We start from the raw sequence: 113,653 nt of genomic DNA, 5'->3' as shown, positions 1-113,653 counted from the left end.
CTGCCGCTCGGCACCGACCGGCTCGGCCGTGACGTGCTGGCCGAACTGTTCCACGGCGCCCGCACCTCGCTGGCGGTCGGCCTGGCGGCGGCGGCGGCGGCACTCTTCGTCGGCGCGATCGTCGGCACGCTGGCCGGCTTTGCCGGCGGCCTTGTGGACGAGGGGCTGATGCGCATCACCGATGCCTTCCAGACCGTGCCGAGTTTTCTCCTGGCGCTGGCCTTCGTCAGCGTCGTCGGGCCGTCGGTCGGTGTCGTCGTCACGGCAATAGCGCTTGGCGCCTGGACCGGACCGGCGCGTGTAGCGCGCGCCGAAGTGCTGTCGATCCGCGAGCGCGATTACGTCGCCGGCGCTCGCGTCATCGGCATGCATCCGCTTGAGATCGCTTTTCGCGAAGTGCTTCCCAACGCTCTGCCGCCGGTGCTGGCCCTGTCCTCGGTGATCGTGGCGGCGGCGATCCTCACCGAGGCAGCGCTGTCCTTCCTCGGTCTCGGCGACCCCAATCGCGTCACCTGGGGCGGCATGATCGCCGAGGGCCGCACTGTGCTGCGCACCGCACCCTTTCTGTCGATCGTTCCGGGCATCGCCTTGGTGCTGACCGTGCTCGGCGTCTATCTCGCCGGCGAAGGCGTGGTCGAAACGACGGCGGTGCGGAGGAGCCTGTCGTGACCGCACTGGCTGAGATCCGCGATATGTCGGTGCGCTATTTCAGCGATGGCAGCGAGGTGACGGCGCTGAAGGGGGTCAGCCTGGATGTTATTGCCGGCGAGCGGCTGGCGATTATCGGCGAAAGCGGTTCGGGCAAGAGCACGCTGGCGCTGGCGGTGGCTGGACTGCTGCCGGCGAGCGCCAAGATTAAAGGGCATGTCAGGTGGCAATTTCAGGCGCCGCGATCCTTCCCACCCCCCTCTGTCCTGCCGGACATCTCCCCCGCAAGGGGGGAGATCAGCAGCTTTGCCGACGGCTTCCCTTCTGCAGCGTTCGTGGTTGGCGAAGGCGGAGATGAGAGAGCAATCTCCCCCCTTGCGGGGGAGATGTCCGGCAGGACAGAGGGGGGTGTGCAAGATCACCCTNCGAGGCGACATCCAATCTCCCCCCTTGCGGGGGAGATGTCCGGCAGGACAGAGGGGGGTGTGACGGAACGCCGACCTCTCAAATTAACCGAGCCCAGCACGCTCCCCCTTCCCGGCCGCGACATTGGGTTCGTCTTCCAGGACCCCTCCGCCAGCCTCGACCCCGTCATGAACGTCGGCAAACACATCGCCGAAGTCGCCCGCGCCCATCTCGGACTCGACTGGCCGCAAGCCTACGCCAAGGCAAAGACCCTGCTCGAACGCGTCCGCCTGCCCGACCCACAAACCGCCATGCGTGCTTTCCCGCACCAGCTCTCCGGCGGCCAGAAGCAGCGCGTTGCAATTGCCGCGGCCATTGCAGCCGGTCCGAAACTGCTGATCGCCGACGAGGCGACCAGCGCGCTGGACACCATTGTGCAAGCGGAAATCGTCAGCCTCATTCGGCAACTGGTGGCGGAGGACGGCATGACGCTGCTGTTCATCAGCCACGACATCGCGCTGGCCGCCGAACTCGCAGAGCGTATCGCTGTATTCCGGAACGCCGAACTGATCGAACTCGGCCCGACGGAGCAAATCATAAACGCCCCGCGCCATGCCTATACGCGAACGCTGCTCGACGCCCATCTCGGCCTCGACGCCGATCCGCTGCTACGACGGGCGCCGGCATGAACTTGCTCACCGTCTCCGGTCTTACCAAGCGATACCATCGTGGCGGCAAGGCCATCGCGGCCGTCGACGGTGTCTCCTTCGCCATCGAACCCGGCGAGACGCTGGCGCTGGCCGGGCCCTCCGGCAGCGGCAAGTCGACGATCGCGCGGCTGGTGCTTAGGTTGATCGAGCCCGACGCCGGCACCGTCCAGTTCGAAGGCGATGACTTTCTGCTCTTGAAGGGTGCGGCCCTGCGCACCAAGCGCGCGCGCCTGCAAATGGTGTTCCAGGATCCGCTCGCCGCGTTCAACCCGCGCGCCACGGTGGCTCGCGTGCTTGACGATCCCTTGCGCATCCATGCCATCGCTTCCCGCGCCGAGAGGCCGGCCCGCATTGCTGCCTTGCTGGAGCGCGTCGGGCTGGCAGCCGATCTCGCCTCGCGCGCCATTCACGAAATCTCCGGCGGCCAGCGCCAGCGCGTCGCCATCGCCCGAGCCATCGCGACCAAACCGTCGCTGATCGTGCTCGACGNCCGGCGGCCAGCGCCAGCGCGTCGCCATCGCCCGAGCCATCGCGACCAAACCGTCGCTGATCGTGCTCGACGAAGCGGTGTCGGCGCTCGACGTTTCGGTGCGCGGACATATCCTCGAGCTGCTGCTCGACCTGCAGGTCAGGGAACGGATCGCCTATCTCTTTATTTCCCATGACCTCGGCGTGGTGCGGGCCATCGCCCACCGCGTCGTTCTTCTCGACGCCGGGCGGATCGCCGAGAGCGGCGACGCCCGCAACGTAATCGACGCGCCGCAATCGGCAATCGGCAAGGCGCTGGTTGCGGCGGCGCCAAGATTGAACAAAAGCAGCAGGCAGGTACCATGACCGAACCAGAAGCCAGAGCCGAAAAACTGTCGCTCGAACTCGATTCCGCCTTCCGCAACCGCGCCGATCTCTACCGTCTGTTTCTCGACGAGCTGACCGGCGAACTCGGCGCGGAAAAGGCCGAGGCGATCATGATCCGCACCATCGAGCAGCGCGGCAAGGAGGTGGCGGCGGCCGCCTTCGCCCGTTTCGGACCTAACGACGCGCCGGCCATCGGCGAGGCATTTTTGGCCGTCAGCCCGGATGGCGGCCTGATGTATCCGACGGATGTCGAGCGCGGGCCGGACCACATCGCCTTCAAGGTGAAGCGTTGTCCGCTGAAGGACGCCTGGGTCGAGGCCGGTGTCGGTGATGAAAAACTCGCCACGCTCTGCCGCATCGCCGGCGCTTTCGACCGTGGTCTGTTCGAGGCAACGGGCGTGCGCTTCGACAATGTCACCTGGACGCCGGGCCACGGCTCCGGCTGCTGCCACATCGCGCTGACCAACCGGGATGCCGCCGGATAGGCAGTTGCTGATCAGCCGGCGGCAAACACATGCAGCTCCGTGCCCGCCTGTTCGGCAGCAGTGCGCAGGTCGGCCTTCGGTTCGCTGTCGGTGACGATATCGGCAATGTCATCGAGCCCGCAGATGCGTTCGAGACTGCTGCGGCCAAACTTGTCGTGGGTCACCACCAGCACCGTCGACAATGAACGCGATATCATCGCGCGTTTAACGGCCGCGGCGCCCGAGATCATGTCGCTCGGACCATCGGCGCTTATCCCCGATGCCCCGATAATGGCGACGTCGGCATTGTAGCGGCGCAGGAACTCGACGGTGTCTTCGCCCAACACGCTGCCTTCCCGGCTATCATAGGTCCCGGGGCAGAGCAGCACCCGAAAGGTCGGATTGGCGCCGGCCACAGAGGCCACGCCGGTGGAATTGGTGATGATAGTCAGGTCGCGCTTCAGCTGCGAAAGGTTGCGCGCCACCTCATAGGTGGTCGAACCGCCATCGATCATCACGATCTGGCCCTTCTCGACTAGGCTTGCCGCGCCGCGGCCGATGCGGGCGCGCTCCTCGATCAGGGTCAGGCCACGCTCCGAAATCACCGGTTCTGATGTCACCAGCGAGATCGTCGCACCGCCATAGGTGCGGTTGATCAGCCCGGCATCGCCGAGTTCGATGAGATCGCGGCGGATGGTCTCGCCGGCGACGCCGATGCGCCGTGCGAGCTTGGAGATGCGTATCGACGCCGACCGGCGCACTTCCGAAAGGATAAGCGCGTGCCGCTCCTTCTTCGTCAGTCGGCCTTGGTCCATGACTATTCCATTCCCTTTGCAGCAATCAGCGCGTCGCCAAACTCGGCAAATCCCTTCGCGCCGCGCCCGCTTGTGACGAAGGCGGGAGACGCCGGAAGCTCGCCGGCGAAGTCCAGCACATTAGCGACGCCGACGCTGTTGGGGAAGAAGCCGAACATTGGTGCATCGTTTGGACTATCGCCGACGAAGACAATGCTGTCCTTGTCATGGTCGATATCTATACCGAAACAGTCCCGCAAGAATAGCCGGCTTGTCGACAGTTTGTCGTATTTGCCGAACCAGCCATTGACGTGGATGGACGAGATTTTCGCCGTCGCGCCATAGCGCTGGAAGATGCCGACGATCTTCAGAACCTCGGTTTTGGGCAGCGGCGCCACGTCCTCGCAAAAATCGATCGCCAGATCGGCCTCGCGATAGGCCTGGTCGGCCGCGACCGCCGCACCCGGAACTTCGCGCAGAACGGTTTGCTCGATCTCCTTGAGGCGCGCGGCATCGGCCTGCCGTTCGGCAGCGCTCTTGGCGTAGTGGCGAACAATCCGCTTTTTGGCGTCGTCATAGCGGAAATAGAAAGCGCCGTTCTCGCCGATCACGCCATCGACCGGCCATTGCCGCGCGATCAGGTCGCACCAGCCGGCAGGGCGGCCGGTCACCGGCGCGACAATGAAGCCGGCCTGCTTCAGCCGCTCCAGCGCCACATAGGCCTTTGCCGGCAGCCGTCCCTTGTCGGTCAAGGTGTCGTCGATATCGGTCAGAACGACGGCGATGTTGCGCCGGTCCAGCGCGGTGAAGTCGGCAAGCGGACGCAGCACCCGCTCAGGCTCCCGCCGCAACCGTTTCGAGCGAGGCAGCCGCGACGTCGAGCATGGTGAACCTGTCGCGGATCAGCCGGGCATTGGCGACCGCCTCGTCGTAGAAGCCAGCCGGTATGGCAACCTCCTGCGGCGTGGTCGGCGCGCCGGCGGCGCGCAGTGCTGCCGCGATCTCGCGCGCCGGGCGTGCCACCCGCACCAGCCTTTCACGATGCGAGCGCCATTGCCTGGCCAGCATGGTGTTGATGACGTCTGCCCGTTCGCGGTCCAGCAGCTTGGGCTTGAATGCCGCCCAGCAGGAACGTCCGAGCGTTTCGCCGAAGATCTCGATGAAGCGTTCTGGCGTATCCGCGAACGGCGCGAGCTGCAGCTCCGGCAGTGCCAGCACGCGCTCCTGCAGCCGCGCCATCGTCAACGTCGTCACCGCTATGTGTTCGCCGTGATGCGCCTCAGGCAATCCCTGGCCCCGCATGTCGATATAGTGGGCGATCAGATGTTCGCCCTGGCTGGCCGGATAAGAGCCGCCGCACAGTGTCATGCCGAGACCGGACATGACCAGCGTGCGCACCAGCACTTCCATCGCCTCAAGGTCGCCGGTCCCGAGTTCGCCGGCCTTGGCGATGAGCGCCTTCTCGTCCTCGGCCAGAAGCATGAACGGCGCCTGCCTGTAGGGCGTGCCGAGCAACAGATGCGCCATCAGCCAATCGGTCTGCGCGGTCGGCCGCGCCATCGAATCGCCGAAGCCGGCAGCGATCAGCCGGTGCGGCGCCCGCGCCATGACATCGAGATCGAGGAAGACGCCGACCGGCAGGCTGGCCGTCAGCGATTTCTTGAGGCCGTCCTCGGTGATTGCCGCCGACACCGAGGTGTAGCCGTTCATCGATGGCGCGGTGCCGAACACCGCATAAGGTTTTTGGGTGAGATGGGCAGCATATTTGGTGATGTCGTTGATCGAGCCAGATCCGACCGCGACCAGGCCGCTGGCGTCTTTCGTGCGTGCGATCACCGATCGCACCGCGTCCATGTCCGGATGCGGATGGCGCGGCAGGATGATCTTGTCGACATCGCTGCTGCCACGCAGTCCGATCGACACCCTCTCACCCAGCGCCAGCCTTGTGTCGGGATCCATGACCACGGCGAGCTTGCGGCCGAGCGGCAGCGGCTTGACCAGCGCATCGGCCTCGTCGCCGAGACCGCGCCCTATGACGATGGTCTTCAGCGGCACCGACAGCATTCCCTGGCTGTCGGGGTCAGGCAGCGTGCCGGCAATAAGGCGATCGAGCATTTGTCTGGACATAGGATGCAGTCCGGTCAGTCAGCATGAAGCGGGGTCAGGGCATCGAACAAGGTGCGATACCGGCGGTAACTTCTGTCGTAGGCGGCCTTGGCGGAAGGATCAGGGTCGATCGTCTCGATGTGGCCGGCCAGCCTTTCAGCCGCCTGCTGCACTGAGGAGGTAAGGCCGATGGCTGCGGCGGCAAGGATTGCCGCACCGATCGGCGAGGCATCGGCCGCACCCGCGATCTCGACCGGCCTGCCGCTGACATCGGCACGGATTTGCGCCCATACCCGGCTGCGCGCGCCACCGCCTGAGAGCCGGATGCGATCCGTCGCGATATCGAGATCGTCCAGCCGGTCGACCACGTCGCGCATGGCAAAGGCACAGCCCTCCAGCACGGCACGGGCACAAGCGGCTTTGCCGTGGAAGGATGTCAGGCCGTAGAAAGCGGCACGCGCTTCGGCGATCCAGCGCGGCGCCATGGCACCGGACAACGCGGGCAAGAACAGCAAATCGTCGCTGCCGGCAACCACCGTCGCCGCCAGTTCCGACATCGCCGCCGGCGAATCGACGCCGAAGGTTGTTAGAAACCACGTCACCGCGCCGCCCGAGAGCCATCCGGGATTGGAGATGAAATAGCCGTCGCCGAGAAAGCCATGGGTCTCGACCAGGCCGCCGGGGTCGAGGCGAAGCGTGCCGGACACCGCGCCGACCACTTCGGCCGTGCCGAGATTGCAGGCGACGACACCGGGCACGGCAACCCCGGCGCCTATGGCGGCCGAAAAATCATCGCCGGTGCCGACCGCCAGCGGCGTGCCCACAGGAAGACCGGTGAGCTCGGCGCCGGCGTGGGTCAAGGCGCCGGCGATCTCAGATGCATCGTCGATGCCGGGCAATTTATGTGCATCGATGTCGAAGGCCGCCAGCAGATCGCCGGCATAATTGTGCTCCTTCAGCCCATAGAGCATGGTCGTCGAGGCCAGCGCGTGATCGATGACGGCACGACCGCACAACGCTGCGACCACGAATGATACCGGTTGATGCCAGAGCGCCACCCGGCGCGCTTCGGGCAGGTTGCGCGCGGCCCAGCGGATTTTCGCCGCCATATGGGTGGCGTCCAGAACGAGACCGGTGCGCTCACGGATGAAGTCCGGGTCGATGCCGGCGATCTCTCCTGCCGCCCGCCGGTCCATCCAGATGATGCACGGAGCCAGCGCCTCACCATTGCGATCGACCGCGACGCAGCCGTCGAGCTGGCCGGCAATGGCAATACCCTTGATGTCGGACGGCGCAAGCCCAGCCTTGTCGAGCGCGCCGGCAATGGCCGGCTTGAGCGCCGCCAGCCACAGCGCCGGGTTCTGTTCGGCCCAGCTGGGCGCCGGGAAGGCCGGCTGGTACAGCGCAGCGGCCTCGCCACGCAGCCGCAATTCGTCATCGACAACGATCGCCTTTAGGCTTTGTGTGCCGAGATCGATGCCGATGACTGGCATTAGACACGCTCGCAATCCGCGAGGACATCCCGCAGTTGCGAGAGGATAGAACCTTTCGTCGGCGAATAGGAGCCATCGAAAACCGCTGTGCCAATGGTAAAAGCGTTGGCGCCGGCCAGCTTGATTGCCTTGATCCGATCGGCTGATGCCACAGCGCCGGCGACGATCAGATGCCGCGACGGACCAAGCCCGCGCCGGGCTGCGCGCACCAGTTCGGCCGGGTCGGCCTCGGTGGCGCGATAGGCGAGGATGTCGCATCCCGCACAACCCTTCTCGGCGAAGGCCCGGCAGTCGGCCTCGACATCCTCGGCCGAACCGCCGAGCTTGGTCGGATGGCCGACCGGCCGCCCGGGAAAAGGGTAGTATTCGGTGCCGCTCCCCTCCAGCAGCGCCATGATCTCGTCGACCTGGGTACCACCGAGCAGGCGCTGGATGCCGAGATCCCTGGCGATGCGCGCGGAATTAAGGCAGGCCTCAGCCGTCGTCGAGACAACTTCCATGTAAGTGGTGGCGCCTGTCCGGCCAATGGCGACAGCGAGCTTGCGCAGCACATCCGGCGCGACGCCAATATCCTTGAAGCCGACATGCTTCAGGCCGACCGGCTCAATCAAATCGACCAGGTCGAGACAGTCCTCGACCGTGCGATCGTTGCGCGTCAGCATGAAGATGAAGTCCATCCGAAAGGTCCCTCGCCTGGTCGGGAAAGCCGGTTTGCTGCCGGTCTGTTAACACCTCCCAACCATTTGTTGCAAGGTGCCACATTTTGATTTGCAGTACCACACATTTTATGACAAAACGGGCGCCGGCCCGCCAGGCACGACTTCTAGGGAGAGGGAAGAATGCTCAAGCCGCTGAGACGTACCGCGTCCAGACTGCTCGTCGCAGTCGTATTTGTGTGGCCCCTGACGTGGCAAGTGACACAAGCGGACGCGTGGGATCTGAAAGAGGCGTCGAAACCCTATAGCGGCCAGACCATCCGCATGGTCGGCGAGGCGCTGCCGCCGCTCGAAGCGCTGAAGAAGATGGCGCCGGAGTTTGAAAAACAGACCGGCATCCATGTCGAAGTCGAGATGTACGAGCACTCGGAAGCCGTCAACAAGGTGCAGCTCGATCTCAACTCGCACCGCGGCCGCTACGACGTCATCATCCAGCCGCATCGCGAACTCGGCAAGTTCGCCACCAACAACCATCTGGTCGAAATCGCCAAGATGATGGCCGACCCGGCTTTGCGCGATCCGAGCTTCGAGCCGGAGAAGCAGCTCTACCAGACCGCCTGGCACGAAATCTCCTGGTATGACGGCAAGGAGTACGGCTTCCCCTTCACAGTGCTCAACATGTTCATGTGGTATCGCTCGGACCTGCTCGCCGATCCCAAGGAGCAGGCAGGCTTCAAGGCCAAGTATGGCTACGGCCTCGCTCCCGCCAAGGACTGGAAGCAATACCGCGATATCGCCGAATGGTTCTATCGCCCCGACCAGGGTTTTTACGGCACCGCCCTGCAGGGCAAGCGCCATGAGGCACTGTGGTATGAGTGGCTCAATTTCCTTTATTCCTTCGGCGGCGACGTGCTCGACGTGAAGAGCGGCTCGGCCTGCGGCCCGGTCATCGTCAACAGCCCCAAGGCCGTCGCCTCGCTCGAATATTACAAGAGCCTGCTGCAATTCTCGCCGCCGGACAGCCTCAACTATTTCTGGGATGATGTCATGGCGCTGATGCAGCAAGCCAAGGTCGCCGAGCTGATCATGTGGAACGACGCAACCTATGCCGTGTCGGTCGACACCACGGCCTCCACCGTCGTCGGCAAGGTCGGCTTCGATCTCGTGCCGCAAGGCGATGGCGGCAAGATCGGCCAGGTCGAAGGCTGGACCTATCTCATCCCGGTCTATTCGAAGAACCAGCAGGCCGCCTTCCTCTTCGTCCAGTGGATGATGGGCTATGACCGCCAGCTCGAGCAGCATCTCAATGGCGGCGCTTCAGGTCGGCCCGATGTCTATGCTTCGGCGGAGGTGCAGAAGCTGCCCTATGCCAAGGCTTCCATGGAGGCCAACGAGCATGCGGTGCCGAAGGCGACGCTGCCGCAATCGGCCGAGATGACCGACATACTGGTGCGCGAACTGTCATCCTACCTCGCCGGCGAAAAGGAGGCGCAGGCCGCCCTCGACACCGCCGCCACCGACATCTCGACACTGCTCGGTTCTTGCGCACCCATGACCTATCCGGCACGATAGGCCTTGAGATGTCGCGCAGAGGCTACCCGCACAAGCGGGTAGCCGTTCTTGTCCGCAGGAAACGCCCGTGACGAACCGCACTCCATCGCCGCGCGGAATGCCGCTTCTCGACCGTGGGGTGGGGCCGCTCTTGATGCTGCCGGCGACGCTGCTCGTCGTCGTCTTCCTGGTCGGCCCGTTCTACTACATGGTCTACACCGCGCTGACCGACCTCAGCTTCGCCGACGCCAGCCATGCCGGCGCCTTCGTCGGTTTCGACAATTTCCGCAAGCTGATGCGCAACGACCCATTCTTCTGGGCATCGTTCCTGCTGACGCTGAAATTCGTCATCATCGCCGTCGGCCTGGAATTCCTGCTCGGCTTTGCGCTGGCCTTCCTGATCTTCCGCTTCGTCGCCAGCCAGCGGCTTCTCACCACACTGCTGCTCATCCCGATGATGATCGCGCCGGTCGCCGTCGGGCTGATCTGGCGACTGCTGTTGCAGGGCGATTTCGGCATGCTCACCTTCTACATGCGCAAGGTCGGCCTGCTGGCGCAGAATTCGGCGGTGCTTTCGGCACCCGACCTGGTGTTTCCGACCATCGTCGCCATCGATGTCTGGCAGTGGACGCCTTTCGTCACCCTGATCATGCTCGCCGGGATGATGAGCCTGCCGCGCGCGCCGTTCGAGGCGGCGATGATGGATGGCGCCAAACCGTTTCAGATCTTTTGCGATGTCATGCTGCCGCTGCTGCGGCCCGTCATCGCGCTGGTGCTATTGCTGCGCGGCATCGATGCCTTCAAGGAGTTCGACAAGGTTTTCCTGATGACCGGCGGCGGTCCGGGAACGCTGACCGAACTGGTGTCGATCTACGCCTACCGCGTCAACTTCCGCAACTGGGATCTCGGCTACGGCGCCGCGGTCGCCTTCATGATCTATCTCGTCGTGCTGATCCTGTGCTCCGTCTTTTACAAGGCCGTCTATTGGTCGAGCCGCAAGCAGGCGGCGTCGTTTTGAGGGCGCTGCGATGATCGATCAATCCACCAACCGCGCCTGGAGCAGCTTTGCCTGGGCCGTGCTGCTGGTCGCTGTCGTGGTGGCCTTGACGCCCTACGTCTGGATGGTGCTGGCCTCGTTCAAGAACCGCGTCGACCTGTTGTCCTCGGTGCCGAAATGGGTTTTTACGCCGACGTTCTCCAACTATCCGGCGGTCTTCATCGACAAGGAATACTGGCCGCTGGCGATCAATTCGGTGCTGATCTCGGTCTCGTCGACGGTGCTCTGCATCGTCATCGGCGCGCCGGCCGCCTACGGCTTTGCCCGCTCGGATTTTCCAGGCAAGGAAGACCTGTTCTTCTTCTTCCTGACCACGCGCATGGCGCCGCCGATCTCGATCGCCGTGCCGCTGTTCCTGTTCTTCACCTCGCTGGGCCTGATCGACACCATCTACGCCGTGGTGATCGCCCACACCTCCTTCAACCTGTCGCTGGTCGTCTGGATGATGCGCGGCTTCTTCGCCGAAATCCCCAGGGAGATCGACGAAGCCGCGATGATGGACGGCCGCTCGCGGCTCGGCGCCTTGTTCTTCGTCGTCGCGCCGCTGGCCGCGCCCGGCATCGGCGCGACGGCCGTGCTCTGCTTCATCCTGTCATGGAACGAGTTCCTCTACGCCTTCATCCTCGTCGCCTTCGACGGGCGGCCGCTGACCGTCGGCATACCGGGGCTGGTGACGCCGCATGGCACGCTATGGGGCCAAGTCGCGGCGGTCGCCATCGTGGCGACGCTGCCGATCGTGCTTTTCACTTTCCTTGTCCAGAAACAGCTCGTCCGCGGCCTCACCTTCGGCGCGGTCAAGGGTTGAAGGGATCTCGCATGGCAATTGTTTTCGACGGCGTCACCAAGGCTTTCCCCGATGGGACGGTGGCGCTGCAGGCGCTCGACCTTGCTTTCGAGCCCGGTGAATTCCTCGTGCTGCTCGGGCCCTCCGGCTCGGGCAAGACGACAGCCTGCCGGCTGCTCGCCGGGCTGGAGCGGCCGACCGCCGGGCGCATCATGGTCGAGGGTCGCGATGTCACCGACCTGCCGCCGCGCCTGCGCGGCATGGGCATGGTGTTCCAGAACTATGCGCTCTACAGCCATAAGAGCGTCTACGAGAACATCGCCTATCCCTTGCGCATCCGAAAAATGCCGGCCGCCGCGCTCGACCGCTGCGTCCGCGCCATGGCCGAGCTGCTTGAGATCACCCGTTACCTAGACCGCCGCCCTTCGCAATTGTCGGGCGGCCAGGCGCAGCGCGTGGCTGTGGCCCGCGCCCTGGTCTGGCAACCTAGCCTCTGTCTGATGGATGAGCCGCTGTCCAATCTCGACGCCTTGTTGCGGCTCCACATGCGCACCGAGCTGAAGCGTCTGCATCGTGAGCTGAAAAAGACCTTCGTCTTCGTCACCCACGACCAGGAAGAGGCGATGACGCTGGCGACCAGGGTCGCGGTGTTGCGCGAAGGCGCACTGATCCAGTACGACGACCCGCGCGAGATTTATCGGCGGCCTGCCAATCGCTTCATCGCCGAATTCATCGGCCGTCCAGCGATGAACACGTTCGATGGCGATGTCCGCGCCGGCGTCTTCCACGCCAGCGGTTTCACTTGCCCGCTGCCGGGAAAGCCTGACGGCCCGATCGTGCTCGGCATTCGCCCGGAACAGATCCAGCTGGTCGACGCCTCCGCAAGCGATGCCATCCAGTTTGCCGTCGACGTCGTCGAACCGGTCGAGCCGGACGTCCTGATCTTCGCCAAGAGCGAGGCCAACGCGCTGATCGTCAGGACTGTGAATGACGATCGCGCTTTCGATCCCGGCCAGCCGCTTTATCTACACTTTCCGCCGGCGGCGCTGCACACGTTCGATGCGGTTTCGGGAGCGCGGCTGCCGTGAGCTCGCTACTCGCTTTGGTGCCGCTCGCCGCCGCGGCACTTGTCTGGCGGCTGTTCTACAGCTTCAACCGGTCGCGGCGCTGGTTCTCGATGGGGGAACTCATCTTCTGGGACGCCATTGCACTGGTAATCCTGCAGCTTGTCTGGCTGATCTGGTTCTGAATGCGCATTCCAGTAACGCAGATCAGTAGCCCAGCGCACAACCGTCCTTGCGCGGATCGGAGGCACCGGTGAGCGTGCCCTTTTCCCAATCGATCAGCACCAGCTGGCCGCCGCCATGCGGCTCCTCGGCGATCGAAACCTGATGGCCGCGCTGACGCAGGCCGGCGATCGCCTCAGCCGGAATCCCGCGCTCGGCCAGCACGGCATTGTCCTTGTAGAACACCCGTGGCGCATCCAGTGCCTGCTGCGGGTCCATCCCGAAATCGATCATGTTGGTCAACAGATGGACATGGCCGAACGGCTGGTAGCCGCCGCCCATCACCCCGAACGGCATCACCACCTTACCCCCTCGCGTCGCCATGCCAGGCATGATGGTGTGCATCGGTCGCTTTCGCGGCGCGATACGATTTGGATGGCCTTCCGTGAGGCGAAAACTGCTGCCGCGATTCTGCAGCACGACGCCTGTCTTGGGACCGACGACGCCGCTGCCGAAGGAACCGAAGGTCGAGTTGATGAAGCTGACTGCATTGCGGTCGCGGTCGACCACGGAGATATAGACGGTGTCGCTGCGCGGCAGCTCAAGCCGCGGCAGATGCGTCATGGCGAGAGCCGGATCGATGGCGGCGCGCAGCCGCTCCGCATAAGCTGCCGACAGCAGTTGTTCGACGGGGACCTGGACGAAATCCTGGTCGCCGATGAAAGTATCGCGGTCCTGGTAGGCAAGCCGGCCGGCTTCGATCTCGAGATGCAGCCGCTGGGCACTGTTCGGCTCCAACGAACCAAGGCTGAAGCCCGAAAGCACATTCAGCATGATCAGCGCCGTCATGCCCTGATTGTTCGGTGGCATCTGATGGATATCGTAGCCGCGATAGGACGTATTCACCGACGTGACGTAGTCGCCTTGGGTCTCGGCGAAATCCTCCAATGCATGCAGCCCGCCCAGCGCGCGAAGACGTTCCACCAGATCGTCCGCGACTTCACCTTCATAAAACCCTGCACGGCCTCGGTTGGCGATGATGCGCAAGGTGTCCGCCAAGTGCGGCTGCCGATGCACATCGCCGGCTTGCGGCGCCCTTCCCTCGGGCAGGAATATGCGCGCGGCATGTTCATCGGCTGAGAGCAGGGCGACCTCGTCGGCCCAGTCGAAGGCGACGCGATCATGAACGACATAGCCTTGTTCGGCATAGCGAATGGCTGGCGCCAGCGCGGCGTCGATGCCCTTTTTTCCGTGGTCCTTGAGTAGCCGGCACCATGCATCGATGGCGCCTGGTATGGTGACAGCATGCGGTCCGGCCGCAGGCAGTTCGCTATGGCCCCGCTCCAGATACCAATCGGCATTTGCAGCAGCAGGCGACCGCCCCGAGCCGTTGAAGGCCAGCACCTCGCCCTCGCCTTTGGGACTGTAGAGCACAAAACAGTCGCCGCCGATGCCGGTCGATTGCGGCTCGACCACCCCTTGCACTGCCGCCGCACAGACGGCGGCATCCATGGCGTTGCCGCCAGAGCGCAGCGTGTCGATAGCCGCCAGCGTCGCCAACGGATGCGATGTCGCCGCCATCGCTTCTGTCGCGCGAACCGGCGAGCGTCCGGTGAGTTGAAAATCACGCATGCAATCCTCTGATGATCCACCCGCCGGTAGTAACCTCAATGCTTGATGCGGTCGCGCATGGCGTACCACAACATCCCCAGCACATAGAGCAAGCCCCGCAGCGCCGTACCGCCCGGGAACGGCATCGGCGTCAGCGTCGAGAACAGGTCCAGCCGCGAGGCGTCGCCCATAATCGCTTCGGCCAAGAGCTTGCCCGACAGCGTTGACAGGATGACGCCCTTGCCGGAATAGCCATGCGCGAAATAGACCTCGCCATAGTGCCCGACATGCGGCAGCCGCGACGTGGTCACCGACACCAGACCGCCCCAGGCATGATCGATGCGGCAGCCCTTCAGTTGCGGGAAGGTGGCCTCCATGTGCGGCCGCACGAAACCGGCGATGTCGGCCGGCGGCGATGGCGTGTAGCGCTCGCCGCCGCCGAATAGCAGCCGACCGTCCGCCGACATGCGGTAGTAGTTGACGACGAAGCGTGTATCGGACACCGCCACATTGGCCGGGATCACATTGCGCTTGCCCTCCAGCGGCTCGGTGGCGACGATATAGTTGCCTACCGGCATGATGCGGCTGTTGACGCGCGGCTCCAGCCCATGCAGCAGCGCGTCGCCGGCCAGCACGACATGTTTGGCCCTTACCGACCCCTGCGCCGTCGAGACCCGGATCGAAGGCTCGCGCTCCAGCTTCACCGCGACGGAATTTTCGTGGATGACGACACCGGCCGCCACGGCGGCATGGGCAAGGCCAAGCGTGTAGTTCAGCGGATGCATATGGCCGCCGAGCGGCTCATACATCGCGCCATGATAGGGCGTGTCCACCTTGCCGCGTGCCTGCGCCGCCGACAGGATCTCGACGTCGCGGAACTTCATCACGCTCTCGAGGCATTTGGCCTCGTCTTCGAGATCCCTGAGGTCGGAGCCATTAACGGCACCGACGAGATGGCCGGTCAGCCGCAGATCGCAGTCGATGGTGTGGCGCTCGATGATGTCGAGCACCAGGCCCCGCGCCTCGAAGGCGAGGTGGAACAGCGCCTTCGCCCGCTCGGGGCCGTAGAGCTTGACCAGCCCCTTGGCGCCTTTGCGCAGGCCGGGGATCATCTGGCCGCCATTGCGGCCCGACGCGCCCCAGCCGACCTTGCCGCCTTCGAGCAGCACCACCTTCAGGCCGCGCTCGGCGGCATGAAGGGCGGCCGACAGGCCGGTGCAGCCGCCACCGACCACCACCAGATCGGCGCCGACATCTCCCACCAGCGCCGGATGGTCCGGCGCCGGATTGGCGGTGGCGACATAATAGGAATTGCCGATATCGAGGCTCGAATTGAAACCCGTTGAGCCGGAGGCCATGATCACACCTTCAGCAGCAAATGGTCGCGTTCCCAGCTCGTCACCACGCTCTGGAACAGGTCGAGTTCGACGCTCTTGACGCGCAGATAGGTCTGGAAAAAATCCTCGCCGAGCAATACCCGCACCGGCTCGCAAGCAGTGAAACGATCAAGCGCCTCCTCCATCGTTTTCGGCAGCGTGCTTTTGATCCTGTAGGCATTGCCCGAGGCCTCAGCCGAGCGCGCCAGCTTCTGCTCGACGCCGAGATAGCCGGCAAGCAGCGAACCGGCGATCGCCAGATAGGGATTGCAATCCGCACCCGGCAAGCGGTTCTCTACCCGCCGGGCGGCGCGGCCACCGGCCGGCACGCGCAGGCCGCAGGAGCGGTTGTCGTGCGACCATTCGATGTTGGCCGGCGCGCTGTGGTTTGGACGGATACGGCGGAACGAGTTCACGTTGGGTGCGAATAGCGGCATGATCTCGGGCACATATTTCTGCAGGCCGCCGATGAAATGGCCGAACATTTCGGTGTCTGCATCATCTCTGTCGGCAAACAGCGCGGCGCCTGTCGTTTCATCGACGACAGACATGTGCAGATGCATCGAGCTGCCGGCCTGCGCGGCGATCGGCTTGGCCATGAAGGTGGCGTGCATGCCGCTCTGCTGCGCTGCCTGGCGCGTCAGCCGCTTGAACAGCAGCACCTGGTCGGCGAGTGGCACCGCGTCGCCGTGCAGCAGATTGATCTCCAGCTGCCCGGTGCCCGATTCATGGATCAGCGTGTCGAGCGGCAGGCCGGCGGCTGCGGCATAATCATAGACGCGCCTTATCACCGGCTCGAATTCTTCCAGCGCCACCATGTCATAGGGATGCTGCGAGCCCTCGGCGCGGCCATTGGCGCCAACCGGTGCCGTCAGCGGCTGGTCGGGATTCGGATTGGGCGCGGTCAGATAGAATTCGACTTCCGGCGCCACCACCGCGCGCCAACCGCGCTTCCGGTAGAGATCGAGCACGGCGCGCAGCACATGTCGTGGCGAGGCCATCCAGGGCTTGCCTTCCATGTGGAAGGCGTCGGCGAAGACATAGGCTTTGCCAGCGCCACCGCCCGGCGCCAGGCACAGCGTCGACATATCAGGCACCATGCGCATATCCGGGTCTTGATAGGCAAAGCCTTCGTCGATCGAACCGGAGTAGCGGCCATCGATGCTGACCAGGAAAGCGCTGCTCGGCAGATAGAGCGCGCGGTCTTCCAGCGCCTTGAGGAATTTCACCGTCGGCAGCGCCTTGCCGCGCAGCACGCCATTCATGTCGGGCACCAGGCACTCGACCTCCGTGATGCCGTGCTGGGCGAGCCAGGCCTTGGGATCGTTGCCGGTGAAGAGAGCGGTGTTGGTATTTTTGTCCTGCATTTTGGTTCACGTACCTATGAGAGAGAGTATGGCTTGCGCGGCCACATCCGTTCCAGGGGTCAGCGCCATCTTGGCAGCATTGTCCCTGAGGCGGGCGCGCATCGCATCGTCGGCCAGCAGGCCGAGAATGGCTCTCTCCAATCCCCCTTCGGTCCAGGCGTCGCGGCCGATATGGTCGCCGACACCTGTCTCTCCCGCGCGTTGCGCATTGTCGTGACCGTCCCAGCAATAGGGCATGATCAGCGACGGCACGCCGAAGCGCAGCGCCTCGCAAAAGCTGTTGTTGCCGCCATGGTGGATGAACAGGTCCGACTTCGCCACCACCGAAGGCTGCGGAAACCAGGCGTCGAGATAGACATTGTCCGGCACCGCGCGATAGGCGTCGCGCAGGCCGCCGGCATTGACGATGAAGCGCGCCGGCAGCCTGTCGAAGACGGCGAGCATGCGCTCGATCAGCCCGACATCCATCGCGCCGAGGCTGCCGAAGCTGACATAGACCAGCGGGCCGCCATTGCGCGGAAACACCGGCACCTCGAATGGCCCTTCCGAACGCACGCAGCCTTCGAGATAGACAAAGCGTTTGGGGTCGAGCGGCTCGGCCCGCTCACGCCGTACGATCGCTGGCGTCAGCAGCAGATTGAGGTCGGGTGATGTCTCGAGGAACAGGCCCTTGGGCAACGGCGCCAGGCCGGCATCCGCACGAAAACGGTTGAAGCGCTCATGCGCGGGTGCGGAGGCCGCGAGATAGCGCGCTTCGAACGCCGCACGTTGCGGGTCGTCGGCACCCATCCCCGAGAGATAGGGCGGCACCTCGGCATCCGGCAGTTCCGTCTCGGCACAGGAGACGACGCGCACCCACGGGCAGCCGGCGCCGGCGATCGCCGGGAACATGATGACGTTGTCGAGCACCACCGCGTCCGGCTTCAGCCGCGCCAGCAATTGGCGCAGCGGCGCCTCGGCGTTGACGGCGGTGTCGACGATCGCTTGCCAGGTCGGCGCGACATAGGTCTCGAGCTGGTCGATCGGGCTCAGCCGGAAATGCGGCAGGTGCCGGCGCACGAAGGCCTGCCAATAGCTCTGGCGGTCGCTGTCGCTCAGCGGCTCATCTGTCGGCAGATGGTATTCCTGGAAGCCATAGTCGGTAAAGACGCCGGAGAAGCCGGCATGGCAGATGAAGACGGGGCGAGCGCCCCGTGCGCGCAATGCCTGTGCGATACCGACGCAATTCAACGCGGCGCCGAAACTGGCTTCGGGAAACAGCGCGATGGTCGGGCTGGCTTTACGCGTCAATTATTCCTCTTCAATCCGGCCGGCTGATCATGCCGAACAGTGCGGGAGCTCCGCGGCTGGCTGCTTGCGGTCGCTGGCTGCGGGAGAGCCGCAGGTGGATGCGAAGCAGATCGGCAGCCACCTCATACTGCCGGCTTTCAAGATAGTCGAGTATGCCCGAGTGTTCGCGCAACGATTGCCGCAGCCGAAACACGTTGACGCCGGAATAGATGCCCGGCAGCCGGCGCAGGCGGAGATGATCGGCCAATGCATCCGACACAAAACGGTTGGCGCAGCCCTCGGCGATCATGCCATGAAAATCCATGTCCAGCCGCTGGAACTCGCGCGTGTCGAATGTCTCGTCCGGCAGCGCTGCAAGCGCTTCCATGCCTTGCCGCAACATTGCTGCCCGCGCCCCGTCCAGCCGAAAGCCTGGCGTCAGGATGGCCGCCGGCTCCAGCACCAGGCGGAACTCGTAGCTTTCGCCTTGCGCCTCCGGATCGTCCGGCGCGCGGCGAAACAACCAGGATTGCCCAGGCGCACGATCCAGAAGATTCTCGTCGGTCAGTTTGTTAAGTGCTTTTAGTACCGTCTTGCGATCAGCGTCGTAGCGTCGCATCAGCCCCGCGATGGTCACCGTCTGGTCCAACCGTCGCGCCGAGCGGTCGCGCAGGATGGCTTCGGCGAGCTCGTCTTCCTCCGCACTGGGTAGTTCGGCGGCAATGGCGGGCTGGGCGGCGAGGTCGACCGTCAGATGATAACCGCTGTCGGCCTCCCAGCGCACCACGCCCCGTTCCGCGAGCAGGCCGAGTGCGGCGCGTACGGGCGTGCGCGAGACATTGCACAGCGAGGCGATCTGCTGTTCGGGCAGGCGGGCGCCAGGCTCGAAGCCACGCTGCCGCGCCACATCCAGGATGCGCTGCGCCAGATCGAGATGGTTGGTGCGAGGTCGCCTGGCTACGGCTTGCATGACTTTTCTCGAATGCGAATGTGGCGCATTGGTCTGGCTGATCGCCGGAACAGGGACAATCGGCCAAATTCCTCCGTCGGTTGACAGATTATGGATTGACGTACTTTTTTCTGCAATAGTACTGTCGGCACAATCGGCGAGAAAAGACCGAGGGAACAGGATCGAGGCAGGCGCGCGCGTCGCCGGCCTTGGTCCGGCAAATGATTTCGACGATCAAACCGAATGGGAGACTGCCATGACCGCTACCAGCCTGCGGCGCCGTGCGCTCAATACATCCTCAATCGCTCTCGGTCTCGCCCTGACGCTCTCGGTGCCGGCTGCCGCAGCCGACCTCGTTATTTCGAACTGGGATGGGTACATGGCACCCGACGCCATGGCCGCTTTCAAGACCGCCACCGGCGTTGCCGGCGAAGTGGTGGTGCACGCCACCAATGAAGAGATCATGGGCAAGCTGATTGCAGCCGGCGGCAAGGGCTATGACGTGGTCTTCGTCTCCTCGCCCTTCGCCGAAGTATTAAACAAGCTTGGCCTGACCGAGCCGATCGACCATGCCAAGATCCCCAACCTCGCCAACCTCTATCCCGAAGCGACCAAGCTGCCGCACGATGTCGGCAACGCTTTCTCCGTGCCTTACACCTGGGGCACGACGGGCCTCTGCTACCGCTCTGACCTTGTCAAGACGGCGCCCACGAGCTGGAGCGACCTGCTCGCCCCTTCCGACGAGATGAAAGGCAAGACCACCATGCTGGCGACCGATCGCTGGCTGCTGGCCGCCGGGCAGCTCGACAAGGGCTATTCGGTCAATGAGACCGACCCGGCCAAGATGGCCGAGGTCAAGGACCTCTTGATCTCCGCCAAGAAGACCCTGCTCGCCTATGACGACACCACCTTCTATTCCAAGCTGGTTTCCGGCGAGGCGCTGATGGTGCAGGCCTGGGACGGCTGGTGCAATTACGGCATCGCCGACAAGCCGGAGATCAAATACGTCGTCCCTAAAGAAGGTTCGGACCTGTGGGTCGACACGATGGTGGTGATGAAGGCGTCCGAGCACAAGGACGACGCCTTCAAGTTCATCAACTTCATGCTCGACGCCAAGAACCACGCCTGGGCGGCGCAGAACATCGACTACAAGGTGCCGAACAAGCCGGCGATGGAAAGCCTGCCGGCCGACTTCCTGGCCAAATTCCCCAACATGGCGATGCCGGTGGCCGATCTCGTCAAGTTCGAGCAGTTGCGTGACGTCGGCGAAGCCCAGCGCGACTATTCCAAGATCGTCAGCGAGATCAAGGCCGCGCAGTAAGCGGCGCAGACTTCACGGCCGGCAGCACTTCTGCCGCCGGCCCTGAGCGGTACCCGAGAAATTGTCCCAGACCCGACTTCGTTCCTCTCTGCTGATGGCCCCGGCGCTGGTCTGGCTGACCGCGCTGATGGTTATCCCATGCGCGCTGGTGCTGGCGCTCGCCTTCTTCCGGCGCGGCATCTATGGCGGCATCGACTACACCTTCACGCTGGGGAATTTCTGGCTGGTCTTCGACCCACTCTATGCCAGCATCTTCCTCAACTCAGCACGTATCGCCGGTACCGCGACGCTCATCGCAGTCGTGATCGGCTATGCCGCGGCCTATGCAATTGCCGCCGCACCACGCCGGTGGCAGCCGGTGTTCCTGTTTTTCGCCGTGCTGCCGTTCTGGTCCAACTACCTGATCCGCACCTATGCCTGGATCGTGCTGCTGAACCGCGAAGGGCTGATCACCCAGCTCTTGCGCTGGTTCGGCTACACCGGCGAACCGCCCTCGATGCTCTATACCGAAGGCTCGGTCATCGCAGGCCTCGTCTACAACTATCTGCCCTTCGTCATCCTCGCCTGCTACGCGCCGCTGTCGCGCCTCAACCCGGAACTGGCCGAAGCATCGCGCGATCTCGGCGCTTCGGCCGCCACCACCTTCCGACGTGTCATCCTGCCGCTGACCGTGCCCGGCATCGCTGCGGGCGCCGTCTTCGTCTTCGTGCTGTCGATTGGCAATTTCGTCACCCCGGCGCTGCTTGGCGGCGGCCGCTTCCAGATGATCGGCAACCTCGTCTACGACCAGTTCCTGACCGCCAATGACTGGCCGTTTGGCGCGGCATTGGCGATGGCGCTGATCGCCATCATGCTTCTGGTGCTGATGGCGCAGGCGCTCGCCGCCGACCGCGCCGCGGGGCGTGCGGCTGAGGCAAAGGGTGACGCCGATGGCTGAGCGCTGCGCAATCCTTGCCTTCTCCCCGTTCACCGGGAGAAGGTGCCCCGAAGGGGCGGATGAGGGGCGGCGTCAACCTTTGCGACGCTCAGCGCTGCCCCTCATCTGCCTGCCGGTATCTTCTACCCGTGAACAGGGAGAAGGACTCTGGTCGTTCGCTTGCCTTCCAATTGTCGGAGGCCGGCGATGACCCATTCATTCACCCGTACGCTCGGCATGCGGACGATCCTCACCCTCGTCTTCGCCTTCCTCTACATCCCGATCGCCGTGCTGGTGGCGCTGTCCTTCAACGAAGGCGGATTGCCGACGGCATGGTCGGGCTTTTCGCTGAAATGGTATGCCTCGCTGGCCGGCAATTCCGCCATCCTTTCCGCTGCGCTCAACACGCTGATCGTGGCGTTGGTCTCCACGGCCATCGCCACGCTGCTCGGCACGCTGCTGGCCATCGGCATCGAGATGCGCCGGCAATACGGCAAAGGTCTCGAGGCGCTGATCTTCGCACCGATGATCATCCCCGACATCGTCCTGGCGATCGCTCTGCTGTCGTTCTTCTCCATGCTAAACCTGACCATGGGCCTGCACACCATCATCCTCGCCCATGTCGTCTTCAACCTCGCCTTCGTCTGCTCGGTGGTGCGCGCAAGGCTGAAGAGCTTCGACTGGTCGATCGTCGAGGCCTCCGCCGACCTCGGCGCCTCGGCTCTGACCACCTTCCGGCGTGTGACATTGCCGGTCATCGCGCCGGCAGTGATTGCCGGCGCTCTGCTTGCCTTCACGCTCTCGGTCGACGAGTTCATCATCGCCTTCTTCACCGCCGGTGCCGGCCGCGCCTCGACGACGCTGCCGATGCAGATCTACGCCATGATCCGCTTCGGCATCACGCCGGAGATCAACGCGCTGGCGACCATCGTCATGGCGGTCTCCATTACCGCGCTGACCCTGTCGCAGCGGCTCAACCGTGGGATCATCGGCCAATGAGCCAACCGCGCACGCTGCTGGCTATTGATAAAGTGTCGAAGAAGTTCGGCCGGGTCACCGCGGTCGACGGCATCTCGCTCGACATCCGCGAAAACGAGTTCTTCGCGCTGCTTGGACCCTCCGGTTGCGGCAAGACCACGCTGCTGCGCATGCTGGCCGGCTTCGAGACGCCAACCGACGGCCGCATACTGCTCGATGGCAAGGACATCGCCTGGACCCCGCCCAACAAGCGGCCGGTCAATCTGATGTTCCAGTCCTACGCGCTGTTCCCGCATATGAGCGTGCGCGCCAATGTCTCCTACGGGCTGGAGATGGAGCGCTTGCCGAAAGCTGAAATCCGTTCCCGCGTCGACGCCATTCTGGCCACCACCGAGCTTGTCCCCTTCGCCGACCGTAAGCCTGAGCAATTGTCGGGTGGCCAGAAGCAGCGCGTCGCGCTCGCCCGCGCGCTGGTCAAACGGCCTCGGTTGCTGCTGCTCGACGAACCGCTCGGCGCGCTCGACAAGAAACTGCGCGGCGCCATGCAGCTGGAGCTGAAGCGCCTGCAGCACGAAGTCGGCATCACCTTCGTCATCGTCACCCACGACCAGGAAGAGTCACTCGTCATGGCCGACCGCATGGCGGTGCTCAAGGACGGCCAGTTGCTGCAATGCGACGCGCCGCATGCGATCTACGAGCATCCCGCCGACCGTTTCGTCGCCGACTTCATCGGCGTGATGAATTTCGTACCGGGCAAGGTGTCTGCGGATGGCGTGATCGCCGCGAACGGCGCGCGCATTGCCGGCAAGGTTCCCGCCGCGCTTTCACCCGGCGCTTCCGCCGTGGCCTCGGTGCGACCCGAACGCATCCGGCTGTTCCCGTCACCCGAGACCGCCAACCGCACCGCCGGCATGGTCGAGGCGCTGGCCTATCACGGGCTGGACCTGCAACTGCATATCCGCACGCCTCTGTCGCCAAAACCATTTCTGGTGCGCGTCACCGCCGATGCCGCCGACCGCCGGCCGGTCTCGTCGGGCGATCAGGTCGAACTCGGCTGGGACGCCGCCGATGTCAGAATTTTTCAGGAATAGGAGAAGCCTTATGGCGCAGAAGACGATCGCGTTTTTTCCCGAAGCGGCCTACGGCCCGGCGCTCAATTCGGTCGGCATCGCGCAAGCCGTCGAGGCGCTCGGCCATAAGGCAGTGTTCCTGTCCGACCCCGGCTTTGTCGATGTCTACAAGGGTTACGGCTTCGAAGCGCATCCGGTGAACCTGTCGGAGCCGATGCCGCCCGAGCAGATGGCGAAATTCTGGGAAGACTTCATCAACAGCCACATCCCGAACTTCCGCAAATCGCCCTACGATCAGGTCGACAATTACGTGAAGGATTGCTGGACCGCGATCGTCGACAGCGCCAAATGGGCGCAGAAGGATTTGCCGCGAGTCCTGGCCGGCATCAAGCCTGATGTCATTTGCGTCGACAATGTCATCCTGTTTCCGGCCATCAAACAGTTCGGCAAGCCTTGGGTGCGCGTCATCTCCTGCTCGGAAAACGAGATCGAGGATGAGGACATCCCGCCGCATCTCTCCGGTTGCGGCGAGAACGACCATGTCGGCCACCAGCGCTATCGCGATCATTTCAATGCGGTGATCAAGCCCATCCACGACGACTTCAACGCCTTCCTCACCGCAAACAATGAAGCGCCCTACCCAGTCGGCCAATTCTTCGAGGCCTCGCCCTATCTCAATCTGCTGCTCTATCCCGAAGCGGCAAAGTTCAAGCGCCGCCATCCGCTCGACCCGGCAAAGTTCCAGTATCTGGAAGGCTGCGTGCGGCAGGAAAAGCCCTATACCGTGCCGACCTTCCCCGAGAACAATGACGGGCCGCTGCTCTATGTCTCCTTCGGCAGCCTCGGCGCCGGCGATGTCGATTTGTTGAAGCGCATAATCGCAACACTGGGCAAGACCCGTTACCGCGCGCTGGTCAATGTCGGCGGCTACAAGGACCAGTACACGGATGTGCCGGACAACGTCATCGTCGAGAGCTGGTTTCCGCAGCCTTCAGTTATCCCGCAGGCCGATGCCGCAATCCACCATGGCGGCAACAACTCGTTCACAGAGTGCCTCTATTTCGGCAAGCCGGCCATCATCATGCCCTATGTCTGGGACGGCCACGACAACGCCACCCGCGTCCAGGAAACCGGCCACGGCTTCGGCATGCCGCGCTACGACTGGAGCGACGCCCAGCTGATCAGCAGGATCGAAGCCTGCCTGACTGACCCCAAGATGAAGATCAGGCTGGCGAAGACCTCGGCGCAGATGCAGGCCCAGAACGGGCCTGAGAAGGCAGCCGGGCTGCTGGAGGCGCTGCTGTGAACTCCTCCGCCCCGCATCTCTACCAAGCCTCCACCCGCACCGACCTCGTCGACTGGGGCGCCCAGTCCGACGCGCTGGACGGCGCGTCGCACTCGACCGGCAGGCTTGTCCACAAAGGACCCAACAACCAGCCGGAATCCGGCATCTGGGTCTGCACGCCCGGCCGCTGGCGGCTCTCGATTCCGCGCGACGAATTGTGCCATTTCGTCGCCGGCCGCGCGAGCTACCGGTCGGATGCCGGGGAGGTGGTAGAAGTCGCAGCCGGGACCGTGGTCATGTTCCCTGCCGGCTGGACAGGCGAATGCACCGTGCATGAGACCATGCGCAACGTCTACATGCTGGCCTGAACAGCAACGGAGCTTCGCAATATGCCGACACCGCACTGGCCAAAGGCCTCGACCGTGAAACTGGAGGACTGGGGCGGGGGCAGCAACACGCTTGCCGGCTCGCCGCGCGCCTCGGGCAGGATCCTCTCGCAAAACCCGGACGGATCGAGCGAATGCGGCCTGTGGTCGTGCACGCCGGGCAGCCGCAAGGTCACCTTTGCCGCCGACGAGTTCTGCCATTTCCTGTCGGGCCGCGGGACCTATGTCCGCGAGAATGGCGAAGAGATCCCGGTCGAGGCCGGCATGCTGGTGTTCTTCCCCGCTGGCTGGGCCGGCACCTCCACCATCACGCAAACACTGACCAAGGCCTTCATGTGCCGCTGAGCACTTTTTTCAAGGAAATCGCCATGACCACGCCCATCATGCAATCCCCGCTTGCCATCACCGACCTCGTCGACTGGGGCGTCATCCCAACCATGATCGAGGGCGAGTCCCACACCTCGGGCAAGCTGCTCTACAAGGGGCCGGAGGGCCGTTCGGAATGCGGCCTGTGGGTCTGCACCCCCGGCAAATGGCACTGCCATGTCACCCGCGACGAGTTCTGCCACTTCCTCGAGGGCCGCTGCACCTATGTGCACGAATCGGGCGAGGTCATCGAGATCGAGCCGGACACGGCGGCGTTCTTCCCGCAGGACTGGAAAGGCGTCTGCACCGTCCATGAGACGATCAAGAAGGTCTACATGATCCGCTGAGCGGGCTTGAAAGGACGACCATGGATTTCTCCGCTGACCGGCCGACCTTCTTCGTCAATCCGGACTACCGGCCGATGGCCGGCGCGAAAAAACCGGTGATCGATCCGGCGACGCTGGACACGGTCGGCGCGATCGCCGCGGCCAGCGACGGCGAGATCGACGCCGTGCTCACCGCCGCAACCACGGCACAAGCCGCCTGGAAGAAGCTCGATGCCAAGAGCAGGGCCAAACACCTGCATGCCGTCGCCAACGCTATCGAGGCGGCGGACTTCACCCGCTGCGCCGAGCTGATGGTGCGCGAGATGGGCAAGCCCTATCCCGAAGCGATCGGCGAGATCGCCAATTGCGCGCCGATCTTCCGCTACTATGCCGAGATGGCGCGCGACGATGCCGGCAAGATCGCCGGCACGACCCAGGCCGGTTCGTTCCAGTATGCGCGCTACGAGCCGTATGGCGTCTCCGTGCACATCATGCCTTACAACTTCCCGATCCTGCTGATGTGCTGGACCGTCGCGGCCTCGCTTGCCGCCGGCAATGGCTGCGTCATCAAGCCGGCCGAAGCGACGACGCTGTCGACGCTGGACTACATGACGGTGTTCCGTTCACTGCCGGAAGGGCTGGTCGCCTGCCTGCCTGGCACGGCCGCCACCGCGCAGGCGCTGATCGCCTCCGAGCGCACCCACGCTGTCGCCTTCACCGGCTCGGTCGCCGCCGGCAAAGCCGTGGCAGTCGCCTGCGCCGAGGGCATGAAGCCTTGCGTCATCGAAGCCGGCGGCAGCGATCCGCTGATCATCAGCGAGCACGCGCCGCTCGACGTGGCGGCAGCCGGCAGCGTCACCGCCGCCTTCCACCTGACCGGCCAGGTCTGCACCTCGGCCGAACGCTTCTTTGTCGTCGACTCGGTTCACGATCGCTTCGTCGAGCTGTTCGCCGAGAAGACGCGGGCGCTGCGCATCGGCAATGGCATGGACAAGACCGAGATCGGCCCGCTGGTCAGCGAAGCCGCCCGGGCGAAAGTGATGCGGCTGGTCGATGATGCTATCAGCAACGGCGCTATAGCCGTTGCCGGCGGGCGCATTCCGCCGGCGCACAACACTGGCTGGTTCTACGAGCCAACGATCCTGACCGGCGTCACCCCCAATATGGCGATCGTGCGCGAAGAGTGTTTCGGACCGGTCGCAGCGATCTGCCGCGTAAAGGATTTCGACGAAGCGATCCGGCTTGCCAATGACAGCCCGTTCGGGCTCGGCGCCTCGGTCTTCACCACCGACCTCGCCGAGGCGCATGAGGCGGCCGAGCGGCTCGAGGCCGGCATGGTCTGGGTCAACAACCCGCTGATCGACAATGACGCCCTGCCCTTCGGCGGCTGGAAGGCATCAGGCCTTGGCCGCGAGCTGGGACGCCAGGGACTCGACGCCTTCCGACGCTCCAAGATGGTCGTCATCGACCACAGACCGGCGATCCAGGACTGGTGGTATCCTTACCCCGACAGCTGGTTCCGCGAGACAGGCGGCCGCAAGCATGTGTGAGCCCGGCCAGTCCATAACGTAAGCTGATGCTTACGCATCTGCCGAGATGGGCCGGCTATTTCAACGCTTGAAGCTTGTCGATCGCGGCAGTGAATCCGGCAAGCGAGACCGGAATGGTGACCGGCTTGCGCGTCACCGACTCGATGCCGATGTTCAGGTTGGTTCCCGATTTCATCGCCTTGACGAGGTCCGCCGACAAAGGGGTCGCGGCATAGGCGCCGTTCTGGTCGCTGGTCTGGATGGCAATGGTCGTCTTCTGCCCCTGGTCGATCTGGTACGAGGCGCCGGAAGGCAGGAACAGCCCGTGCGGCAAGGCCAGCAGCATCGCGAGGTTGCCATTGCCGTTGTCGCGGCGAACCGTAACGGTAAGAACGCGCTGCCCCGTCTTGGCCTCGGTAAGGTTTTGCGAAACCTGGCATTGAAGCTCGGTTCCGGTTGATCCGCTGGAGCAGTTTAGCGCCCACGGATTGCCTTCTGCAGGCTTTGTCTCGGCAGATTTGGTTGACTTCGGCTCTTCGGCAAGCGCCGACCCTGCCGACACGACCAGCCATAGCGCGCCGACCCAGGCGGCCCGCCCACAAACGGTTCTCAGCAATGAAGCCACCCGATCCTCGTTGTGTCAGGGTTTCGCCGAGCGCGTTGATACAACAGCCGAGCCTGGCGGGGAAGCCAATACGGTACATGAGCGCCGGCTAAATTACTGTTGCTGGATTACCACAATAAACAACTTTGAAATCTTGTATGTGTAAAGCAAACAATCGATGCTCGCTATACACTGGGATTCGGATAGTATTATCGACGGAGCGTGTACTCGTCGGGGTTCGCAAAGGATGGATACGACCGAGAAAACTCGGCAGATCAATGACATGGCGACGCACGGAAGAAGGTTCCGGGCGAATACCAAGTATCGCCGGTCAGGTTTTTCCAGACATCTCTGGAAGACGACTGCGCTGTCCACTCTGGCACTTGCCCTTTCCGGCATAGCCGCCCATGCCGGCGACACCGGACTGTGGCAGCCGCAGGTCCGCGCCATCATCGGCGCCAACAACAATGGCGGCAACACGGCGATCGAGGGTTTCCTGCCGCTGAAGCAGAACCTCGAATCCGTTCTCTTTCTCGATGTGCGCTCGAAATACGATTTCGACGACGGCTTCGGCCAGGACGTCGGCCTCGGCGTTCGCCGCATCGTCAATCCGGATCTGATGATCGGCGGCTACGCCTATCTCAACATCCAGAACCAGGACAGTCACCAGTTCGTCGCCTCGACGCTCGGCCTCGAGGCCATCACCTCAAAATACGATGCGCACGTAAACGTCTATCTGCCGATCAGCGGCGACCGCAGCACGGCCGGGCAAGAGTCGAGCCTGTCGCTGGTCGGGCATCAGCTGATCGAGCAGATATCGGCCATCGCCCACCGCGATTACGCGGCCTGGGGCATCGAGGGCGAGGTCGGCGTTCAGGTGCCGCTCAACCTGCCCGAGAACCATTCACTGCGTTTCGATGTCGGCGCCTACCATTTCGGCGATCCCGACGGCGACGACGGCAGCATCACCGGCGCCAAGGCCGGCCTGGAATATTCGATCGGCGACGTCATCGGCAAAGGCACGTCGCTGACCTTCACCGGCGAGGTGCGCAACGACAACCGCGATGACACCCAGTTCGCCGGCAGCATCCGGCTGACGGTGCCGCTCAACGCTTTCGACAAGGGCTCGTCTTCGGCCGATGACGGCGCCGAGCCGGTCTATCCGGTCAGCCCCGGCCTGCGCAAACGCGTCAACGAGCGCGTGCGCGGCGACATCGGCGTTCGCATCGAGAGCCAGGACAAAGTTACCGGCACGTCGACGCGGGTGGCGATCAATGCCGCCACCAACACGGCATTCGGCCAGTTCTTCTTCGCCGATGGTGACAACGACGCGCTCGGCCTCGGCACGATCGGCGACCCGACCACGCTCGACAATGCAGTCGCCGGCGCCGGCGCTAACGGCCTCGTCGTCGCGCTGGGCGGCAAGGGCAACATTACGACAGCCGGCGTGACGCTCGCCAACGGACAGACCGTTATCGGCGGTGGCGGCGGTGTCCAGGCGCGGCTCGCCGACGGCAGCATCGGCACCTACAATTTCGGCGGCTCCAACGGCACCATCCAGGGCACCAACCCCGCCAACAACGTCCTGACGCTCGCCAATGGCAACACGCTGAGCGGTATCACCATCACCGGCGGCAAGGACGGCATCTTCGGCAACAACATCGCCGGCGCCACGCTGACCAACGTCACGGTCACCGGCACCGGCGGCCACGGCGCCGACTTCACCGGCACCTCGACCGGCGTCAATGGTTCGAACTTCACCGCGACCGGCAACGGCCTCGACGGATTGTATATCGAAGGCGACGGCACCTATAACTTCACCGGCACGACGCTGCTGCAGGGCAATGGCGACGACGGCCTGGATATAACCGGCCACGGCACCTACACTTTCGCCACCCTCAACGCGCTCGACAACAACGATGCCGGCATTACCGTGAAGGGCACCGGGGTCGCCGGCTCGATCACCATCACCGGTGGCCAGGTGTCGGGCAACAAGGCGCTCGGCGACGACGGCGTCGGTGTCTTCATCGATCCGATCACCGCCCATATCGTGCTGGATTCGATCACCCAGACCGGCGGCGCATCGGGCGTCGTGCTCGAGAATCTTTCGGGCAGCTTCACCGTCAACGGCGCGACGACGATCTCGAACACGACCGGACCCGCCATCGCGATCACGGAATCGCCGGCGGCGATCCGTTTCGGCGACATCAACATCACCAATCCCGGCTCGGACGGCATGGTGTTTGCGGGCGCCAACACATCGATAATTGCCGGCAACATCGTCATTGCTGGCCTCGGCTCCGGCGTCGGCCTCGATTTCTCCGGCAGCCAGACCAATTTCAGGGCGCAGTCGCTCAACATCACTGGCACAGGCGCCGCCGGCTCGATCGGCATCGATCTGTCTTCGCCGAGCGCGGGCGGGGCGACGATCGTCATCACCGATGGCGGCGCGATCGCCAATGTCGATACCGGCGTGCGCTTCGGCATATCCGGCTCGCTGGCCAATTCGGCCAATGCCCAATTCAGTTTCGGCGGCGGCTCGATTGCCGGCATCACCGCCTCCCTCGACGCGCGGGGGCTCAACCAGACGCTCGGGCTCTATGCTTTCGGCTCGACGACCTTCAGCGGCCCGCAGCTGTTCGACCAACAGAATGTGATTTTCGTCGGCGGCGTCGGATCATTGGGTGACGGCTCTTCCACGTCTAGTCTGCTTGCGATTAACCAGGCTGACCTTATCACCAACGGCACCGCGATCTTCGTGCTGGTCAATGACGGGACGCCCATCGACGCCTCTGGCGGCTTCTCGCTGAGTGCCGGACAGACAATGGCTTCGTTCGGCAACGGGCGTACTTTCTCGCTCGGCGGCATTCCCGTCAACGTCACCGGTGACAACGTCAAGCATGACCAGGCCGTCTCGGATCCAGGCGGCGCAGCCACGCTGACCAATACCGGCACCGGCGACGCCGTGACGCTGGCCAACAACACGTCGCTGCTCGACTTCAACATCGCCGGTGTGGCGAACGGCAATGGCGTGCATGGCAGCGGCGTCAGCAATGTCACGATGTCGGGGCTGAATGTTTCAGGCGCCAGCCTGAACGGCGTGCTGTTCGATGCCGCCATCAACAATGTTTCCGCCGACAATTTGAACTCAAGCGGCAATACCGGCAGCGGCCTGCTCATCGACAATGGTGGCGGAACTTACAGTTTCACCGGCACGACGACACTCTCGAACAATACCGGCCACGGCCTGTTCATCGTCAGCGGCGGAAACTATGGATTCGAGACGCTCGATGCAAAGGACAATGGCGGCTTAGGCATCTTCGTCAACTCGACGGGCGGCGGAAGCCTGACGACGACCGGCGGCACGGTTTCGGGCAACGGCCTCCAGGCCGTCTATGTCGTCACTTTCGGGCTTATCAACCCGATGGCGCTCAATGTCACGCTGGACACGGTGAGCCAGTCCGGCGGACAGAGTGGAATCGGCCTGGGCAACGTCGGCGGCAATTTCTCCGTTACCGGCACGACGACGACCTCCAACACCCTTTTCGACGGCATTTTCATCACAAACAGCGCCGCCACGGTTGATTTCGGCGGCGCGGCCACCATCACCCAGCCATCGCGCGACGGCATCTCGATCAACAACAGTTCCGGCGCCACCACGTTCGGCACGGTGACGATCAACCAGGCCGGCGTGAACGGGATCCTCCTCAATGGCAATTCCGGCGCGGTAACGTTCGGCGACGCCAGCATCGGCCAGCCGACCCAGAGCGGCATCGACGTCCAGGGCGCCAACGGCACGATCAGCTTCGCCAACATCGACATCACCGGCCTGCCCACAGGCAAGACCGGGCTCGACCTGTCGGGCAGCCAGTCGACCTTCACCGCCACGTCGCTCGACATTGCCGGAGCTGGCACTTCCACGGGCATCGACCTTTCCGGCACCACCGGCGGCTCGGTGACGATCGGCACCGGTGTGATCTCTGCCGGCACCGGCGTCCAGATGGGCACCAACGGCGCGGCAGGCACCGGCGCAAACACGACCTTCTCGTTCGGCGCCGGTGTCGGCACCAGTTCGATCACCGGGACGACCGCCTCGCTCGACATGCGCGGCCTGCTAGCCGGCAACGGCACCTATGCCTTCAACGCCACCCATCTGGTCGGCCCGCAGCTGTTCGACACCGCCAACGTCATCTTCGTCGGCGCAGCAAACACCGGGACCGGTTCCGGCGCGAGCGTTGGCGACCTTATCAACGCCGACGCCGCCGACGGTCTGACGACCGACGCCAACACCATCTTCGTCCTTGTCAACAACGGCGCTGGAACCATCAACACCGATGCCGACGGCTTCACGCTTGCCGACGGCCAGCAGATCGTCTCCTTCGCCAACGGCAACACCGTCGCTCTCGGCGGGCCGCCGGCCAACGTCACCGGCGCCGAGGTGGTTACTTCGGGCACCCAGGTCGATCCGTTCGGCAATGGCGCCGCCACTCTCAACAACTCGGCCGGCAGCACCATCGATCTCGCCAACGGCAACCGCGTCGCCGACCTCAGCGTCAGCAATGCGGGTTCGGGCTCGGCGATCAACGGATCGAATCTAAACGCGGCCACCATCACCGGGGTGACGATCAGCAGCGCCGTAACCGGCATCGACCTGACCGGCGCAACGGGTGCGATCAACATCACCAACACGACGATGGGCGGCGTCAGCGGCACCGGCCTGCTGGCCAGCAACTTCGGCGACACCGGCACCTTCAACAATTTGGATATCACCGGCGCCGGTATCGGCGTCAGCGTCACGGGCGGTTCCACGGGCACGCTGACCTTCGACAATGCGAGTTCGATCGCCGGCACGACGGGCACGGCGCTCAGCATTCTTGGAGCAACGCCTAACCTCACCTACAACGGCACCATCAATCAGACGAGTGCCGCGAGCGCGGTCATGATCAGCGGCATGACCGGCGGCTCCGCCACCTTCGCCGGCCAAATCACCGCCAGCACCGGCGCGGCCAACGCCATCGACCTGACCGGCAATGCCGGCGGCACGATCAATTTCACCGGCGGGCTCGACCTCACCACCGATGGCGGCCTTGCCTTCAGCGCCATCAATGGCGGCACGCTCACCGTCACCGGCACCAACACGACCGCATCTGGGCTCGGCCCTGTCGAAAACGGCATCCATCTCGGTGGCGCCGGCGGTTTGACCATCGGCGCAGGCGGCGTCATTTTCGACAGCGTCACCGTCGACGGCTCAGGCGGCGCCGTGCAGACCGGCATCCTCATCGAAAACACCAGCGGCGGCAGCGTCACCTTCGGCGCTGTCGACATCAATCGCGTCAATGGCGACGCCATCCGCCTCACCAACGTGGCCAACGCCGTTACCTTCAATGGCACGACGACGATCGACACGGTTGTTGGCGGTGGCCCCGGCTTCGGGGTGCAAGGCAGCGCCGCGACGGTCAATGTCAACAATCTGGTGACGACGCTGGTTTCGGGCGACGACGTCAGCCTGACCAACAACACCGGCACGATCAACATCGGCGGCACCATCACCGGTTCCGGCACCGGCAACGGCGTCGTGGTTTTTGGCGGCAGCGCCGCGATCACGGTCTCGGCCAACATCTCCAGCTCGGCAACAGCACCAGGCACGGCGGTCAAGATCGACGGCACCATCGGCGGCTCGGCCCAGTTCAGCGGCAGCGTCACGTCGACCGGCACCGGAAATCTGTTCGCCATCGGCTCGACATTGCCCCCGGCAGGCGGTGCGTTCAGCTTCACCGGCCCGACCCTGTCGGCGAGCGGTGGCGGCGGCGCGGTGGTCGGTGGCCTGATCGGCACCGCAACGTTGAATGTTACCACCCCGCTATCGATCACCAATGCCTTGGGCACCGGCCTGTCCGTCTTCGGTGTCGCGAGCACCGCATCGGCAACCTTCGGGGCGGTGACCGTGACGGGCGCCGGCGGCTTCGGCATCAACATTGTCGGCAATGCCGGCCCGGTGACCTTCGGCACGACCCAGGTCACGCTGGGCACCACGAGCGGCACTGCCGGCATCAACTTCGCCGGCACCAACAACGATGTCAGCTTCGGCACGACCACCATCGACGATGTCGGCGCCAACCAGACCGGCATCGACTTCAGCGGCTCCTCGACGACGGCCGATTTCGGCCTGACGACGATCACCGGCCTGGGCGACCTGACCTCGCGCGGCATCGACCTGTCGTCGGCCACCGGCAACAAGGTCATCACCTTCCTGCAGGGCTCGAAGATCGACAATGTCGGCATCGGCGTCGAATTGTCGTCCGGCCAGACCACGGCGACCTCCGCCAATGCCAACTTCACCTTCGGCGACGGCGATTCGACCGACGGGCTGGAATCCTTCATCATCGCCGCCGCCGGCGGCTTCACCGTCAACACGGTCGGTCTCGATCCGACGCTCGGCAACTACGATTTCGACGACGTGTTCTTCACCGGCAGCGCCAACCTCGCCACCGCGCCCGGTTCGATCACGCTGGTCTCGCAGTCGGGCGGCTTCATCGCCGCCGGCACGACCGGCAATCTCAGCATGGGCGTCAACACCATTTCGCTCGCCGCCGCCGATGCGCTGACCGGCACGCAGAACTTCGCCTTCGTCGGCACGATCAATCTCGGCGCCACCGCCTTCACGCTCGATTCCGGCCAGACGATCACCGGCTTCGGCAACAGCAATGTGGTTTCGACCGGCACGATCCAGCCGGCCAACGTCCAGGGCAATCTCGGCGCCATCGGCGGCAACATCACCGGCGACGAGGCCGTGGTCAGCGGGACGGCCAACCTGATGCAATTGCTCGGCGACAACGCCGTGCGCCACACCGCTTTCGACTTCAGCAGCGCGACCGGTGCCGCCTTCCTCATCGATCAGAGCGCGGTCGGCTTCAGCAATGCCAGCGGCATCACCATCGAAGGCGTGACGATCAGCAACGTCGCCGCTGGTCAGACGGCCATCCAGGTCGCCGGCCTCAACGGCAATCTGTCGATCATCAACAACAACATCAACGTTGCCGGCACGCTGCTCGACGTCAACGGCGGCACCGGCACCATTTCGGTGTCGCGCGGCATCCTGCCCAACAGCGCCACTCCGGGAACGCTGACCGGTGGCGGCATCAATATCGCCAACCGCACCGGCGGCGCGGTGACCTTCACCGACCAGGTGACGATCACCGGCGGCAACGGCGTTTCGATTTCGGGCGGCAGCGCGGCAGCTGCGGTCAACTTCAATGGCGGCCTCGACATCACGACATCGTTGGCCACCGGCCTCAGCCTTTCGGGACTGAATGGCCTCACCGTCGCCAATGCCGGTTCGACGACGATCAACGCCACGGGCCAGACCGCGCTGTCGCTGCAAGGCACACTCGGCGCCGGCGGCGTCAATTTCGACAGCATCACCTCGAGCGGCGCCACCAGCGGCATCATCCTCAACGGCGTCACCGGGGCGGTGAATGTTTCCGGCGCAACCAGCATCACCGGCACCGGCAGCTTCGGCATCGACGTCACCGGCGCCAACACCGGCACTTTCAACTTCAACACGGTGACGGTGAACAACGTCGCGACGACCGGCGGCGGCATCAACTGGGTCAGCGGCAACCTCAACATCGCCGGCCTCGCCAACATCGACACGAGCAGCGGCGTCGGCTTCTCGCAAAGCGCCGGCACGGTGAACTTCCTCAACGGCCTGACCATCGATACCACCAGCGGCACCGGCATTGTCGGGACCGGTGGCGTTATGGGCATCACCGCTTCCGCTGCAGCCCAGACGGTAAATTCGACCAGCGGTCAGTCGATCAGCCTCACCAACGTCGCCGCCAGCATTGCGCTTGACTCGACCTCGTCGGGCGGCGGCACCAACAATGTTGGCCTGGCCAATGTCACCGGAACAGTCAGCCTCGGATCCGGCGCATTGAGCGGCGCTTCGGGCGTCGCATTCCTGGTCAATGGCGGCGCTGCGACCGTCAGCTATGGCGGCTCCGTCACCAAGACCACCGCCGGCAAGATCGTCGACATCTCCGGCGTCACCGGCGGTTCGGTCACACTGTCCGGCGCGCTCAGCGCCACCGGCGGTTTCGACAATGGTATCTATGTCCACGGCAACTCCGGCGGGACCATCACTCTCAGCGGTGGCACGAAGACGCTGACCACTGGCGCCAATACGGCGGTCGACTTGACGACCAACACCGGCGCGACGATCAACTTCGATACGGGTGGCCTGGTGATTACCACCACCTCCGGCACGGGCTTCAACGCCAGCGGCGGTGGCACGGTCAGCGTCGGCGCGCTCCTCAGCGACAACAGCATCACCACGACGGCCGGCGGCACCGCGTTGAACCTCAATGGCGTTACGATTGGCGCTGCGGGCATGAATTTCGACAGTGTTTCGGCCACTGCCGCCGCAACCGGCATCTCGCTGACCAATATCGCCTCGTCGGGCGGCGGGGCCATCATTCTCGGCACGGTCAACCTGCAAGGCATGACCACGCGTGGTGTCGATGTTTCCGGCACGCTTGGCGCGGCGCTGTCCTTCAACGATCTCGACATCGGCCTGAACAGCACCACGGGCGTGGCCTTCGACCTCAACGGTGCCACCATCAATGCGGCGGTGACGGCCAATGACTTCGATGTCACCAATGCCGCCGCCGCCGGCACCTCGATCGCCGTCGACCTGCGCGGCGCCATCGGCGGCCAGACGGTGCGCCTCGGTGATGCCGTGGTCGGCGGCGCCAGTTCGAGCATAGCCGGGGTTAACACCGGCGTGTTCCTCAACAGCGCCACCAACCTCGCTTTCACCTATGGCGACGGCGAATCGGCGACCGACCAGCTCTCGACCATCGGCGCCAATGTAGGCATCGACGCCTCCAGTGCGCCGGTTGCCGGCACCTACAACTTCCAGGACGTGAACTTCCAGTCGACCCCGGGCTTGGGCTTCGGTGTCGGCAAGGTCTATTTCGTCGGCGCTTCCGCGACCGGCGACGGCAGCGGCCGCGACCAGAACAATCTGGCGACGCTGACCACCGCCGAAGCGGCAGCAGTGTCGACGGACATTCTCGTCCTCGTCAACGATGGCGGCGTCATCACCGCGGCAGGCAGCAATGGCAACGATACGCTGGCGCTCGCCATCGGCGAGCAGGTGCGCGGCTTCGGCAACGGCAACATCAACCTGGCGCTGACGGTGCCCTCCACCATCCAGCTGGCCAGCAACAGCATCTCGATCATCGACCAGACGCCCAATGGCGCCGCGACGCTGACGACGAGCGCCGGCAACAATGTCATTACGCTCGGCGCCAGCGGCAACATCATCGACGGCTTCATCCTCGATGGCAGCCCGGCGGGTGCCGCGCGTGGCGTCAAGGACAATGGCGCGGGTGCTGCGAATACCGTCATCAGCAACATGACTATCCGCAATTTTGCCACGCAGGGTATCGAGATCACGCCGTCGAACAGCACGAAGATCAACAACGTTGCTTTCTCCGGCAACGCCAGCGATGTGTGGCTGAACGCGTCCAACAGCACCATCACCAACGTCACCAGCACCGGCGCCACCGGCATTGCTTTCAAACTCGACAACACCGCCGGCACGACGACGCTGACCAACGTCAACATCACCACCGCAGCGACCGGCACCGGCATCGCCTTCGGCGGCGCGTCGGGCGCTGGCGGCACGATTGCCGGTACCAATGTCGACATATCGGGCGGCAGCGGCCTTTCGGTGACCGGCGGCAACGCGGTGATCAGCTTCGACGGCGCCAGCTCCATCATCAGCACGTCGGGCGCGGCGGCCACGATCTCGACCCGCGCTGGCGGCAGCTTCACCTTCGCCGGCTCGGTGATCGCCAACGGCGCTGCGAGCGGCATCAGCATTTCCGGCGCGACGGCGGCCAATACGGTGAGCTTCACCGGTACGGTCGATCTCGGCACCACGACGCCGACAAGACGCTGGCGAGGCTCAGAGACGACGGCGTCGAGATCGTCTCCGGCAATGCAGCCAGTGCGGGCGTTTTTGCCGCCGCCAATCCGCAGGGGGCCAAACGCTTGATCCTTGCCATCCCCAACGCGTTCGAGGCCGGGCAGATCGTGCTCAGGGCACGCGCCGCCAACCCCGGCATCAACGTCATTGCGCGGGCTCATTCCGACGCCGAGGTCGAGCATCTGAAGGGGCTCGGCGCCGACACCGTCATCATGGGCGAACGCGAGATCGCCCGCGGTATCGTGCAAGAAGTGCTGGAGCAAAAGCTGATGCCGCGCCCCGAAGCCATTGAGCCCTCCCCGGCCTGAGGCTTGCCCACAGGCGCGTTGATCACGCCACGAAGGCGGAGCCGCCATTGTGCGCGACGCTGGCGAGATACTTTGCCGGCGGCTTGCCGAGCGCTTTCTTGAACATGGTGATGAAGGCGGTGACGGAGGCGTAGCCGAGATCGCCCGAAACCTGCTGGACACTCGCACCGGAGGCCAGCTCCCGTATGGCGACGATCAGGTGCAATTGCTGGCGCCAGCGGCCGAAGCTCAGTCCGGTCTGCTTCACCACAAGACGGGCGAGACTGCTTTCTGAGAGCGCGACGCGACTGGCCCACTCTGCAAGCGTGCTGCGGTCGGCAGGGTCCTGCGCCAATGCTTCCGCGATCCGCCGCAAGCGCGGCTCGGCGGAGATCGGCAGATGCAGTTGCTGGACAGGCATGCGCGGCAGTTCGGAGAGCAGCATCCCAGTCAAAAGCGCGTCCTTCCCTTCGTCTTCCTCCATGCGGTCGGCCAGCTCGATGATCAATTCGCGCAGCAGTGGCGAGATCGACAGCGTGCAGCACCGGTCCGGCAGATCGGCGGCTCCCGGCTCGATATAGACGAAGAAAATCCGCGCATTGGCGGTCGCGATATTGCTGTGTTCCATGCCGCCGGGAATCCACACCCCGCAATGTGGCGGCACCATCCACAGGCCGCTCGGGACGCGGCATGTGACGCCACCGCCGAGCGCGAAGACGAGCTGGCCCTTGCGGTGCCAATGGGTCGCCACTTCCGCTTTGGTTTCGGTGACATCGACGCGAACCGCAATTGCAGGAGCGATCACATCATCGACATCGAAGTCGACCCAGGGGTAGCGGAGAGGCTGTCTCACAATTGACCGCTTTTAGCGACTATTCGCCATGATAGCTAAATTCTTTGATGCGGGAAGTCGATAGGCTCCGGTTCGTGGCTGGCATGTCACAAAGTATCAGGAGGGCTTCCCATGCGCGCGCTCGTCATGTCTCCCGACAACCCCACCAGACTGACGCTCGCCGAGGTCGAGGACCCTCGGCCCCTCCCCAACGAAGCGCTTGTCTCAGTCCACGCTACCTCGTTGAACCGCGGTGAACTGCGCCTGCTCACCATACGCCCGGAAGGCTGGATACCTGGCCAGGACGTGGTTGGAGTGATCAAGCGGGCGGCAGCCGATGGCTCCGGGCCTGCCGTCGGCGCCCGGGTTGTGGCTTTGGTCGACGAGGCCGGCTGGGCCGAACGGGCGGCCGTTCCGACCGACCGTCTCGCCGTCATCCCGGACGAGGTCAGCTTCGGGTCCGCCGCCACGCTTCCGGTCGCGGGCACGACGGCGCTCAGGGTCTTGCGCCATGGCGGCGACCTCGCGGGACAGCAGGTGTTGATCACCGGCGCCAGCGGCGCGGTCGGCCGTTTCCAGATCCAGATCGCCCGCGAGCAAGGCGCCGCGGTGACTGCAATCGCCGCCGCCCGGCACGCCGAGGATCTCCGCGGTCTTGGTGCTCACGAAGTCGTCGAGTCGATCGAACTGGCCGAAGGGCCATTCTCTCTGATCACCGAGTCGGTCGGCGGCCAAAGCCTCGCCCATGCCATCGAACGCGTCGCCCCCGGCGGCACCATCGTCATGTTCGGTTCGAGCAGCGGCGAATTCACGCCGGTTGGCTTCAGACAGTTCGTTCCGGGCCATGAGGGAGCGAGGCTTCAGACTTTCGCCTACTACACATCCGGTCCAGCCATTGGCGCGGACATCGCCTCGCTGCTCGCTCTGGTCGCGGCTGGCCGGCTGGAAACCCGTGTGTCCATGACCGTGCCGTGGACAGACATCGCCCGGGCTCTGGACGCCCTGCGACAGCGCAGCTTCGGCGGCAAGGCTGTTCTCACCATCGCTGAATGAGCAGTCTGTCAGTGCTCAGACGTGCTGGCCGCCATTGATGTGGATTTCCGAGCCCGTCACATAGGACGCCTGCTGCGAGCACAGGAAGAAGATGATGTCGGCGACTTCCGAGGTGGCGCCAAGGCGCCTGAGTGGGATCGTCTCGACGATCTTGTCGGTGCCAGGCGACAGGATCGCGGTGTCGATCTCGCCCGGCGCAATCGCATTGACGCGGATGCCGTGCGGGCCGAAATCATGCGCCATCTCGCGCGTCAGCGAGCCGAGTGCCGCCTTCGAGGTCGCATAGGCGGTGCCGGCGAAAGGATGCACGCGCGTGCCGGCGATCGAGGTGACGTTGACGATCGAGCCTTTCGCTGCAGCAAGCTCCTTGAAGAGGCCACGCGCCAGCATGATCGGCGCGAAGAAATTGACCTGGAACACGTCGCGCCAGACATGCATCGGCGTGTCGATCGAATCCATCCGGCTGTTGCCGTCCTTGAGCTTTGGCGAGATGCCGGCATTGTTGACCAGAGCGTGCAACTGGCCGCCATGCGCCTCGAGCCGGTGACGGATCTCCGAGACGGCGATGCCGACATCTTCCTGGTCGGCGAGATCGACCTTGATGTGATCTTCCGGACCGGCCGGCCACGGACAATCCTCGGCAAAGGCCTGGCGCGAACAGGTGATGACGCGCCAACCCTCACGCGAAAAGCGCTTGACCGTAGCATGTCCGATGCCGCGGCTGGCTCCGGTCAGCACGATGGTTTTTCTGGTGTCGGTCTCAGCCATGTCTGTCACTCCGGCCGGAGATGTAGCCGAATGCCGCGGAGGTGGCGAGAGGCCGAATTGTCACCGCAGCTCTCATATGAGGAACGGATTGCCAGCTAGCCATTGGTTTGAAGCCAGAATGACGAGCCGCTCAGCCGCCGCCGAGAATATCCAGGATTGAGGTTTTCCGCTTCTTGGCCGGGCCGCCGACGCTGCCCGGCGGTACCGGGTGCTTGATCGAGGCCGTGGTGCCGCCGTCGCCCGGCATGTTGAAACCGTCGGCATCGACCGTTTCGGCCGGACGGCGGACCGGTGCTTGTGCCGGTGCAGCAGCAGGTGCCGGCGCGGCAGCAGGCTCCGAACGGCTGACGGCCACGGCAGGCAACGGCGCCGCCTGATTGTTATCGACTGACGGAATATCGTCGGGCACGATGGTATCTGGAGGCGTCGATTTCCAGGTCCCGGGCAGCGGCCTGACCGGCACGCCTTCATGCGCCGCCACCATGAATTCGTGCCAGGCCTGTGCCGGCAACGCGCCACCGGTGACCTTCTTCATCGGCGTGCCGTCATCATTGCCGAACCATACGCCGGTGGTGAGGTTTGCGGTGTAACCGACGAACCAGGCGTCGCGCGAATTCTGGCTGGTTCCGGTCTTGCCGGCAGACGGCCAGGCGAAGGCCGCCTTCTTCGCCGTGCCGATCTCGACCGTGCCAGTCAGCATCGAGTTCATCATGCCGACAATGTTCTGCTTGACGACGCGCGGCGCGCTGCCGCCATTGTCGTCATAGAGCACCTTGCCTTCGGTCGTGGTGATGCGGCGGATGAAATGGATGTCGGGCTTGTAGCCGCCATTGGCGAACGGCACATAGGCCGATGTCAGCTCCAGCGGCGTCACTTCCGAAGTGCCGAGCGCGATCGAGGTGTTGGCGATCAGATCGGACTGGATGCCCATGCGGTGCGCCGCCGCGACCACCGCGTCGGGGCCGACCTCCATGGTCAGCTGTGCCGCGACAGAATTCAGCGATTTCGCCAGCGCGGTCGCCAGCGTCACCTTGCCGAAATATTTGCCGCCGTAATTGTCCGGTGTCCACTTGCCGATCTTGATCGGTGCGTCGTTGCGCACGCTGTCGGGCGTGCGACCAGCTTCCAGCGCGGCCATATAGACGAACGGCTTGAACGCCGAGCCCGGTTGACGGCGTGCTTCGGAGGCGCGGTCGAACTGGCTCGTCGAATAGTCGTAGCCGCCGACCATGGCGCGCACGGCGCCGGAATTGTCGATCGAGACCAGCGCGCCTTGGCTGACATTGAGCTTCTTGCCGCTCTCGTCGATCAGCCGGCGGATCGACTCTTCGGCGAGCTTCTGCAGGTTGAGGTCGACGGTGGTGTCGACGACGATGTCGCTGCGCACGTCGCCGATCAAATCGGGCAGCTCTTCCATGATGGTGTCGGCGACGTAGTTTTCCGAACCGGTCCAGTAGGATGGCGCGCGCGTTGCCGGCGCGCTCATCGCCGAGGCCAGTTCCTTGGCGCTGATCTTGCCTTCGTCGCGCATGGCGGCGAGCACCAGCTGCGAACGCTCCTCCGCCGCCTTCGGATCCCGCGCCGGCGACAGTCGCGACGGCGCCTTCAAGAGGCCGGCGAGAAGGGCCGCCTCCGACAGAGTGACATCGCGCGCGCTCTTGCCGAAATAGCGGCGCGAGGCCGCCTCGACGCCATAGGCGCCGGAGCCGAAATAGACCCGGTTGAGGTACATTTCGAGGATCTGGTCCTTGGTATGCTTGTGCTCCAGCCACAGCGCCAGCAGCACTTCCTGCACCTTGCGCTCCAGCGTGCGGTCGGGCTTCAGGAACAGGTTCTTGGCCAGTTGCTGGGTCAGCGTCGAGCCGCCCTGCGAGAAACGCCGGCCCAGAACATTGGTCACCATGGCGCGTGACAGGCCGATCGGGTCGATGCCGAAATGCGAATAGAAGCGGCGGTCCTCGATGGCGATGACGGCTTCCGGAATGTAGGGCGACATTTCGTGCAGGCCGACCGCCTCGCCGCCGCTCATGCCGCGGTTGGCAAGCAGTTGCCCGTCGACCGAGACGATCTTGATGTTGGGCGCACGGTCGGGGATCGACCAGGTGGTCGCCGCCGGCATCTTGGCGCCGTAATAGACGACGATGCCGGCCACGGCGATGCCGCCCCAGATGCAGAGCACGAAGCACCAGTAGAACATCCGGGCCATCACGCCGAAAAGGCCGCGCCGGGCTTTGCCTCGCTTGCCGCGTGACGATGATTTTGCCTTGGAGGTTTTGCGCGCCGAAGATGATTTGCGATTGGCCGGCACGACCCGATCCTCCTCGTTCACCGAAAAACCGGCCGCGGATTTCGCCTTTGGCGATCCCTCGAAGCTGGGTTCGATGCGACTGTCTCTGCGGTTCGCCATGCGTTGCGCTGTCTTCCCGGTATCAATGGCGCTCGGGTTGGAGGGTAGATGCGGCGGTTTAAGGGCGCGTTAAAGCAGGGTTTATGCACCCTTCTGGAATTCCTTAAGAATTTCTAAAATCCGCTGCCGCTGGCTAACAGGCGTCGGCAACGCGGTACTTTGGCGGGTGCCCGAGATCACTGTTCAAACAGTTTGACGGATCTTGTCTCGCAACGCGGCGGCGACAAAGGCCGATCGGGTGACCCCCAACCGATTGGCTGTTTCGTCAGCCTCGGCGAGCAAACCGGCATCCAACGAGATATTGGCCCGGGCCGGACGGCCGGCATCTCGGATCAAGGGCACGGACATCAAGATAGCGCCAGCGGCGAGCGCTGCTCGAACCTCAGCATCTTCTAAAAGCGCCTCGACTTTGCGAGGAGTGGGGATTTTACGGCCGTCCGCGATTTCTTCAGCCACCCATTCGGCCAACGCGGCCATAGCGTCCTTTACAGCCTCGTCCCGGCTTTCCGACTGCGCGACGCAGCCAGGAGCATCGGGAAACGAGACGCCGACAAAGCCGTCGGCAGCATCCACGAGTGCGACATAGCGAGACATATCTAACAGCTTTCCTTATTCCGACTTTATGTCCATTAGGCTTCGGAACGCGATGAGGTCGGTTTATTCCCAGCCTGCCGCCTTGGCTATAGACCGAGCTACCAACGGCGTCAGAGTCTTGTGGCGAGGAACCATGATCGTCGGCATGCCGTCTTTTTTGTACTTGTCATGCTTCGTGCCGCCGACGTTCTTCCAGCCTTCCCTCTCGAGCCGGGCCTTGACTTTGGCGGTGTTGGTTTCGTTCATTTCTCGGCTCAAATCTATGTGCAAATTTTTGCACATAGTGGAAACGAAAGTCAATCACGATGTGCAAATATTTGCACAAGGAAACTCCCAATCGCCGTAAAATGCCTGGATGACAAATCAGCGCCACCCGCAGGCGGACATCATCAATTCTGCTGGATCGAAATGCCTTTGTCGTCGATCTTCAGCTCCACGCCCTTTGGCTTGGTCTGCTCGTGATAGACATAGATACCTAGCGCAATGACCACGACCAAGAGCGCGCCGATGAGGAGATAGAGGGTGTTCTGTTTCATGGCGCGCTCCGTTTCGTATCGAGCGTCACGCTCGCTTCAAGACCTTGACCAGCACCAGCAGGATGACAGCGCCGATCGTGGCGTTGATGATGGCAGCCAGAATGCCGCCGCCGATTGCGAAGCCCAGCCTTGGAAACAGCCAGCCGGCGATCAGGGCGCCGATAATGCCGACGACGATGTTGCCGATGAGGCCGAAGCCGAAGCCCGAGACGATGAGGCCGGCGAGCCAGCCGGCAATGGCGCCGATTATGATGAAGATGAGAAGGCTTTCGATGCCCATGACGCGTTCCTCCAGGAAGAGAGGCTACGGAGCGGAAGGCCCCGAATCGGCCTCGATATCAACGACTTCAGGCTATGCGAAAGCAGTTGCACCCGCCAGCGGCGCTCATTGATCGTCGTCATCGTCGCTGGAGACTGGCCGCCAGCTGGTCGGGTCGACCTTTTTCTGGGTATCGCTGTCGGTGTAGACCCACCAGGCGCCGTCGCGATATTGCCCGACGGATTCGCTGACGACGCCGGCGCCGTCCTTCCACAGAACAGTGACCTTGGATCCATCCGTCGGGGCGGTCGCTATCGGTTTGCGGTCTGCCACGTCATCCCCCTCATTGAGTCGACAGAACGCCACGACGCGTGTCTGGTTGCAAGGCTGCCGGAAGCGTTATCCGAAGGCCATCAGCTGTGGGCAAAAATATCCTCTTCGTCCCAACCCATCAAATCGAGCTTGGCACGCGTCGGCAGGAAGCGGAAGCAGGCGTCGGCTTCCTTGGTGCGCCCGTCCCGCGCCAGGCGTCCAGCCAGCACCTCGCGCAGACGGTGCAGATAGAGAACGTCGGAAGCGGCATATTCGAGCTGTTCGGGCGACAGGGTCTCGGCCGCCCAGTCCGACGATTGCTGCGCCTTCGACAGGCCGACGCCAAGCAGTTCGAAGCAGATGTCCTTCAAGCCGTGCCGGTCGGTATAGGTGCGGGTCAGCCGCGAGGCGATCTTGGTGCAGAACACCGGCTCCGGCATGACGCCGAAGGCATTGTACAGCACGGCGAGGTCGAAACGGCCGTAGTGGAACAGTTTCGATATGCCGCGGTTGCGGAGCAGGCTGACGAGGTTCGGCGCTTTCTTCTGGCCGGGCGCGATCTGGATCACGTCGGCCGAGCCATCGCCGGGCGAGATCTGCACCACGCAAAGCCGGTCGCGGTGCGGGTTCAACCCCAGCGTCTCGGTATCGATGGCCACCGCGTCGACATTGTAGTGGGCGAGGTCGGGCAGATCGTTCTTGTGGAAGCGGATGTCGGGCATAGTTGTCTCCGGATCGCGGCGTAACTCGTCCTCGCCGCGATCCGCTGAAAAATCAACAAGAAAACTTCCCAGCCTCCTCAGCGCGTCAGCGCATCGAGAATGCGCGCCCAGGAGCGCTGGCCCTTGTGGAAGGAGGTCAGCTCGTATTTCTCGTTGGGCGAGTGGATGCGGTCGTCGTCGAGCCCGAACCCGACCAGCAGCGATTCCATGCCGAGATAGGTCTGGAAGTCGCCGACCACCGGTATCGAGCCTCCGCTGCCGGTCGTCACCGCTGGCTTCGGCCATTCATCCGACAGCGCAGTCTTGGCCTTGGCCAGGAATGGCGAGTCGTAGGAAAGCTGAATTGCCGGCCCGCCGCCATGCGGGTGGAATTCGACCGAACAGTCCCTGGGAATGCGCGCCTTGACGAATTCCCGGAACGCGGCGCGGATCTTCTCGGGGTCCTGCTTGTGGACGAGGCGGAAGGAGATTTTCGACGACGCTTCCGCCGCGATCACCGTCTTGAACCCCTTGCCGGTGTAGCCGCCGATGATGCCGTTGAACTCGGCCGTCGGCCGCGCCCAGGTCAGTTCCATCACCGAGCGGCCTTTTTCGCCCGACGGGATCGAGAGGCCGATCGGTCCGAGGAAGGTTTCGGCGGTCTCGCCCAGAGTTTCCCATGATTTCAGGATCTGCGACGGCGTTTCCTCGACCCCGTCATAGAAGCCGGGAATGGTGATGTGGCCGTTCTCGTCATGGATGTCGGCGAGGATTTTCGCCAGGATGCGGATCGGGTTGGCGGCGGCGCCGCCATAGAGGCCCGAATGCAGGTCGCGATCGGCGGCCTTGACGGTGACCTCCTCGCCGACCATTCCGCGCAGCGAAACGCAGATCGACGGCGTTTCGCGGTCCCACATGCCGGTGTCGCAGACCAGAGCGAAATCGGCCTTGAGCTCATCGGCATTGGCCTCGAGGAACGGCTTCAGCGACGGCGAACCGGACTCCTCCTCGCCCTCGAACAGGATGGTGATGCGGCAGGGCAGATTGCCATGCACCTGCTTCCAGGCGCGGCAGGCCTCGACGAAGGTCATCAGCTGCCCCTTGTCGTCGGCCGAGCCACGGCCGGTGATTACCTTGTGACCGGGCTCGATCTCCTTGACCGCCGGCGCAAACGGGTCGTTCTCCCAAAGCTCGATCGGATCGACCGGCTGCACGTCGTAATGGCCATAAAACAGCACATGCGGCGAACCGGCGGGGCCTTCATGGTGCGCAACCACCATCGGGTGTCCCGGCGTGTCGCGCACCGAAGCGTCGAAGCCGATCAGCTTGAGGTCCGCCACCAGCCATTCGGCGGCCTTGCGGCAGTCGGCGGCATAGTCTGAATCGGTGGAGATCGACTTGATGCGGAGCAGGCCGAACAGGCGCTCCAGGCTCTGGTCGAGATTTTTGTCGAGACGGTCGAGGACGGAGGAAATGGTGGACATTACTGCGGGCCTTTCTTTTCGGTGCCGGGACCGTAAAGGCAGCGCATCAAAACGAAAAGCCCGCGATCGTTGGACCACGGACCGTAAACACTTGTCAGAAGGCAAAAAAGAACCGCCGTGGTGGAGGGGAACCACGGCGGTCTTTTACTCGAAACGATGCGGCAGCCCGGAGAGGGGGGATAGGCTGCCGCAATTGTCCGGGATAGGCGGGGGACGGGCCTTGCTCCGGACTCGGCGAAAACTGCCGATGACCTTTATTTGTGTCTCGGATCGTGGCGTTTCAAGGGCACAAAAATTACACTTTTGTAACATAGCCGTGAGCGCCGAGGCAAACAGCAGCAGGACCTATCGGCAGGCAGGCTCTGTCAGCATGTCGCCGCAACACCTGTTGGAAGCCCGCCTTTGCCATGGACCGCGCCGTCCTGCCGCGCTATCCCTGCCGGCATGAAAAAAGGCGACCATCTCTTCCTTATCGACGGCTCCGGCTACATCTTTCGCGCCTATCATGCGCTGCCGCCGCTGACCCGCAAATCCGATGGGCTGCCGGTCGGCGCGGTCTCCGGCTTCTGCAACATGTTGTGGAAGCTGATGCAGGACGCCCGCAACACCGATGTAGGCATCGTGCCGACGCATTTAGCGGTCATTTTCGATTATTCGTCGAAAACCTTCCGCAACGATCTCTACCCGGAATACAAGGCCAACCGCAACGCGCCGCCCGAAGACCTGATCCCGCAATTCGGTCTGATCCGCCAGGCAACCGTGGCCTTCAACCTGCCCTGCATCGAGATCGAAGGCTACGAGGCCGACGACCTCATCGCCACTTATGCCAGGCTGGCGTGCGAGGCCGGCGGCGACACCACTATCATCTCCTCTGACAAGGATCTAATGCAGCTGGTCGGACCCACGGTCGGCATGTACGACCCGATGAAGGACCGCCAGATCGGCATCCCCGAAGTCATCGAGAAATGGGGTGTGCCGCCGGAAAAGATGATCGACCTGCAGGCGCTGACCGGCGACTCCGTCGACAATGTGCCGGGCGTACCCGGCATCGGGCCGAAAACGGCGGCGCAGCTTCTGGAACAGTTCGGCGACCTTGACGGGCTGCTCGCCCGGGCCAGCGAGATCAAGCAGGACAAGAGGCGCGAATCCATCATCGCCAATGCCGACAAGGCGCGCATATCGCGCCAGCTGGTGACGCTGAAGAACGACGTGCCGGTGACAGACGGGCTCGACGATTTCGTGCTGCATGCGCCGGATGGGCCGAAGCTGATCGGCTTTCTCAAAACCATGGAATTCACCTCGCTGACCCGCCGTGTGGCCGAGGCGACCAGCACCGAAGCCGGCGATGTGCAGGCTGTCGCAGTCACCGTCGAGCGCGCCGACACCGCGCACGGCCCCGATGTCGGCTCCGGCACACCGGTGCCTGCGGCAACACAGGATGAAGCCAAATCCGAAACCGCCAGGGCCGGGGACGCGCCTTCGCTGCTTGCCGCACTTCGCCTGGAAACGGCCGCCGCGGCCAAAATCGATCCTGCCGCCTATGTCGCCATCCGCGACACGGCAACGCTCAAGACCTGGCTGGCCCAAGCCAAGGAGACCGGAACCGTCGCCTTCGACACCGAAACCACGTCTTCCGATCCGATGCTGGCCGACCTCATCGGTTTCTCCCTGGCGATCGGCCCCGGCCGCGCCGCCTATGTGCCGCTCGCCCACAAGAGCGGCGCTGGCGACCTGCTCGGCGGCGGCACGCTGGAGAACCAGATTCCGGTCCGCGAGGCGCTGGCGCTGCTGAAGCAGTTGCTGGAAGACAAATCGGTGCTCAAGATCGCCCAGGACGCCAAATACGACATCGTCGTCATGAGCCGCCACGGCATCGATATCGCACCCTTCGACGACACGATGTTGATTTCCTATGTGCTCGACGCCGGCACCGGCCACCACACTTTGTCCTCGCTTGCCGACAAATGGCTCGGCCATGCCACGACGCCGCTCAAGGATCTCGCCGGTTCCGGCAGAAGCTCGGTCGGGTTCGAGCAGGTCGACATCGACCGGGCGACCGCCTACGCCGCCGGCCATGCCGACGTAGCGTTGCGGCTATGGCAGGTGCTGAAGCCGCGACTTGCCGCCAAGCGCCTGGTTTCGGTCTATGAGCGGCTGGAACGGCCGCTGGTGCCGGTGCTGGCGCGGATGGAACAGCGCGGCATCTCAGTCGACCGCCAGATCCTGTCGCGGCTCTCCGGCGAGCTGGCGCAAGGCGCCGCACGGCTGGAAGAGGAAATCTACGGCCTTGTCGGCGAGCGCATCAACATCGGGTCGCCAAAGCAACTCGGCGACATCCTGTTCGGCCGCATGGGCCTGCCCGGCGGCTCCAAGACCAAGACCGGGCAATGGTCGACCTCCGCGCAGCTTCTGGAAGACCTCGCCGCCGAAGGCCACGAACTGCCGCGCAAGATCGTCGACTGGCGTCAGCTGACCAAGCTGAAATCGACCTACACCGACGCGCTGCCCGGCTTCATCCATCCCGACACCAGGCGCGTGCACACATCGTATGCGCTGGCCGCAACGACGACGGGCCGGCTGTCCTCCTCCGATCCCAATCTGCAGAACATCCCGGTGCGCACCGCGGAGGGACGCAAGATCAGGACGGCCTTCATCGCCGACAAGGGCCAGAAACTGGTCTCGGCCGACTACAGCCAGATCGAACTGCGCGTGCTTGCCCACGTCGCCGAGATCCCGCAGTTGAAGCAGGCCTTCGCCGATGGCGCCGACATCCACGCCATCACCGCCTCGGAAATGTTCAACGTGCCGGTCGAAGGCATGCCTTCCGAAGTGCGCCGCCGCGCCAAGGCAATCAATTTCGGCATCATCTACGGCATCTCGGCCTTTGGGCTGGCCAACCAGCTGTCGATCCCGCGCGAGGAGGCCGGCGCCTACATCAAGAAATACTTCGAGCGTTTCCCCGGCATCCGCGACTATATCGAGGCAACAAAAGCCTATGCCCGCGAGCATGGCTTCGTCGAAACCATCTTCGGCCGCCGCATCCACTATCCTGAGATCCGGTCGTCAAACCCGTCGATCCGTGCCTTCAACGAGCGCGCCTCGATCAACGCCAGGCTGCAAGGCACCGCTGCCGATATCATCCGCCGCGCCATGGTGCATATGGACGAGGCGCTGGAAAAGGCCGGCCTGTCCGCCCGCATGCTCTTGCAGGTGCATGACGAATTGATCTTCGAGACGGTTGAAGCGGAAGTCGAGGCGACGATCCCCGTGGTGCGCAGGGTGATGGAGAACGCGCCGATGCCGGCCATCTCGATGTCGGTGCCGCTGCATGTCGATGCCCGCGCAGCGAACAACTGGGACGAGGCGCATTGAAGGTGCGATGATTGTCTTTGTCACCGGAGACCTGCTGGCCGCCCAGGAAAGCTATATCGCTCAAGGCGTGGCAGAGGGCAATCAAGAGGGCCTTGGCACCGGACTTGCGCTGAAGATTTCGAAAAAGTGGCCGAATGTGCAGGCTGCGTTCAAGAAATATGCTCGGACCGGCAGGTTTATTGGGGGTCATATCTGGACATTGGAGCCAGACGGCAATCAGCCGGGCTTCATTTATCTGGCAACCCAGCCAGATATGTATCACGCCACGCTTCCCTATTTACGGAAAGCAGTTCGCGGGCTTGTGAAATGGGCCGACAAAAACCGGGTAGAATCCATCGCCTTGCCAAAAATCGGGTCTGGCCTTGGCAAATTATCTTGGCTCGACGAGGTGAAACCCCTGCTTATGGAGCAGCTAACACCTGGGCCTACGCGGTACGTCGTCTATGAGACATTCTTGAAAGAATTCGAGAATAGCGCACCGCCTCGGCTCAAGTAGGAAGCAAGCTAAGCCGCCTCAGCCAGGCACTTGGCACACGTCCCGCGAAACTCGATCACCGCCTTCTTCGCAGCAAACCCGGTCGAGCGCACCCATTCGTCCAGCCGATGGTCGACGTCATGGTCGGACATCTCCATCACCTGCCCGCATGTGTCGCAGATAGCGAAGGCTGTCATCGAATGCGTATGGTCGTGCGGTTCGGCGCAGGCGACGAAGGAGTTGAGGCTTTCCAACCGGTGCACGAAGCCTGACTTCACCAGGCTGTCGAGTGCCCGGTAAACCTGTAGCGGCGCGCGGAAACCGCGCTCGCGCAGCTGGTCGAGAAGCGTATAGGCGCTGAGCGGTCCGCTGGCGGCCTCGAGCTTTTCGAGTACGCTCAGCTGATTCTTCGTCAGCACATCCCTTGCCGCCATGATCCCGTTTTCCGATCGTTTAGAGCATGATGCCGAAAAGTGTGGAGCGGTTCTCGGACGACATCACGTTCCATCTGTTTGATCCAGCGCCGCTCGCAAATCATTTCTGCCATGCGACGGTCTCAATTCCCTTGAGATAGCGATGAAGCAGGCTTTTTGCCACTGTTTCCGTTATCGCCATCGACACCATGACCACCACCGCCGATTGACGGCACCGACCACATTCAAAATACTGACAAAATTCGCGAGGAAAGGTGCCGCACTTGCAAATTCGATCGGGCTTGGGGAAGCAATTATGATCAAACTGACACGACGGACGCTGCTCGTCGGCACGTCGGCGCTTGTGGTTGCCGGTACGGTTTCGTTCCGTGCCCTCGCCGCCTCGCGCACCTATCACGCGCTGCTGGTTGCCTGCACCGACTATCCGAACCTGCCGCAGAAGAACTGGCTGATCGGGCCGAAGAACGATGCCGGCCTGGTGCGCGACTATCTCCTGAAGAACACGCCCGATCCGGTGAAGTTCTCGGCCGAGAATGTGATCCTGCTCGCCAAGGACGTCGAAGGCGCCAACGGCCCGCCGACGCATGCGGCGATCAAGGCCGCCCTTGCCGACCTCGCCGGCAAGGTGCAACGCGACGATTTCGTCTATCTGCATCTGTCGGGCCACGGCGCCCAGCAGCCGCAAGCCAAGGCCGGTGACGAGACCGACGGCCTCGACGAGATTTTCCTGCCGTCCGATATCGACAAATGGATCAACCGCGAAGAGGGCGTGCCGAACGCGCTGGTCGACAACGAAGTCGGCGCCGCACTCGACGCCATCCGCGACAAGGGCGCCTTTGTCTGGGTGGTGTTCGACTGCTGCCATTCCGGCACCGCGACGCGCGCCGCGGAAGTCGATGACGAACTGGAGCGCAAGGTCGAGTTCGCCGACCTCGTCGGCGGCGACGACGCGGCGAGAGCAGCGGCGGTGAAGGCCTATGACGACATCTCGGCAAGCGCATCGCGCGGTTTCGACGAGAATGGCGGCCGCAAGCCGGCCTTCAACCTGACCCCGACCGGGGCCGAGCCGATCGCCCGGGGCAAGCTGGTCGCCTTCTATGCGGCGCAGACGGTCGAGACGACGCCGGAAATGCCGCTGCCCAAGGGCACGCCCGACGCGCCGCGCTTCGGCCTGTTCACCTTCACCATCCTGTCGAAATTGGCCGAGAACCCCAACGTCACCTATCGCCAGCTCGGCCAGGCCGTGCTGCAGCAATATTCGGCCGACGGCCGCACAAGGCCGACGCCCCTGTTCGAGGGCGAACTGGACGCCCGCGTGTTCGGCACCGACAAGACCGACGCCGTCATGCAATGGCCGATTGCCGTCAAGGACGGCGATGTCGCGATCGGCGCCGGGCTGCTGCAGGGTCTGACCCCCGGCAGCAAGCTCGCCATTTTGCCTTCGGCGCTGTCGAAGCTCTCCGACGCCGTCGGCTATCTCGAAGTGAAATCGGCAAAAAACCTCGAAAGCCAGCTCGCACCGGTCGAATTCGACGGCAAGCCGGCGCTTGCGCCGACGGCGGTGCCCGCCGGCGCCTATGCGCGCGTTGCCGAACTCGCAGTCGACTACAAGCTGCTGGTGGCAAAGCCGGCCCCGACCGCAGGGCTCGAAAAAGAAACCGAGCTGGTCAATTCGGTTCTGGACGAATTGGTGGCGAAGCCGAAGTCCGGCTTCCACATCGCGCTGGTCGAGCCCGGCAAGAGCGCCGATCTGCGGCTTGCGGTGCTGCGCGAAAAATCCATGGACGGCGCTGCCGCCAACGCCAGCGACGAACCGGCGCTGTGGTTCCTGCCGGCGTCCGGCGACATCAGCCTGAAGGACGGCAGCAAGCCGCCACGCATCGTCATCCATCAGGATGGCCGCGACAAGCTTGCGGAAAACACAGCCAAGACCCTGACCACGATCTTCCGCGCCACCGGCCTGTCGCGGCTCGCCGCGGCGTCCGACTACCGGCCGGACGAGGTCAGCGTCCAGTTCCTGATCAAGCGCCAGGACAGCGATGCGCTGGAGCCGATCGAATCGTCAAAGGTGCCGCGCGTTTCGCCGGGCGATCAGGTACACATTGCGTCAAAGAACGAGTCCGACGAGTTCGTCGACATCAACGTGCTGTATATCGGCAGCGACTATTCGATCACCCACATCGTCGCCGAGCGGCTGGCCCCGATCAATCAGCAGGCCGATCAGGGCCTGAAGGAAGGGCTGCTCGCCTTCACCGACACCAGCTTCGGCATGGAGCGCATGATTGCCGTGCTGACCGAGGCGCCGCCGCAAAGCGAGAAAGAGGATCTGAGCTTTCTTGCCCAGGAAGGCGTGCGCGCCGTGACGCGTGCCGCATCGGGAACGCCTGGTTTTTCCGACATGCTGGCCGACATCGGCATGGCGCCGGCAACGCGCTCCGTGATGCGGCTTGCCGACAAGAGCGGTCCCAAAGGCGCGGTGATGATCTTCCCGATGGAGACGGTGCCCCGCGCCTGACCTGACATCGCTTCGCCGGCTCTTGTCGGCGTGATATAGGAACATTCCCGGCTCGCGACACTTCTATGCGCCGCGGCTGAATGCAACAGATGAGGACATCAGTGACTATCCCCGTGCTCTCCTGGCGTGCAGCGACAGCCGGCCTTGCCGGCAGCCTGTTGCTGGTTGCCAGCGCCTCGGCGGACGAGAATTGCGGCTTGTGCGCCAAGCAGATCGTCACCAACTCCGAGCTCGCCACCTGCTTTCTCGACCAGTACGACCAGATCGCCAAGACCGGCAACAGGGCCGTTGTCGTCGATCTCTCCAGCTGCGCCTCGCGCGGCGTGGTCGAGCCCTTGCCGTCACCCAGCAAGGCGGCTGCCGAGCCGGACGTGCAGTTCATGATTTCGCGCACGCAGCTCGATTGCCTGAAAAAGAAGCTGGAGACACCCGGCGTCGTGCTCGATCCCACCGCCACCATCCAACTGGACAGCTGCGGATGAAAAAGCCGGGGGGCACTGCAACGCAGAAATCGCCGGCCACATCGGCGCCTCCGCCGGCCAAGAAGCCGGCGACCTTGCCCGAAACCACCGAAGGCTTTCCGTGGCCGAGCAGTCACGAGATCAAGAAGGAAGCCAACCCCTTCACCGACCGCGACTGGCGCATGCTGATCTACGCCTGGTCGGGTCTCGCCGTGCGCCTGGCGATCATCTTCACCCTGGCCTTCTCGGTCTTCCAGTTTCTCGCAAACCAGGAACAGAAGCGCGTCGAGCAGACGATGTCGCTGGTCGAGCTTTGGGAAAGCAAGGATTTTCAGCAGGCGCAGCGCGCGCTCAAGGAGCGCCTCTCGTCGCTCAACGCCAAATACGACAATCTGCTCAGCGCCACGCCTTCGCCGACCGAGGAACGGGTCTTCCGGCAACGCATTGGCATTGAGGCGATGACTGCCGGCGGCGGCACCATGCCGATCGCCGATTTCAACGACAATTTTGATCGCATCGTCTATTTCCTCAATCGTCTCTCCATCTGCGTTGAGGGCAAGCTCTGTTCGCGCGATGTCGCCGATGCCTATTTCCGCGACTATGCGGTGTCGTTCTGGAGCTATTTTGCCGGCTACATCGAAAAAGAACGCAAGGCCGGTTCCGCCAATTATGCCCAGGCGATCGAGAATTATGTGCGTCACGGGTCGCCGCCGCCCGCCGACTCCAAATAGCGGCGCAACAAGGTGCCGGGCAGCTCCCATCCCTTGCGTGCTATCCGGTGGCTAATCCTGGTCGGTCTTCTGGCGTTAACGTCAACCGCCGGTGCCGAGGACCTCGATTTCCATCTCGATCTCAACACCGGCGGCCACAGCGCCAGGGTCACCGATCTTGCCTTCACGCCGGACGGCGAGGGACTGGTCTCGGCGTCCGATGACAAGACCATCCGCATCTGGGACTGGCAGAGCGGGGTGACGCTCCGCACCATTCGCGGCTATCTTGGCAATGGCAATGACGGCAAGGTCTTTGCGATTGCCGTGTCGCCGGATGGCAAGACGATCGCCGCCGGCGGTTATTTCGGCGCCGGCATCGGCGACAAGCCCCCTTATGGCGATATCAGGCTGTTCGATTTCGCCACCGGCAAGATCAAAACCGTGCTCAAGGCCGCCGACTATGCCATCTATGATGTCGCCTTTTCACCCGACGGAAACACGCTCGCCGCCGGCGGTGGCGATGGTTTCGTCTACCTCTGGCGGGCGGACGACAAATCCGCGTCGGGCTGGACGCTGGCGGAAAAACTCGATGCCGATTCCTGGCGTGTGGAAAAGCTCGCCTTCGCCGCTGCGGGAACCCGGCTGGTGGCGACGACCACCGACAACGGCATAAGGCTCTGGGACATCGCCAAGTCAGAGGAAATCGCTTTGCCCGCCGAGGCCGAACCGCTGCGCGATGTCGGCGTCGCCGCACTCGCCGTGTCATTGGATGGCAGGCTGTTCGCCACCGGCAGCAAGGACGGCGACGTCCAGCTCTGGCAGGCCAGCACCGGCAAATTCGTCCGCGCCATGCCGAAGCAGGATTTCCAGATCGGCGCTCTGAGCTTCGCCACGGGTTCGCGGCTTGTGGCGTCATGCAGCTATCGCTGCGCCGACAAGCATCGCTCGGCGGTCTGGAATACCGACAGCCGCGAGCAACTGCTCGATTATAACGGCCATGACGGCACGGTCTTTGCTGGCGCCGGCAATGCCGACGGCTCGCTGGTGGCGACAGCCGGCGGCACCCGCAACGCCATCCAGGTCTGGAACCCCATGACCGGCGAGCGCAAGGCGCTGCTGCAAGGGGTCGGTGAACCGGTGACGGCGATCGGGATCGATGCGGCGAGCAGCTCCATCGCTTGGGGCAACACCAACCCCTGCCCTGAACGCGTGTCCTGTCCCGAGCTGCAGGGCACGCTGGACAAGGTACTGGCGCTACCGACGGCCGAGCGGTTCTTCGAGGACCCGGAGGCGCTGGCGGAACAGGGCGCCTATGCCCGCGCGGCACTGACCGACGGTGGGTGGTTGCTTCGCGCCGTCCCCGGCGGCAAGGACGGCCTGGAGAATGCCGTGCTCGAAATCGCGAGCGGCGGAAAGGTGATGCACAGCATCGAGAATTCCGCCACCAATGGCTTCGTCCATTCGGCTTACACGCTGATCGGCAATGGGCTTGGCCTGATCACCGGCGGCAGCGACGGCACGCTGTTGGAATACAAAACCGCGACCGCCGAGGTATCGAGTGAATTCACCGGCCACACCGGCGAGATCAACGCCATGGTTGCCGTCGAGAAGGAAGGGCTGTTGGTCACCGGCAGCGCCGACCAGACCGTGCGGCTGTGGAATTTGAAGAGCCACAAACTGATCGTGTCGATGTTCTTCGCCGACTCCGAATGGATCGCCTGGATGCCGCAGGGCTACTATTATTCCTCCGCCGATGGCGACAAGTTGATCGGCTGGCACGTTAATCAGGGCCGCGACCACGAAGGGCGTTTCATCAGCGCCGGCCAGCTGAAGAAATATCTCTGGAGCCCGGAAATGGTGCGCCGGGCCATCATCCTGCGCAGCGCCGAACAGGCGGTCCAGGAAATGCGCCCCGGCGTCGACCGCGAACTGGAAAAGCTGCTTGAACGCAAGCCGCCGGAATTCGGCATCAAGCTTGCCGCCGACCAGAGCAGTGTCCGCGAAGGCTATGTCGCCGTCGAAATATCAGGCGTGCAGGAAGCAGGCGCCGACGTCGCCGGGTTTTCGATCCTGTCGAACAGCCGCAATGTCGGCAATGTCACGGCGCGCTCGGCCGATGGCGGCAAGAGCACCATCGTCGAAGTGCCGGTCGAGAATGGCGAGAACACCATCCGCATCACCGGCACGAATGAGTTCGGCTATTTGACCGAGCGCAGCGTAACGGCACTTGGCCAAAAACCCGAGAAGCAGGCCAACAAGGGCAAGCTCTACGTCGCCGTGATCGGCGTCGACAAATATCCCTTCCTCACCGACGCATGCGCCGGCCACGCCTGCGATCTGCGCTATCCCGTCGACGACGCTACCGAATTCCTCAAGGTGATCTCGCAGAAATCCGCGCCCTTGTTTTCGGCGATGGAGACGCTGGTTCTGGTCAACCGCGAAGCGCTGGATGAGGCGCCCGATTCCGGCAAGGACGTGTTCAAGGTCGCCAGCGCCGACACCATCCTGGAACCGGATTCCGACACCATCGACGACCAGCTCGCCGACTTCCTCGACAGACCCGGCGAGAACGACACCACCATCATTTTCGTCGCCGGTCACGGCATCAACATCGACGAAGACTATTATTTCATCCCCACGGACGGCCGCAAACAGGATGCCGACCGCTGGAAGCGCTCCTCGCTGGTCGACTGGGGCGACATCCAGAAATCGGTTGAGCGGGCCAAGGGCATGCGCTTCATGCTGCTCGACACCTGCCACGCCGCCAACGCCTTCAACCCGCGCCTGGAAAAAGACGCGCAGGACGCACGCATCGTCGTCTTCTCGGCCACCGCTGCCAACAACACCGCCGCCGAAATGCCCGAGCTCGGCCATGGCGTCTTCACCTATTCGATCCTCGAAGGCCTGCGCGGCCGGGCCAAGACCTCCGACGGCGGCGTGACGCTGTTCGGCCTCGCCGACTATATTTCGCGCGAAGTGCTGCGGCTGACCGCGTCCAAGCAGAAGCCGTTCTACTATGTCGGCGGCGTGGAGAACATTGTGCTGGCTGAGCCGTGAGAGGTCGGCACCCAGGCACCCACCTCTGGCCTGCCGGCCATCTCCCCCGCAAGGGGGGAGATCAGTCTCTTCATTGCTGGAGATCTATTTTCAAGGTTGATGATTGGCGAAAGTCGAGGCGACATCCAATCTCCCCCCTTGCGGGGGAGATGTCCGGCAGGACAGCGGGGGGTGCCTGGGCACGGACCAGCATTCTGGTCTTTGCCACCGCCTTGCTTATCCTCTCAGTGCTTCAAGCGTCTGCCGCCCCCATCACCTGCCCGCCCGGCGACACAAACTTCCCGTCCTTCTACTCCGACCCCACACTCTTCACCGAAGCCATCGCCGCCGTCGCCAGAATCGAGCCGTCCAACCAACGCCTCACCGGCATCACAGTCCCCCACCACCTGCTCGTCGCAGATCTCGTCGCACTCGGTTTCCACGCCGCGTCCGGCTTCCGCTACAAGCGCATCGTCATCCTGTCGCCGGACCATTTCCACGAGACGCAGAAACTCTTCGCCACGACGCCGCGCGGTTTTGAAACAGTGCTCGGTCCAGTCCAGGCCGACACGGAAGCCGTGCACCTTCTGAAAGCGAACAGCGACATGGTCGAAGACTCCTGCCTGTTCGCCAGGGAGCATGGCGTGCAGGCGATGCTGCCTTTCCTGCATCACTATTTCCCCGAAGCTGAAATCGTGCCGGTGGCGATGTCGGTCAAAGCCAAGCGAGCCGACTGGGACCGGCTGGCGCAGGCGCTGAAAGCGATCGTCGACAAGGACACGCTGATCGTCGAATCCACCGATTTCTCCCACTATCTGCCGCAGCACGAAGCCAGGCGTTTCGACCAGCAGACGCTGAACATGCTCGCCGCCGGTTCGCTCGACGGCATCGCGGCGCTGCGCCAGCCGGATCACGCCGATTCGGTCGGTGCGCTCTATATCCAGACCAGGCTGCAGCGCGAACTGTTCGGTGCTGCGCCGCTGGTCGTCGCCAACGAGAACTCGCAGGCGCATTCAAGCGACTATGTCGAGCGCACCACCAGCTATGTCGTGGCGCTGTTCGGCGCCTTCGGCCCCGGCTTCAACAATCCTGCCCGTCCCGACGACAAGCTCTACTATTTCGCGGGCGACGTGAATTTCGGCCGCGCCATGAAGAAGATCCTGGTCCGCGACGGTGTTGCCGAGAAGATCGTCGAAAGCGTGCTGGCCCTGACCCGCTCGCGGCCGCTGATCGTCAATCTCGAAGGCGTGATCCTGCCCAACGTCCCTGAAGCGATCGACGACATGACGCTGGCCATGCCCGCAGACCTCGCCATCGACATGCTCAAGAAATTGCATGTCGCCGCTGTCAGCCTCGCCAACAATCACGCCTACGACCTCGGCCCGTCAGGCTATGCCGAGACGCTGGCCGCACTCGATGCGGCCGGCATCGCCCATTTCGGGCAGGGCGAGACGCTGGCGCTTGCCGATCTCGACCTGGTCGGGCTGACCGACATCGATACCAACGGCTCCAGGAACACCGACCTTCTGACGCCTGCTTTGCTCGACCGGCTGCTGCACGGCAATGCCGAGCGGCCGGTGATTGCCTTCGTCCATTGGGGCCGCGAGTACAAGACGGAGCCGTCGCCGCGCGAGGAGATGCTTGCCGACCAGATGCGGCTGCGCGGTGTCACGGCAATCGTCGGCGGTCATCCACATGTATCGAGCGAGGCGATCCTGCCGCTCGGCGGCGGCGATGTTGCGGAGATCTATTCGCTCGGCAATTTCCTGTTCGACCAGAAAGCCGAACGATCGTCCGGGTCGATGCTGGAACTCAGGGTGTTCAGCCAGGGCACGATCTTTGCCCGGCTGATCCCGCTGCCCAATTTTTTCGAGATGGGCTCGAAATGACGCGATTCCCGAAAGGACGTGACAGGACCTCAACAGCCTTGCAGATCTTCCGGCAGATAGCAGACCGCCGGCTTGGTGCTGGTTTCGAACAGCGACTGCTTCGGCCTGAAATAGAAGAACGTGGCCGGCTTGCTCTCGCGTGTGCTGCCATCGGCGAAATGGGCGGCGATGCTGAAGCGATGGATCGACGACATTGACGACCACATTTTCAGCCGTGCCGTGTAGGCGCTGAGATTCTTGTTGCCGCGCACCGGCATGGGGATGCTGTAATCGGTCTTGCCGATCGGAAATTCGATGTTCTGGTAGCGCAGCGCTTCGGGCGACGCGCCGCCGCCATCGCCGCATTCGGCGAGCGATTCTGGGACCTCAATGCTGACCAGCGAGACGATGACGCGAAACGGCTCGCTCTGCTGGTAGACAGCGCCCTGATCGTCCGCCCAGGAATAATCGAGCTTGCCAATCCCGGTCACGCTCATTTTCTCGACGCTGCCGCTGATGTAATCGGCAACGTCGCCGAACTTGACCTTGTTGGCCACCTGGGCGCGGCAGACATCCAGGCTGTCCCTTGACGGGCAGGTGAAGCGCTCGGTCTCGAGCGTGGTTGTGTCGACGCCGGCTTCAATCAGCACGTTCTTGATCGAGACGTCGACGCCGTCGCCGAAAGTGCCGATGTCCTTCGTGAACGTGCGGCTCGGCTCGCCGGTCGCGTTGTCCTCCTCGTCGGTCCTGGTGAACTGGATCGACATCTTCATGTCTTTCACGTCGCCCCAGCCATTGTTGACGATCGAGAAGTCGGGGCGGAAGCCGACGCAGCCATAATGCTCGCTGATCGACAGCATCGGCTTGCGGTAGGCCTCGCTCGCGGCCACCTTCATTTCCAGGCTGTCGATCTTGACCCTCGACTGGTCGGTGGTCTTGAGGTCGACTTCGGCGAAGGCCGGCGCCGTCTCCCAGTCCATGCCTTCATAGACATTGCCGGTACGAATCTCTCCGGTGCCGTTCCAGGCATCATTGTACTGGTCCGACACCGGATAGATCGCGATGTCTTCGTCGCGCACGAGATGCTGGTACTGCATGTCGGCCTGCTGCGTCATGCGCTGGTCGACGGCAATGCCGATCTCGACCTTGTCGGCGGAACCGCCGCCGGTCTGCGCCTTGAGCAACCCGCCCACTCTGGCATCGGCCAGCACATCGGAGCGCGCACCGCCGATCTCCTTGCCCTTCGCCCATTGCGACCAGTAGACGGTGCCGCCGGGCAACCGGGTGCGGCCCTTGCCGTCCTTCAGCCCATCGGCAAAAGAGCCGACGAATATCTTGCCTGTCTTCGTCTCCAGCCTGCCCTCGCCATTCGGCACACCGGCCCTGAATTGCCCTTCATAGCGATTGCCGTCGGCATCGACATGGATCGCATGGCCGTCGAGCTGGCCGGCGACCCAACGGCCGTCGAGAATCTCGCCTGAACGCAGCTCCAGCCGGCCTTGTCCTTCGGGGCGGCCATTCCTGATCTCGCCGAAATAGCTGGAATAGATCGTCTTGGGGTCATAGCTCGCCGAGCCGCGTACGCGCCAGACCAGCCTGCCCTTGCCGTTGACGGTGCCGTCGGCTGCGACGGTGCGGTCCGGCGACACGCCGGCTGCCGGCTCCCAGGTGAAATCAAGACCCAATTCCGGGTGGGAATCCCAGACCCGTACATTCTTGCGCAGCACCGAACGTGTTTCGCTTTTATAGAGGATTTGCACCCGCTCGGCCCAGGCGCCATCGGGTGTGGCACCGCCTTGATCGGCCATAGCGGAAAAGCATGTCAGTGCGGCCAGCATGGATGCAGCCGCCATCGCTTTGACTCCGAAGATCATTCTTGCCCGCGCCATCTTACCCAACCCCTTGGATCGCCTAGCGTAAGCACCGCTGTAACACAGTGCAAGAGAGGTGTTTCGATACAAAAAAACCGGCGGCAGGAACGTCCCGCCGCCGGTTTGGTAGTGCTGGTTATCGCCGCTGTTTGCCGGCGAAAGATCGGGCCTTATTTGTACAGGCTGTTGATCCACGCCACGTTGGCAGCGTTCAGGCGCACCGCAGTGTTGGCGTTGGGGCTTTCGGCCACGTTCACGCCGGTGACGACGCGCTGCTTGGCGCCATTGTCGTAGGCGTAGACCGAGCTGCCGCTCGACCCCGGATAGGTGTCGCAGTCGTACTGGAAATACTCCGCGCCGACGTTTTCGGCTTTCACTTCGCAGGTCGCCTTCCACATCGTTCCCATCGGCTTGTCGCCGGGATAGCCAACGATGTTTGCGGTGAAATCGCCGAGGTTCTCATAGTTGGCATAACCCAGCCAGCCGAGATTGGTGCCGACATCCTGCTTCAGCGTGATGATGCCGAGGTCCCACGGAATGACCGAGCCGTAGTAACCCTGATAATTGTCGATGAAGCCCTGCAGGATATAGACGCTCTCGTAACTGAAAGCGCCAAACGGTGCATCGTCGGCGGTGTTGCCGTTGAGCGACGGCACAAAGATGACGTCGTCGAGCCAAGCCTTGTCTTCATTGCTGTAGAGGCAATGCGCAGCGGTGAGCACCGTGCGCGGACCGATCAGGGTTCCCGAGCAGCTGCCGTAACCGCTCTTGGCTTTGCCTTCGATATACCCGATCGCGGTGAACGGGTAGGTCTTGGTGTTCTTGATCTGCTCGCGGTCGTCGGCCCCGAACACCTGGCGGCCGGCTTCGTCGCCGCCCGTCAGTCCGGTCTTGTCGGCGTTCGGTGTGTTGGCGGGCGCATTCAGTTCCTTGATGACAAGGTCCTTCAGCGTCTCGCCGGCATCGATCTTGATGTCCTTGCCATCGGCGGAACGTCCGACGATGCCATAGGATTTGACCGCCGTGCCCTCGTCGGTCAGCGGCGCTGCCCGGCTGGCTTCATCTTCGGTCAGTTTCGGCGGCGCGATCGGCTTTGCACGGCCGGGCTGGTAGTCGCCCGTTCCGAGATCGCGCATGCTTTCGCCATTGCCGGCATTCGCTGAGCCGGGATCGGCGGCGAAGGCAGGCATCGTCCACAGTGCGGTGGATAGCAGTGCGGACGCAATGATAGTGCTTGTCAGTTTCGTCATGGTGAGACTCTCCCAAAAGTCAGCAAGGAGTGGAGCAAAATACAGAAATATTGTCGAGATCGTGGTGGAGTTAAAAAATTAGTTTGGTTACCCGCCCGTATCGGATCATCGGTCCGGGCGGCCTCGTTAAAGCCCTCCGCCAAACGCACCCGCGTCGATATACTGCCTAAAATAATCCAACATTGGCAATGACAAATCGCTTCCACGTAGCCCGTGGGGGGCTATAGGGTTTGGGTGGGCTCTGCCCGATGGGGCACGATTAGCAAAAGTGGTATTTCGGTTTTATAACCGCGCGGATGTCGTTCGTTCTGGCAGAAGGCGATCGAGGTACCGCTACCGCTTCTGTTGGTTATGCGTCATGGCGGCATGGCTCGGCAATTTTCATCTCAGGAGGGTTTCAAGGTGAACATTATCCATCGGTTCAGGCCGCTTGCCGCTGCATCGCTGCTGGGCATCGCGGCCGCTTTCCCCGCCGTCAACGCGCTCTATGCAGCCGACGACGCCGCCAGGCCGGAAGCGGCGGTCTCGCCGATGCAGCGCGTTGCCGAATCCCGGGACAAGGCCAAGGCCGAGAATCCCGACGGGGCCGACCGCGTCTATGGCGGCAAGGAAGCCGACAAAGGGGCCTATCCGTTCCAGGTGGCGCTGCTGACCAGCGCCCGGCTGGACCCCAGCCCGGCCTCGCAGCCGAACGCGCAATTCTGCGGCGGCAGCCTGATTGCTCCGCAATGGGTGCTGACGGCGGCGCACTGCCTCAACGACAAGGGCCGGCCGATTTCGCCCGACACGGTGACCGTGCTGACCGGCGCCACCGATCTTACCGAAGGCAAGCGCTACAAGGTGGTCGAGGTCATCGTCAACGAGGGCTACAGCGAACAGACGCTGGACAATGATCTCGGCCTGCTCCGGCTGGCGGAGCCCGCCGATGCGCCGGTCATCAAGATCACCAATGAGCCGACGCCAGACAGCGGCAAGACCACGGTCATCGGCTGGGGCAAGATGCAGGACGGCACCTTCCCGACCGCGCTGATGGTGGCCGATCTCGATCTCGAGCCGAGCGCTGCCTGCAACAGCGGCATCAAGTCGATCTATGCGCATGACCTGAAGGCGGCACTTGGCGATCTCTCGCATCGGATGCGTTATTCGGAAAAGGGCATCGATGCCGCCGCCAATGCGATCGCCGCCGATATGTCGGATCCGCTGACCAAGAACATGATCTGCGCCGGCACCGACAGCGGCGAACGCGACGCCTGCAACGGCGACAGCGGCGGTCCGCTGTTCATGACCGGCGCCAACGGTCCGGTCCAGGTCGGCGTCGTCTCCTGGGGCGAAGGTCCGTCCGACGGCACCGCCGCTTGCGGCCACAAGAATGCCTATGGCATCTACACGCGATTGGCCAACTATACGGGTTGGATCGAAGCCAAGATGAAGACCCCGGCTCCGGCAGCCGCGGCGGCGCCCAAGGCCGGTCTCGGCACGGCCAAGAAGCCCTGAACGGGCCCGAAGCTTGATAAACGCAAAACGGCGGGATCTTTCCCGCCGTTTTGATTCATGTCCGGTGCCGGCTGTTCCGCTTACTTCCGCGGCGGGCCTTTGCGCTCGGCCGACGCCGCCCACAGATTGATGTCGGACTCGCGTGCGTAAGTGTCGATTTCGGCGAGCTCGGCATCGCTGAACTCGAGCACCTTGAGCGCGCCGACGCAGTCCTCGACCTGTTCGGGCCGGCTGGCGCCGATCAGCGCCGAGGTGACCCGGCCCTTGCGCAGCACCCAGGCCAGCGCCATCTGCGCCAGCGTCTGGCCACGCTTGCCGGCGATCGCGTTCAGCGCCTGGATGTTAGCGATGGTCTTTTCGTTGATGAAGGCGGGCCGCAGCGACTTGCCTTGGCTGGCGCGGCTACCCTCGGGGATGCCGCCGAGATATTTGTCGGTCAGCATGCCTTGCGCCAGCGGCGAGAACACGATCGATCCGACACCGAGCCCTTCCAGCGTATCGAGCAGTCCGTCCTCTTCGACCCAGCGGTTGAGCATCGAATAGCTCGGCTGATGGATGATGCAGGGCGTACCGAGCTGCTTCAATATGTCGGCGGCCTCGCGCGTGCGCTGCGAATTGTAGGACGAGATGCCGGCATAGAGCGCCTTGCCGGAACGCACCGCATGGTCGAGAGCGCCCATCGTTTCCTCAAGCGGCGTATCCGGATCGAAGCGGTGCGAATAGAAGATGTCGACATAGTCGAGCCCCATCCGCTTCAGGCTCTGGTCGAGGCTCGCCAGCACATATTTGCGGCTGCCCCATTCGCCATAAGGCCCTGCCCACATCTCATAGCCGGCCTTGGTCGAGATGATCAGCTCGTCGCGATAGCCGGCGAAGTCGGTGCGCAATATCTCGCCGAAGGCGATCTCGGCCGAGCCGGGCGGCGGGCCGTAATTGTTGGCGAGATCGAAATGGGTGATGCCGAGATCGAAGGCCTTGCGCGCGATCGCCTGCTTGGTGTTGTGCGGCGTGTCGTTGCCGAAATTGTGCCACAGGCCGAGCGAGATCGCCGGCAGTTTCAGGCCGGATCGCCCACATCTGTTGTAGAGCATTTTCTCATAGCGGTGTTCAGCCGGCTGCCAGCGCATGGGTACAGATCCTGGATTGTATGGGTGTCGGCGCGAGCGCGCCGACACCCTTCTACCTCATTTCTGCTTCGCCAACAGTCCTTTTGCGTCCTTGACGCCGAGTGCAGCCGGCCGCTCGCAGCTGGTCTGCATGGCGACGAACTTGCCGGTCTCGCCCGACCGCAACAGGCCGGTCATGACATCGACGGCATGCAGCGCGAGCTCCATCGAGCAACGATGCGGCCGGCCCTCGGCGATCGCCAGCGCCATGTCGGCAAGGCCTGCGGTGCGGTAGTTGGCCATCATGCCCTGGCCGTGCATTTCGTTGGGCACGCCGAACGGATGCTGCCATTTCGGCAGTTTCTTCACCGGTTTTGCCGCCTTGGTTATGCGCACGTCGCCACCGAAGAAATTCGGATCCGGCACGAACACCGTGCCCGTCTCGCCATAGAGTTCCATCGGCGCGTGACCATGCGCCCAGACGTCCCAGCTGGTGTTGAGCGTGATCACGGCGCCGTTCTCGAACTCCAGCAGGCCGTGGATCGTCGTCGGCGTGTTCACCGGGATTTTTTCGCCCGCGCGCGGTTTCGACGAGATCGTGCGTTCCTTGGCAGGCGTCGTCGCGAAGGCCGCCACCTGCTTCACCGGCCCGATCAGCTGGATCAGGTTGGTGATGTAGTAGGGCCCGATGTCGAGCACCGGCCCGGCGCCCGGCTGGAAGAAGAAATCGGGATTGGGGTGCCAGTGCTCCATGCCGTGGCCCATCACATGACAGGTGCCGCTGGTGATCTTGCCGAGCGCGCCGGTGTCGATGAGGTTGCGCACCAGCTGGTGCGCGCCGCCCAGGAACGTGTCCGGGGCCGAGCCGATGCGCAGCCCTTTCTTCTCGGCGCGGCTCTTGAGGTCGAGCCCTTCCTTGACCGACAGCACGAACGGCTTTTCCGAATAGACGTGCTTGCCGGCATCGAGGATCTGCTTCGACACCCCGTAGTGCACCGCCGGGATGGTGAGGTTGACGATGATGTCGATCTCGTCATCCTTGAGCAGTTCTTCGACGGTCTCGGCGCTCAGCTTGAACTCCTTCGCCCGTGCCTTCGCCGCGTCCATGTTGATGTCGGCGCAGGCGCGCATCTCGATGCCGCGAAACAGCGGCGCCAGCGAGAAATACGCTTTCGAGATGTTGCCGCAGCCGATGACGCCGATACCCAGTTTCTTTGCCATGATGATTGTTCCTAGTAAGCCTTGACGGATGCGAGCGAGCGGCTGGCGAAGCGCTCGATGTCGTTGGGGTTGTCCTGTTCCATGACGTAATATTTGGCCGCGCTCTTCGCCCGAAGTGTCTTGATCAGGCCGGCCCAGTCGATGGTGCCGTGGCCGACATCCGCCCAGCCGTCCTCGTCAAGGCCTTCGCCTGACTTGGCCATGTCCTTGACATGGACGGCGCTGATGCGCTTGCCGTGCTTTTCGATCCACGGCAGCGGATCGACGCCGCCGCGGATTACCCAGGCGACGTCCATCTCCCAGCCGATGTCGGGCGCAGCCGACAGGATGTGATCCTGCGGCACCGAGCCGTCGGCGAGTGTCTTGAACTCGAAATCATGGTTGTGCCAGGCAAAGCCGTAGCCGGCTTTTTTTGCGGTCTCGCCGACCTTGGCCAGACGCTCGCCAAAGCCGCGCCAGCCGGCAGCGTCGGCCGGCCGCTGCTCGGCCAGCAGATAGGGACAGATGACGAGCGTGATGCCGAGTGCGTCGGCTGTTTTGCGTACGCCGTCGAAATCATTCTCCAGCGCATCGATCGAGAAATGTCCGGTCGGCATCGAAAGCCCGTTCTTGTCGAGTTCGGCGCGGAACGCCTTGGGGTCGTCATAGACGCCGCCGAAACCTTCGACTTCCTTGTAGCCGAGCTTACCAAGCATTTTCAGGATGCCGTCCCACGGCTGGAAATTGCGGGCGCTGTAGAGTTGGAATGACCAGTTCATCGTCTCTGTCCGTTTCTTGGGTGGTTAAGGCTTGGGGATGTTTTCGGGGGATCGTTTTCGCGAGATCGTTTTAGGGGGATCGTTCTTGGGAGGATGGTTTGCGGATGATTCTAGAGGGTCACAGGCGATTGCCGGTCGCAGCGTCGAACAGCGAGGCGCGCGCCGGATCGAAACCGAACTGGATCGGATCGCCGCCGCGCAGCGTCCGTTCCGCCTCGACGCGGAAGGAGAGGTTGCGGCCGGCAAGCTTCGTCCACACCAGCGTGTCGGAACCCATCGGCTCCACGATCTCGACCGAACCGCCGGCTGAAAACGGCATCGACTTCGCCGCGTCACCGAAAGCGATATGTTCAGGCCGGATGCCCAGCACGCAAGCGCCGGCCGGGCGCTCCGTGCCGTCAAAGGTATAGCGATCGAGCGGCACCGAAACACCGTCGGTCCTGAACACTGGAGCAGCACTGGCCTCCAGCTCCCCTTCGAGGAAATTCATCGCCGGCGAGCCGAGGAAGCCGGCGACAAACCGGTTGACGGGCCGGTTATAGATCGTCTGCGGCGCGTCAAGCTGCTGGATGACGCCGCCGCGCATGACCGCGATACGGTCGGCCAGCGTCATCGCCTCGATCTGGTCGTGGGTGACGTAGATCATGGTGTTCTGCAGCTTGCGATGCAGAAGCTTGATTTCGACGCGCAGTTCCGAGCGCAGCTTGGCGTCGAGATTGGATAGTGGCTCGTCGAACAGGAAGACGTCGACGTCGCGCACCAGCGCCCGCCCGATCGCCACGCGCTGGCGTTGGCCGCCGGACAAGGCCGCGGGCTTGCGCTGCAAAAGCGGCTCGATCTGCAGGATCTCGGCGGCGCGGGCGATGCGCTTGGCGATCTCGTCCCTGGGCACGCCGGCAACGCGCAGGCCGAACGACAGGTTCTTCTCCACCGTCATTTGCGGATAAAGCGCATAGGACTGGAACACCATGCCGATGCCGCGATCCTTGGGCTCTTCCCAGGTGACGTTCTTGCCCTTGATGAAGATGCGGCCTTCGGAAATATCGAGCAGCCCGGCGATGCAGTTGAGCAAGGTCGACTTGCCGCAGCCCGAGGGACCGAGCAGCACGATGAACTCGCCCTCTGCGACCTCGAGATTGAGGGTCTGCAGCACCGATACAGAGCCGAAGTTCAGGGACAGGTCCTGGATCGAAACGCTGGTGCCGTTGGCTGCCGTCATCGCCATCACCCTTTCACCGCACCGGCGGCGATGCCGCGCACGAAAAGCTTGCCGGAAATGAAGTAGACGATGAGTGGCACAAGGCCGGTCAGGATGGTGGCGGCCATGTTGACGTTGTACTCCTTCACGCCTTGCACCGAATTGACGATGTTGTTGAGCTGCACCGTCATCGGATAGGTGTCGGGGCGGGTGTAGACGACGCCGAACAGGAAGTCGTTCCAGATGCCGGTGACCTGCAGGATGATGGCGACGACGAAGATCGGCAGCGACATCGGCGCCATGATCCGCAGGAAGATGCCCCAGAAGCCGGCGCCGTCGACCCGTGCCGCCCTGAACAGCTCTTCCGGCATCGAGGCAAAATAGTTGCGGAACAAAAGCGTGAGGATCGGCATGCCGAAGATGGAATGGACGATCACCAGGCCGCTGAGGCTGCCGTAGAGGCCGATCTCGCGCAGGATGATGACGATCGGATAGATCATCACCTGATAGGGGATGAAGGCGCCGACGATCAGGATGACGAAGAATGTGTCGGCGCCCTTGAAGCGCCAGTTGGCGAGCGCATAGCCGTTCACCGAGGCGATCGCGATCGACAGCAGCACTGACGGCACCGTGATGCGCACCGAATTCCAGAAGCCGCGCGAAAGCCCGTCGCAATTGAGGCCGGTGCAGGCCGTCGCCCACGCCTTCACCCACGGTTCGAACGTGATTTCGAGCGGCGGCGAGAAGATATTGCCCATCCGTATCTCGGGCATGCCCTTGAGCGACGTGACCACCATCACATAGAGCGGCAGCAGATAGTAGACTGCCACCACGATCAGCGTGCCATAGAGGAAGATGTTGCGGCGCGAGAAGACATGCCGCGGCTTCGGCCCGCGCGGCCCCGAGGCTTCGCGCTCGGCGGCACCCGCGCTGGCGGGCAAAGGGACGGCCGGGTCAGCCACGCTTCCTGCCTCCGAATTCAAGGTAGGCCCACGGCACGACGACGATCACCACCGAGAGCAGCATCATGGTCGAGGCGGCGAAGCCCTGGCCAAGATTCTGTGCGAAGAACATGTAGTCATAGACATATTTGGCAGGCACTTCGGAGGCGATTCCGGGGCCGCCACTGGTCTGGGCGACAACGAGGTCGTAGACCTTGACGATCCCCGACGCGATGATGACCAGCGTGGTGATGAAAACCGGCCGCATCATCGGGATGACGATGAACAGATAGGTCTTCCACATCGGGATCCCGTCTACCCGCGCCGCCTTCCAGATGTCCTCGTCGATGCCGCGCAGGCCGGCCAGCATCAAGCACATGATGAGCCCGGTGCCTTGCCACAGCGCCGCAATCGAAATGCCGTAGATGACGATGCTGGAATTGTAGAGCGGGTCGAAGTTGAAGCTCGTCCAGCCGAGGTCCCGCACCACATGCTGGATGCCGAAATCCGGATTGAGCAGCCACTGCCAGACCAGGCCGGTGACGATGAAGGAAAGCGCGAACGGATAGAGGAAGATGGTGCGGAACGTGTCCTCGAAACGGATCTTCTGGTCGAGAAGCGCTGCAAGCAGGAAGCCGATGACCAGTGAGAACACGAGCGAGATCGCGCCGTAGATCAAAAGGTTCTCGATCGAGATCAGCCAGCGCGGCGTCGCCCACAGCCGGTAATACTGGTCGAGCCCGGCGAAATTCAGCCGTGGCAGCAGCTTCGAATTGGTAAAGGAATAGAACACCGTCCAGACGGTGCCGCCGACGAAAACCACCGACGCGGTGAGGATCATCGGGATCGAGGCGACCTTCGCATTGATGTTGCGGAACAGCGGGTTGGGGCGTTCGCTCTTGCTCATCTCGTCAGCCGGCTGGGTAAGGGCGGTGCGATCCCGGCCCTGCTTTCGCAAGGCCGGGAGCGAGGTGTATTGCCTCCAACGTCAGTCTGCCGAAGCGATGAGGTCGGCGAAGCGCTTCTGCGCGTCTTCGATGGTCAGGTCCGGCTTGGCGAAGAATTCGGCGAAGAGATCTTCCTTCTGCTTCTGGGTATCCTGCGAAAGCAGTTGGTCAGTCCACGGAATGACGGCGCCCTTGGCGAGGATCGCCAGACCCTTCTTCATGCAGTCATTGGCCGCGTTGAGATCGACGTCGCCGCGCACCGGTAGCGAGCCCTTCTTGAGATTGAAGGCGACCTGAGTCTTGGGGTCGAGCAGCGTCTCTGCCAACACCTCCTGCGCCTTGGACTTGTCGGCGTCCTTGAGCAGCGGGAAATAGAAGGCGTCGCCGCCGGTGGCGATCACTTCGTTCAGACCGAGGCCCGGCAGGCAGGCATAGTCCTTGCCGGCGACCTTGCCGGCAACCTGGAACTCGCCTTGCGCCCAGTCACCCATGATCTGGCCACCGGCCTTGCCGGTGATGACGAGATTGGTTGCCTGGTTCCAGTCCTGCACATTGGTGTTCTTCGCCATCTTGCGGGCATCGTCGGCGGCCTTGAAGACCTTGGCGATCTCGGGCCCGGCGGCGAACTTGGCATCCTTGTCCTTGTAGACCTTAAGGAACGCGTCGGTGCCGCCGACCGCCGCCAGCAGCACGTCGAAGGCGCCGGAAGATTGCCAGGCCTGTCCGCCGACAGCGAGCGGGATGATGCCCGCCTTTTCCAGGGCGGGCGCTGCCGCCACGAATTCATTCCAGTCCTTCGGCAGCGGCACGCCGGCCTTCTCGAAGGCTTCGTTCGACAGCCACAACCACTGCCAGGAGTGGATATTGACCGGCACGCAATAGATCTTGCCGTCGATGGTGCAGCTGTCGAGCAGGCTCTTCGGCCGCACGATTTCCGTCCACTTGCCCTTGGTGGCGACATCGGTGAGGTCGCGCATCAGGCCGGCCTGCACCAGTTCTTCGGCCTGCCGGCCGTGATTGAACTGGGTGGCGCCCATCGGATCGCCGCCGGTGATGCGGCTGATCATGATCGGCCGTGCCGTGCCGCCGGATCCGGCAATGGCGCCGTCGACCCAGTGATTGCCGGTCGCGTCAAAAGCCTTCGCGAATTCCGCAACCGCCGCCGCCTCGCCGCCCGACGTCCACCAATGGGTGACTTCCAGGTCGGTGGCGGCCGCCGGGCCGGCAAGCTGAAGCGCGGCCGTCGCGGCAAGGGCAGCGGTCAAAAGTCTATAGCGCATTTCGGTTCCTCCCAGAATCTGAAACGTTACAGATTTTCGATACGGCAATTATGCGGAGCGTGCAACCCCTGAGATAAACGCGCTCGAATGTTTTTTCGAGGCGCGAACAAATTCGTTGCGTGCAAACCGGCAAACTCCGCGCAAAACCGGGTGCTGCGCTGCAAAATCATGCTGCAGCGCAAGAAAACCGTCTCGAACCTGATTGTCGCGCAACGTTTCTGGCCGCCAAAACCCTGCCAAAACCATGGCTTGAGAGACCCACGCGCTGCGATGTTGGAAATCTGTAACGTTTCAGTATATTGAGGCCTGACGGCGAAGAACCGTGCCACATCGTCATCGAAGCGATTGTCGGCTGGTCCGGCGGCTGCTATGCGCCTGACGGGGCGGGACGAATGGACAGGGACCAGACGGAGAAGGACGACGAGGCGTCGGCGCATGAGCGGCCGACGCTGAAAACGCTTGCCTTCATGACCGGGCTCGGCGTCACCACCGTCTCGCGCGCGCTCAAGGATGCACCCGAGATCGGCGCCGAGACCAGGCGGCGGGTTCAACTCGTCGCCAGGCAGATCGGCTACCGGCCGAACCGCGCCGGCGTGCGCCTGCGGACTGGCAAGACCAATGTTATCAGCCTCGTGCTCAATACCGAGCGCGAGATCATGAGCTTTGTCTCGGACATCATCTACGGCGTCTCGGAGGTCATTGCCGACACACCCTATCACCTGATCGTCACGCCCTACTCGCGCTCGCAGGATCCGCTGGACCCGGTAAAGTATCTGGTCGAGTCCGGCTCGGCCGATGGCGTCATCATCTCACGCACGCAGCCCAACGATCCGCGCGCCCGCTACATGCTGGAGCGTGGCATACCCTTTGCCACGCATGGCCGCACCGATATGGGGCTTGTCCACCCCTATCACGACTTCGACAATTACGCCTTCGCCGCCGAAGCGGTGCGCCATCTGGCCAGCGTCGGCCGGCGCCGGCTGGCGCTGGTAGCGCCGCCGGTCGGGCTCACCTATTACGACCACACGGTCAATGGCTTTGCCGACGCACTGAGCGAGGTCGACGCCAGCGAAGTGCCGTTCAACGCTGTTTCGATCGACCAGTCGATCGATCAGATCAGGACGCGGACCGCGCAGTTGATGCGCCGCGACGTCAGGCCGGACGGTTTCGTCAGCAGCGCCGCCGCAGCAACGCTGGCCATCGTCGCCGGCATCGAGGATGCCGGCCTGAAACTCGGCCGCGACGTCGATGTCGTGTCCAAGCAATCGTCGGAACTGCTGCATCTGTTCCGCCGGGAGTTGCTGATCGTCAACGAAGACTTCCGCCTCGCCGGCACCGAGCTTGCCCGCGCCGTGCTGGGCTGGATAGGCGGCGCGGCACCTGGCTCTTTGCAGACTGTGGTCAAGCCAGGCGACGTCGTCGCGTATCAGGGCTGACTGGCACGACCTGAGAGGCCGCCTCACCTGACCCTAGCCGGCAGCGCCGCTGCCCCATGGGCCATGGAAAGCCCCCTGCTCGCCGATGCGCTCGAAACCATGCGCGCCGAAGAAATCGCGCTGCGCCTGGATCAGGTTCGAGGTGCCGCGGCCCTGGCGGTAGCTGTCGAAATAGGCAAGCGCCGACGCCAGCGCCGGCACGGGCGAACCGGCCTCCGACGCTCTTGCGACGATGCGCCGGAGCGACGGATGCGCCTCCTGCATCATGGTGGTGAAAGCCGGCGCCATCAAAAGGTTGGTGGACGCGCCGCCTGAGCCGAAGGCTTCCGCCATGGTGTCGAGCATCTGCGAGCGGATGATACAGCCGGCACGCCAGATCTTGGCGATGGTCGGCATCGGCAAGTTCCAGTTGAACTCCTTCGAGGCGGCGCTCATCACCGCGAAACCTTGTGCATAGGCGGCGATCTTGCCGGCGAGCAGCGCCAGCTCCAGGTCTTTCAGAAGTGCCGCCTTGTCGCCGGAGATCTTGATGACGCCGATATTGCCATAGGCTTTTTCGGCCGCCTGCCGCTCATCCTTGATCGAGGACAGCACGCGGGCCGCCACCGCCGCCTCGATGGCCGTCGCCGGAATGCCGAGCTGCTGCGCCTCGATGACAGACCATTTGCCGGTGCCCTTCTGGCCGGCACGGTCGAGGATGATGTCGACCACCGGCTTGCCGGTCTTTGCATCGTCGGCGGCCAGCACCTTGGCGGTGATCTCGATCAGATACGAATCGAGCCGGCCCTTGTTCCAGTCCTCGAAGACCTTGCCGATCTCCTTCGGCCCCATGCCGAGACCGTCACGCAGGATGCCGTAGATCTCGGCGATCATCTGCATGTCGGCATATTCGATGCCGTTGTGGATGGTTTTCACGAAATGCCCGGCGCCGTCTGTGCCAAGCCAGGCAGCGCACGGTTCATCCTTGAACTTAGCCGAGATCGCGGTCAGCACGCGTTCGACGCGCTTCCAGGAGTCTTCGGTGCCGCCGACCATGATCGACGGTCCATGGCGCGCGCCTTCCTCGCCGCCGGATACGCCCATGCCTATGAAGGTGAGACCTGAGCCCGACAGTTCCGAAAAGCGCCGCATCGTATCGCGGAAATTGGCGTTGCCGGCATCGATGACGATATCGTTGTCAGACAACACGCCGCGCAGCGCTTCGATCTGTTCGTCGACCGGCTTGCCGGCCAGCACCATGATGATGATCGGGCGCGGCGGCTTGATCGCAGCTGCCAGTTCCTCCAGGCTGTAGCAGGGCACTACCATGTCCCTGAGCGAACCGGCGCCTTCGAGGAAGGCATCGGTGCGCGCCTTGGTGCGGTTGAAGACGGCGATGCGGTGCCCGTGCTCGGCAATGTTGAGCGCGAGGTTGGAGCCCATTGTGCCAAGGCCGATCAGGCCTATTTCGGCTTTTTCCATCGTTTCTTCCCTGCTTTCGGATTTTGTTGAGGCCGCGTTTTTCGGGATGCCCATTTTTCGGCGAGATGATTGACGGGCCTTTCGCGCCACGTCAACCGCCTCGCCGAATTGTGTTGCGTCTGCGTTGTGTCAGACCGAGTCAGGAAGGGTCAGTTGGTGACCAGGCGACGCCTTGCCGATCGAACATATGACGTTAGGTTGAACTTATGGCAGTCAAACGGATGGACAATGTCGGGATCGTCGTCGATGACCTCGACGAGACGATTGCCTTCTTTCGCGAGCTCGGCCTCGAACTGGAAGGGCGGGCGACGATCGAAGGCGAGTGGGCCGGACGTGTCACCGGGCTCGGCGATCAGCACGTCGAGATTGCCATGATGCGCACACCGGATGGCCATAGCCGGCTCGAGCTCTCCCGCTTCCTCACGCCGACGGTCGTCGCCGATCACCGCAACGCCCCGGTCAATGCCCTGGGCTACCTGCGCGTCATGTTTACCGTGGACGACATCGACGACACGCTTGAAAGGCTCCGCAAGCGTGGCGCGCAGCTGGCCGGTGAAGTCGTCCGTTACCAGGACGTGTATCGGCTCTGCTACATCCGCGGGCCGGAAGGGCATCTCATCGGGTTAGCCCAGGAACTCGGCTGAGCGCCCTTCGCAGGCGGGCTGAATATCACTCGGCGCGGATATCGATCGGCGCTTCGATCTTTACCACTTCGAAATCCGAAACCAGAATATCGAGCCGCGCCGTCCAGCGGCCTGGAATCGGAATGACGAGATTATCGACGCGCCAGGTGCCGTCGCCTGGCTTGGTCGCCGGACGCTTGATCGGCTCGATCCCCGAATCGGGCTTGGACAGCACCAGCGTCACTTCCTTGGCGTCGAGCGGGCCGAAATCGCCATCCATGATGACGATGGAGGCGGTGACCTCCCCGGTATGGCCGGGCGTGATGTCGATGTCGGCCATCGCCTTCATAGTGTGGATATGGGTCGACGTCGGTTGTGCCGCGGCGATTGCCAGGGCCCGTGGCGGCGGCGTGAAGCGCCAGCCGGCGGCAACGCCGAAGATCAGGAGCACGATCAGCATTTCGACTGAGATCGAGCGGCTAAGCCGTCGCCGCACTTCCATCGCTCCGGCCTCGGCCAAGGCGGTGAGCCGCCATCGATTGACCGCCGCCAGCGTGAACAGAAACACCAGCAGCGCCAGCTTGATCAGCAGCAGCCGGCCATAGGCGGTGTTGACCAGTGCCGCCGGTGTCTGCACCTGGATGATGGCGAGCACCACACCGGCGGCGGCAAGCACTACCACCACGGGCATGATCGCGCGCGAAAACCGCCGCAGGAACGCCCCGGCTTCCACCGATTGGCTGCTCAACGCCAGGCCGAGCGGCAGCAATGCTCCAGCCCAGAAAGCGATGCCGGCGCCATGCAGGAACACCATAGGCCGCGTCAGCCATTGCGGTTCGGCTGCACTGGCATGGCCGCTGGCGGCAAGGGCTGCACCCACACCGGCCAGCCCGGAGAGCGCCAACGGCCTGGCGCCAGCACGCGATCCGACCAACGACAGCAGGCCAAGCCCGAGCGCCGCCAGCGAAATCAGCACCGTCCAGCCGAAGCTGGTGCCAAGCGCCGTCCGCCAGACCACCGGTTGCGCCAGCCGGGCGAGTGGCGCGCCCAGCGCGTCCAGCCCCTCGAACCCGAGCGACAGGGGTGCTGCGACCAGCCCGCACAGGATGGCGGCAATGACGAAGCGCTGGCCTGAGCGCTGGCCTTGCGCCAGCCATGTCAGCGCGAAGGCGCCGCCAATGCCGAGGAAAAGCCCGATGTAGAGAAGAACCTTGCCGGTCCAGATCGCTGACCGCAAATCTATGTCGACAGCTTCCCCCACCGCCGGCGCCGCACTTGGCGCGCCAACGGAAAACAGCACCGAGCCGCCGACCGGATGGCCATCGGCGGAAATCACCCGCCAGCTCAAGACATGGGTGCCCGGCCCGAGCTTTTGTGGATTGTCGATCTCAACCGTTTGGTCGCTCAACCGAAACGAGGTCAAAGCGACAGGCGTACCGTCGGGCCGCACCAAGGTCAGCACCAGCGGCGACACAGGCTCGCTGAAGGTCAGCGAAAATTGCGTCGGCGCTCGCTCCAGAACCGCGCCGTCGGCAGGCTCGGCCTTGATCAGCGCCGCATGGGCAAAGGCCTGGTTTGGCGTGGCAAGGACGGCAAGCAGCAGGATCGCGGCCAGCAGGCCGAAGCACCTGCCGGCTGTCCGTTCTATCCGCTGAAAACAGGCCACGTTCATGCCATCCACCAAAACAGTGGCGCGCCGCTTCGAAGCAGCGCGCCGCCAATGCATCATTTCTTCGGCAGCAGGTTGAGGCCGGGCGCCGGATCTTCCAGCGCATCCTCCTCCTGACCAGCCGCCGGAATCTCTATCCAACGCGTGGTGGCGCCATCGCATTCCTGCACCACCGGAAAATAGAGTTTTTGCCCGGCCGGCAGATCGGCGGCCAACGTGCCGCGGAAGACGAACTCGTCATAAAATTCATCCGGCAGGCTGCCGCCGCTCCAGTCGACTTCCTTGACGCCCGAGGTCACCGCCTCGCCATAGAGCTGGTAGGATTTCTCGTACTTGCCTTTCTTGACCTGCAGCGTCCAGCCGGGCTTGGGCATCGGCTTCACCCCGATCACCCCTTCCGGGATCTGCACGCGCACGGCAATCTCGCCTTGCCTTCGCAGCCATGCGGCACGCGCAGCACGGCCTTGTAGGTCGAACCGACCGCAGCCTCCTTTGTTTCGAGCGTGATATGGGCTAAGGCGGCACTTGTCCCCAGGACGAGGAATGCAGCGGCCGGCAAAAGATGCTTGTTCATGATGGGTCCCTCTCGAAAAAATTGATTGGCAATAATTGGTCAGTCGTTGTCTTCCAGGGGTGGCGCGCTGCCTATGGCTTGCACGGCAAACTCGACGGTCACGGTTCCGGCCCTCTCGAAAGTCAGCGTAGCGGCAAACATCTGGCCTTCTTTAGGGGGCTGCTTCAAATCCATGAACATCACGTGGTAGGCGCCGGGACCCAGCGTGATCTTGCCGCCCGCCGGAATGTCCAGGCCGCCACTGACCGGGCGCATGGTCATGACGCCGTCTTTGACTCCCATTTCATGCAGTTCGGCCTTGCCCGAAATGTCGGAGGCAATCGACAGCAGCCGGTCCGGCGCGCTGCCCTTGTTGACGATGGTGAAATAGCCGCCGGCGACCTTGGCGCCGGCTGGCGTGGCACGGGACCAGGGATGCTCGATCTCGATGTCACCGGCCTTGAACTCATGCGCAAGGACGGAATGGGCGCCGGCGAACAACAGTGCAAAGGCAAAGAGGGCGCTGCCGAGACGCTGCTCGATAGTGGTGAAGATAGGGGTGCTGCAGCGCAACGCGCCGGCATGACGAAAACGGGACATGGGTAGCCTCCATGAATATGAAGTCGCACCGTTGTTAGGCTGCGAACGTGTTTATCATTGGATGATTATCGCCCGCGCGGGTTACGCCAAGCGAGCGGCGGCTTTTCAGCCGGCAAGCGGCGGGGCGCGCGGATTGGCCGGAGAGCGCTCACGCGTGACGTCGTGATGCCTGACTGCCGGCGGGAGAAACGCGACTGTTTCAAAAGACAGGCTCACCGGCGCCACGCCGACGCCTGCCGGCGGCGCATGGGCGACGGAGGCCGTGCTGCAGCCGAGCATGCAGCACGCCGGCATGTGCGGCTGGTGCGGATCCCCGCCGGGAAACTGGACCGCCCCCTCATGTGTACAGATGACGTTGCCGAAAGCGTCGAGTTGCGAGGCGTCCGGCGCAATGCCGAAAGCAAACACGCCGAGCGTCGACTGGAGCAGCAGCACACAGGCCGCGACAAAGGCGGCCGTCATGCTCCATCTCTTACGCCGGAAGTTCAAAGACCTGCCTCTTCACGCAGCAACGCTTGGATATCTAGCACGCGGCATGCCGGCGGAAAATCGCCAAACCATAGCTGCGGCAACGCGGCGCGTTCGATGCTTGTCGCCAAAAGTGCGCAGCGGTTTTGGGATAAGGGCATGCATAGGACCTTGTGCGCATAACCTCCCTTCGGACGTCGCAGTCAGGAAGCCGGGCGGCCGCCGATTTCCGGAATCGACGTCAACAGCGTGTGGCGCGCCGACTTCAGATGCTTGCGGCAGGCGGCGTCGACCTTGCCGAGATCGCGCGATTTGAGCGATGTGATATAGGCGAGATGCTCGCTCACCGCGACTTCGTTGCGCTCGCGCTCCTGCGCCTTGTTCCACTGGTAGTGGTAGTGAAAGATCATGGCGATGACGTCGTAGAAGTCGACGATGAAGCGATTGTGCGACGCCCGGTGGATCAGCCGGTGGAAGCGCTCGTCGAGCTCCGAGAATTCGTTGAAGCGGGTGGCGATTTCGCTTGCCAGAAGCCGGTGCTCGTCTTCCAGCCGGTCGAGATCCGCCCAGACCGGACTATCCCCAGGCAAGGCGGCAAAGGCCGCCGCCGAGCGTATCTCGAACATCTCGCGGATTTCAGTGAGTTCGAGCGCAAAGGCACGGGTAAATCCTTTCAGCACCCAGTGGCTGTTGCGCCGCTTCTCGATCAGGCCGAAGCGGGAGAAGCGGATCAGGAACTCGCGCACGCTGGTGGTGCCGACGCCGATCTCGCGCGCCAGTTCGAGCTCGTTGATCTGCATGCCGGCCTCTGCACCGCCGGCCAGCAACCTGCGCATAAACGACCGCTCGATGATCTGGGCCAGTGTGTCTGTCTCCTCCTCGGGGAAGAAATCATCCGGCTTCGGCGTCCTGAGCACTGTCTTGCTGCGTTTGTTCCACGCGATCAGCCCGGTCTCTTCCATGCGCGCCAGAATGGTGCGCACGGTGGTACGGCTGACGCCAAGCAAAGTGCCCAGCTCCGGCTCCGACGGCAGGCTCTGCGTCTCATCGAGCAGCCGCAGACCCCTATTGTAAGCGTCCTTGTAGACGTTGTTGCTCTTCGACATCCCTGCCCCGTTGCGCGCCGGCGCTTGCTGTGGCTGGCTTGAAGCGCGATATCACATATGTCCTGGCGCTCACCCGGCAAGGCAAAACGCTCTGCGTGTCAGACGCCGCTCCCCACAAGCCAAGCGTCCATCGGACGCATGGTCTCCTCCTGAAAAAACAATTGACGCACAAATGTTTTTTCACGATAAAAGACATTATATGTAAACAGACGCGTGTCAATCCGCGCATCCCCAGGAACAGACCCAGGAAACTGCCCGTGAACGCCTCGAACAGCATTCTTCTGTCCCCCGCCGACAATGTCGCGGTCGCCAATGGCCGCATCGAGATCGGCACCCCTCTGCCCGGCGGCGCCGTCGCCACGGCCTTGATCGAGCCCGGCCACAAGGTGGCGATCAAGCCTATCGCCGCCGGCGAGGCGGTGGTCAAGTATGCCCAGGCCATCGGCCGCGCCACCCAGGACATCGCGCCCGGCGACCACGTCCATTCGCACAATCTGGTTTTTGAATCCGGCCGCCTGCCGGTGGTGCCGCCGAGCGAAGCGGAGCACGCCACCGAAGCTGACCGCGCCCGGACATTCATGGGCTATCGTCGCGCCGATGGCCGTGCAGGCACGCGCAACTTCATCGGCATCATCGCCAGCGTCAATTGCTCGGCCACCGTCTGCCACGCCATTGCCGACGAGGCCAACCGCGTGCTGTTGCCGAAATATCCGGGGATCGACGGCTTCGTCCCGATCGTCCATGGCCAGGGCTGCGGCATGAGCGGCACCGGCGACGGCATGATGGTGCTGCACCGCACGCTCGCCGGCTACACCCGCCACCCGAATTTCGGTGGCGCGCTGATGGTCGGCCTCGGCTGCGAGGTCAACCAGCTCACCCTTTACGGCCAGAAGGGTGCGGCGGCGGGAAAACGCCATTTCAATATCCAGGACGCCGGCGGTTCGCGCAAATCGGTCGCAAAGGCGATGGGCGTGCTCGCCGAAATCGCCGAGGAAGTCGGCCAGTATCAGCGCGAGCCGATCCCGGTCTCGGAGATCGTCGTCGGCCTGCAATGCGGCGGTTCCGACGGCATGTCGGGCATCACCGCCAATCCCGCGCTGGGAGCGGCGGTCGACATCCTGGCCGGCGTCGGCGGCATCGGCATCCTGTCGGAGACGACGGAGATCTATGGCGCCGAACATCTGCTCGCCTATCGCGCGGCAACGCCGGAGATCGCCAAGAAGCTCGACGGTTTTGTCAAATGGTGGGAAGACCACGTCGCCAAGCACGGCGCTTCGATCGACAACAACCCCTCGCCCGGCAACAAACGCGGCGGCCTGACCACCATTCTGGAAAAGTCGCTGGGCGCCGTCGCCAAGGGCGGCCAGACTCCGCTCAACGGCGTCTTCGGTTATGCCGAAAAGGTCACCGGCAGTGGCCTGGTGTTCATGGACACGCCCGGTTACGACCCGGTCTCGGCGACCGGTCAGGTGGCGGGCGGCGCCAACATCATCGTCTTCACCACCGGCCGCGGCTCCTGCTTCGGCTGCCGGCCGACGCCGTCGATCAAGGTCGCCACCAACTCGACCATGTACCACCAGATGGAAGAGGACATGGACGTCAATTGCGGTGTCATCGCTTCGGGTGAGAAGACCATCGCCGGCATGGGCCGGGAACTCTTCGAACTCATCGTCGAGACGGCATCGGGCCGCAAGACCAAGAGCGAGGCGTTCGGCTACGGCGACAACGAGTTCGTGCCGTGGCACCTCGGCGCGACGCTCTAACCACCGACGAAAAAAGCGGGCTGCAACGACGGCTCACAAGGGGAGGCTTTGGATGGACAAACGCCGCATCGGCACGACTGCGCTCGAGGTCACTGAGATAAGCTTCGGCGGGGCGGCGATCGGCGGGCTCTACCGGGCCTGTCCGCGCGAAGCGGCGATGGAGACGCTGCAGACAGCCTGGGATGCCGGCCTGCGCTATTTCGACACCGCGCCCTTCTATGGCTTCGGCCTGTCGGAACGGCGGACCGGCGATTTCCTGCGCTACAAGCCGCGGGATTCCTATGTGCTGTCGACCAAGGTCGGACGGTTGTTCCGCCCGGTGCCGGAAGACCAGGTTCCCGATCATTCCTATGTCGACCCGCTGCCCTTCGCGCTCGACTACGACTACTCCTATGACGGCATCATGCGCTCGGTCGAGTTCTCCTATGCCCGGCTCGGGCTGAACCGGATAGACATCCTGTTTGTGCACGACATCGGCACCTACACACATGGCGTCGAGAAGACGAAGCTGCACTTTCGCCAGCTGGTGGACGGCGGCTTGAAGGCGCTGGACGAGCTTAGAACGTCCGGTGTAATTTCCGCCTATGGGCTCGGCGTCAACGAGGTGCAGATCTGCCTCGACGTGCTGCGCGAAGCACCGCTCGACTGCATCCTGCTGNATCCTGCTGGCCAGCCGCTATTCGCTGCTCGACCGCTCGGCTGAAGCCGAGTTGCTGCCGCTGTGTCGTGAGCGACAGACTTCGCTCATCATCGGCGGCGTCTTCAACTCCGGCATCCTGGCGACCGGACCGGTGCACGGTGCGCATTTCGACTATCTGCCGGCGACGCAGGACATACTCGAGCGTGTCGGCGCGATGGAGAAAATCGCTGATGAGGGCGGATATCCGCTGGCGGCGGCTGCATTGCAGTTTCCGCTGCAGGAGCCTGTCGTGGCCAGCGTGCTGACCGGAACGGCCAAGCCCGCCAACCTGACGCGCAACCTCGACCTGTTCGACGTCCAGGTGCCGCAAGCGGAATTCGCCCGCTACGCTCCCTACACCATCGTGCAGGAGCTCGGCTGACGAAACGCCACGATCACGGTTCTCAAGAAGGAATGAATATTCCATATTGACTCGACGGTGGAATTAATATTCCATGATGATCAAGGAGGATCGGGAGCGTCTGGACGTGGCACTGAGGATCGGCAGGGAGGTTTCCCCGCCAAGCCATGCGCAGGCCGATATGAAACACCGCTTGCGTCGGCCGGACCGATGCACTATCAAAAAGCGGCAACTGTTTTTTATTGATAAAGTTCTGTTTGGGCCGCGCCTATCCAAATGGAGCTTCCGTAACCTTCACCGGGCGATCTAGGGAGGATTCCTAATGAAATTCGTGACCAGCATTCTCAACCGCCGCTCACTGATGGCACTAGCTGCCGCCTCGATGCTTGCCGGCACGCTGCACACGGCGCCGGCTTCGGCGGCGGACGTGACCATTCCGATCATCGTCAAGGACACCACGTCCTTCTACTGGCAGATCGTCCTGGCCGGCGCTCGCAAGGCCGGCAAGGATCTCGGCGTCAACGTACCCGAACTCGGCGCCCAGGCTGAAACCGACGTCAACGGCCAGGTTTCGATCCTCGAGAATGCCGTCGCCGGCAACCCGGCCGCGATCGTCATCGCGCCGACCGAATTCAAGGCGCTCGGCAAGCCGATCGATGAAGCGGCCAGCAAGGTCAAGGTCATCGGCATCGACTCCGGCGCCGACTCCAAGGCGTTCACCTCGTTCCTGACCACCGACAATGTGCAGGGCGGACGCGTCGCCGCTGACGGTCTTGCAGCAGCCATCGGCGAAGCCAATGGCGGCAAGATCGAGGGCGACGTCGCCCTGATCACCAACGCGCCGGGCGCCGGTTCGCTGGAGCAGCGCAAGCAGGGCTTCACCGAGCAGCTGGCCGCGAAATATCCGGGGCTCAAGCTCGTCGCGGACAAATATGCCGACGGCCAAGCAACGACCGGTCTCAACATCGCCACCGACCTGATCACCGCCAACCCGAACCTCAAGGGCATCTTCGCGTCCAACCTGATCATGGCGCAGGGCGTCGGTCAGGCTGTCGCCGAGAACAACCTTGGCGGTAAGCTGGCGCTGGTCGGCTTCGACAGCGACGAGAAGCTGATCAAGTTCCTCAATGACGGCGTCATTTCCGCGCTCGTCGTCCAGGATCCGTACCGGATGGGCTATGACGGCATCAAGACCGCGCTCGCCGCCTCGAAGGGCGAGAAGGTCGAGGCCAATGTCGACACAGGCGCCAACCTGGTGACCAAGGCAAACATGAAAGACCCCAAGATCGACGCGCTGCTCAACCCGAAGCTCTGAGCCCGTCAGGCAAAAATCGTTTCCGGGGCCTCGCGCCCCGGAAACATTCGATACCGGCTTGAATATCCACCGGCTTGAATTACCTCGACGATGCGGCTTGACTGCATCGCGACGTGCCAATCGTAAGGCCAATCTGGGAGGATTGTCATGACGCCCACGGCGCAGGAACTGCACCCGGCCCCAACGCTAGCGCCCGGCAGGACGATCCTCGAACTGCACGGGCTGGAAAAGCGCTATCCCGGCACGCATGCGCTGAAGCCCGTTCACCTTGCCTTCAAGGCAGGTGAGATCCACGCCATCGTCGGCGAGAACGGCGCAGGCAAATCCACCTTGATCAAGCTTCTGACCGGCGTCATGCCGCGCACCTCCGGCGATGTCATCTGGGAGGGCAAGCCGGCAGCGCTGGCAACCCCGCACGAGGCAATGGCGCTGGGCATCAACGCCGTGCATCAGGAGGTCGTGCTCTGTCGCCATCTCACCGTCGCCGCCAACATGTTCCTCGGCGAGGAGAACTCGCGCTTCGGCATCCTGCAGCAGCGCGCCATGGTCAAGGAAGCGCAGAAGATCATCGACGGTCTCGGCTTCGACCTGCCGGCGCATGTCATGCTGGGTGACCTCACCATCGGCCAGCAGCAGCTGATCGCCGCCGCCCGCGCCACCGTGCGCGGCACCAAGTTCCTGATTTTCGACGAGCCGACCGCCTATCTCACCCGCAAGGAAGCTGACCAGCTGTTCACGCTGATCCGCAGGCTCAAGGGCGAAGGCGTCACCATCATCTACATCAGCCATCGCATGGAAGAGGTGTTCGAACTCGCCGATCGCGTCTCGGTGCTGCGCGACGGCACGCTGGTCGGCACCCGCAACATTGCCGAGACCAATGACGCCGAGCTGGTCAAGATGATGATCAACCGGTCGATCGAGCAAGTCTACCACAAGGAGCATTTTACCCTCGGTGCCGTGATCGTTGAAGCGAAAAACCTGTCGGGCAAGGGCTTCGAAGACGTCTCCATGACAGTGCGTGCCGGCGAGATCGTCGGGCTCTATGGCCTGATCGGCGCCGGCCGCAGCGAGTTCGTCACCACGCTCTATGGCCGCCACAAGAAGTCGGCCGGCCAGATCCGCTGGCAAGGCAAACCGGTGCTGATCAATTCCGAGCACGACGCGATCAAGCTCGGCATGGCGCTGGCGCCGGAAAGCCGCCGCGACCAGGGCCTGTGCCTGAACCTGCCGGTCGGCCTCAACCTCAACCTGCCGATCTACAAGCGCATCTCCAACAACCTGCTGATTTCGAACACGAAGGAAAAGGCTGAAGCCGATCGCCAGATCGCCGGCCTCCGCATCAAAACGCCAACACGCGGCGCCCTGGCCTCCAGCCTGTCCGGCGGCAACCAGCAGAAGATCGTTATCGGCAAATGGCTGGCGCACGGCGCTAAGCTGTTCATCTTCGACGAGCCTACGGTCGGCGTCGATGTCGGCACCAAGGCCGAGATCTACCGCCTGTTCGGGGAACTGTTGTCCAAGGGCGCCGGCATCATCCTGATCTCGTCCTATCTGCCCGAGGTTTACGAGCTCGCCGATACGCTGCACGTGTTCCGGCGCGGTAAACTGGTCGCCAGCCATGGCTTTCGCGCCGTTAGCCACGAAGACGTGCTGACGCAGGCGATCGGCTGACAAAACAAGAAACGGGAGGAACCATGAGCATCGAAACCGTCGCGATCGAAAAACCGAAACGGAACTACAACGTCCTGTTTGGGCTGACGCTTCTGGCGTTGCTGGTTCTGCTCTGGATCGTGCTGTCGGTGGCGACGCCGAGCTTCGCCTCCTCCAACAACATCGCCAATCTTTTGCGGCAGGGCTCGATGATCGCCATCATGGCGGTCGGCCAGACCTTCGTCATCATCACCGGCGGCATCGACCTCTCGGTCGGCGCCGTGGTCGGCTTCGCCACCGTCATTGTCGCCATGATGATCAATGCCGGCTTCCCGATCTGGGTCGCCATTCTGGTGACGCTGCTGGTCGGCGTTGCCATCGGCCTGTTCCATGGCTTCGGCATCGTCAAGATGGGCCTGCCGCCCTTCATCATCACGCTGGCGACGCTGACCTCGTTGCGCGGCATCGGCCTGTTGATGACCAACGGCAATTCGATCAACATCAACAGCGACAGCTTCACCGCGTTCTCGCGCAGTTCCTTTGTCGGCATCCCCAATCTGTTCTGGATGGTGATCCTGGTCGGTATCCCGGCCTACATCTTCCTGCACCACAGCCGCTGGGGCCGCTATCTCTTCTCTGTGGGATCCAATGCCGAGGCCTCGCGCCTCTCGGGCGTCAATGTCCAGCGCACCATCTACATGGCCTACACGCTGTCGGGCCTGTGCGCGGCCTTCGTCGGCGTGCTGCTGGCGGCGCGCATCGGCATCGGCAACCCGACCCAGGCCGAAGGTTGGGAGTTGCAGGCGATCGCCTCATCGGTGATCGGCGGCACCTCGCTGTTCGGCGCCGTCGGCTCGGTGCATGGCCCACTGCTCGGCGCCTTCATCCTGGCCACCATCAACAACGGCGCCAATCTGCTCAACGTCAACTCGTTCTGGCAGCGCATCATCACCGGCGCGCTGATCATAATCATCGTCTATTTCGACGGGCTGCGCCGTCGCGGCAAGTAATCCTCCCTGACCTTCTGCGCCGGCCTGCTTAACAACGGACCGGCGCCTTTTTTGAGAAACACTGGAATTGCCGAATGAAAGCTGTTGTCTGCCGCTCGCCCGGCGAGCTTGTCCTGGAAGACCGGCCGGCGCCAGGAGCGCCGCCTGCCGGCTGGGCGCTGGTCGCCGTCAGCCATGTCGGCATCTGCGGCACCGACTACCACATCTTCGAAGGCAAGCACCCGTTCCTTGCCTATCCCCGCATCATGGGCCATGAAGTGTCGGGCACCGTCGTCGAGACCGGCGAAGATGTCGACCTTGCCGTGGGCGAGCCCGTCATCATCAATCCCTATCTCGCTTGCGGAAAATGCATCGCCTGCCGGCACGGCAAGCCGAATTGCTGCGTCAGGATCGAAGTGCTTGGCGTGCATCGCGACGGCGCCATGGCCGAGCAGATCCTGGTGCCGGCACGGAATCTTTATCCGGCAAACGGCTTGTCGCTGGCCGATGCGGCGGCGGTGGAATTCCTCGCCATCGGCGCGCATGCCGTGCGGCGCGCTCGCGCCGAACCAGGCGCCCGCACGCTGGTCATCGGCGCCGGGCCGATCGGCCTTGGCGCAGCGCTGTTTGCGCGCATCGCCGGGCTCGATGTCAGCCTGCTCGACATGAGCACGGAGCGGCTGGATTTTGCAAAAGGCGAACTCGGCTTCGCCACGCTCGACGGCTCACAAAAAGCGGCAGCCGAACTGGTGCGCGAGGCAACCGGCGGCGAAGGGTTCGACGTCGTCTTCGACGCCACCGGCAACACCGCCTCGGTGCAGTCGGCCTTCGCCCATGTCGCGCATGGTGGCACGCTCGTGCTGGTCAGCGTCGTCAAGGACGACATCGTCTTTTCCGATCCGGAATTCCACAAGCGCGAAATGACATTGATCGGCAGCCGCAACGCGCTGAAAGTCGATTTCGACCACGTCGCCGCCTCGATACGCAACGGCGCCGTGCCTCTGGCAAAACTCGTCACCCACCGCACCACGCTGGCCGGCACGCCGGATGATCTCGCCCGCTGGGCGCATGAGAAATCGGGGTTGATCAAGGCTGTGATCGAGGTGGGGTAAGACATCCGAAAAATTTGGTGGAGCGATAAGTGCCGAGTTAAGGCAGATCGCATACCTCGGCGATTTGCGAAAAGGCCCGTCGCTTCCTCATCCACGGGCGGAGCAAGGAGCGAAGCGACGCGGCGCAGACCCGAGGATTCATTCGGTGACGTCTGCGCTAGAATCCAGCGGTGCAAAAAGAGGCGTCCACTCGCATCTCCTACCTGCACCGCTGCGGCGCGCGACAGTCGCGGCATGGGTCCTCGGGTCTCCGCGTCCGCTGCGCTCCCGCTTCGCCAGTGGATGAGGAAGTGAGCGGCTAAGCCGCCCGCTTCCACCCATCCCTGATATGCCTGTATCCCTCGCGATAAACTGCCTCCGGCGTCTCGGAAAAATCCCGCCACACCTTGGTCGCCGCCGCCAGATCCTTCAGCGATCTGCCAAACGCCTCGATCGTCAGCCAGTCGTCATAGCCGCTCTTGCGGATGGCCGCGAAAGTCTCTTTCCACGGAATGTTCCCGCGCCCCGGCACGCCGCGATCGTTCTCCGAAATGTGGATGTGCACGACATTCCGCCGGTGCTTCATGTAGGCGCCGATCGGGTCGGCTTCCTCGATATTGGCGTGGAAGGTGTCGTACATCGCCTTGATGTGCGGCCGGTCGATGGCATCGACGTGCTCGGACAGATCGGCCATCGTGTTCAGCAGATAGCACTCGAAACGGTTGAGCGCCTCCAACCCGATGGTAACGTTCCGCTTGCCGGCATGATCGCCAATGGCGCGCTGCGAGGCGATCGAGCGCTTCTTCTCGGCAGCGGTCGGCCCGCTGCCGGAGAAGGCGCCGAGCGTCGAATGCAGCGGCCCGCTCAGCGTACTCGCGCCGAGCGCCTGGGCGCAATCGATCGCCCATTTCATGTAGCCGATGCCGGCCTTGCGGGTCGCGGCATCCGGCGAAATCAGATTCATCGCCGGGTCGCCCATCGCCGTAACAGCCGTGCGCTCCAACCCGATGCGGTCGAGCAGATCGCCAAGCTTCTTGTAGTCCTCTGGCGTGCCTGAGAAGATCGGTATCTCGACGCCGTCGAAGCCGGTCGCCTTGATGTCGCGCAGCAACGGCTCGTGTTTCTTAGACACGGAAGTCGTCCACAAAAACATGCACATGCCGACTTTCATCGACAGCCCCTCCCCGTTTGACGGCGCGCGCTGGTTTCTTTCGCACCTCGCACCATGCGCCCTCATTCGGCCGCTTCGCGGCCACCTTCTCCCCGAAGGGAGAAGAGACTTGGCGCCGGCGCTCCCTAAAGTTTCGTCCACGCCCCGTTCTTCTTCGATGACTTAACGCAGGCCTCGATGAACGCCATACCTTCGACGCCGTCCTGGATGGTCGGGAACACCACGTCCTTGCCCGGCTTGCCGCCCTTCTTGCGTGCCGCGCGGATCGCCCGCGCCGCCTCCTGGTAGATGTTGGCGAAGCCTTCGAGATAGCCTTCCGGATGGCCAGACGGAACGCGGCTGACGCGTCCCGCAACTGGCAGCGCGCCGGCGCCGTTGCGGGTGAGCAACTGCTTGGGCTGGCCGAACGGCGTGTACCAGAGATAGTTCGGATCGGCCTGCACCCATTCCAGCCCGCCCTTCGAGCCGTAGATGCGCAGCTTCAGCCCGTTCTCGTGGCCGGGCGCCACCTGGCTCGCCCAGATCATGCCCTTGGCCGGATGCACCTTGCCGACCGGCTTGAAGCGCAGCATGACATTGACATTGTCGTCGAGCAGCCGCCCCGGCACGAAAGCGTCGAGATCGGCCGACAGGGAATCGAGCTCCAGACCCGAGACGAAGCGCGCCAGATTGTAGGCATGCGTGCCGATGTCGCCGAGCGCGCCGCCCGCGCCCGCCTGCTTGGGGTCGGAGCGCCACGCCGCCTGCTTCTGGCCGGTGGCGGCAAGATCCTCGGTCAGCCAGTCCTGCGGGTACTCGGACTGAACGATGCGGATGTCGCCAAGCTGCCCCTTGGCCACCATCTCGCGCGCCTGCCGGATCATCGGATAGGCAGTGTAATTGTGCGTCAGCACGAACACCTTGCCGGTCTTTTCAACCACGGCCGCGAGCTTCTTGGCCTCGGCCAAAGTCGTCGCCAGCGGCTTGTCGCAGATGACGTGGATGCCCGCCTCGAGGAAGACCTTGGCCGCCGGCACGTGCACATTGTTGGGGGTGACGATCGCCACCGCCTCGATGCCGTCCGGGCGCTTGGCCTCGGCCTTGGCCATCTCGGCATAGGAGGCGTAGCTGCGCGCCGGGTCGAGACCGAGTTCGGCGGCGGAAGCCTTGGCGCGCTCGGGATTGGCCGACAGGGTGCCGGCCACCAGCACGAAGTCATTGTCCATGCGGGCCGCGATCCGGTGCACCGCGCCGATGAAGGCGCCTTGGCCGCCGCCGACCATACCATAGCGGATCGGGCCGCCCCCCGCTTCCGACTTCGATGCGCCGACCATGTCTTTCTCCTGCTTGTCTCAAATACCCATCATGGCGCGCAGCATCTTCTTGTCGGTGGCGCCGCCGGCGAAATCATCAAAGGCCTTTTCCGTCACCCGGATAATGTGGTGCTGGATGAAGGGCGCGCCTTCGGCCGCGCCGTCCTCCGGATGCTTGAGGCAACACTCCCATTCCAGCACCGCCCAGGAATCGTAGCCATACTGGGTAAGCTTGGAGAAGATGCCGCCGAAATCGACCTGCCCGTCGCCAAGCGAGCGGAATCGCCCCGCGCGATTGGTCCAGCTCTGATAGCCGGAATAGACGCCTTGCCGCCCCGTCGGATTGAACTCGGCATCCTTGGCATGGAAGGCCTTGATCCGCTCGTGATAGATGTCGATGAATTCGAGATAGTCGAGCTGCTGCAAAAGGAAATGCGATGGGTCGTAGTTGATGTTGCAGCGCTTGTGGCCGCCAACCGCATCGAGGAACATTTCGAAGGTGGCGCCGTCGAAGATGTCCTCGCCGGGATGGATCTCATAGCCGACGTCGACGCCGTTCTCGTCATAGACGTCGAGGATCGGCTTCCAGCGCTTGCCGAGTTCGGCAAAGGCCTCCTCGATCAGCCCGGCCGGCCGCTGTGGCCAGGGATAGAGATACGGGAAGGCCAGAGCGCCGGAAAACGTCACCGAGGTTTTCAGGCCAAGATTCTTCGAGGCCTTGGCGCCGAACTCCATCTGTTCGACCGCCCATTTCTGCCTGGCCTTGGGGTTGTTGTGCACCGCAGGCGGTGCAAAGCCGTCGAACTGGGCATCATAGGCCGGGTGCACCGCCACCAGCTGCCCTTGAAGATGCGTCGACAGCTCGGTGATCTCGACGCCGGCATCAGTGCAGACGCCTTTCACCTCGTCGCAATAGGTCTTGGAAGACGCCGCCTTCTTGAGGTCGAACAGGCGTGCATCCCAGGTCGGGATCTGCACGCCCTTGTAACCGAGACCGGCCGCCCATTTGGTGATCGAGGCCAGCGAATTGAACGGCGCGGTATCCCCCGCGAACTGCGCCAGAAACAGCCCCGGACCCTTCATTGTCGACGGCATCGGCATCCTCCCAATTCATTTTTCCAAGGACCAAGCATAGCGTCTGATGAAAGCAGGGCCAGCCTCTTTGGTCTCTCGTGATGTGCATTCTCGTATCGGCATTCTGGTATTACCAAATACCGGAAATGGGTCAAGCCATTTGACTCACGCGCAAAGCTGCCGGGGCATTCCATTTTTGGCGATATATACCAGCATAATCAATACGGTACACAGATGCCGATATCGCATGGCGGCGGTTCTTGCCGCGCGACAAAAATTGCTGTAGACCTCCATTAGGGCCCAATTGGTCGAACCAGTTGCGCAAAAACGCTGGAGCGCCTTGGGGAGGAAACACGCGACGCGCCTTGTGGGGCGCATCGCAGGGCGAACTGGCACAGACGAATTCTGGGAAGGATAGACCATGCATCTTTCGACGCACAACTGGATGCGCGCGGAACCGTTGGAGGTGACGCTGAAGCGCATCAAGAAATTCGGCTACGAGTCGATCGAGATTTCCGGCGAGCCCGAGCAATACAAGACCAAGGAGACCCGCGCGCTGCTGAAAGAATACGGCATCCGCTGCTGGGGGTCGGTGACGCTGATGCTGGGCGAACGCAACCTTGCCGCCAGGGACCAGGGCCAGCGCGAACGCTCGGTGCAGTACGTCAAGGACGTGCTGACCATGGTCAGCGAACTTGATGGCGAGATCATAACGCTGGTGCCCGCGACCGTCGGCAAAGTGGTGCCGGACGGCACCGAGGAAGAGGAATGGAAGTGGGTGGTCGACGCCACCCGCGAATGCTTCACCCATGCCAAGAAGGTCGGCGTCAAGATCGCGGTCGAGCCGCTCAACCGCTTCGAGACCTATCTGTTCAACCGCGGCGCGCAGGCGTTGGCCCTGGCCGATGCGGTGAGCCCCGAATGCGGCGTCTGCCTCGACGCCTATCACATCCATATGGAAGAATTTAACGTCCATGACGCGATCCGTCAGGTCGGCAAACGGCTGTTCGACTTCCACGTCGCCGACAACAACCGCTTTGCCGCCGGCCTTGGCCAGATCGATTGGCCGCGGATCGTGCAGACGCTGAAGGAAGTCGGCTATGACGGCGCGCTGACCAACGAATTCGTCGCGCCAGTCGACCGCACACCCGCCGCGCCCTATCCCGACATGGTCGACCGGAATCCGGTCGACATTTCTCCCGAACAGCTGAAGTTCATCCAGGATCACGGCTCCAGCGTGCTGACGGAGAAATTCTACACCGACCAGATGCGCATCACCGCCGAAACGCTGCTGCCGCTGATCAAGTAGCCGATCGGGATGCGCATCAAAACGGTCCAGGCGTGGTGGGTCCGCGTGCCGATTGAGGCCGCGAAGCAGCATCGCAGCGACTTTGGCCAGGTGACGACGTTCGACGCCGCCATCCTGCGCATTGAGACTGACGACGGGCTGATCGGCTGGGGCGAGGGCAAGAACGCCGCCGGCAGCGCCGGCAGCTATGGTGCGCTGGTCTACATGCTGAATCACGAGGTCGGGCCGCAGCTGATCGGCCGCGACCCCGCCGACATCGGCATGATCTGGGAGATGCTCTACAACGGCGTGCGCCATGACAGTGCCGCGCGCGCCGGCCATGCCATGCCGCAGCTGGCGCGGCGCGGCATGAGCATTGCGGCAATCAGCGCCGTCGATATCGCGCTCTGGGATATTCTGGGCAAGTCGTTGGGACAGCCGGTGTGGCGGCTCATCGGCGGCCGCAAGCTCGACCGCATGCCGGCCTACGCCTCCGGCGGCTGGGCTGCCGCCGACGCTATCGGCGAGCAGCTCAAATCCTACATCGCCAAAGGCGGCTTCAAGGCGCTGAAGATGCGCGTCGGCGCCATGGACGGCGCCCCGCACATTTCCGCCGCCCGCGTCCGCGCCGCACGGCAGGCGCTCGGTCCTGACGTCGAGTTGATGGTCGACGCGCATGGCACTTATACGGTGGCCGAGGCCAAGCGCTTCATCAGCTTGGCCAGGGATCTCGACCTCGCCTGGTTCGAGGAGCCTGTTATCGCCGACGACAAGGCTGGTATGGCCGAGGTGCGCGCCTCGGGCTCGATCCCGATCGCCACCGGCGAAAGCGAAGCGACGCGCTACGCCTTCCGCGATCTCGCGGTGCTGAAATCCGCCGACATCTTCCAGCCGGATCCGGCCTTTTGCGGCGGTATCAGCGAGGCGATGAAGATCGGCACCATCGCCAGTGCCTTCAATCTGCGCTTTGCCCCGCATCTGTGGGCCGGCGCGCCATGCTTCTTCGCCGGCCTGCATGTTTGTGCGGCCTCGCCTGCCAGTTTTACCGTCGAATATTCGCTCGGCGCCAACCCGATGATCCACGATCTTATCGAAGAGACTGTCGAAGCAAGGGACGGTATGATAGCGATCCCTGAAAAGCCGGGCCTGGGATTCACCATTTCGGAGCGGTTCCTGGAGGCGCACGCGCAACGCGGTTGACGATGAAAGAAAAGAACCTTCTCGCCGAGCTCGCCGCCTATCTCTTCGCCCATTCGGACAAGGAGACCGGCCGCACGCCTTCGGAGCGCGAACTGGCGGAGCATTTCGTCGTCAGCCGCGGCCAGATCCGCGAAGCGCTGGCCATTCTGGAGGCCATGCGCATCGTCGAGCGCCGCGCCAAATCCGGCATCTATGTCGACACCAGGCAGGCCAGTGTAGAAGCCTTGGCTCTTTTCGCCCGCGCGGGCCTGCCGCTCGATCCGGTGCAGATCTACGAGACCGTCGAACTGCGCAAGATCCACGAGATCAAGGCCGCCGAACTTGCCTGTTCGCGTGCCACCGAAGAGAATTTCGAACGCCTGCGGGAGATCCTGAAAGCCTCGGAGGAGTGCATCGCCGCCGGCGAAGGCCTCGCCAAGGAAGACCGCGAATTCCACCTCGAAATCGTGCGGGCGACCAAGAACGGCGTCTTCCACAATATCTGCAGTGTCTATTACCTGATGGGCGAGCAGCGGCTGCCGATCTACTTCAACGATCCCGAGCGCTCAGTGCGCTCGCATGCCGAGCATATCCAGATCTACGAGGCGCTGCTGCGTCGCGACGGCAATCTCGCCCAGGCGCTGATGAGCGCCCACCTGCAAGGCGCGGAAAGCTACTGGAAGGGGATCATCGAGGGCCGGGAGGCGCAAGCGCAAAGCCTGGCACTTGAGAAGGTCTAGTGCAATTCCAGGAAAGGTGTGAAACGGTTTTTCTGGGAAAAGCGCGCGGCGCTTTCCTTTGAGAATTGCGACTAGCGAGAGCCCCATGCCCAGAATCCTGTCGACGCACACGCTGCATCCGCGTGCCTCCGCAATGCTGGCGGGCGCCGGTGAACTCGTCGTCGCCTCAGCGCTTGATGCGGCAACGCTGACCGCCGAGGCGAAGCATGCCGACGTCATCATCGTTCGCGCACCGCTGCCGCCGTCGCTGTTCGAAAACGCCACGAAACTCAGAGCAGCGGTCCGCCACGGCGCCGGGCTCGACATGGTGCCGATGGAGGCCGCGGCCGCGGCCGGCGTGCTGGTCGCCAACGTGCCGGCGGTCAATGCGCGTTCGGTCGCTGAATATGTGATGTTCGCGGCCCTTGCCCTGCTTCGGCGCTTCCGTTCGGTCGACCGCGACTTGCGCGCCAAGGGCTGGAATGCCGGCCGCGACCACGCCAGCCATGCCAGCGAGCTTGCCGGCAAGACCATCGGCATCATCGGCTTCGGCGCCATCGGTCAGGCAGTCGCCCATATCGCCGCGCACGGCTTTGGCCTCGACGTCGTGGCGACGACCCGCAGCATGCAGCCGGCACCCGACAGGATCGGCTTCCTGTCGATCGATGCGCTGGTCGAACAGAGCGACATCATCGTGCTCTGCTGCCCGCTGACGGAAGAGACGCGCGGCTTGATCAGCCGCGAACGCATTGCCCGCATGAAGCCCGATACGCTTTTGATCAACATTTCGCGCGGGCCGGTGATCGATGACGAGGCGCTGATCGAGGCCTTGCGCAAGGACCGCATCGGCGGCGCCGCGCTCGATGTCTTTGCCACGCAGCCGCTGCCGCCGGCTCATCCCTATTTCAGCTTCGACAATGTCATCGTCACCCCGCACATGGCCGGCATTACCGAGCAGTCGATGATGCGCATGGGGGTGGGTGCTGCCGGCGAGACCTTGCTGGTGCTGGCCAACCGGCTGCCTGTCAATCTGCGCAATCCCGACGTGGTCGAGCATTACCGCAGACGGTTTCCTGCCGACTGACGTTTCTGCAAGCCGCCTCAATTTTCGCGGATTTGGCGTCGACCTTCGCCGATATGGTCAAGAGCGTCGTGAGAGTTCTTCTTCTGATTGCCGGTACAAGCGTAGGGACAGCCAAGGCTCAGGCCGAAAGCAGCTACGTGCCTTGCGACAACGGCCTGCGCTGCGTGATGGCGCCCTGCCCTTCTACCAGCGCGCTCGACCTCGCCACCGGAAAGGTCGTCAAGGGTGTGTGGGTCGACATCGACGGCTTGCCGCAGCAGGACAAGGCGCTTGACCTTTCCGACAAGCTCTATGCCGGCAAGCTCGTTGTCACAGGAACAATCGAGAACCGGCCACACAGCTTCAACGGCAAGCAGCACGACGTGCCGACATTGTTCGCGACGGGCATCCTGCGCACCGCCAAGGACAGCGAACGCAAGCACTGCTCGTCGGGTTGACTATTACCGACCAAGCAGCCGCTCGATTTCAGCCGCGATGCGCAGCAGATGGTGGTCATGGCCATTGCGCGCCACCAGCATCAGCCCGGCCGGCAGCGTCATGCCGGGCATCGGTAGCGAGATCGCGCAGAGGTCGAACTGGTTGGCGACCTGGGTGTTGCGCAGCAGCAGACCTTCAGTGCGTTCACGCAGAGCCGTATCCTCGGCCATCGAAACGATAGTCGGCGCTGTCACCGGCGTGGTCGGCAGAGCCAGCACATCGACCGAACCCAACCGCTCGTCCATGGCTATGCACAGTGCCGCGCGACGACGCATTGCCCTGATATAAACCGGCGTCGGTATGGCCGCCGCCCGCGACAGCGGCCCGCTGACATGGGGATCGACCGGCATCGATGCGCCCGTCGCCAGCCAGTCGGCATGGATTTCAGCACCTTCCATGGCCGCTATCGAGCCGCGTTTGGTGGCCAGGCGCAGATCGGCAATGAGGTCGTCGATCGAAATGTCCGTGAGCCACGCGCCTGCCTGCTCGATCCCGGCAAGGCTGCGATCGAACGCGGCGGCAATCTCCGTTTCCGTGTCTTCGAAAAGCAGGCCGCGCGGAATGCCGACACGAAGCCCGGCAAGCGCTAACGGCAGGTGCAGTTGCGGCATCTGCTCGCCCGTCATCGCGGCGTCAGCCAGGGCACACGCAGCAACACTCAGCGCCAGCGGCCCGATCGAATCCAGCGTCGCAGAAAGGGGATAGGCACCAGTCAGCGGCACGCGCCGCGCCGTCGGCTTGAAACCGACGACGCCGTTCAGCGATGCCGGGATGCGCACCGAACCGCCGGTGTCGGAGCCGATGGAAATGTCGCTCGTCCCCTCGCCAACGGACACGGCGGCGCCCGACGACGAACCGCCCGGAATGCGGCTGGTGTCGGCGGCATTGCCCGGTGTGCCGTAGTGCATGTTGTCGCCGATGGCGGTGAAGGCGAATTCGGTCATGTTGGTCTTGCCGATGATGACGGCGCCGGCCTGGCGCAGACGGTTGACGACCGCAGCGTCGTGCCGACGGGGCGCGGTGTCCCTCAACATCAGCGAACCGGCCGTGGTCGATTCACCGGCGACATCGAACAGATCCTTGATCGAGATGATGGCGCCGTCGAGCGGCCCGAGCGATACGCCGGCCTTCTTGCGCGCATCGGTGGCCTCGGCCGCTGCGCGCGCCGCCTCGGCATAGAGTTTGGTGAACACCTTCTCGCCTGCCGCGCAATTGGCAAGACGTGACAGGATGATCTCGAGACGATCGCGGATTGATTGCATGTCGATGTCGGATTCCGTCAAGGTGGAGCGTCTTTAAGGCATATGGGCCGCTAGGTCAGCGGAAGGAATAACCCGGACAGCGTGCCTTTGCACCTGCCAGCGATAGGAAGAGACTGATGCTGTACAAAGGCAGCTGCCACTGCGGCAAGGTAGCGTTCGAATTCAAAGCCGAACTGACCGGCGCCGTGCGGTGCAATTGTTCGATGTGCAGGCGCAAGGGCGTGCTGTTATGCGCCATCCCGCATGACAGCCTGAAGGTGCTCGCATGGGGCGATGATCTCGGCACCTATACGTTCAACAATCACGTATTGGCGCATCGCTTCTGCCGGACCTGCGGCATCCATCCCTTCGCCGAGGATGTCAGTCAGGGCAACGAACGCAGCGCCTACGTCAACCTTAACTGCGTTGCGGATATTGATGCTGCCGGTCTGTCGATTTTCGACTTCGATGGCCGCTCGGTCTAAGCTTACCGGTAACCCGCGGCATCGGCAGGTTTGCCGGCGTCCTGTACCTCCGGAACATAGCGCCAGGCGTCCGGGCGTGAGCCGTCGAGATCGGTAAAACCATAAATCTGCGCCAACCCACCGCTGGACAGCGACTGGCCGTTCCAGCGCGCACGATCCGGATCCGCCGCAAGCGACGCGACCGCGCGGCCGACAAAGCGCGGCCTTTCGGAAATGACGAAATGCGGCACGTTGGCGGTGGCGTCGCGCCAATTGTCTTCGGTGACGCCAAACGCCTCCAGCATCATTTCGGAACGCAGCCAGCCGGGCGTCAGCGACACCGAGGTGGCGCCATGCGCAGCAATATCTTTGGCGTGTGCCCATGCCATGCGGTTCACCGCGACCTTGGCGAGATCGTAGAACGGCGACAGCCGATAGTGATCGGCATTGTACTCGGCGGTGCCGTCAGTGACCTCGACCAGCAGCCCGCCCGGCCGCTCGATCATCAGCGGCAGCGCATGATGCGCGGTGATCAGATGCGTGTCGATGCCGAGCCGCAACAGGCGCAGGCCGTTTTCCAGATTGTGGTCCCAGACCGGCTTATTCCACTCGAACAGCTTTTCGCCGCCCCAGACATCGTTGACCGGAATGTCGAGCCGACCCTGTTCGGCCCGGATGCGCTCGACCAGACTGCGCACATCATCAGTCACCATATGATCGACTTGCACGGCAATGCCCTTGCCGCCATGCGAAGAAACCAGCTCCGCCGTCTCCTCGATGGTTTCGGGCCGGGCATAGTCGGATTGCTGGCTGCGTGTGGTGCGCCCCGTGACATAGACGGTGGCGCCGGCGGCACCGAGCTCAACCGCGATTCCCCGCCCTGCGCCACGCGTGGCGCCGGCGACCAAAGCGACTTTTCCCTGCAATGTCATGGTACGCTCCCAAACGAAACAATGATTAATCCAGCTGGCCTTCGCCGCTCACATTATATATAAATGATCATTCGGTTATATCTGGATGTCAAGATGACTCGACCAAAAACGCAATCCGACGAGCAGGTGCTGGAAGCCGCGCTGCGATTGATTCACGATCAAGGCCCCGAGGCGCTCACCTTTGAGCGGCTGGCAAAGGCCTGCGGCCTCTCGGGCGCGACACTGGTGCAGCGCTTTGGAAACAAGGCGCAGCTGAAGCAGCGCACCTTGCTCTGTGCCTGGGGCGGTCTCGACGACAAGACCAGGATGCTGACGGCCACGGTTGCCAAAACCCCGGCAGGCGCCATCGAGCTTCTGGTGGGACTATCGCAGGGCTCTGGCGGCATCGAAGCCTATGCCGAAGGCCTGCTCGTGCTGCGCGAGGATCTGCGCGACCCCGTGCTCAGGGCGCGGGGCGCCGCCTGGAAAGCGTTCCTGAGCGAGGCCCTTGCGGCTTGCTTCGCCGGAACGCCCGACACCCCGCGCGACATCGGCCTGCTGATGGCATCGCATTGGCAGGGCTCACTGCTGTGGTGGAGTTTTGACCCGACGATCGAGGTGGCCACCTATGTCGAGGAAAGCCTCAAGTGCTTCGTTGCAGCCATCACCAAGACAGCGGCCCGAAAACCGTGATGGGCCGCTGCGCAAGCTGGGAGTGGATGTAGTCTAAGTTAGCTGGCGTGACGCAAGCTCACGCCGCTGCCCTTGTCGAACAGCACCACCTTGTCCTGATTCCAGGCAAAGCGCACCGGCTGCTCGATCTGGACATCGGTTCTGGCCGGCACCGTGGCGCGCAGCGTCGTGTCGCCGACCCGCAGAGTCAGGATCTTTTCCACGCCATGGTTCTCGACATCGTGGACGCGTGCCTCGACCGGCGCACCGCTTTCAAGATACACATCCTCAGGTCGAATACCGAAGACGAGCGGGCGACCGTCGGTCGCACCGCCCGCCTTGGCACCCCCAGAGAAAGGCAGTTCGAAATTCAGCGGCGCCATCACCGCGCGGCCGTTGACCAGCTTGCCATCGATCAGGTTCATCGGCGGCGAGCCGACGAAGCTGGCCACATAGGTATCGCGCGGATTGTTGTAGATCTCGTGCGGCGTGCCGGTCTGGATGATGCGGCCATGGTTGAGCACGCCCACCTTGTCGCCCATCGACATCGCCTCGATCTGGTCGTGAGTGACGAACAGAAAGGTGGCGCCGAGCTGGATCTGCAGGTTCTTCAGTTCCGTGCGCAGCGCCTCGCGCAGCTTGGCGTCGAGCGCCGACAGCGGTTCGTCCATCAGGAACACGCGCGGCTTGCGCACGATGGCGCGCCCGATAGAGACGCGCTGCATTTCGCCGCCTGAAAGCCGGTCGGTCTTGCGGTCGAGCAGATGCTCGATCCGCAGTGTCTTGGCCGCTCGCGCAACACGGTCCTTGATCTCGGCATCCGGCAGCCGACGTATCTTCGGCTTCAGCGGGAATTCGAGATTTTCGCGCACCGTATAGCGCGGATAGAGCGAATATTGCTGAAGCACCAGCGCCACGTCGCGCTCGGCCGCACCCCAGTCGGCGACGTCGACGCCGTCGATGAACACCTGACCCTCGGTCGGCTTTTCCAGACCCGCGATCATGCGCAGCGTCGTCGTCTTGCCCGCGCCGGTCTCGCCGAGCAGCACGAAGAACTCGCCATCGGCGATCTCGAGATCGAGCCCGGTCAGTGCGGTGTGGTTGCCGAAGCTCTTGGAAATATTCTTGAGCTGGATATGAGCCATCAGAGCCTCACCTCAAGCGACTTGCCGCTTGCCGTGTCGAAGAAATGTGCCTGCGTCGGATCGATCCTGGCGAAGACCTTTTCGCCCGGGCCGCCGACGAAGCCGCTCTTGGTGCGCGCACGCAGCATCTTGGAGCCGACCTTGAGATCGACAATGTCGAACGAGCCGAGCGGCTCGACGATCTGCGTCTCGACCGGCAAGAAACCCTCCGCCGCTTCATGGCGCACCAGCACGCCTTCGGGCCGGATGCCGAGCGCCAGCTGGCCGCCGGCATGACCGTTGAGCTTGGACAAAAGCGCGCGCGGGAACTCGAAGCCGGCGGCAGCGCCACCGACGGTGACGGAGGCCGCCGAAGCGGTCTCGGCGATCGCCGCATCGGCGACGTTCATCACCGGGCTGCCGACGAACTGCGCCACGAACAGATTGGCTGGATGCGAATAGACCTCGTCGGGCGAACCGACCTGCTGCAGCACGCCCTCATGCATGATCACGATGCGGTCGGCGAGGCTCATCGCCTCGATCTGGTCGTGCGTGACATAGATGGTGGTCGAGCCCTGTTTGATGTGCAGCCGCTTGATCTCGGCCCGCATCTCTTCGCGCAGCTTGGCGTCGAGGGCGCCGATCGGCTCGTCCATCAGCATCGCCTTCGGCCGCCGCACCAGAGCCCGGCCGATGGCCACACGCTGCATGTCGCCGCCCGACAGCGCCGACGGCTTCTTGGCCAGCAGTTCCGTGATCTGCAGCGTCTTGGCGACCGAGCGCACCTCGCTATCGATCTCGGCCTTGCTCTTGCGCGTCGCGCGCAAGGGAAAAGCAATGTTCTCATAGACGCTCATATGCGGGTAGAGCGAGAACGACTGGAACACCATGGCGATGTCGCGGTCGGCGGCCTTGAGGTGTTGCACCGGCTTGCCGTCGATGAGGATGTCACCGCCGTCGATCGTCTCCAGCCCGGCAACCGCCCTCAATGTCGTCGTCTTGCCGCAACCCGACTGACCGAGCAGCACGATGAACTCGTTGTCGTCGATCTTGAGGTTGAGGTCCTTGATGACCTGGACCGCACCGAAGAATTTCTGGACGCCGCGAAGCTCAATCTGGGTCAATGCTCTGCTCCCGGATTGCGCACCTGGCCGGTACCGGCCTTCTCCGCCGGCGCGATCTTCGAGGTGATGTTGAAGCCGATCAAGCCGATCAGGATGATGGTCACGCCATAGCTGTGCAGCAGCAGGTTCCACGGCTGGCAAAGCGCGATGATGCCGAGGACCATCAGCACCTGAGACCCCGGTTCGAGATATTTCTGGTTGATGGCTCGAAAGCTCATTTGCGGATCGCTCCGAAGGACATGCCGCGCAGCAAATGGTTGCGGAGCAGGAAGGTGAAGATTGCGACCGGCAGCAGGAACAGGAAGGTTCCGGCGGCGATCACCGTCCAGTCGGGCAGGCCGGCGCCGACCTGGCTGGGGATGAAGGGCGGCGCCGTCTGGGCGCGGCGGTTGGTCATGATCAGCGCGAAGGCATACTCGTTCCACGCCGTGATGAAGCAGAAAACCGCGGTCGCGGCGATGCCGGTGGCGGCCTCCGGCAGCACGATCTTGAAGAAGGCTTCCATGCGGGTGTAGCCGTCGACCAGCGCTGCCTCTTCATACTCCTTCGGGATCTCGTCCATGAACCCCTTCATCAGCCACACCGAAAAGGACAGGTTGAAGGCGGTATAAAGGATGATCAGCCCGATATGGGAATCGTTGAGGCCGACGGCCCGGTACATCAGGAACATCGGGATCGCGACCACCACCGGCGGCAGCATGCGCGTCGACAGGATGAAGAAGAGCAGATCCGCCTCCCCCTTCACCTTGAAGCGCGAGAAGCCGTAGGCGGTGAAGGTACCCATGCCGACAGCCAGCACCGTCGAGGTGATGGCGATGATCAGCGAGTTCATGAAGCGGCTCGGATAGCCGGACCATTGCACCTGGCCCTTGCCGTCGCGCACGATCTTTTCACCGCCGTCAAACACGACACGTTCCCACCAGGGTGCCGCCGCATACTCTTCCGGCGACGGCGGGTTGCGCATCTGCGAGCGCTTGGTGAACAGCTTGACGAACGGCGATATCTCGGGCTGGAACACCACCGTCGGCGGGATGGTCGTGGCAAGATTGCGCGGCTTGAACGCCGTCGAGGCGATCCAGTAGATCGGCGCCAGGAAGATGATCGTCACCAAAAGGACGGCGACGATGGCGACGCGATTGAAGCCTATTTCGGAAGAAGTGCGGACGGCGGCCATCTCAGCGCTCCTTCACCTTGTTGAGGTACTTGACGTAGATGTTGGTGATGGCCAGCACCATGATCAGCACGATGTAGGCGAGCGCGCAGGAGCGCCCGGTCTGCCATTCCTGGAACGCCATCTTGTACAGCCGGATAGAGATCAGCTCGGCCGTCGGCTGGCTGGTCAGGATATAGGCGAGGTCGAAGGTCTTGAACGCTTCCATGGTGCGGAAGATGACCGCGATCATCAGGATCGGCGCGACCAGCGGCAGCGTGATGCGGAAGAAGGTGTAGAACGGTCCGGCGCGGTCGATCGCCGCTGCTTCGTAGAGATGCTTCGGCACCGCCGAAAGGCCGGCCAGCGACAACAGCATGACGAAGGGCGACCACATCCAGATGTCGGTCAGCGCAACCGCATAGAGCGCCATCTTGGGATCGGCCAGCCACTCGAAATTGCCGAGGCCAAGCGCATAGTTGATAACCCCCCATGACGGATCATAGAGCAGTTTCCAGAACAGACCGACGACGGCCATCGACAGCATCATCGGCAGCAGCAGCAGCGTTGTGATGAGACCCTTGAGGGGAATATCCCGGTTGAGCAGCATGGCCACGCCGAAGCCGACGAGCAGCTGACCCGCGACCGAGATGATGACGTACTTCGCGGTGATGGCGAAGTTGGACCAGACATAGGGATCGTTGAGCAGATCGCGATAATTCTGCAGCCCGACGAAATTCGCCGGCGCGTTGGTCGACGCGCGGAAATCGGTGAAGGAATAGCCCAGCGAATAGATCAGTGGGAAAATATTGAAGACGATCAGGAACAGGATCGTCGGGATTATGAAGAGGTTGCGGATCGACATGTCGCTCAAGCCGCGTGCAGCGGCCCGCGAGGAAGTGTCCAGCGTGGTAATCATCGTGGTCGCCAAGACCCTGCTCCCGTTTCGGAAAAAAAGAACGGAGGAGGCACGGATGCCTCCTCCGCGAGAAAAGCTGCTTATTGGCCGCGGCCGTATTTCTTGAACGTCGCGTTCCAGTCGCCTGCGAGCGCGTCCAGCGTTTCCTTGGCGGTGCCTTCGCCGCCGATCATGTAGGGATAGACGCGCTGGTTGAGCTGCTGCAGCAGCTCGGCATATTCCGGCACCGCCCAGAAGTCCTTCACCTTGAACATGGTCTCGTAGAAGGCCTTGTTGTACGGCGTGGCGTTCTGGAATTCGTCCGACTTGAGCACGGCGGCGCTGCAGGTGTAGCCGCCGAGCGCCGCCCACTTCTTCTGGGTCTCGTCCTTGATGAACCATTCAAGGAACTTCGTCGCCTCTTCCTGCTTCTTGGAGTAGGAGACGATGGAGATGCCCTGACCGCCGAGTGCGGCGAACTGATCGCCGTTCGGGCCTGGAGGATTGGCGAAGAAGCCGGTGTTCTTGGCGTTCGGGTTCGACGCCTCGTTGATCAGCGAGGGGAAGAACGCGAAGTAGTTCATGCTCATCGCGGCCAGGTTTTCGGTGATCGCCTGGTTGTCCTCGACGAAGAACGACTTGGCCCAGCCCGGAGGCGTGAACGTGTAGAGTTCCTTGTAGGCGTCGAGTGCGGCGATTGCCTTGTCGGAGTTGATGAAACCGTCGACCTTGTAGGTCTTGTAGTCACCCAGTTCGCCGCCGAAGGAGAACAGCGCGTTTTCGAAGCCCATCGCCATCGCGTCATAGGAATTGTCGGTGTAGATGGCGATGCCGTATCGCTTCTGATCCGGCCGATAGAAGAACTCCGCGATGTCGCGCAGCGCCTTGAAATCCTTCGGCACGTCGAGATCGTAGCCGTATTTGGCCTTGAAGGCTTCCTTTTCCTTCGGGTCCTCGAACCAGTCCTTGCGATAGGACCAGCCGACAGCGTCGCCTTCGAGCGGGATCGCCCAGTACTTGCTGCTGCCGCCCGGATACTCGGCGTAATATTTCACCGTTGCCGGCGCCATCACTTCGCCAAGCTTGTGCTTGTTGAAGAAGTCGGTCAGGTCGACATAGTGGCCGCCGGTCGAGCCGGCGCCGAGCCATTGCGAGTCGCCGACGACCATATCATAGGCGTCGCCATGGGCGTTGAACTCGGTGAAAGCCTTGGTCTGGAAGTCGGACCAGGGCGTGGTTTCCACCGTGATCTTGACGCCGGTTTCCTTCTCGTACTCGTTGCCGAGTTCCTGCAGGTAGTTGGCCGGATCCCATTCCGCCCAAAAGATGGTGAGCTCCTTGTCCTGCGCGTAGACGGACGTTCCGCAGGCAAGTACTAAGCCGATACCAGCAAGCAGGCTGGTCATTGTCTTGCGCATAATGATTTCCTCCCTTGTGCGCATTCTACCTTGTCATGCGAGCCGGCGGTGAAGCCGGCCCTGGTAGTTCCTCCCGAGATCGCACCTTTCCGGTTCCAAGCCTCCTCGCTTTGCCGGAAAATGGATCGCAGCTCTCACTTTTGATCCGCTTTTTCTGTCCTGATCTGGTATTACCAATTTTGGATAGCCGTCAAGCTCTTTCTTGGATCACCACCGGACCTTGTATAACCGGATTTTTCATGTATCCGACTGTTTTCCCTGAATTTTCCTACTCGTTGATATAGGAGAGCCTTGTTTCGGCACTGCCATCCCGGTTAACATCAATAGTGGGCATCCAAATCTGGTCGAACCAGATTGGCGCTATTTCGCCAATGCCGCTGTCGGGGCCGCATCGATTTCAGCCGTTGATTCCGCCACCGCGGCGCGCACAAGGGCGCCCGCCGCCCATTGCGCGACCGACCGCATGCCGCGGCTATCGAGCCCCCATATATCCTTCAGCACGATCAGCACTTCGACGCCGAACATCATCGACAGCGCCTGCGCCAGGCGCTTGAACTCGCGCGGCGGCAGCCGGCCCTTGAGCGGTGCGATGGCATCCTTCAGCAGCTGGACGCGATGTCCGCGCGTGAATTGCGGCTCGCCGCCCAGCGTGCCCGCCTGCCGCTGCGCCCATTGGTCGAGCGACAGTTTCAGCGCCGCCTTGAAAGTTGCCTCGAAAGCCTCGATGCGCGGCATGGCGGTGTCGAACAGTTCGGCGACGCGGCGCCCGGCATCTTTCGAATCCGATTGCCAGGTCAGGATCGGCCCAAGCCCCTCGTCGACCACCGCCTGCACCAGGGCTGCCTGGCTGGGGAAATAGCGATAGGCGGTGGCGCGCGACACTTGCGCCGCCTCCGCGACTTCGCTGACCGACGGGGTGACGCCCGCCTGCATCAGCCGCGTCGCCGTCTCCAGCATCAGCCGTTTTGTGCGGGCCCGCGGGCCGCGTTCGGCAGCCTCGTTGGCGTCGTCGTTCCCAGCGCCTTGTTGACGTGAGACTTCCATGTCAATACGATACGCGCGTCTCAAAAAATTGCAATGACCTTTGCCCACCGAAAGGCCGGCAAAGGGCGACAGGCGGCCCGGCGCCGGTCGGCCGGTGACGGGAGAAACGCGATGAAGCGCATCTACGTGGTGGGCACAGCCGACACCAAGGGCGAGGAACTTGCCTTCCTGGCCGATGCTATTGCCGCCATCGGCAGTTCGGTTGCCCGCGTCGACATCGGAACGCGCGGCGCCACCGTGCCGGTCGATATCCCGGCCAGCGAGGTCGCGGCGCATCATCCGGATGGAGCCAGTGGCGTGCTCGGCATCGATGATCGCGGCACGGCGGTGGCCGGCATGGGCGCCGCCTTCACCAGTTTCATTCAGTCGCGCGACGACATATCAGGCGTGATCGGCATTGGCGGCGGCGGCGGCACGTCGATCATCACTGCCGGCATGCGCGCGCTGCCGCTTGGGCTGCCCAAGATCATGGTCTCGACGCTCGCCTCCGGCGACACCGCGCCCTATGTCGACGTCTCCGACATCATCATGATGCCATCGGTCACCGATATGGCGGGACTGAACCGGCTGTCACGCGTCGTGCTGCACAATGCGGCGCAGGCAATCGCCGGCATGGCCGCCAGGCCGGCGCCAGTCGCCACTGGCAAGCCGGCACTCGGGCTCACCATGTTCGGCGTCACCACGCCTTGCGTGACCGCCATCGCGGATCAGTTGCGCGCCAACTACGACTGCATGGTCTTCCACGCCACCGGAACCGGCGGCCGCTCGATGGAGAAGCTCGCGGACTCGGGCCTGCTCGCCGGCGTCATCGACATCACCACGACGGAAGTCTGCGACCTGTTGTTCGGCGGCGTGCTGCCGGCGACGGAAGACCGCTTCGGCGCTATCGCCCGCACCAAGCTGCCCTATGTCGGCTCGGTCGGCGCGCTGGACATGGTCAATTTCTGGGCGCCGCCGACCATTCCCGAGAAGTTTAGGGGCCGGCTGTTTTACGAGCACAATCCCAACGTCACGCTTATGCGCACCACGGCGAATGAATGCCGCGGCATAGGCGAGTGGATCGGCACCAGGCTCGCTCGCTGCGAGGGCCCTGTGCATTTCCTGATCCCCGAAAAAGGCGTCTCGGCACTCGACATCGAGGGCGGCGCCTTCTTCGACCTCGAAGCCGACGCCGTGCTGTTCGATGCCATCGAGCGCACTATCAGGCCGAGCGCCACGCGCCGCGTCACACGCCTGCCGTTGCACATCAACGATCCGGAATTTGCCAAAGCCGCAACCGCGGCCTTCCTCGACATCGCCAGATAGTGAGAGCCAACAAATGCCCGCAATACCGCGCAAAGACATATTGAAGAAGTTCAAGGCGATGATCGCCGATGGCGTGCCCATCGTCGGGGGCGGCGCCGGCACCGGCCTGTCGGCCAAGGCCGAGGAAGCCGGCGGCATCGACCTCATCATCATCTACAATTCCGGCCGCTACCGCATGGCCGGGCGCGGCTCGGCTGCCGGCCTGCTCGCCTATGGCAACGCCAACGAGATCGTCAAGGAAATGGCCTATGAGGTGCTGCCGGTGGTCAAAAAGACGCCGGTGCTGGCCGGCGTCAACGGCACCGATCCCTTCGTCATCATGCCGCTGCTGCTTGCCGAGCTGAAGACGATGGGCTTTTCCGGCGTGCAGAATTTCCCGACCATCGGCCTGTTCGATGGCAGCATGCGCCAGAGTTTTGAGGAAACCGGCATGGACTTCGGGCTGGAGGTCGACATGATCGCCGAGGCGCACAAGCTCGATCTTCTGACCACGCCCTATGTCTTCAACCCCGACGAGGCGCGCGCCATGACAAAAGCCGGCGCCGACATCGTCGTTGCCCATATGGGGGTGACGACCGGCGGCTCGATCGGAGCCACGTCGGCCAAGTCGCTCGACGACTGCGTGGTCGAGATCGACGCCATCGCCAACGCGGCGCGATCGGTGCGCAAGGATGTCATCCTGCTTTGCCATGGCGGACCGATCTCCATGCCGGACGACGCGAGATACATCCTCGACCGCTGCAAGGGCCTGCATGGCTTTTATGGCGCGAGTTCGATGGAACGGCTGCCGGCTGAAGCCGCGATCGCCAGGCAGACGGCGGATTTCAAGGCCGTCACGCTGCACGACCAGAAGAAAAAGAAGGGATGAGATCATGACCGACAAGAGCAAGGTGTTCGTATACCCGAAGGACGTGAGCGCCTTCGGCTTTGACTGGGGCAAGCTGTCGCTGACAGTCGCGCCGGAAGTAAATGGCGCGACGCGCTTTTCCGGCGGCGTCGTCGACCTGCCGTCAGGCAAGGGCCACACGCGCCACAACCATCCCGGCGCGGAAGAGATCATCTTCGTCATCTCAGGCAATGGCGAGCAGATGGTGGAGGACGAGGAGGGCAATCCGGTCGTCGCCAAGGTCGGCCCCGGCTGCACCATCTATGTGCCGGAAAGCCGTTTCCATTCGACGCTGAATACCGGCGATGGGCCGATGCAGCTCTTCGTCGTCTATTCGCCGGCCGGACCGGAACTGGTGCTGCGGGAGCTGCCGGATTTCAGGCTGATCCCGGCGGGGAAGTAATCGCGAAAGGCCCCCTTCATCCGGCCGCTTCGCGGCCACCTTCTCCCCGAGGGGGAGAAGAGGCAGAAGCCAGCGCCGGCGCAAACTCCTCTCCCTCAGGGAGAGGTCGGATAGCCCCGAATTGCCCTTCGCAATTCGGATGGCAATCCGGGTGAGGGGGTAGCGCCGAGCTAGGCTATCCCACCTCTATTCCACCCCCGTGCCCGATCCCCAAACATCACATACCCCGCATCCGTCACCGCCAGCGTATCCTCCAGCTTGATGAACCCCCGCGTCGGGTGAAGCATGGTCGTCTCCACCGACAGCACCATGTTCGTCTCCAGCGGCTTGGCCGAATAAGTGCCTTCATAGGTGACCGGGTGGTTGGTCATCAGGAACGGCGCTTCATGGGTGATCAGGCCCATGCCATGGGCGAAGAAATCCGTATAGGGCGCGACCTTCGACGCCTTCAGCACGCCCTCCGCGTGCGAAATCATATCGCCGCCGATGGTGCCTGCCCTCACCTTCGAGAACGCCGCCTGCTGCACCGTCTCGACCTCGGCCAACAGATCTTCCAGCTCGGCATCCGGTTCGCCCAGAATGCCCATGCGGCAGAGATCGCCGATATAGCCGTGATAATTGCCGCCGGAATCGATCGACAGCACCTCGCCCTTTTTCCAAGCCTGCGGTGACGCCGCACGGTTGTGGCTGGAGCCCAGCGTCAGCAGGCAATATTCGAAATGCGCGCCGCGATTGGTCTCCTCGCGCCTGAGCTGCTCGATCATCTCGGCCTTGGTCGTGCCTTCGCGCGCCCACTGGATAGTCGCCAACATGGAATCGGTGATCAGCTCGGAGGCGATACGCAGCTTTTCCAGCTCGGCGTCCGTCTTGATGGCGCGCATGCTCTCCAGCATGCCGGTCGCGTCGATCAGCCTGGCATCCGGCAACGCCTTGCGGATCAGCGCATAGGCGTCCGACGGCAGGAAGGCCGGCTCGATGCCGAGGCGGGCGCCGGCCTTGCCGATCTTGCTGATGTGCTCGACCGCAAGATTGGCAGCATCGAGCGTGCCCCAGCAGGCGGCATGCAGCGTCGGCGTCCAGAATGGGTTGTTCTGGTGCTCGGCGCCTTCCATGCGGTTGCCGATATAGGCGGCATGATCGGGCCCGCCCTTTTCATAGAGGACGATAGGCAGGTAACGGCTATGGCCGATCGCATCCATGGCGGCAAAGAAGATGAACTTGTAGCCGCCAAGCAGATACTGCGTGTTGTGCTTGGAGGTCGCGAGCAGAACATCGATGCCGGCCTCTTCCATCAGCCGGTCGACCCTCGCCTGATCGAACGGGATATTGCTGACGGCGCTCTTGCCCGGGGCGATGTTCATCTTTCTCTCCCTGATATCAGTGGGATCGCCGGCCGTACTGCGTCCAATCCCTTGGCTTCGATCAAATCTGCACCATTTCGTTAACTCTGGTCCAGCCAGAAACAGGTTAGATTGCTTCGGCAGGCTGTCACCACTCGTCATTGCTGCACACTAAGGCAATCTGGTCCTACCAGAATACCAGAATGAAAGGGCCACCTCTAAACTGGTCCAGCGGACGAAAATTTCAAAGCCAAGCAAAGATGCGCCAATTCCGTCTCTGGCGAAACCCTTGGCAAGGGCCATAATCGCCGCGAGGATGCTGGCGGGTGCCGCCAGCTTCGAGGGGTGCGCCCATCTGGTCGCGGAGAGGACGGAGGTTGATCATGTCGGATATTTCCAGACGCACGCTGCTTGGCGGCTCAGTTTTACTGCTGGCCTCCACCGCCATGCCCACATTCAGCTGGGCGCAGACGCCGAAGAAGGGCGGCCGCCTCGTGCTTGCCGCCGATTCCGAGCCGCGCAACCTCAATCCGGCCATCGTCGCCTCCAACGGCGTCTTCTTCATTTCCAGCAAGATCGTCGAAACGCTGGCCGAAGCCTCCTTCGACGGCAAGGACGGGCTGCAGCCGCGCCTGGCGCTCTCCTGGGAAGGTGCCGCCGACGGGCTGTCGGTGACTTTCAAACTGCGCGACGGCGTCAAGTGGCATGACGGCAAGCCGTTCACCTCGGCCGACGTCGCCTTCTCGGCGCTGCAGATCTGGAAGCCGCTGCAGAATCTCGGCCGCACGGTGTTCAAGGATCTGGCCGCCGTCGACACGCCTGACGATCTGACCGCCGTGTTCAAATTCGCCAAGCCGACGCCGTTCCAGCTGATCCGCAACGCCTTGCCGGCGCTGTCGAGCGTGGTGCCGAAACATATCTACGAAGTCGGCAAGATCGAGGACAACCCGGCCAACAACGCGCCTATCGGCACGGGACCGTTCAAGTTCGGCGAATACAAGGCCGGCCAGTATTACAAGCTGACCAGGAATGCCGATTACTGGGCCAAGGACGAGCCGTATCTCGACGAGATCATCTATCAGGTGCTGCCCGACCGCACGTCGGCTGCAGCGGCGCTCGAGGCCGAAGAGATCCAGCTCGCCGCCTTCTCCGCCGTGCCGCTCGCCGATCTCGACCGCATCTCCAAGGTGCCGGGCCTGAAGGTCATCTCCAAGGGCTATGAGGGGCTGACCTATCAGCTTGTCGTCGAGATCAACCATCGCCGCAAGGAACTGGCCGACGTGAAGGTCCGCCAGGCGATCGCGCATGCCATCGACAAGGATTTCGTCGTCAAGACGGTGTTCCTCGGCTATGCCGCTGCCGCCACCGGCCCGGTGCCGAAGAACGACCCGCAATTCTACACCGCCGACGTGCCGACCTATCCCTTCGACGTCGCGAAGGCCAACGCCCTGCTCGATGACGCGGGCTACAAGCGCGCCGATGACGGCAAGCGTTTTGCGCTAAAACTTCTGCCGGCACCCTATTTCAACGAGACCAAACAATTCGGCGACTATCTGCGCCAGGCGCTGGCGGCAATCGGCATCGACGCCGTGATCGTCAACAATGACTCGGCCGCGCACATCAAGGCCGTCTACACCGAGCACGCCTTCGACCTCGCCGTCGGCCCGCCGGTGTTCCGCGGCGACCCGGCGATCTCGACCACCATCCTGGTGCAGAGCGGCATTCCCGACGGCGTGCCGTTCTCCAACCAGGGCGGCTACAAGAACGCCGCGCTCGACGCGCTGATCGCCAAGGCATCGGAGACGCTGGATACGTCAGCGCGCACCGACCTCTACAAGGAATTCCAGAAACAGGTCGCGGCGGACCTGCCGCTGATCAACGTCGCCGAATGGAGCTTCATCAGCGTCGCGCGCGAGACGGTGGGGAATATCGCCAACAATCCGCGCTGGGCGGTTTCGAACTGGGCGGACACGTATCTGGAATCGTGACACATTTGCGGATGAACGTTCGCAAAGAAATTGGTGTCAAGGCATGGCGTAGGGCTGCGTTTCGTCACACCCCCCTCTGTCCTGCCGGACATCTCCCCCGCAAGGGGGGAGATCAGCAGCTTNGGGGGAGATGTCCGGCAGGACAGAGGGGGGTGCCTAGACACCGCACCTCTCCCGACTGGCGCAGCGCTATGCCTTTCCCATGACCCGCGCCCTCACCCTCATCCGCCGTCGTCTCGTCGGCAGCATCTTCGTGCTGCTGATCGTCATCATCGGCACATTCCTCCTCCTGGAAGCCGCCCCCGGTGACGCGGTCGACGCCTACATCGTCTCGACTGGTGGCGATGCCGGGATGATCGAATTGCTGCGTCATCGCTGGGGCCTCGACGAGTCCGAGCTGACACGGCTCGCGAACTATCTCTGGGCGCTGCTGCATTTCGACCTCGGCCAGTCCGTTACCTTCTCGCGGCCAATTCGCGATGTTATCCTGGAACGCCTGCCGACGACACTGCTCCTGATGGTGACCGCCACCGCGCTCTCCTTCGGTTTGGGCTCGGCGCTCGGCATCTACGCCGGCGCCAGACCCGGCAGCTTTCGCGACCGCTTCCTGTCGATCGGCTCGCTGGCGCTTTATGCCGTGCCGGGTTTCTGGCTTGGCCTGGTGCTGATCGTCGTCTTTGCCGTCGACCTGCGCTGGCTGCCGATCGGCGGCATCGAGAGCCTGGCCTCGGACAAGACCGGTTTTGACCGCGCCACCGACATCGCCGTCCACCTCGTCCTGCCGGTTTCCGCGCTCGGCTTCATCTATCTCGCGCTCTATCTGCGCATGATGCGCGCCGGCATGGCGGAGGCGTGGCGGCAGGATTTTGTGCTCGCCGCCCGCGCCAGGGGGCTGTCGCGCCGCCGCATCGTGCTCGCCCATGTCGCCCGCAACGCGCTCTTGCCGCTGATCACCATGCTCGGCCTGCAATCGGCGCAGATGCTGGGCGGCAGCGTCGTCATCGAAAGCGTTTTTGCCGTGCCCGGCCTCGGCCGGCTGGCGCAGGAAGCGGTCGCCTCGCGCGACACGCCGCTGCTGCTCGGCATCATTCTCACCAGCGCCGCCCTCGTCATTGCCGTCAACCTTGCCGTCGACATCGCCTACGCCTTCCTCGACCCGCGCGTCGGCGCCAGCGAGGCCAGCGCGTGAGCGCGCTGCCGCGGTTCCTGCGCCGGCCGGAAGCGGTCGCCGGCGCGATCATCCTGGCGCTTCTGTTCGCCATGGCGCTGTTTGCGTCGCTGCTCTTCCCCGGCGACCCGCAGGCCATTACCGGACCAGCACTGCTGCCGCCGTTCCAGGACTGGTCGCTGCCGCTCGGCACCGACCGGCTC

General features: G+C 63.3%; 96 protein-coding genes and 6 pseudogenes. 52 read left to right on the top strand and 50 right to left on the bottom strand.

Annotated elements, in window-relative coordinates; all coding sequences use genetic code 11:
• From X733_RS142140 to X733_RS142145, 5 genes and pseudogenes are all read left to right on the top strand, one after another.
• On the top strand, positions 1 to 669 hold a 669-nt coding region (locus X733_RS142140; RefSeq protein WP_023819665.1), incomplete at its 5' end, for an ABC transporter permease.
• Positions 670 to 692: 23 nt separating this feature from the next.
• Positions 693 to 875, top strand: a pseudogene (locus X733_RS1000000171345) (ATP-binding cassette domain-containing protein); the annotation flags it as partial.
• A 234-nt stretch (positions 876 to 1,109) separates the two neighbouring features.
• Positions 1,110 to 1,742 carry an ATP-binding cassette domain-containing protein gene (locus X733_RS1000000171340; protein WP_280790562.1) on the top strand — a complete coding sequence of 211 codons (633 nt, stop codon included), beginning with the start codon at positions 1,110 to 1,112 and terminating at the stop codon, positions 1,740 to 1,742.
• Positions 1,739 to 2,597 (top strand): annotated as a pseudogene (locus X733_RS01000000166525) (ATP-binding cassette domain-containing protein). Before X733_RS1000000171340 ends, X733_RS01000000166525 begins: the two are co-directional and overlap by 4 nt.
• Complete coding sequence (locus X733_RS142145) at positions 2,594 to 3,103, top strand: L-2-amino-thiazoline-4-carboxylic acid hydrolase (protein WP_023672929.1); 510 nt, start codon at positions 2,594 to 2,596, stop codon at positions 3,101 to 3,103. Before X733_RS01000000166525 ends, X733_RS142145 begins: the two are co-directional and overlap by 4 nt.
• A gap of 11 nt (positions 3,104 to 3,114) precedes the next feature.
• On the opposite strand, the gene X733_RS142150 is transcribed toward X733_RS142145, so the two are convergent.
• Genes X733_RS142150 through X733_RS142170 form a run of 5 tightly spaced genes read right to left on the bottom strand, consistent with a single transcriptional unit; the run spans position 3,115 to position 8,152 of the window.
• Complete coding sequence (locus tag X733_RS142150; protein WP_023672930.1) at positions 3,115 to 3,897, bottom strand: DeoR/GlpR family DNA-binding transcription regulator; 783 nt, start codon at positions 3,895 to 3,897, stop codon at positions 3,115 to 3,117.
• Positions 3,898 to 3,899: 2 nt separating this feature from the next.
• On the bottom strand, positions 3,900 to 4,703 hold the full coding sequence (locus tag X733_RS142155) for an HAD-IIB family hydrolase (protein WP_050588704.1): 804 nt from the start codon (positions 4,701 to 4,703) through the stop codon (positions 3,900 to 3,902).
• A 7-nt stretch (positions 4,704 to 4,710) separates the two neighbouring features.
• Complete coding sequence (locus tag X733_RS142160; protein ID WP_081740730.1) at positions 4,711 to 6,003, bottom strand: iron-containing alcohol dehydrogenase; 1,293 nt, start codon at positions 6,001 to 6,003, stop codon at positions 4,711 to 4,713.
• A 14-nt stretch (positions 6,004 to 6,017) separates the two neighbouring features.
• A complete protein-coding gene (locus tag X733_RS142165) occupies positions 6,018 to 7,475 on the bottom strand; it encodes an FGGY family carbohydrate kinase (protein ID WP_023819658.1) in 1,458 nt (485 codons plus the stop codon).
• Positions 7,475 to 8,152, bottom strand: a complete 678-nt coding sequence (locus X733_RS142170) for a 4-hydroxythreonine-4-phosphate dehydrogenase (RefSeq protein WP_023672934.1) — start codon at positions 8,150 to 8,152, stop codon at positions 7,475 to 7,477. The genes X733_RS142165 and X733_RS142170 overlap by 1 nt, the downstream gene beginning before the upstream one ends.
• Positions 8,153 to 8,389: 237 nt before the next feature.
• Between X733_RS142170 and X733_RS142175 the strand changes: the two genes are divergently transcribed.
• From X733_RS142175 to X733_RS1000000169770, 5 genes are all read left to right on the top strand, one after another.
• A complete protein-coding gene (locus X733_RS142175) occupies positions 8,390 to 9,703 on the top strand; it encodes a sugar ABC transporter substrate-binding protein (RefSeq protein WP_023672935.1) in 1,314 nt (437 codons plus the stop codon).
• A 67-nt stretch (positions 9,704 to 9,770) separates the two neighbouring features.
• Positions 9,771 to 10,700 carry a sugar ABC transporter permease gene (locus X733_RS142180; protein ID WP_155923888.1) on the top strand — a complete coding sequence of 310 codons (930 nt, stop codon included), beginning with the start codon at positions 9,771 to 9,773 and terminating at the stop codon, positions 10,698 to 10,700.
• Between the two features lie 10 nt (positions 10,701 to 10,710).
• A complete protein-coding gene (locus X733_RS142185) occupies positions 10,711 to 11,544 on the top strand; it encodes a carbohydrate ABC transporter permease (protein WP_023819656.1) in 834 nt (277 codons plus the stop codon).
• Positions 11,545 to 11,555: 11 nt separating this feature from the next.
• Positions 11,556 to 12,611 carry an ABC transporter ATP-binding protein gene (locus tag X733_RS142190; protein ID WP_023819655.1) on the top strand — a complete coding sequence of 352 codons (1,056 nt, stop codon included), beginning with the start codon at positions 11,556 to 11,558 and terminating at the stop codon, positions 12,609 to 12,611.
• A complete protein-coding gene (locus X733_RS1000000169770; RefSeq protein WP_023726413.1) occupies positions 12,608 to 12,772 on the top strand; it encodes a hypothetical protein in 165 nt (54 codons plus the stop codon). Before X733_RS142190 ends, X733_RS1000000169770 begins: the two co-directional genes overlap by 4 nt.
• Before the next feature lie 22 nt (positions 12,773 to 12,794).
• On the opposite strand, the gene ggt is transcribed toward X733_RS1000000169770, so the two are convergent.
• From ggt to X733_RS142215, 5 genes are read right to left on the bottom strand one after another with little or no spacing between them, the layout of a single operon-like run.
• Positions 12,795 to 14,381 carry a gamma-glutamyltransferase gene (ggt, locus tag X733_RS142195; protein ID WP_023819654.1) on the bottom strand — a complete coding sequence of 529 codons (1,587 nt, stop codon included), beginning with the start codon at positions 14,379 to 14,381 and terminating at the stop codon, positions 12,795 to 12,797.
• A gap of 35 nt (positions 14,382 to 14,416) precedes the next feature.
• The gene (locus X733_RS142200) at positions 14,417 to 15,718 is read right to left on the bottom strand and encodes an FAD-binding oxidoreductase (protein ID WP_031193832.1); all 1,302 of its coding nucleotides are present in this window, start codon (positions 15,716 to 15,718) and stop codon (positions 14,417 to 14,419) included.
• Between the two features lie 2 nt (positions 15,719 to 15,720).
• On the bottom strand, positions 15,721 to 17,103 hold the full coding sequence (locus X733_RS142205; RefSeq protein ID WP_023819652.1) for a glutamine synthetase family protein: 1,383 nt from the start codon (positions 17,101 to 17,103) through the stop codon (positions 15,721 to 15,723).
• A gap of 6 nt (positions 17,104 to 17,109) precedes the next feature.
• On the bottom strand, positions 17,110 to 18,393 hold the full coding sequence (locus X733_RS142210; protein ID WP_023819651.1) for a glycosyltransferase: 1,284 nt from the start codon (positions 18,391 to 18,393) through the stop codon (positions 17,110 to 17,112).
• Between the two features lie 10 nt (positions 18,394 to 18,403).
• Positions 18,404 to 19,342, bottom strand: a complete 939-nt coding sequence (locus X733_RS142215) for a GntR family transcriptional regulator (protein WP_023685712.1) — start codon at positions 19,340 to 19,342, stop codon at positions 18,404 to 18,406.
• A gap of 235 nt (positions 19,343 to 19,577) precedes the next feature.
• Here X733_RS142215 and X733_RS142220 point away from each other — a divergent pair, with 235 nt between their 5' ends.
• From X733_RS142220 to X733_RS142260, 9 genes are all read left to right on the top strand, one after another.
• Positions 19,578 to 20,642 (top strand): spermidine/putrescine ABC transporter substrate-binding protein, encoded by a 1,065-nt coding sequence (locus X733_RS142220; protein WP_023701454.1) that lies wholly within the window; start codon positions 19,578 to 19,580, stop codon positions 20,640 to 20,642.
• A 94-nt stretch (positions 20,643 to 20,736) separates the two neighbouring features.
• Positions 20,737 to 21,579, top strand: coding sequence for an ABC transporter permease (locus X733_RS142225; protein WP_023819650.1), 843 nt, complete (start codon positions 20,737 to 20,739; stop codon positions 21,577 to 21,579).
• Positions 21,580 to 21,765: 186 nt separating this feature from the next.
• Positions 21,766 to 22,557, top strand: a complete 792-nt coding sequence (locus X733_RS142230; protein ID WP_023819649.1) for an ABC transporter permease — start codon at positions 21,766 to 21,768, stop codon at positions 22,555 to 22,557.
• The gene (locus X733_RS142235; protein WP_023819648.1) at positions 22,554 to 23,627 is read left to right on the top strand and encodes an ABC transporter ATP-binding protein; all 1,074 of its coding nucleotides are present in this window, start codon (positions 22,554 to 22,556) and stop codon (positions 23,625 to 23,627) included. Before X733_RS142230 ends, X733_RS142235 begins: the two co-directional genes overlap by 4 nt.
• A gap of 10 nt (positions 23,628 to 23,637) precedes the next feature.
• Entirely contained in the window at positions 23,638 to 24,912 is a 1,275-nt protein-coding gene (locus X733_RS142240; protein WP_023819647.1) for a glycosyltransferase, read from the top strand.
• Complete coding sequence (locus tag X733_RS142245; RefSeq protein WP_023819646.1) at positions 24,909 to 25,259, top strand: cupin domain-containing protein; 351 nt, start codon at positions 24,909 to 24,911, stop codon at positions 25,257 to 25,259. The genes X733_RS142240 and X733_RS142245 overlap by 4 nt, the downstream gene beginning before the upstream one ends.
• Before the next feature lie 21 nt (positions 25,260 to 25,280).
• A complete protein-coding gene (locus X733_RS142250) occupies positions 25,281 to 25,622 on the top strand; it encodes a cupin domain-containing protein (protein ID WP_023672950.1) in 342 nt (113 codons plus the stop codon).
• 23 nt (positions 25,623 to 25,645) lie between these two features.
• Positions 25,646 to 25,990, top strand: coding sequence for a cupin domain-containing protein (locus tag X733_RS142255; RefSeq protein WP_027059488.1), 345 nt, complete (start codon positions 25,646 to 25,648; stop codon positions 25,988 to 25,990).
• Positions 25,991 to 26,010: 20 nt separating this feature from the next.
• The gene (locus tag X733_RS142260; RefSeq protein ID WP_023819644.1) at positions 26,011 to 27,519 is read left to right on the top strand and encodes an aldehyde dehydrogenase family protein; all 1,509 of its coding nucleotides are present in this window, start codon (positions 26,011 to 26,013) and stop codon (positions 27,517 to 27,519) included.
• 55 nt (positions 27,520 to 27,574) lie between these two features.
• Here X733_RS142260 and X733_RS142265 read toward each other — a convergent pair whose 3' ends face one another.
• Positions 27,575 to 28,123, bottom strand: a complete 549-nt coding sequence (locus X733_RS142265) for an invasion associated locus B family protein (protein ID WP_031193829.1) — start codon at positions 28,121 to 28,123, stop codon at positions 27,575 to 27,577.
• A 157-nt stretch (positions 28,124 to 28,280) separates the two neighbouring features.
• Here X733_RS142265 and X733_RS142270 point away from each other — a divergent pair, with 157 nt between their 5' ends.
• Together X733_RS142270 and X733_RS1000000169765 are read left to right on the top strand one after the other, a co-directional pair.
• A complete protein-coding gene (locus tag X733_RS142270) occupies positions 28,281 to 38,165 on the top strand; it encodes an inverse autotransporter beta domain-containing protein (protein ID WP_348625872.1) in 9,885 nt (3,294 codons plus the stop codon).
• A pseudogene (locus X733_RS1000000169765) lies at positions 38,051 to 38,404 on the top strand (NAD-binding protein); the annotation flags it as partial. The gene X733_RS142270 and the pseudogene X733_RS1000000169765, both read left to right, overlap by 115 nt.
• A 22-nt stretch (positions 38,405 to 38,426) precedes the next feature.
• Here the strand turns inward: X733_RS1000000169765 and X733_RS142280 are convergent.
• The gene (locus X733_RS142280) at positions 38,427 to 39,236 is read right to left on the bottom strand and encodes a helix-turn-helix transcriptional regulator (RefSeq protein WP_023819641.1); all 810 of its coding nucleotides are present in this window, start codon (positions 39,234 to 39,236) and stop codon (positions 38,427 to 38,429) included.
• Positions 39,237 to 39,347: 111 nt separating this feature from the next.
• On the opposite strand from X733_RS142280, the gene X733_RS142285 reads away from it, so the two are divergent.
• Positions 39,348 to 40,268 carry a zinc-binding dehydrogenase gene (locus X733_RS142285; protein WP_023751415.1) on the top strand — a complete coding sequence of 307 codons (921 nt, stop codon included), beginning with the start codon at positions 39,348 to 39,350 and terminating at the stop codon, positions 40,266 to 40,268.
• 15 nt (positions 40,269 to 40,283) lie between these two features.
• Here the strand turns inward: X733_RS142285 and X733_RS142290 are convergent, their stop codons facing one another.
• The 9 genes from X733_RS142290 to X733_RS142330 form a co-directional block, all read right to left on the bottom strand.
• Complete coding sequence (locus X733_RS142290; protein ID WP_023669777.1) at positions 40,284 to 41,036, bottom strand: SDR family oxidoreductase; 753 nt, start codon at positions 41,034 to 41,036, stop codon at positions 40,284 to 40,286.
• Positions 41,037 to 41,166: 130 nt separating this feature from the next.
• On the bottom strand, positions 41,167 to 43,443 hold the full coding sequence (locus X733_RS142295) for a transglycosylase domain-containing protein (RefSeq protein ID WP_023819640.1): 2,277 nt from the start codon (positions 43,441 to 43,443) through the stop codon (positions 41,167 to 41,169).
• Positions 43,444 to 43,626: 183 nt separating this feature from the next.
• The gene (locus X733_RS142300) at positions 43,627 to 44,037 is read right to left on the bottom strand and encodes a type II toxin-antitoxin system HicB family antitoxin (RefSeq protein ID WP_023669779.1); all 411 of its coding nucleotides are present in this window, start codon (positions 44,035 to 44,037) and stop codon (positions 43,627 to 43,629) included.
• 63 nt (positions 44,038 to 44,100) lie between these two features.
• The gene (locus X733_RS142305; RefSeq protein ID WP_023669780.1) at positions 44,101 to 44,283 is read right to left on the bottom strand and encodes a type II toxin-antitoxin system HicA family toxin; all 183 of its coding nucleotides are present in this window, start codon (positions 44,281 to 44,283) and stop codon (positions 44,101 to 44,103) included.
• Positions 44,284 to 44,426: 143 nt separating this feature from the next.
• Positions 44,427 to 44,573 (bottom strand): hypothetical protein, encoded by a 147-nt coding sequence (locus X733_RS1000000168570; RefSeq protein WP_023683048.1) that lies wholly within the window; start codon positions 44,571 to 44,573, stop codon positions 44,427 to 44,429.
• A 25-nt stretch (positions 44,574 to 44,598) separates the two neighbouring features.
• Entirely contained in the window at positions 44,599 to 44,853 is a 255-nt protein-coding gene (locus X733_RS142315) for a GlsB/YeaQ/YmgE family stress response membrane protein (protein WP_023683047.1), read from the bottom strand.
• 105 nt (positions 44,854 to 44,958) lie between these two features.
• Entirely contained in the window at positions 44,959 to 45,165 is a 207-nt protein-coding gene (locus X733_RS142320) for a hypothetical protein (RefSeq protein ID WP_023683046.1), read from the bottom strand.
• 80 nt (positions 45,166 to 45,245) lie between these two features.
• Positions 45,246 to 45,866: a ribonuclease D gene (locus X733_RS142325; protein ID WP_023698188.1), complete on the bottom strand. Its 621-nt coding sequence runs from the start codon at positions 45,864 to 45,866 to the stop codon at positions 45,246 to 45,248.
• 77 nt (positions 45,867 to 45,943) lie between these two features.
• Positions 45,944 to 47,329, bottom strand: a complete 1,386-nt coding sequence (locus X733_RS142330) for a M20/M25/M40 family metallo-hydrolase (RefSeq protein ID WP_023686593.1) — start codon at positions 47,327 to 47,329, stop codon at positions 45,944 to 45,946.
• A gap of 444 nt (positions 47,330 to 47,773) precedes the next feature.
• Here X733_RS142330 and polA point away from each other — a divergent pair, with 444 nt between their 5' ends.
• Complete coding sequence (polA, locus tag X733_RS142335) at positions 47,774 to 50,701, top strand: DNA polymerase I (RefSeq protein ID WP_023819639.1); 2,928 nt, start codon at positions 47,774 to 47,776, stop codon at positions 50,699 to 50,701.
• A gap of 7 nt (positions 50,702 to 50,708) precedes the next feature.
• Positions 50,709 to 51,197: a macro domain-containing protein gene (locus X733_RS142340; protein ID WP_023819638.1), complete on the top strand. Its 489-nt coding sequence runs from the start codon at positions 50,709 to 50,711 to the stop codon at positions 51,195 to 51,197.
• 8 nt (positions 51,198 to 51,205) lie between these two features.
• Here the strand turns inward: X733_RS142340 and X733_RS142345 are convergent, their stop codons facing one another.
• Entirely contained in the window at positions 51,206 to 51,610 is a 405-nt protein-coding gene (locus X733_RS142345) for a Fur family transcriptional regulator (protein ID WP_023669789.1), read from the bottom strand.
• Positions 51,611 to 51,905: 295 nt separating this feature from the next.
• On the opposite strand from X733_RS142345, the gene X733_RS142350 reads away from it, so the two are divergent.
• The 5 genes from X733_RS142350 to amrB all read left to right on the top strand — a co-directional run bounded on the left by X733_RS142350 (position 51,906) and on the right by amrB (position 60,221).
• Entirely contained in the window at positions 51,906 to 54,125 is a 2,220-nt protein-coding gene (locus tag X733_RS142350) for a caspase family protein (RefSeq protein ID WP_023819636.1), read from the top strand.
• Positions 54,126 to 54,226: 101 nt separating this feature from the next.
• The gene (locus X733_RS142355) at positions 54,227 to 54,607 is read left to right on the top strand and encodes a hypothetical protein (RefSeq protein ID WP_245259851.1); all 381 of its coding nucleotides are present in this window, start codon (positions 54,227 to 54,229) and stop codon (positions 54,605 to 54,607) included.
• A complete protein-coding gene (locus tag X733_RS142360) occupies positions 54,604 to 55,317 on the top strand; it encodes a hypothetical protein (RefSeq protein WP_023751422.1) in 714 nt (237 codons plus the stop codon). The genes X733_RS142355 and X733_RS142360 overlap by 4 nt, the downstream gene beginning before the upstream one ends.
• Before the next feature lie 12 nt (positions 55,318 to 55,329).
• Complete coding sequence (locus X733_RS142365) at positions 55,330 to 58,353, top strand: caspase family protein (RefSeq protein WP_023831628.1); 3,024 nt, start codon at positions 55,330 to 55,332, stop codon at positions 58,351 to 58,353.
• Positions 58,354 to 58,502: 149 nt separating this feature from the next.
• The gene (amrB, locus tag X733_RS142370) at positions 58,503 to 60,221 is read left to right on the top strand and encodes an AmmeMemoRadiSam system protein B (RefSeq protein ID WP_023819634.1); all 1,719 of its coding nucleotides are present in this window, start codon (positions 58,503 to 58,505) and stop codon (positions 60,219 to 60,221) included.
• A gap of 29 nt (positions 60,222 to 60,250) precedes the next feature.
• Here amrB and X733_RS142375 read toward each other — a convergent pair whose 3' ends face one another.
• Complete coding sequence (locus X733_RS142375) at positions 60,251 to 62,053, bottom strand: hypothetical protein (RefSeq protein ID WP_245274492.1); 1,803 nt, start codon at positions 62,051 to 62,053, stop codon at positions 60,251 to 60,253.
• A 188-nt stretch (positions 62,054 to 62,241) separates the two neighbouring features.
• Positions 62,242 to 63,321: a serine protease gene (locus X733_RS142380; protein ID WP_023691993.1), complete on the bottom strand. Its 1,080-nt coding sequence runs from the start codon at positions 63,319 to 63,321 to the stop codon at positions 62,242 to 62,244.
• 402 nt (positions 63,322 to 63,723) lie between these two features.
• On the opposite strand from X733_RS142380, the gene X733_RS142385 reads away from it, so the two are divergent.
• The gene (locus tag X733_RS142385) at positions 63,724 to 64,815 is read left to right on the top strand and encodes a trypsin-like serine protease (protein WP_023713445.1); all 1,092 of its coding nucleotides are present in this window, start codon (positions 63,724 to 63,726) and stop codon (positions 64,813 to 64,815) included.
• Between the two features lie 80 nt (positions 64,816 to 64,895).
• On the opposite strand, the gene mgrA is transcribed toward X733_RS142385, so the two are convergent.
• From mgrA to X733_RS142420, 7 genes are all read right to left on the bottom strand, one after another.
• A complete protein-coding gene (mgrA, locus tag X733_RS142390) occupies positions 64,896 to 65,942 on the bottom strand; it encodes an L-glyceraldehyde 3-phosphate reductase (protein ID WP_023669798.1) in 1,047 nt (348 codons plus the stop codon).
• A gap of 57 nt (positions 65,943 to 65,999) precedes the next feature.
• Positions 66,000 to 67,142, bottom strand: a complete 1,143-nt coding sequence (locus X733_RS142395) for a Gfo/Idh/MocA family oxidoreductase (protein ID WP_023819632.1) — start codon at positions 67,140 to 67,142, stop codon at positions 66,000 to 66,002.
• Positions 67,143 to 67,153: 11 nt separating this feature from the next.
• On the bottom strand, positions 67,154 to 67,900 hold the full coding sequence (locus tag X733_RS142400) for a sugar phosphate isomerase/epimerase (RefSeq protein WP_023691997.1): 747 nt from the start codon (positions 67,898 to 67,900) through the stop codon (positions 67,154 to 67,156).
• 118 nt (positions 67,901 to 68,018) lie between these two features.
• The gene (locus X733_RS142405; protein WP_023726442.1) at positions 68,019 to 69,119 is read right to left on the bottom strand and encodes an ABC transporter ATP-binding protein; all 1,101 of its coding nucleotides are present in this window, start codon (positions 69,117 to 69,119) and stop codon (positions 68,019 to 68,021) included.
• A 5-nt stretch (positions 69,120 to 69,124) separates the two neighbouring features.
• A complete protein-coding gene (locus X733_RS142410) occupies positions 69,125 to 70,060 on the bottom strand; it encodes a carbohydrate ABC transporter permease (protein WP_023669802.1) in 936 nt (311 codons plus the stop codon).
• Positions 70,053 to 70,946, bottom strand: coding sequence for a sugar ABC transporter permease (locus tag X733_RS142415; RefSeq protein ID WP_023683029.1), 894 nt, complete (start codon positions 70,944 to 70,946; stop codon positions 70,053 to 70,055). The genes X733_RS142410 and X733_RS142415 overlap by 8 nt, the downstream gene beginning before the upstream one ends.
• 81 nt (positions 70,947 to 71,027) lie before the next feature.
• Positions 71,028 to 72,266 carry an ABC transporter substrate-binding protein gene (locus tag X733_RS142420; RefSeq protein WP_023683028.1) on the bottom strand — a complete coding sequence of 413 codons (1,239 nt, stop codon included), beginning with the start codon at positions 72,264 to 72,266 and terminating at the stop codon, positions 71,028 to 71,030.
• Positions 72,267 to 72,658: 392 nt separating this feature from the next.
• Between X733_RS142420 and X733_RS142425 the strand changes: the two genes are divergently transcribed.
• Entirely contained in the window at positions 72,659 to 73,702 is a 1,044-nt protein-coding gene (locus X733_RS142425) for a LacI family transcriptional regulator (protein WP_023683027.1), read from the top strand.
• A 33-nt stretch (positions 73,703 to 73,735) separates the two neighbouring features.
• On the opposite strand, the gene gndA is transcribed toward X733_RS142425, so the two are convergent.
• Complete coding sequence (gene gndA / locus X733_RS142430) at positions 73,736 to 75,163, bottom strand: NADP-dependent phosphogluconate dehydrogenase (RefSeq protein WP_031193812.1); 1,428 nt, start codon at positions 75,161 to 75,163, stop codon at positions 73,736 to 73,738.
• A gap of 206 nt (positions 75,164 to 75,369) precedes the next feature.
• On the opposite strand from gndA, the gene X733_RS142435 reads away from it, so the two are divergent.
• Positions 75,370 to 75,807 (top strand): VOC family protein, encoded by a 438-nt coding sequence (locus tag X733_RS142435; RefSeq protein WP_023692002.1) that lies wholly within the window; start codon positions 75,370 to 75,372, stop codon positions 75,805 to 75,807.
• A gap of 25 nt (positions 75,808 to 75,832) precedes the next feature.
• On the opposite strand, the gene X733_RS142440 is transcribed toward X733_RS142435, so the two are convergent.
• The 5 genes and pseudogenes from X733_RS142440 to X733_RS142455 all read right to left on the bottom strand — a co-directional run bounded on the left by X733_RS142440 (position 75,833) and on the right by X733_RS142455 (position 80,182).
• The gene (locus X733_RS142440) at positions 75,833 to 77,458 is read right to left on the bottom strand and encodes a copper resistance CopC/CopD family protein (RefSeq protein ID WP_031193809.1); all 1,626 of its coding nucleotides are present in this window, start codon (positions 77,456 to 77,458) and stop codon (positions 75,833 to 75,835) included.
• Positions 77,459 to 77,511: 53 nt separating this feature from the next.
• Positions 77,512 to 78,029, bottom strand: a pseudogene (locus X733_RS01000000166520) (YcnI family protein).
• A gap of 39 nt (positions 78,030 to 78,068) precedes the next feature.
• Positions 78,069 to 78,608 carry a copper chaperone PCu(A)C gene (locus X733_RS142445; RefSeq protein ID WP_031193807.1) on the bottom strand — a complete coding sequence of 180 codons (540 nt, stop codon included), beginning with the start codon at positions 78,606 to 78,608 and terminating at the stop codon, positions 78,069 to 78,071.
• A 105-nt stretch (positions 78,609 to 78,713) separates the two neighbouring features.
• Positions 78,714 to 79,070, bottom strand: coding sequence for a DUF2946 family protein (locus tag X733_RS142450; protein ID WP_023819624.1), 357 nt, complete (start codon positions 79,068 to 79,070; stop codon positions 78,714 to 78,716).
• Positions 79,071 to 79,279: 209 nt separating this feature from the next.
• Positions 79,280 to 80,182, bottom strand: a complete 903-nt coding sequence (locus X733_RS142455; protein WP_023819623.1) for a GntR family transcriptional regulator — start codon at positions 80,180 to 80,182, stop codon at positions 79,280 to 79,282.
• A gap of 257 nt (positions 80,183 to 80,439) precedes the next feature.
• Between X733_RS142455 and X733_RS142460 the strand changes: the two genes are divergently transcribed.
• The 7 genes and pseudogenes from X733_RS142460 (at position 80,440) to X733_RS142485 (ending at position 88,051) form a co-directional block, all read left to right on the top strand.
• A complete protein-coding gene (locus tag X733_RS142460) occupies positions 80,440 to 81,945 on the top strand; it encodes an altronate dehydratase family protein (protein WP_023728563.1) in 1,506 nt (501 codons plus the stop codon).
• Positions 81,946 to 81,997: 52 nt separating this feature from the next.
• Positions 81,998 to 83,006 (top strand): annotated as a pseudogene (locus tag X733_RS01000000166515) (aldo/keto reductase).
• Between the two features lie 73 nt (positions 83,007 to 83,079).
• Positions 83,080 to 83,295: a hypothetical protein gene (locus X733_RS142465; RefSeq protein WP_023669815.1), complete on the top strand. Its 216-nt coding sequence runs from the start codon at positions 83,080 to 83,082 to the stop codon at positions 83,293 to 83,295.
• A 12-nt stretch (positions 83,296 to 83,307) separates the two neighbouring features.
• Positions 83,308 to 84,300 carry an ABC transporter substrate-binding protein gene (locus X733_RS142470; protein ID WP_023669816.1) on the top strand — a complete coding sequence of 331 codons (993 nt, stop codon included), beginning with the start codon at positions 83,308 to 83,310 and terminating at the stop codon, positions 84,298 to 84,300.
• Between the two features lie 147 nt (positions 84,301 to 84,447).
• The gene (locus X733_RS142475; protein ID WP_023819620.1) at positions 84,448 to 85,971 is read left to right on the top strand and encodes a sugar ABC transporter ATP-binding protein; all 1,524 of its coding nucleotides are present in this window, start codon (positions 84,448 to 84,450) and stop codon (positions 85,969 to 85,971) included.
• Positions 85,972 to 85,994: 23 nt separating this feature from the next.
• Entirely contained in the window at positions 85,995 to 86,960 is a 966-nt protein-coding gene (locus tag X733_RS142480) for an ABC transporter permease (protein WP_023683015.1), read from the top strand.
• 74 nt (positions 86,961 to 87,034) lie between these two features.
• Complete coding sequence (locus X733_RS142485; protein ID WP_023733621.1) at positions 87,035 to 88,051, top strand: zinc-binding alcohol dehydrogenase family protein; 1,017 nt, start codon at positions 87,035 to 87,037, stop codon at positions 88,049 to 88,051.
• Positions 88,052 to 88,349: 298 nt separating this feature from the next.
• Here X733_RS142485 and X733_RS142490 read toward each other — a convergent pair whose 3' ends face one another.
• The 3 genes from X733_RS142490 to X733_RS142500 all read right to left on the bottom strand — a co-directional run bounded on the left by X733_RS142490 (position 88,350) and on the right by X733_RS142500 (position 91,588).
• A complete protein-coding gene (locus X733_RS142490; protein WP_023804587.1) occupies positions 88,350 to 89,201 on the bottom strand; it encodes a sugar phosphate isomerase/epimerase in 852 nt (283 codons plus the stop codon).
• A gap of 125 nt (positions 89,202 to 89,326) precedes the next feature.
• Positions 89,327 to 90,514, bottom strand: coding sequence for a Gfo/Idh/MocA family oxidoreductase (locus tag X733_RS142495; protein ID WP_023804586.1), 1,188 nt, complete (start codon positions 90,512 to 90,514; stop codon positions 89,327 to 89,329).
• Between the two features lie 18 nt (positions 90,515 to 90,532).
• Positions 90,533 to 91,588 carry a sugar phosphate isomerase/epimerase gene (locus X733_RS142500; protein WP_031193804.1) on the bottom strand — a complete coding sequence of 352 codons (1,056 nt, stop codon included), beginning with the start codon at positions 91,586 to 91,588 and terminating at the stop codon, positions 90,533 to 90,535.
• A 400-nt stretch (positions 91,589 to 91,988) separates the two neighbouring features.
• Here X733_RS142500 and X733_RS142505 point away from each other — a divergent pair, with 400 nt between their 5' ends.
• The 5 genes from X733_RS142505 to X733_RS142525 all read left to right on the top strand — a co-directional run bounded on the left by X733_RS142505 (position 91,989) and on the right by X733_RS142525 (position 96,274).
• A complete protein-coding gene (locus X733_RS142505) occupies positions 91,989 to 92,876 on the top strand; it encodes a sugar phosphate isomerase/epimerase (protein ID WP_023669836.1) in 888 nt (295 codons plus the stop codon).
• 9 nt (positions 92,877 to 92,885) lie between these two features.
• Complete coding sequence (locus X733_RS142510) at positions 92,886 to 94,055, top strand: mandelate racemase/muconate lactonizing enzyme family protein (protein WP_023819617.1); 1,170 nt, start codon at positions 92,886 to 92,888, stop codon at positions 94,053 to 94,055.
• A 2-nt stretch (positions 94,056 to 94,057) separates the two neighbouring features.
• The gene (locus tag X733_RS142515; protein WP_023686625.1) at positions 94,058 to 94,774 is read left to right on the top strand and encodes a FadR/GntR family transcriptional regulator; all 717 of its coding nucleotides are present in this window, start codon (positions 94,058 to 94,060) and stop codon (positions 94,772 to 94,774) included.
• Positions 94,775 to 94,859: 85 nt separating this feature from the next.
• The gene (locus X733_RS142520) at positions 94,860 to 95,837 is read left to right on the top strand and encodes an NAD(P)-dependent oxidoreductase (protein WP_023669839.1); all 978 of its coding nucleotides are present in this window, start codon (positions 94,860 to 94,862) and stop codon (positions 95,835 to 95,837) included.
• Between the two features lie 68 nt (positions 95,838 to 95,905).
• Positions 95,906 to 96,274 carry a hypothetical protein gene (locus tag X733_RS142525; RefSeq protein ID WP_245261902.1) on the top strand — a complete coding sequence of 123 codons (369 nt, stop codon included), beginning with the start codon at positions 95,906 to 95,908 and terminating at the stop codon, positions 96,272 to 96,274.
• Positions 96,275 to 96,277: 3 nt separating this feature from the next.
• On the opposite strand, the gene X733_RS142530 is transcribed toward X733_RS142525, so the two are convergent.
• Positions 96,278 to 97,576, bottom strand: coding sequence for an amidase (locus tag X733_RS142530; protein WP_023820498.1), 1,299 nt, complete (start codon positions 97,574 to 97,576; stop codon positions 96,278 to 96,280).
• A gap of 116 nt (positions 97,577 to 97,692) precedes the next feature.
• Here X733_RS142530 and X733_RS142535 point away from each other — a divergent pair, with 116 nt between their 5' ends.
• Positions 97,693 to 98,040, top strand: coding sequence for a GFA family protein (locus X733_RS142535; protein WP_023747011.1), 348 nt, complete (start codon positions 97,693 to 97,695; stop codon positions 98,038 to 98,040).
• A 2-nt stretch (positions 98,041 to 98,042) separates the two neighbouring features.
• Here the strand turns inward: X733_RS142535 and X733_RS142540 are convergent, their stop codons facing one another.
• Positions 98,043 to 98,951, bottom strand: a complete 909-nt coding sequence (locus X733_RS142540) for an SDR family oxidoreductase (RefSeq protein ID WP_023819615.1) — start codon at positions 98,949 to 98,951, stop codon at positions 98,043 to 98,045.
• 93 nt (positions 98,952 to 99,044) lie between these two features.
• On the opposite strand from X733_RS142540, the gene X733_RS142545 reads away from it, so the two are divergent.
• Positions 99,045 to 99,623, top strand: coding sequence for a TetR/AcrR family transcriptional regulator (locus X733_RS142545; protein WP_023704245.1), 579 nt, complete (start codon positions 99,045 to 99,047; stop codon positions 99,621 to 99,623).
• Positions 99,624 to 99,661: 38 nt separating this feature from the next.
• Here X733_RS142545 and X733_RS142550 read toward each other — a convergent pair whose 3' ends face one another.
• From X733_RS142550 to X733_RS142580, 7 genes are all read right to left on the bottom strand, one after another.
• A complete protein-coding gene (locus X733_RS142550; RefSeq protein ID WP_023669844.1) occupies positions 99,662 to 100,747 on the bottom strand; it encodes an ABC transporter ATP-binding protein in 1,086 nt (361 codons plus the stop codon).
• Positions 100,747 to 101,850: an ABC transporter ATP-binding protein gene (locus X733_RS142555; protein WP_023704246.1), complete on the bottom strand. Its 1,104-nt coding sequence runs from the start codon at positions 101,848 to 101,850 to the stop codon at positions 100,747 to 100,749. Before X733_RS142555 ends, X733_RS142550 begins: the two co-directional genes overlap by 1 nt.
• Positions 101,847 to 102,068 carry a hypothetical protein gene (locus X733_RS142560; protein ID WP_023669846.1) on the bottom strand — a complete coding sequence of 74 codons (222 nt, stop codon included), beginning with the start codon at positions 102,066 to 102,068 and terminating at the stop codon, positions 101,847 to 101,849. The genes X733_RS142555 and X733_RS142560 overlap by 4 nt, the downstream gene beginning before the upstream one ends.
• Positions 102,065 to 103,024 carry a carbohydrate ABC transporter permease gene (locus X733_RS142565; protein ID WP_023682998.1) on the bottom strand — a complete coding sequence of 320 codons (960 nt, stop codon included), beginning with the start codon at positions 103,022 to 103,024 and terminating at the stop codon, positions 102,065 to 102,067. Before X733_RS142565 ends, X733_RS142560 begins: the two co-directional genes overlap by 4 nt.
• Position 103,025: 1 nt before the next feature.
• Positions 103,026 to 103,931 carry a sugar ABC transporter permease gene (locus X733_RS142570; protein WP_023682997.1) on the bottom strand — a complete coding sequence of 302 codons (906 nt, stop codon included), beginning with the start codon at positions 103,929 to 103,931 and terminating at the stop codon, positions 103,026 to 103,028.
• A gap of 68 nt (positions 103,932 to 103,999) precedes the next feature.
• Positions 104,000 to 105,316, bottom strand: a complete 1,317-nt coding sequence (locus X733_RS142575) for an ABC transporter substrate-binding protein (protein ID WP_023682996.1) — start codon at positions 105,314 to 105,316, stop codon at positions 104,000 to 104,002.
• A gap of 360 nt (positions 105,317 to 105,676) precedes the next feature.
• Entirely contained in the window at positions 105,677 to 106,360 is a 684-nt protein-coding gene (locus tag X733_RS142580; protein WP_023819613.1) for a TetR/AcrR family transcriptional regulator, read from the bottom strand.
• A gap of 111 nt (positions 106,361 to 106,471) precedes the next feature.
• Here X733_RS142580 and X733_RS142585 point away from each other — a divergent pair, with 111 nt between their 5' ends.
• From X733_RS142585 to X733_RS142595, 3 genes are read left to right on the top strand one after another with little or no spacing between them, the layout of a single operon-like run.
• Positions 106,472 to 107,665, top strand: a complete 1,194-nt coding sequence (locus X733_RS142585; RefSeq protein ID WP_031193795.1) for a Tm-1-like ATP-binding domain-containing protein — start codon at positions 106,472 to 106,474, stop codon at positions 107,663 to 107,665.
• A 13-nt stretch (positions 107,666 to 107,678) separates the two neighbouring features.
• Positions 107,679 to 108,533: a phosphoenolpyruvate hydrolase family protein gene (locus X733_RS142590; protein WP_023698984.1), complete on the top strand. Its 855-nt coding sequence runs from the start codon at positions 107,679 to 107,681 to the stop codon at positions 108,531 to 108,533.
• A gap of 4 nt (positions 108,534 to 108,537) precedes the next feature.
• Positions 108,538 to 108,954, top strand: a complete 417-nt coding sequence (locus X733_RS142595) for a cupin domain-containing protein (RefSeq protein WP_023698983.1) — start codon at positions 108,538 to 108,540, stop codon at positions 108,952 to 108,954.
• Positions 108,955 to 109,124: 170 nt separating this feature from the next.
• Here X733_RS142595 and X733_RS142600 read toward each other — a convergent pair whose 3' ends face one another.
• On the bottom strand, positions 109,125 to 110,315 hold the full coding sequence (locus tag X733_RS142600; protein WP_023819611.1) for a Xaa-Pro peptidase family protein: 1,191 nt from the start codon (positions 110,313 to 110,315) through the stop codon (positions 109,125 to 109,127).
• Between the two features lie 356 nt (positions 110,316 to 110,671).
• Here X733_RS142600 and X733_RS142605 point away from each other — a divergent pair, with 356 nt between their 5' ends.
• The 3 genes and pseudogenes from X733_RS142605 to X733_RS0135420 form a co-directional block, all read left to right on the top strand.
• Positions 110,672 to 112,282, top strand: a complete 1,611-nt coding sequence (locus X733_RS142605; RefSeq protein WP_031193793.1) for an ABC transporter substrate-binding protein — start codon at positions 110,672 to 110,674, stop codon at positions 112,280 to 112,282.
• A gap of 202 nt (positions 112,283 to 112,484) precedes the next feature.
• Positions 112,485 to 113,471 carry an ABC transporter permease gene (locus tag X733_RS142610; RefSeq protein WP_023819609.1) on the top strand — a complete coding sequence of 329 codons (987 nt, stop codon included), beginning with the start codon at positions 112,485 to 112,487 and terminating at the stop codon, positions 113,469 to 113,471.
• Positions 113,468 to 113,653 (top strand): annotated as a pseudogene (locus tag X733_RS0135420) (ABC transporter permease); the annotation flags it as partial. The gene X733_RS142610 and the pseudogene X733_RS0135420, both read left to right, overlap by 4 nt.

The sequence above is a fragment of the Mesorhizobium sp. L2C066B000 genome (genome assembly GCF_000502335.1).
Classification (GTDB): Bacteria; Pseudomonadota; Alphaproteobacteria; order Rhizobiales; family Rhizobiaceae; genus Mesorhizobium.
This window is presented reverse-complemented; position numbering and strand designations above follow the sequence as displayed.

What these genes read in the sequence shown, in the direction of transcription:
- X733_RS1000000171340 (WP_280790562.1), top strand. Translation starts at nt 1,110, where the DNA reads ATGTCCGGCAGGACAGAGGGGGGTGTGACGGAACGCCGACCTCTCAAA.
- X733_RS142145 (WP_023672929.1), top strand. Translation starts at nt 2,594, where the DNA reads ATGACCGAACCAGAAGCCAGAGCCGAAAAACTGTCGCTCGAACTCGAT.
- X733_RS142150 (WP_023672930.1), bottom strand. Translation starts at nt 3,897, where the DNA reads ATGGACCAAGGCCGACTGACGAAGAAGGAGCGGCACGCGCTTATCCTT.
- X733_RS142160 (WP_081740730.1), bottom strand. Translation starts at nt 6,003, where the DNA reads ATGTCCAGACAAATGCTCGATCGCCTTATTGCCGGCACGCTGCCTGAC.
- X733_RS142165 (WP_023819658.1), bottom strand. Translation starts at nt 7,475, where the DNA reads ATGCCAGTCATCGGCATCGATCTCGGCACACAAAGCCTAAAGGCGATC.
- X733_RS142170 (WP_023672934.1), bottom strand. Translation starts at nt 8,152, where the DNA reads ATGGACTTCATCTTCATGCTGACGCGCAACGATCGCACGGTCGAGGAC.
- X733_RS142185 (WP_023819656.1), top strand. Translation starts at nt 10,711, where the DNA reads ATGATCGATCAATCCACCAACCGCGCCTGGAGCAGCTTTGCCTGGGCC.
- X733_RS142190 (WP_023819655.1), top strand. Translation starts at nt 11,556, where the DNA reads ATGGCAATTGTTTTCGACGGCGTCACCAAGGCTTTCCCCGATGGGACG.
- ggt (WP_023819654.1), bottom strand. Translation starts at nt 14,381, where the DNA reads ATGCGTGATTTTCAACTCACCGGACGCTCGCCGGTTCGCGCGACAGAA.
- X733_RS142200 (WP_031193832.1), bottom strand. Translation starts at nt 15,718, where the DNA reads ATGGCCTCCGGCTCAACGGGTTTCAATTCGAGCCTCGATATCGGCAAT.
- X733_RS142205 (WP_023819652.1), bottom strand. Translation starts at nt 17,103, where the DNA reads ATGCAGGACAAAAATACCAACACCGCTCTCTTCACCGGCAACGATCCC.
- X733_RS142215 (WP_023685712.1), bottom strand. Translation starts at nt 19,342, where the DNA reads ATGCAAGCCGTAGCCAGGCGACCTCGCACCAACCATCTCGATCTGGCG.
- X733_RS142220 (WP_023701454.1), top strand. Translation starts at nt 19,578, where the DNA reads ATGACCGCTACCAGCCTGCGGCGCCGTGCGCTCAATACATCCTCAATC.
- X733_RS142225 (WP_023819650.1), top strand. Translation starts at nt 20,737, where the DNA reads ATGGCCCCGGCGCTGGTCTGGCTGACCGCGCTGATGGTTATCCCATGC.
- X733_RS142230 (WP_023819649.1), top strand. Translation starts at nt 21,766, where the DNA reads ATGACCCATTCATTCACCCGTACGCTCGGCATGCGGACGATCCTCACC.
- X733_RS142235 (WP_023819648.1), top strand. Translation starts at nt 22,554, where the DNA reads ATGAGCCAACCGCGCACGCTGCTGGCTATTGATAAAGTGTCGAAGAAG.
- X733_RS142240 (WP_023819647.1), top strand. Translation starts at nt 23,638, where the DNA reads ATGGCGCAGAAGACGATCGCGTTTTTTCCCGAAGCGGCCTACGGCCCG.
- X733_RS142250 (WP_023672950.1), top strand. Translation starts at nt 25,281, where the DNA reads ATGCCGACACCGCACTGGCCAAAGGCCTCGACCGTGAAACTGGAGGAC.
- X733_RS142255 (WP_027059488.1), top strand. Translation starts at nt 25,646, where the DNA reads ATGACCACGCCCATCATGCAATCCCCGCTTGCCATCACCGACCTCGTC.
- X733_RS142260 (WP_023819644.1), top strand. Translation starts at nt 26,011, where the DNA reads ATGGATTTCTCCGCTGACCGGCCGACCTTCTTCGTCAATCCGGACTAC.
- X733_RS142270 (WP_348625872.1), top strand. Translation starts at nt 28,281, where the DNA reads ATGCTCGCTATACACTGGGATTCGGATAGTATTATCGACGGAGCGTGT.
- X733_RS142285 (WP_023751415.1), top strand. Translation starts at nt 39,348, where the DNA reads ATGCGCGCGCTCGTCATGTCTCCCGACAACCCCACCAGACTGACGCTC.
- X733_RS142290 (WP_023669777.1), bottom strand. Translation starts at nt 41,036, where the DNA reads ATGGCTGAGACCGACACCAGAAAAACCATCGTGCTGACCGGAGCCAGC.
- X733_RS142295 (WP_023819640.1), bottom strand. Translation starts at nt 43,443, where the DNA reads ATGGCGAACCGCAGAGACAGTCGCATCGAACCCAGCTTCGAGGGATCG.
- X733_RS142300 (WP_023669779.1), bottom strand. Translation starts at nt 44,037, where the DNA reads ATGTCTCGCTATGTCGCACTCGTGGATGCTGCCGACGGCTTTGTCGGC.
- X733_RS142305 (WP_023669780.1), bottom strand. Translation starts at nt 44,283, where the DNA reads ATGAACGAAACCAACACCGCCAAAGTCAAGGCCCGGCTCGAGAGGGAA.
- X733_RS1000000168570 (WP_023683048.1), bottom strand. Translation starts at nt 44,573, where the DNA reads ATGAAACAGAACACCCTCTATCTCCTCATCGGCGCGCTCTTGGTCGTG.
- X733_RS142315 (WP_023683047.1), bottom strand. Translation starts at nt 44,853, where the DNA reads ATGGGCATCGAAAGCCTTCTCATCTTCATCATAATCGGCGCCATTGCC.
- X733_RS142325 (WP_023698188.1), bottom strand. Translation starts at nt 45,866, where the DNA reads ATGCCCGACATCCGCTTCCACAAGAACGATCTGCCCGACCTCGCCCAC.
- X733_RS142330 (WP_023686593.1), bottom strand. Translation starts at nt 47,329, where the DNA reads ATGTCCACCATTTCCTCCGTCCTCGACCGTCTCGACAAAAATCTCGAC.
- polA (WP_023819639.1), top strand. Translation starts at nt 47,774, where the DNA reads ATGAAAAAAGGCGACCATCTCTTCCTTATCGACGGCTCCGGCTACATC.
- X733_RS142340 (WP_023819638.1), top strand. Translation starts at nt 50,709, where the DNA reads ATGATTGTCTTTGTCACCGGAGACCTGCTGGCCGCCCAGGAAAGCTAT.
- X733_RS142345 (WP_023669789.1), bottom strand. Translation starts at nt 51,610, where the DNA reads ATGGCGGCAAGGGATGTGCTGACGAAGAATCAGCTGAGCGTACTCGAA.
- X733_RS142350 (WP_023819636.1), top strand. Translation starts at nt 51,906, where the DNA reads ATGATCAAACTGACACGACGGACGCTGCTCGTCGGCACGTCGGCGCTT.
- X733_RS142360 (WP_023751422.1), top strand. Translation starts at nt 54,604, where the DNA reads ATGAAAAAGCCGGGGGGCACTGCAACGCAGAAATCGCCGGCCACATCG.
- amrB (WP_023819634.1), top strand. Translation starts at nt 58,503, where the DNA reads ATGTCCGGCAGGACAGCGGGGGGTGCCTGGGCACGGACCAGCATTCTG.
- X733_RS142375 (WP_245274492.1), bottom strand. Translation starts at nt 62,053, where the DNA reads ATGGCGGCTGCATCCATGCTGGCCGCACTGACATGCTTTTCCGCTATG.
- X733_RS142380 (WP_023691993.1), bottom strand. Translation starts at nt 63,321, where the DNA reads ATGACGAAACTGACAAGCACTATCATTGCGTCCGCACTGCTATCCACC.
- mgrA (WP_023669798.1), bottom strand. Translation starts at nt 65,942, where the DNA reads ATGCGCTGGCAGCCGGCTGAACACCGCTATGAGAAAATGCTCTACAAC.
- X733_RS142395 (WP_023819632.1), bottom strand. Translation starts at nt 67,142, where the DNA reads ATGGCAAAGAAACTGGGTATCGGCGTCATCGGCTGCGGCAACATCTCG.
- X733_RS142400 (WP_023691997.1), bottom strand. Translation starts at nt 67,900, where the DNA reads ATGAACTGGTCATTCCAACTCTACAGCGCCCGCAATTTCCAGCCGTGG.
- X733_RS142405 (WP_023726442.1), bottom strand. Translation starts at nt 69,119, where the DNA reads ATGACGGCAGCCAACGGCACCAGCGTTTCGATCCAGGACCTGTCCCTG.
- X733_RS142415 (WP_023683029.1), bottom strand. Translation starts at nt 70,946, where the DNA reads ATGAGCAAGAGCGAACGCCCCAACCCGCTGTTCCGCAACATCAATGCG.
- X733_RS142420 (WP_023683028.1), bottom strand. Translation starts at nt 72,266, where the DNA reads ATGCGCTATAGACTTTTGACCGCTGCCCTTGCCGCGACGGCCGCGCTT.
- X733_RS142425 (WP_023683027.1), top strand. Translation starts at nt 72,659, where the DNA reads ATGGACAGGGACCAGACGGAGAAGGACGACGAGGCGTCGGCGCATGAG.
- gndA (WP_031193812.1), bottom strand. Translation starts at nt 75,163, where the DNA reads ATGGAAAAAGCCGAAATAGGCCTGATCGGCCTTGGCACAATGGGCTCC.
- X733_RS142435 (WP_023692002.1), top strand. Translation starts at nt 75,370, where the DNA reads ATGGCAGTCAAACGGATGGACAATGTCGGGATCGTCGTCGATGACCTC.
- X733_RS142440 (WP_031193809.1), bottom strand. Translation starts at nt 77,458, where the DNA reads ATGAACGTGGCCTGTTTTCAGCGGATAGAACGGACAGCCGGCAGGTGC.
- X733_RS142445 (WP_031193807.1), bottom strand. Translation starts at nt 78,608, where the DNA reads ATGTCCCGTTTTCGTCATGCCGGCGCGTTGCGCTGCAGCACCCCTATC.
- X733_RS142450 (WP_023819624.1), bottom strand. Translation starts at nt 79,070, where the DNA reads ATGACGGCCGCCTTTGTCGCGGCCTGTGTGCTGCTGCTCCAGTCGACG.
- X733_RS142455 (WP_023819623.1), bottom strand. Translation starts at nt 80,182, where the DNA reads ATGTCGAAGAGCAACAACGTCTACAAGGACGCTTACAATAGGGGTCTG.
- X733_RS142465 (WP_023669815.1), top strand. Translation starts at nt 83,080, where the DNA reads ATGATGATCAAGGAGGATCGGGAGCGTCTGGACGTGGCACTGAGGATC.
- X733_RS142470 (WP_023669816.1), top strand. Translation starts at nt 83,308, where the DNA reads ATGAAATTCGTGACCAGCATTCTCAACCGCCGCTCACTGATGGCACTA.
- X733_RS142475 (WP_023819620.1), top strand. Translation starts at nt 84,448, where the DNA reads ATGACGCCCACGGCGCAGGAACTGCACCCGGCCCCAACGCTAGCGCCC.
- X733_RS142480 (WP_023683015.1), top strand. Translation starts at nt 85,995, where the DNA reads ATGAGCATCGAAACCGTCGCGATCGAAAAACCGAAACGGAACTACAAC.
- X733_RS142485 (WP_023733621.1), top strand. Translation starts at nt 87,035, where the DNA reads ATGAAAGCTGTTGTCTGCCGCTCGCCCGGCGAGCTTGTCCTGGAAGAC.
- X733_RS142490 (WP_023804587.1), bottom strand. Translation starts at nt 89,201, where the DNA reads ATGAAAGTCGGCATGTGCATGTTTTTGTGGACGACTTCCGTGTCTAAG.
- X733_RS142495 (WP_023804586.1), bottom strand. Translation starts at nt 90,514, where the DNA reads ATGGTCGGCGCATCGAAGTCGGAAGCGGGGGGCGGCCCGATCCGCTAT.
- X733_RS142500 (WP_031193804.1), bottom strand. Translation starts at nt 91,588, where the DNA reads ATGCCGTCGACAATGAAGGGTCCGGGGCTGTTTCTGGCGCAGTTCGCG.
- X733_RS142505 (WP_023669836.1), top strand. Translation starts at nt 91,989, where the DNA reads ATGCATCTTTCGACGCACAACTGGATGCGCGCGGAACCGTTGGAGGTG.
- X733_RS142510 (WP_023819617.1), top strand. Translation starts at nt 92,886, where the DNA reads ATGCGCATCAAAACGGTCCAGGCGTGGTGGGTCCGCGTGCCGATTGAG.
- X733_RS142515 (WP_023686625.1), top strand. Translation starts at nt 94,058, where the DNA reads ATGAAAGAAAAGAACCTTCTCGCCGAGCTCGCCGCCTATCTCTTCGCC.
- X733_RS142520 (WP_023669839.1), top strand. Translation starts at nt 94,860, where the DNA reads ATGCCCAGAATCCTGTCGACGCACACGCTGCATCCGCGTGCCTCCGCA.
- X733_RS142530 (WP_023820498.1), bottom strand. Translation starts at nt 97,576, where the DNA reads ATGCAATCAATCCGCGATCGTCTCGAGATCATCCTGTCACGTCTTGCC.
- X733_RS142535 (WP_023747011.1), top strand. Translation starts at nt 97,693, where the DNA reads ATGCTGTACAAAGGCAGCTGCCACTGCGGCAAGGTAGCGTTCGAATTC.
- X733_RS142540 (WP_023819615.1), bottom strand. Translation starts at nt 98,951, where the DNA reads ATGACATTGCAGGGAAAAGTCGCTTTGGTCGCCGGCGCCACGCGTGGC.
- X733_RS142545 (WP_023704245.1), top strand. Translation starts at nt 99,045, where the DNA reads ATGACTCGACCAAAAACGCAATCCGACGAGCAGGTGCTGGAAGCCGCG.
- X733_RS142550 (WP_023669844.1), bottom strand. Translation starts at nt 100,747, where the DNA reads ATGGCTCATATCCAGCTCAAGAATATTTCCAAGAGCTTCGGCAACCAC.
- X733_RS142560 (WP_023669846.1), bottom strand. Translation starts at nt 102,068, where the DNA reads ATGAGCTTTCGAGCCATCAACCAGAAATATCTCGAACCGGGGTCTCAG.
- X733_RS142565 (WP_023682998.1), bottom strand. Translation starts at nt 103,024, where the DNA reads ATGGCCGCCGTCCGCACTTCTTCCGAAATAGGCTTCAATCGCGTCGCC.
- X733_RS142575 (WP_023682996.1), bottom strand. Translation starts at nt 105,316, where the DNA reads ATGCGCAAGACAATGACCAGCCTGCTTGCTGGTATCGGCTTAGTACTT.
- X733_RS142580 (WP_023819613.1), bottom strand. Translation starts at nt 106,360, where the DNA reads ATGGAAGTCTCACGTCAACAAGGCGCTGGGAACGACGACGCCAACGAG.
- X733_RS142585 (WP_031193795.1), top strand. Translation starts at nt 106,472, where the DNA reads ATGAAGCGCATCTACGTGGTGGGCACAGCCGACACCAAGGGCGAGGAA.
- X733_RS142590 (WP_023698984.1), top strand. Translation starts at nt 107,679, where the DNA reads ATGCCCGCAATACCGCGCAAAGACATATTGAAGAAGTTCAAGGCGATG.
- X733_RS142595 (WP_023698983.1), top strand. Translation starts at nt 108,538, where the DNA reads ATGACCGACAAGAGCAAGGTGTTCGTATACCCGAAGGACGTGAGCGCC.
- X733_RS142600 (WP_023819611.1), bottom strand. Translation starts at nt 110,315, where the DNA reads ATGAACATCGCCCCGGGCAAGAGCGCCGTCAGCAATATCCCGTTCGAT.
- X733_RS142610 (WP_023819609.1), top strand. Translation starts at nt 112,485, where the DNA reads ATGACCCGCGCCCTCACCCTCATCCGCCGTCGTCTCGTCGGCAGCATC.